The sequence below is a fragment of the Spirosoma daeguense genome, assembly GCF_054776875.1.
On sequence record NZ_BAAHBF010000001.1, the window covers coordinates 230,687 to 346,029 of the forward strand.

Below are 115,343 nucleotides of genomic sequence, written 5' to 3' on the forward strand. Positions count from 1 at the left end.
ATTTCACATCTTCTTTCCGATTTTCCCAGTTGTTAGGGCCATCGTTTTTATTCTTGTACCGAAGATTGTAACTGGCTACCGTAATTGGCTCTGTTTTTTGAGCAAATGTTGCCTGAGTTTTTAGCAATGTAACCAGCAAAAAAAGAATCGTAAAGCGCATAGAAAATCTTATTAAGTCATTGGATAACAGAGAACAAACAAAAGTAAAATCATTTTAAGGTTTAACTCTACTTCTGAGCATTCATCGTTCCTTGTATAAATCAAAAACGAACCAGAATCTACCAACTGAGTGCTGAGCAATTTTAGGCGTAGCGAAAATATGAACGTAAAATAGCCCCCCTCCCCGCAACTATTTAGTTGGCCGTTCTATCGTTTTTCCAGTCTAAAGCAAGGCATAAAATGCTGTGATACATTACAAATGTATAGCTACCGACATTACCCATACGTTAACTTTATACAGTTGGAAACAGTCTTATTTACGCTATAAACACCAATACCCACTACGCTACGTAGTGGGTATTGGTGTTTATAAAGAATATAGTTTACTATTTATGGGCGTTTCGTTGCGCATGGCTCACTTCCCGAACCATTGTCATCAGACGTTTCCAGCACCGTCCAATTGTTTTTTTATCGTGTTGCTGCGGGGTTTTCGGAGCTGTAGTCGCTTCCGTTTTGGCCGCTGTGTTACGTGTTGTTACAGAACTATCGACCGATTTACGGCCATCGACGTGCGTATTCACAGATGTTACGTCACCCGCCTGTACAGACGTAGTAACAGAAACCATTAACGTAGCGGTAACTAACGACGCCAAAGCCAGATAGCCAGTCGTTTTTTGCATCAGACGAGTTCTCATGAAGTAGTTGGTTTAGAATCTCTATGGCGTCATATTTAACATGAACTAATCTACCGGACAGTCCTTCCAAATATAAGCCAAAATAGTACAATTACCCCATATAGTTGTCTATAATAAATAAAAATCGAACTATTATTTCTTGTACAACTATAGTGCCAAAAAATTATTGTGTATCATCTGGACAGAAAAATATAGTTTAATTTCATTCTGGCTTAGTTTAATCATTCCTCAAAATAACAGGCTACGTATTGCCCACCGGAAACTGTTATCTTTGTTGTATCGTTTACCAAGATTATGTTCGAGAACCTTCAGGATAAATTAAATAAGGCCATAAAAACCCTCAAAGGGCAGGGCCGTATTACCGAAATCAACGTAGCAGCCACAATCAAAGAAGTTCGGCGTGCGTTGACCGACGCCGACGTAAACTATAAAGTGGCGAAGGAAATTACCGACCGCATTCGCGATAAAGCCCTTGATCGAAAAGTGCTTATTTCGGTAGAGCCAGGTCAACTATTCGTAAAAATCGTGCAGGAAGAACTGACCGAACTAATGGGTGGTGAAGCCCAAGGCATCAACATCAAAGGCGATCCGGCTATTATTCTGATTGCAGGTTTGCAGGGGTCAGGGAAAACAACATTCTCCGGAAAACTGTCGGCTTATCTGAAAAAGCAGGGGCGTAACGTACTACTTGTGGCTGCTGACATTTACCGTCCTGCTGCTATCGACCAGTTGAAAGTGCTGGGCGAACAAGTTGGCGTTGATGTATATGCCGAACCAGAGAACAAGGATGCCGTAGCCATTGCTAAAAATGCCATTGAGCAGGCTCGTAAAACTGGCAAAAAAATCGTGATTGTCGATACGGCTGGCCGTCTGGCTGTCGATGAAGCAATGATGAAGGAAATTGAGGCTGTAAAAAAAGCAATTTCTCCAACCGAAACGTTGTTCGTTGTTGACTCCATGACGGGACAGGATGCGGTGAATACGGCCAAAACATTTAACGAACGACTCGATTTCAACGGTGTTGTGTTGACCAAACTCGACGGTGATGCACGCGGTGGAGCGGCTCTTTCCATTAAGACGGTCGTTAACAAACCTATTAAATTTATCAGTACGGGCGAGAAAATGGAAGCCCTCGACGTTTTCTACCCCGACCGGATGGCTAGCCGGATCCTGGGCATGGGCGACGTTATTTCGCTGGTAGAACGCGCTCAACAAGCGTTTGATGAAGAGGAAGCGAAACGTATCAATGCCAAGATGCGTAAAAATCAGTTCGACTTCGACGATTTCCTGTCGCAGTTGCAACAGATTAAAAAGATGGGCAACGTAAAAGACCTGCTTGGTATGATTCCGGGCATGGGCAAAATGATCAAGGATTTAGACATCGACAACGATTCGTTTAAACCCATTGAAGCCATTATAAGCTCCATGACGCCTAAAGAACGTCAACGCCCTGATATTATCGATGGCAGTCGTAAAAAGCGTATAGCCGCCGGAAGTGGTACAAATATTCAGCAGGTCAATAACTTGCTAAAGCAATTTGATGAGATGCGTAAGATGATGAAGAAAATGAATACAATGCAATCGTCGGGCAAGCTCAACAAAATGATGCGATAGCGTATTGTTTTTTTATATAATTCAGGTTTCGGATATTAGGTTTTGTTCGGTTTAATCAGGAACATTAACTTGAACCCCGGAACCTGAATTTGTTTATAATTCCAGATAGTACCGTCGGCGTGCTGGTTCTAATCGTTCAATCGCGTAACGTAAAGCGGTGCGTGGCATTTCCCGAACGTGATCGTGCAGAAATTCTTCTAATGCATCGACGTTACGTTTCCCCACCTCCCGTAGCATCCAGCCAATAGCTTTATGAATTAAATCGTGCTTGTGATTCATCAGCAATTCGGCAACAGAAAACGTATCACTAAACTGCCCGAGCCGGATAAGGGCAAACGTTGATATGAGGGCGATACGTTTGCTCCAGAGGTTTTCTTCCTGAGCAAGGTCATACAGAATCGAACGGTCGCCCTGCACAACGTAGCGGCCGATAATATGCGGACACGTAACGTCTACTAAATCCCAATTGTTGATGTACTGACGGTTAGCAACGTAGCGCTCCATAATTATAGCTCGTTGAACAGGAGTTGCTTTTTTAGTCTGACTAACCCAGATTAGTAAACCAGCCATCCGGCATTCGTGGCTCGGATCACGAACAAGTTTCTCGGTTTCATCAGGCGAAAGCGTCCGAAACTCCTTTACAATAGCATGAATTTGTGGCATCGACAATCCCAGAAATACATCGCCTTCGCCATACTCTCCAGAGCCAGTTTTAAAGAAACGGGCGAGGATTACAGCTCGATCAGGCTGGGCCAAAGCCGTTATTGCATTTTTTACGGTGGTATATGTATGTTCCATGGAGATAAAAAAAACAGAGGCTCATACGAGCCTCTGTCAGTATCAGATACGAGCAGATTAATCGTTCAGTTTTGAGCGGCTAAATTCCTGCTCAGGTAACATTGGAAGTGAGTACAATACCGTTCTGTTACGTTCGAAGGTTGGCCGATCCAGATCAGCGGCCAGATATTGATTTTTCAAAAAGGCGTCTATCGTCTTTTTAATTAAATCGGCATCGCTTGGGCGTTCCTCTTCATCCAACACCAACGTATCTTCTTCGATATCGTCGGGAAAGATAGGCTTATGAATAGGCTCCAGTACGCCATTTGATCCATTATAGCCAGTAGGTGTTTTGACTTCTTCCTTTTTAAAACTAACTGCTGGTGTCTTATCTACTTCATTGCCATCGGCCCCAACAAGCACTAAATCGCCAGAAGGTACTTCTGACGGTTCTGTATTTCCATTAGGTTGATGATTGACCAAGCCAGTTACATCTACGGAGGGAACTTCCTGTTCAACAGGCTCCACAGGTGCTACTTCTTTTTCGCCCCCACCCTTATCATCCTTTTCAGGTAACTTGGTTTTGGATTCAAAACCGGCAGCAATAATGGTGACCCGTAGTTTATCGCCCAGACTTTCTTCGGTGATGGCGCCAAACTTAAACATTTTAGCCTCACTCTGAATTTTCTTAGCAACGTGCTCCGAAATGGCCATTTGCTCTTTCAGGAGCATTGCATGCTCTTTACTGGACGAAATAGTCAGCAGGATACGCTTTGCGCCCTGAATGTCGTGATCATTCAGCAACGGAGAATTCAGGGCAGCTTCAATAGCCCGAATAGCCCGATCTTCGCCCGCAGCCTCTGCCGAACCCATTACCGACTGTCCGGCTCCTTCGAGCACTTTTTTCACGTCGGCAAAGTCAGCATTGATATCGCCCTGGGTTGTAATAATCTCGGCAATACTTTTTACCGCATTCGCCAGTACATCATCAGCGTGGGCATAGGCTTCGGTCCAGGTTAGCTCGCTATACAACTCAGCCAGTTTATCGTTTAGAACTACCAGAACGGTATCGCAACTATCTTTTAGTTTTTCAATACCTTCTCGTGCCTGTTCTTTTTTATCCGTACCTTCATACCAGTAGGGAGCCGTTACAACGGCTACAGTAAGTAAGCCTTTTTTACGAGCCACTTCGGCAACTACAGGTGCAGCTCCTGTTCCGGTGCCACCACCCATACCTGCCGTAATAAATACCATTTTGGTAGGTGGTGCCAACAGGTTTTCGATCTCTTCAATACTTTGCTGAGCCGCTAGTTCCCCTGCTTTCCAATCGGTACCAGCCCCTAAGCCATCGCCCAATTGCAATTTCGTTTCAACCGGATTACTCATAAGTGCCTGGCGATCAGTATTGCATACAGCAAAACTAACATCCTGCATCTTCATTTTATCCATGTGCTTAACGGCATTTCCGCCCATGCCGCCTACGCCCACAACCTTGATAATAATTGGGTTGTTGTCTGGAATTTCGAATCTATAGCCCTGACTATTCATAGTGTGGGTTTATGATGTCTGTTCGTTTTGAATAACTTGCCGTTACCATTTTACAAGATACGGCTTACCTACTACGTCTAATAAGGGTCAGTTTCATTACCCCGAATTGGACGGGTAAGTTTCCGCCACCAGCCAAATAGGCCGCCATCTTCGGGTTCTGGGTCCGATGGTACGGTAGGTTTTCCACCTGTGCTGCCGGTTTTATCTCTGCCACCGTTTATTGGCCCTGCCCCATGTACAGACGACTCGTCGTTACGTGGTCGATTCGGATCTGTAATGAATGAAATCCGGTTATCAATCGTCTTGTAACCCGCCCATACCAAGCCAACAGCCGTAGCGTAAGCAGGATCACCCACCAGATCGGCACGACCATTAGGTTCCAGATGCTCCGGGTAGCCTACACGAACTTCCTCTAAGCCAGTTACCCGGCTAAAAATCTGCTCCATGCCCGATATCATTGCCGAGCCCCCTGTTAAAACCAGTCCACCTAGTAGTTTACCTTCATAACCTGAGCGCATAATTTCAGCTTGCACGAGTGCCGCAATTTCACGTAGCCGATCTTCGATGATCAGTGCTACGTTTTTCAGCAGTACGTCCTTAGGCTTACGATTACTTAAACCCGGGACACCTACTACTTCGTTCAGATTATAATCAGCAGGGTTGGCGCTACCAAATTTCTTTTTCAACAACTCGGCCTGATTCGGTAGAATTTTGCATCCTGCCTGAATATCGGCAGTCAGGCTATTACCCGCCCATGGGAATACTGCTACGTGACGTAATACGTTTCGGTAGTAGATCGCCATTTCGGTTGTGCCACCGCCAATGTCTACCAATGCTACACCTGCGTATTTTTCTTCATCGGTTAATACTGCTAAACCAGATGCCAATGCCGACAACATCATCGTGTCCTGCGTCAGATTATTTCGGGTAATACAGCGACGAATGTTTCTAGCCGCGCTAGCCTGAGCAGTAATCAACTGAAAATCAGCACCTAGCTTAATACCATTTCGACCAACGGGTTGATTGACGTTAATTTCTGTATCGACCACGAAATCCATTGGCAACACGTGGATAATCTCCTTGTCTGCTGGCATCGATGTCCGATACATATCATTGAGCAGATGGTCAATATCTTCCGTCTGCACCTCATCGCCCGAAGATGATCGTGTAATGCTACCACTCGATTTTACCGACGTAACGTGTGAACCACTAAAGCTAACGTTCACCCGATTTATGTTCAGATTCGACTGATTAGCAGCTTCTTCTACCGCTCTACGAATGGCATTCACCGTATTCTGAACATTCACAACCGAACCTTTCGCTACGCCGTCAGTCAACATGGTTTCACCAACTCCCAATACTTCGAGAGTTTCCATGTCTTTCTTGTTACGGATCAGCCGACCAGCCACAGCACATACTTTCGTGCTACCGATGTCCAGTCCTACTACAATTTCATCGTCTACGTCCGTGGTTGTCATTGGCAAACTATTTGGTTTCGGTATTGAACGTTGACCCGACGGTAGCGATCCCATCCCTTAGCCGGTAAAACGTTTGTATAAACTAATTTCAGTTTTTTAAACTTCGCATCTAATTCAGTAGGAGTTCCCAGTTCAATCTGATGGCTGCCTACCTGTGGCCACATAGTTACTTCTCCCTGTTCATTGACAGAAAGTTCAGAAATTTGTGCCCTCCAGAACGGATCTTCATGAATCCGTTGTAATAAATTCAGTAATGGTTTATTACGTTCATTCGCCAACGATCGGTTCTGCGCAAAATAAGCTCCAGTTAGTAGAGGAACACGTGCGGAATAATTCATCGAAATCGGAAAAAATCGTCCTTCTTCGCTCACATATTGCCCCGACACCGCTCGTAAACCATCTCCAGAGGCCATCAATCGAGCCAACGGACGAGGCTGCTCAATTACGACCAGCATATCCCCGTTCAGGTCACGCGATATTTGGCAACTTTTTACCAATCCATGCTGAGTCAGACGTTTTTCCAATTGCCGAAGATCGACGTTGGCATAGTCTTTGCCCAGAATAGGATCAGCCCCCCCATTTGTCAGATACCCCATTACATCCTGGCGTGTCAGAAATCGATGTCCATCAACCTCATCTAGTCGAATAATTACCTCCCGAACGGCCTTCTGACCGTGCCGAACTTCAGTGAAAGCAATCAGCCCAACAAGGCTCAATAACCCGCCGGTGACCAACAACACCTTTTTGGATGATTTAAAGGTAGAAAACATCTATAAATAAGCTGAGTTGTTGTGGATATATTTTTATCTATTGGTATTCAAGTGCGTTTTTTAGGGCTGGCAATAACTGATCAATGTCGCCAGCCCCAATGGTTACTAACAATTCTGGCTTCATTTGTCGCACAACGTCAGGCAATTCATCTTTGGTGCATTTTTTCTTTGTTTTCGATTGTACGCGCTGAAAAATCAAATCCGACGTAACCCCTTCCATCGGTAATTCGCGAGCCGGATAAATATCCAGCAGAATTACATGATCAGCGAGTGAAAGGCTTTCAGCAAAACCTTCAGCAAAGTCGCGGGTACGGCTAAATAGATGCGGTTGAAAGGCTGCAGTTAGCTCTCTATCAGGGTATAGTGCTTTTACAGACGCTAAAAATGCTTTCACTTCAGCAGGGTGATGGGCGTAATCGTCTATAAGTACGACAGAATCTGTTTTTAGGATGTACTCAAATCGTCTACGTACGCCTTTATAACTACCTAATGCTGCACGAATGGCTTCTGGAGATACACCAACCTCCAAGGCAACCGCTCCGGCAGCTACTGCATTTTCAACGTTATGGAAACCCGGGATTATCAATCGGATATCCGTAATAACGCCCTCCGGATGCACCAGATCAAATACAAAAGTGGATTGCTCAATCCGAATATTCTGGCTGTAATAATTGCCAGATTCCAACGAATACTCCTGAACAGTGGCCTGCGTTTTATCGGCTAAGGTTAACCCTGTTTTCATAAAAAGCACGCCATCGTTCTCAATTTGGCTAACGTATTGACTAAACGATTGCAATACAGCATTGTGAGCGCCATAGATATCAAGATGATCAGCATCGGTCGACGTAACGATTGCATATTTAGGAAAAAGTGTCAGAAACGACCGATCAAATTCATCGGCCTCTACTACACAAATCACTGATCGTAGATCGTCAGCAGGCTCATTTAGCAGAAAGTTGGTGCCGTAGTTGTTTGTAATTCCACCAAGAAAAGCAGCACAATTCACACCTGCATCACGCAGAATATGTGCCACCATCGACGACGTAGTGGTTTTACCGTGCGTTCCGGCGACGCCAATCGTAGTCATTTGACCGGCCAGTAAACCAAGCACTTGCGAACGTTTCTGCAGTGTGAAGCCTTTCTCGATAAAGTACACATATTCAGCATGGCTTTGGGGCACGGCTGGCGTGTAAATTACCAGCGTTTCAGTAGGATTTTCGCGAAATACAATTGGAATTTGCTCAACATCTTCCGTGAAATGGATGGCCACGCCCTCATTTTCAAGTGCTTCTGTGAGTGTAGTGGTCGTTCGGTCGTAACCAGCCACTACGTATTCATTGATTCGGAACCAGCGAGCCAGCGCACTCATGCCAATTCCGCCAATACCAAGAAAATAAATGTATTTAAACTGTGTCAGAGTCATATATTAAAGAGAAATAAAGCAGCAAGGGTCACCTTTTCTTTACTTAATTTTCCTCATTTTGTTAATTTTATTACCTCTTCTGCAATTTCACGAGCCGCATTTGGCTTTGCCAGTTTCTTTATCTGGCTACGTAGCTCTTTTTGCTTCTCTGGGTTTGCTAGTAAATTCAGGGCTGTTTCAATTAATTCTTCGCGCGCATTTCGATCAGCAACGAGCAAAGCAGCATCGTGCTTTACTAAGCTCATCGCATTTTTCGTTTGGTGATCCTCCGTAGCCGCAGGGAAAGGCACCAATATCGATGGCCTTCCAACCAGACAAAGCTCCGAAACGGATAAAGCACCTGCCCTTGATATAACAATATCGGCAACAGCATATGCTTTGTCCATATCGTAAATAAAATCATAGGCTTTCACCAAGGGTGAATTTGTTTTGGCAACAGCTTCTTTCGCGCGACTGATAAAACCAGTGCCCGTTTGCCAAAGCACCTGAACACCTGCATTAATTAATTGATTTAAACCGGCTTCGATACTTTCATTGATAGTACGTGCTCCCTGACTTCCTCCAATAATTAGTACCGTTAAGCGATTCGTTTCGAGATTAAAAAGTGCCCGGCCAGCGTCTATCTGTTGATCGGCAAACTGAATATCACTACGTACTGGGTTTCCTGTTACCTTAATTTTATCAGCAGCGAAAAAAGCGTCCATATTTGGATAGGCTACACAGATACGTTTTGCCCAGCGTGCCAATGCTTTATTGGTTATTCCAGCATAAGAATTCTGCTCCTGAATCAGTGTAGGTATTCCTTTAAGCGAAGCCATCAGCAACAACGGCCCGCTGGCGTATCCGCCTACACCTACTGCTACGTCGGGTTGAAAATTCCGAACAATATGCCGGGCACTTAGCAAGCTACGCCCTAGCTTAAACGGAAAGCCCAGATTAGCGAATGTCAGTTCGCGTTTAATACCAACCACCGGCAAACCAACAATGTTGTAGCCAGCACGAGGAACTTTTTCCATTTCCATCTTCCCCTCGGCTCCAACAAATAGTATCTCTGTTGTTGGATCAATAGCTTTTAGCTCATTAGCAATTGCTATAGCTGGGTAAATGTGTCCGCCTGTTCCTCCTCCGCTGATTATAACTTTCATGACGTACCTTTTTCACTCTTAAGAATCACATCACCTTTAGCCAGCAGAATCTAGATTCTGCTTTCGTCGGCTTCTTCACGGCTTACGCTCAAAACAATCCCAATTGCCAACCCTGTGAATATGAGCGACGTACCACCCATACTTAACAAAGGCAATGGCTGCCCTGTAACAGGAGCCATGCCAATGGCAACACAAATGCTAGCAAATGCCTGAAAAACAAGACTAAATGTAAGCCCTGCAGACAAGAGTCCCCCAAACGGTCGTGAGGATTTCTGGAGTGTTTTCATACCCCGCCACAGAAACCACAGGTACGCCATTACAACTGGAATACCCCCAAAGAGCAGTCCGTATTCTTCTACAATGATGGCATAAATAAAGTCAGAAAAGGGGTTAGGCAACGTATTACGCTGGTGGCTGTTGCCAGGCCCTTGTCCGGTAAGGCCGCCATTTGCCAAGGCGATGTAAGACTGCTCAACCTGAAACGGAATCGTATCTGCCTTACTAAACGTAGTAACCCTATTGATGGCCGTTTGCAATCGTTGGCCGGCCGCAAGTGCAATTCCTCCACACACAATACAGGCACCAATCATATAAGCAAGAAAACGCACAGGTACCCGCCCGATATACATAAGCAGAAAGCAGGTTGCTCCTAGCAATAGCGCTGTCGATGTATTGGATAGAATGATAAGCGAACAAATTATAGCAATCCAGACAATCAAATTGAATAATACACTTGGATCGCTCATGAAACGCTGCCGCTTGGCAAGCATAGCCGCCAGATTCGAAATAAGCGCCAGCTTAGCTAAGTCGGAGGGCTGAAATGTCTGATTAATAATCGGAATCGTTACCCAGCGCGATGCGTCATTTCGGGCTTCTCCGCCAACAAAAGCCCAAATCAATAATGGAATCGAAAGCCATAGGCCATATTTCGACAGACGGGCGAAATGCACATAGTTAATTTTATGCGCAAAATAGGTACAGGCAAGCCCTACTAAAAGTAGAGCACCATGTTTCAGAAGAAATACTTCTGTATTACCATCTAATTCACGAAACGCTTTAGTGCCAGTCGAGCTATAAACGACAAGCACACTCATGATAGACAGATAAAGTACGAACCACCATATCTGTCGATCGCCTTTAAGGTGCGTACGAATCCATTCGCGTAGGGCCATGTTTCCGATTAATGAGCTAGGTTAGTAGTAAGTGGTAAATGTTTACATTAATTTTTTAACGACTGCTTTAAATTGATTGCCTCGATCTTCATAATTTTTAAACAAATCGAAACTGGCGCAAGCTGGCGATAACAGTACGACCTCACCCGGCGATGCCCAGTCCAGACCTTTCGCTACAGCATCGTCGATACGTTGTGTTTCATAAATTAAAGAGACTTTATCACCAAAATGCTCTATTAATTTACGATTATCAATCCCAAGACAAATGAGTGCTTTTACATTCTGGCTAACCAGTTCATCTAGCTGGCTATAGTCATTGCCCTTATCCTGTCCTCCAGCAATCCATACGGTAGGCGTTTCCATACTCGACAGGGCATAGAAAACAGAGTCGACGTTTGTGGCTTTGGAATCGTTGATAAACTGCACGCCATTGATAATTCCGGCTGGCTCTAATCGATGGGCAGCATTCTCAAACGTTTTAAGGCCAGCAGCAATAGCTTCGTTGGTTATACGTAGTGTTTGGGCCACCAGTATTGCCGAAAGCATATTAATTGCATTGTGCGGCCCTCGCAAGGGAGTATCATTTTGCGGCAGCTCAAATAGTTGGTTGTTTGTTTGGGCAATTAGCTTCCCATTTTCAAGATGCCCCCCCGGAATCACTGCACTCAACAGCGACACAGGCAATTTATTCACGACCAAATTTCGTTTTTCGAGTTCCAGACGGATTGGCTCGCTTTCTTCAAAATAGATAAATGAATCTTCAGCACGAGCGTTCTGTAGAATTCGAAATTTCGAATCGATGTAATTTTGAAATGTATAGTTGTAGCGATCAAGATGGTCGGGAGTAATATTGAGTAAGACCATGACATCGAGATGAACATCATACATATCGTCGAGTTGGAAACTACTCAGCTCAAGTACGTAATAATCAAACGTATCAGCAATTACCTGTTCGGCAAAGCTGTTACCAATATTACCCGCCAGCCCTACATTCAAACCTGCCGACTTAAGCAGGTGATAGATTAAAAGTGTAGTTGTCGTTTTCCCATTGCTGCCTGTTATACCAATCAATTTGGCTTTTGTATAACGAGCAGCAAACTCTATTTCTGAAATAACGGATGTCTTCTGAGTACGTAACTGTTGAATCAGCGGAGCTTTTTCTGGAATGCCCGGGCTTTTCACTACCTCATCGGCAGCAAGAATACGTTCTTCTGTATGTCCACCTTCTTCGAATGGAATATTGGCCTGCTGAAGTGCTGTCCGATAGCTTTCTTTCAACGATCCTTTGTCGGAAAGAAAGACAGTAAACCCTTTGGCTTTCGCTAGTAGCGCAGCCCCTACTCCACTTTCGCCACCACCAAGAATAACTAATTGTTGCACTGAGATGCTTGCTAGATACTACTAACAAAGTAACGTATAAAAAAAAAAGCCCCAACAATGATTAGGGCTTTTTTAAAAAAAATCTCCGAAAAATTCTATTATTTAGAAGGTATCGAGTTAGATAATCTCGCCCTGTTAGCCAATTTCACAATCAAGAAAACTACCCAAGCAATAATTAGGAATTGAATACAGGTATTTAAAAAATTACCGTAGCGTATTGCAACTTCTGGTGTAGTACCAGCAGCTTCACTCAATACAATTTTTAACTGACTAAAGTCTACACCACCAAGTACTAACCCTAATATCGGGTTGATAATATCTTCAACTAACGACGTAGTGATTTTGCCGAAGGCAGCACCAATAATTACACCAACCGCCAGATCAAGTACATTTCCCTGTGCAATAAATGTCCGAAATTCGCTTAGCATACATGGGTTTGTTTAAGGTTAAAAATATAAGAAATATCCCTGTTAAGGTAGTGATAAAATTTACATTAAAAACGGCCAGGTAATGGATCACTCACTTTTGGGACGTCTTTTTTCACCCGAAATGAACTTATATTATACACCAGTCCGATTGCTAATGTCTGCTGAAGTTGAAGTTCCGCACTAAAATCTTTGTTATAGAGTGCAATAAGCCCAAAGGTCGTGCTTAAGTATTTACTCACTTTGGCGGTCATAATTAAATCAAGCCGGTGGTTAATATTGTTCAGTTGAGCATACTGAGTAAAAAGTTGATACCGTGCGTTTAATGAAATATTTTCCGTCAAATTACGATTCAAAACAGTCTGTAGCTGGAATGCCAACCATTCTATTCGTGAGGATTTACCAGGTTCTACTCCGTAAGCCTTCTGTGTTGGATCAGGTACAAACGTACCATTTGCAAGCTCGCGTACCCTTACACCCTGATCTGATAAGAACGTAAATCGTGGAGCAAGTGGGCTCATTCTTAACGAAAACCAATCATTAGGGCGATAAGCTATGCCAGCGGCAAACGTAAACTGTGCCGGAGCAAAAAAGTTAGACACCCGCAAACGAGCTTGATCCGCAGGGAGTTTGTCGTATCGGTAACCTGGAGCAAAAAACGTATTAAACGTACCGGATAAGAACAAATCCCATTTAGGAGCAATTTTACTACCGAGTACAGAAATTACAATAATCTGATCAGCTGCTTTTCGTGTATTTCCTAATTGAGTTACGTAACCCAATTGTAAATCTGCCGTATTATCCCACGATATCTTTCCTTTTTCGTAGAGTGCTCTGGCTGCCACAATTGCCCCTAAAGCAACAGAGTTTACTCCACCTCCAGACCAATTACTAAATGATGCCTGATTAAAATTGACACCTCCGCTAAAAGACTTCTGCCAATAAGACGTATCAGGTTTTATAGCTACTGTATCTTTAAAATTAGTAGTAACACGTATTGAGTCTGGCGAAACGGTTTTGCTTGAATCCTGGGCCCAAGTATGCCCCGTACATAGGCAACTTATTAGGACGTACAACAACTTCTTTCTCATCGATTGTATAATTTTTAGTTAGACGGCATTATTGACCACCGGTAACGGCAAATATCTTTATACCTCTCGATATAGAAGTACCTCAATCGCCAGTTCACCGCTACAAGCTATCAGGAACTGGCAATTCACTATTTTAAGTAGCGTAGAATCACGGAACTACCTTTTTCTAAATAGCTGATTTATCAAATAATTGAACTTTTTTTGTTTGCAGATTCTGCAATGGTATAATTGTCGTTGAGGCATCTGTCTTTATCGTCATTGATAAATTATCAATACGTATAATTTCTCCTTTAACGTCATCGATCTGGACAATCTGGCCTTCCTTGTATTTATTTTTTGTATAAAAAGAAGACAAGATATTAGCCATTAAATCTCGCGAAGCAATTCCATACCCAATGGCAAAAGCAAATATTACTCCGCCAATAACTAAATTGAAGCTAGATTCGAGCAATTCGGTATTAATACCAGCCTGCCCAAGCGCACTGATAATAGTTATTACCAGAAAAAATATAAATACGATTGTACTTAGAAGCCGAGCCGACGAAATATTAAATGACTGACACACGCTTAAGACAGCAGCCCGTATCCCATCAGAAAGTAATACTCCTACCTGAAGCATAATTGCAGCTGCAATTAATTTAGGAATAAAGTTAATTAATGATGCTACAGTCTCTGTGATAGCAGCTACACCCAACTTTTCAGTAGCGGCTTTTATAAAAACTAATAGTATAAAATAGTAAAGGACTTTAGTTATAATCTCACTCAGTTTAATTTCGGTTTTAAGCTGTTTAATGATTTTTATATCATTCAACCGATTACCGATTTTATCGAAACCTACCCGGTCTAAGACACGTAGCAATATATACGATACTATACGAGCAATACCAAAACCAATACCTAGAATGACAAATGCAAATAATAATCGAGGTACAAAATCAACAAATTGGTCTATTAGATTTTGGAAAGTATTACGTAATACTTCTGTTAATTCGGGAAGCTGTTTCATACAAAAGTTTTTTTATTATCAGGTGGGTTTGGGGATGCATTCCCCAAAACAGAAGCAACACCGAACAAATCTCCTACATATAAGTCGATTACAGTTATCACATTACGGATGAGATCAATTTCAGATACCAGTTGTTTTTTTAGCTCTGGCGGACATGAGGCATCGGACTCAAGCAGTTTGAAAGGATTATGTTCATCCATAATCTAATAGTTTAGTGATTTCATCGAAAAAAATCGCGGGCCGATAGAACTGCTTTAACTGCTAGTAGAAGCCAAAATACAGCACCTTCCAAATAATATTTACGTAGCTTATCGCGTGACCGCTTTAAGCGCATCTTTACGGCACTTTCGGTCAATCCACTGATTGTTGCAATTTCACGGATGCTTATATCATCCTGATACTTCATCAACAGTATTGACTGTTCATCAGGAGCAAGACGTTGTATAGCACGCTCAAGTTGTTGAGTTTCCATTTCGGCCAGTTCTGCCAACTCATCCTCATTACCAACATCAAGCCGTTCCCATCCCTCATCTACATAAACTTCCTTACGTAGATATGGTGATCGTAATTGATCAGTACAATGGTTGTATGTAATTGAATACAACCAGGTCGAAAATTTAGCCTGTTCTCGGAAACTACTTAATTTAACTACTAATTTCAAAAAGATGTCATGTGTCAGATCTTCGGCACGTACCGGATCTTTCATAAACGACAGGCATTTCCGGTATACTTTATCACAATAGCGTTCATATATACGTTCAAAGTACCTGTTTTCCTGAGTGTTAACATAAAGTCTGACTAACTCCTCATCCGAAATTTGTTCCATATTGTTCACAATGGTCATTAAGACCTAAACACTGTTGAAAAGTAACATTTTCTTTTAGTTTATTCAATCCTAAGCTATATTAAATGAAGCAGTAACTATATGAATTCCCAACTATAGTCACTATAATTAGTCATTCTATTTGTTATAGTATGTATATCGACCAGCTATTTCGAACCATATTTCCAGAATAACCAAATTGTTATTTTAGCACTGATGTCTAAATAGGTAATTTATGAATATGTCATTACGGATTACATACTTAGGAATTAAGAGCGCAAATTTTGCCAGATTAATCTAATTCACATCATTAAGGCGTGCAAATTGAGGTTTTGATGTGGTTTTGATGTGGTTTTGATGTATCAAAATTACATTTCTAACCAATTTATCAGCACATATACTATGCCAGACATAAATTTTTTATACTCAGATAATTTAATATATAGGAGATAAAAAAAAAGGCCGACTTTAAAGCCGGCCTTCCTTCATAAAAATGAACTATTAACCAATAGCTACGCGCTTAAACGCAGAGACAGTTAAACCTTTACTTGTCTTTTCCAGCAATTGGGCAATCGTAAGAGAGCTATCTTTTACAAACTCCTGATTCAGAAGGGTGTTTTCTTTATAAAACTTATTCAATTTACCCAGAGCAATTTTTTCAAGCATTGCCTCAGGCTTTCCTTCCTGGCGAGCCTGTTCTTTTCCGATTTCGATTTCGCGTTCAACGATCGTTGAATCTACACCATCTTTATCAAGTGCAACAGGTTTCATAGCCGCAATTTGCATTGCTACGTCTCTACCTACTTCTGTTACGTCTGTTCCATTTGTATTAGCAAGCCCTACTAACACGCCTAATTTACCATTAGAGTGGATATACGATACAACTTTATCAGCCGATACAGTTTCGAAAGACGCTACGTCTATTTTCTCACCAATCTTACCCATCAAATCAGTAATATGCTCCTGCAAAGCGCGACCATCTGCTTGGGGAGTTGCTAGTAACGTAGCTTTATCGGTAGCATCAGTAGCTACTGCCGTACTGATTACAGCCATTGCCAGATTTTGAAAATCAGCTACTTTCGATACAGGCTCTGTTTCACAAGCTAGAGCAATAACTTTACCTGATTTTCCGTCAGGACTAACGTGAGCTAAGACAATACCTTCGGCAGTTGCATTGTCAGCCCGTTTATCAGCTATTTTCTGACCTTGCTTCCGCAGGATCTCTTTCGCTTTTTCGAAATCACCATCAGCTTCGGTAAGGGCTTTTTTACAATCCATCATACCGGCTCCGGTCTCTTGCCGAAGTTTGTTTACGTCAGCAGCAGTAATTGCCATAATAAAATGTAGTTAGTAAGTTGAAATACCAAAATTTCTTTGGCTATCAATAAGTTGTGTGTTGAAATGGAATAGCCCATAGCGGCTGGCTACGGGCTATTTTCAGTTTGTAGTACTATCGTTCGTAGTTTACAATTCTTAATAATACGTACAAACTATATAATAATACTTATGCTTCGTTACCGTCCTCAGCAACTACCGCAGGAGCTTCTGCTTCAGGTTGGGTTTCGCCTTCTGCACGAGCCTGAGCCAGGTCTTCGCTACGTTTAGCTTCCTCCTCTTCCTGAATACGTTGATCGTCCTTATCTTGTTTGCGCTCCATAAGTCCTTCCTCAATAGCCTTACCAATAGCCAGAGTGATGAGTGAAATAGACTTGTATGCGTCATCATTTGCTGGAATGGCGAAATCAACTGAATCTGGATTCGAGTTTGTATCGCACATCGCAAATACGGGAATACCTAACCGGTGCGCTTCGGCAACGGCAATATGTTCACGCTTTACGTCAACAATGAATAAAGCCGCAGGCAAGCGAGTCAGATCAGAAATACCGCCTAATACACGCTCCAGTTTTTCTTTGTCGCGAGTCCGAATTAAACGCTCACGCTTCGCAATGCTTTTAACGGTCTCCTCGTCTTTCAGCATTTTGTCCAGCGTTTGCATTTTCTTCAGCGACTTACGAATAGTCGCAAAGTTTGTTAGCATACCACCTTGCCAACGTTCGGTTACGTATGGCATTTTCAGGCGACGCGCTTCTTCCGATACAATTTCCTGCGCCTGTTTTTTGGTGGCAACAAACATCACTTTACGGCCCGAACGTACAATACCTTTAATAGCATTGCAAGCTTCGTCCAGAGCAGCCAGCGTTTTGTTAAGGTCAATAATATGGATGCCGTTCTTCTCCATGAAGATATACGGAGCCATCCGGGGGTCCCACTTACGCGTTAAGTGCCCAAAGTGCACGCCTGCGTCGAGGAGTTCTTTATATTCGATTTGTGCCATTTCTAGTTAATGAACAAAGAAAATGAAAAAATAAAAATGTACGCAGCACCATGCATCGGCATCATCTAAGCACAGTCTGGACAGTTTTGCATAGGGACAATCCCTATTGCTATTAACGTTTCGAGAACTGGAAACGACGACGGGCTTTTTTCCGACCTGGTTTCTTCCGCTCTACCATCCGAGAATCCCGTGTTAGGAATCCTTCTTTCTTCAAAGCTGGACGGAATTCAGCATTCAATTCGACTAGTGCCCGGGCAATAGCCATACGGGTAGCTTCAGCCTGACCGGCTACACCACCACCACGAACGTTAACTTTTACGTCGTAGCCACCAACACCGTTGATTGTTGCAAACGGCTGGTTAAGAATGATCTGAAGAACTTCGGTTGGAAAATACTGTTTGTAGTCTTTTCCGTTTACCGAAATGGCTCCGCTTCCCGCCGACATATAGATGCGGGAAATAGCTGTTTTACGGCGGCCAATGGTATTAATACGTTCCATTATGACTTAGATTTTACGGCTTTAGGTTGTTGAGCCTCGTGTGGGTGCTGATCACCAGCATAAACATACAGGTTGGTATACAACCGCCGACCAAGCCGATTTTTAGGCAGCATGCCTTTTACCGCATGTTCAATGATACGCTCGGGGTGTTTTTCGAGCATAATCTGTGGCGTTGCGAAACGTTGTCCACCAGGATAACCGGTGTGGCGAACGTAAACTTTGTCGGTCATCTTAGCACCTGTCAGGCGTACCTTTTCGGCATTGATGACAATCACGTTATCTCCGCAATCAACATGCGGAGTGAAGTTGGTTTTGTGTTTTCCGCGAATCATAGATGCAATCTGGCTGGCCAGCCGACCGAGCACTGCACCTTGCGCGTCAATCACAACCCACTCCTTCTGCGCCGTTTCTTTGTTGGCAGAAATAGTTTTGTAACTGAGAGTGTTCACTTTTATGGAGACTAATTGGTTGATTTCTAATAACTTGCTTATAAAAAAGCACCCCCGCTTCAAAACGGGAGTGCAAATATAGGAGTTACTACGCTGAAAAACAAGGCCATGGCCTACAATTCCTTCTAGCGTAACTTAAGCGTTGCCAAAGCCATTACAGCCAGAATAATACCTACAATCCAGAAACGAGTTACCAGCTTGGCTTCATGGTAGCCTTTTTTCTGAAAATGATGGTGCAATGGCGACATTAAGAAAATACGTCGGCCTTCACCATACTTTTGTTTAGTATACTTAAAATAGCCTACCTGAAGGATAACGGACATATTTTCGGCCAGAAAAATTCCACAAACCAGAGGAATCATTAATTCCTTACGTATCGCTAAAAACAGGACAGCAATAACTCCTCCCAGCATTAAACTGCCTGTATCGCCCATGAACACCTGAGCAGGATATGAGTTGTACCACAAGAATCCGACGCAGGCCCCAACAAACGCAGCACAGAACACAACTAGTTCGCCCGAATTTGGAATATACATGATGGTTAAATATTGAGAAGCAATTTTATTGCTTGATAACCAAGCTAGTATAGCCAGTGTAAGCCCAATTACAACCGATGAACCAGCCGCCAAGCCGTCGATTCCGTCGGTAATATTGGCTCCATTTGAAATGAACGTGACAACAAAAATACAGACCAGTACGTACACAATCCAGCTATAACTATCGGGGAGTAACCCAAACAGTAACGTACTATAATCGAAGTCAATATTTTTAATAAAAGGAACAGTTGTCAGCGTCGACTTAATATCTACGTATACATCAGGTATGTCTGACGTACTGAGCCGACGGGGAGCGTATTTACGAATTTTAACGTAGTCGTTAAAATAAAGCGTCAAACCCACAATCAGTCCTAATCCTACCTGACCAACTACTTTAAACTTCCCCTGAAGGCCTTCCTTGTTCTTTTTGAAAACTTTTATGTAATCATCCAGAAACCCGATTAAGCCTGTCCACACCGTCGAAACAAGGGCCAGCACTACGTATACATTCGAAAGCTTGGCAAACAGCAGTGCGGGTATGAGCAACGACGCCAGAATAATAAATCCTCCCATTGTAGGCGTGCCACGTTTTTGCATCTGCCCCTCCAGTCCTAAATCACGTATCGATTCTCCGATCTGGAGATTTCGTAACGTATCAATAATACGTCGACCAAATGCAGCTGCTATAAATAGCGACGTAACAACAGCGCCAAGGGCACGGAATGAAATGTATTGAAAAACCCCGGCTCCGGGAATGTTGTATCGTTCGTCGAGAAACTGAAAGAGGTAATAGAGCATTTTTAATGAGCGAAAGAGTGAAAGAGTGAAAGAGCGAAGGGCTGACGCGGAAACCTACCGGATGGTTTCGCTCTTTCGCTCTTTCACTCTTTCGCTCTTTGTTACAGGTCAAAGTTACTGATTTCCGTGTTCTATAAAAGTGCTTCGTAGAACAGCCCGGTCATCAAAATCATACTTAACACCCTTGATTTCCTGATACGTTTCGTGTCCTTTTCCCGCCACCAGAATAATATCGTGCGGCTTAGCTATGGCAACAGCCTGCCGAATAGCTTCGTGTCGATCCTCAACCGTTTTAGTTTTTTTGAAATCAACCGGAGGAACACCAGCCTGCATTTGTTCCAAAATAGCCATCGGATCTTCATTACGTGGGTTATCGGAAGTTAAAATAACCCGATCACTGTACCGACAGGCGATTTCGGCCATGATTGGTCGTTTAGCAGCATCACGATTTCCGCCACATCCTACAACCGTGATAACCTGAGGTATATGCCCCTGTTCGTTTGTCTGCCGTAAGTCGTTTATGGTTTCGAGTACGTTCTGCAAGGCATCAGGCGTATGCGCGTAATCGACAATACCCACAATTTTCTCCTCTGAAATAACCTGTTCGAAACGTCCCGGCGGTGGAGTGATGCCAGACAATAAGGTTAGTACATCAGCAGCGTCTTCGCCGAGTAATACGGCTGTTCCATAAACACTTAGCAGGTTATACGCATTGAAACGACCGATTAATTTAAACCAGACTTCCTGCTCATCGACAAGCATATGAAGGCCAAACAGACTATCGGCCACTACCTTTCCTTTGAAGGTAGCCAGCGTTTTAAGCGAATATGTTTCTTTGCGAGCCGCTGTATTCTGAAGCATCACCAGCCCCCTTTTATCATCTACGTTTGTTAGCGCAAACGCTTTAGCCGGAAGTTGATCAAAAAAACCTTTTTTAGCCTTGATATAATTATCAAACGTACCATGAAAATCAAGGTGATCGTGCGTGATGTTCGTAAAAATCCCTCCTACAAACGTCAGCCCGGCGATACGTTCCTGTACTACGGCATGTGAACTCACTTCCATGAATACGTGTGTACACCCATGCGCCAGCATTTTGGTCAGCAATTGATTAATGGTGATCACATCGGGAGTCGTATGCGTAGCCGGAATCACTTCATCATCAATTTGGTTCTGTACAGTTGACAACAAGCCACAACGATAACCTAGCTGACGAAACAGCCGAAATAACAACGTAGCAACCGAGGTTTTACCATTTGTGCCTGTTACGCCAACCAATTTCAGTTTTTGCGAAGGTTGTCCGTAAAAACTAGCCGCTACCAATCCCATTGCCCGCGACGAATCCTCCACCCGAACAAAGGCTACAGCCGGATTTATATCGGCCGGAAATTCTTCACACAAAATAGCCGATGCCCCGTTTCGAATAGCAGTGTCGATAAAGGCGTGGCCATCAGTAACAGTGCCGCGCACAGCTATGAACAAGCTGCCTGGACCAACCCGACGCGAATCCATTGTCAACTCGGTTACGTCCGTATCCATACTTCCAGACGTAGCGAGTAGCGGAATTTTATAGAAAAGGTTTTTAAGCTCCATAGCCATAAAGACGAACAGTATGTCCGTTTGTTGGCTGCAAAAAAACGGTGTACGGGCGGAATTGCCTAATTTAAGCTATTATTGATTTGCCAATAAATGCTGAGGCCTTACGTAGCGACCTAGATTCAGCAGGAAATAAGTCGCTACGTAAGGCCTCAGCAAACCAATCAAAATTGCTAACCGAGTTTCAAGCTAATCGCTCTCCCAGCCACTTTTGCAATACCCACTCCCGGCGATACTGATTGCTCTTTTACTTTACCACGCCCTTCCACCGACACCCGAAAGCCCCGATTTTCGAGCAGATAAACAGCATCCCGCAGCGTAAGTCCGCGTACATCAGGCACTTCACTCGACCGGGTTGGACGAGATTTCCAACGCCCTCCCTGCGACGACTCAACCCAACCTTCTGTCGATGGCTCATTTCTAAGATTCATCGTTGCACTAATAGTATGTAAGTCATCAGCATAACCTGCCAACAAACCGGTAGTTGACACTGGACGAGATGACCCAGCCCGCATGGGAGCGTGCATTTTTATATCAGAAGCAACAATACGGTCAGCCACGGATTTGAATACAGGAGCAGCTACCGAGCCAGCATATAACAAATCGATATTATCTCCCTGCGGTGTATCAACCACGGTTATCATGCTGTATTTTGGCCGGTCTGCGGGAAAATAGCCGATAAACGACGTATAGTATTTACCCACCTGATAACGACCATTAACAATTTTCTGAGCTGTACCCGTTTTTCCGGCTATGGCGTAATGTGGGTTGTTAATGTGTTTGGCCGTTCCTTCGGTAACCACTCCCCGTAACAGCGATTGCACTAATCGGGCAGTTTGTCTTGAACAGATGGTTTCAGAAAGTGTATACGGTTTATTGTCCTGAATAAGCTCATCGCCCCGTTTAATCTGCTTTACTAACATCGGGCGTACCCAACGACCTCCATTAGCCACCGCATTGTAAAACGCCAGCATCTGCAAAGGGGTTATCTGCATTTCGTACCCATATGACATTGACGTAAGCGATACCTTACTCCAGCCTTTCATATCCGGATTACGTACTACCGGAATCGCTTCTCCCTTCATGTGTATGCCGGTAGGCTGAGTCAGGTGAAACTTGCTGAGATACTGACAGTATAATCGGGGCCGACTATAAAAATAACTCTGCATGAGCAGGTGTGTGCCAACATTCGAGGATTTTTCGAAAACCTGACGGGCTGTAATCGTACCGGCTCCTCCACGTTTGGCATCCGTAATCCGAAGATTATGGTACATCCGCGACCCATTACCCGTAGCGACCGGTTGATTAAGCGAAATGGCTTTTTCTTCCAGCAAAGCCATCATGGTCGCCAGTTTGAACGTCGAGCCAGGGTCAGTACGTCCGGCCAGCGCGTGGTTAAAATTTTCGACGTAGTGATCGTCCTGTTTGGTCAGATTGGCAATGGCCCTGATTTCGCCCGTAGCAACTTCCATCACAATTACACAACCTTTGGCAGCATTGTATTTTTCAAGGGCCGAACGTAGCGACGATTCGGCGATGTCCTGAAAATTAACGTCAATGGTCGTGTACAGATCCATACCAGGTTCTGGCGTCATATCTGGCCCATCGTTAACCGGCTTACGAACTCCACCCGACAGCGCTTCAACTAATCCAACAGCATTTTTACCAGCCAGTTCTGGCTGAAAACTAGCCTCTATTCCAATAAGTCCCCGGCCAGTTTTTGCGTCCAGATTGCCGATAGTACGTTCGGCCATCTGCCCAAACGGATGATAGCGTTCGTAGTAAGGACGTAGCACTCCACCACGAGCCGCTACTTTTGCTGAAGTCCGGAAAAATGGCCATTTCAACATCTTCTGACGTTCCTGAAACGTAACACGTCGACGATTCAGTAGTACGTATCGTCGTTTGTTTGCCCGGGCATGCCGAACCATATCGGTATAATCTTCTGCCGTGCGATCCCGAAAAATCTGCGACATCAACAAACCCAGCGAGTCGATTTTCTTATCGAAATATTCTTTTTTGGCCATCATTGGATCTATACCCACTACGTAGGTTGGTAGCGACGTAGCCAGCAGATTATTATTAACCGCATAAATTTTACCCCTCATGGCCCGAATCGTATCGCGTTGAATAACAGTGGTGGCAACACGTTCGCGCCAGAAATTACCTTTTAGGTCCCGATGCAGATATTGCACATAAACCAGCCTGAACAATACGCCAACCGCCAGCACAATCACGAAAAAGAACACGTGATTGGCCCGCTCAATGATATCTGCTTTTATATTAGTACTCATCTGACTTTACCGTAATTTTATGGGGAGGTGTCTGGCTATCGGAAAGGCCTAGTTCGGCCACACGCTTACTAATTTCTGACTGTTTTCCACTTTTGTCAAAATCGGCCTGAAGCACGGTTGCCTGTGCCCGTAGCTCATCGGTCTGGCTCTTTGCTCGCTGAATACGGCGAACCAGACGTTCGGCATTGTGATTCAGAAAGATATAAAGAATCAGCAGACCTGTAACCCACAAAATCCGATCTATATAGCGAATCGGCCAGGCGTTGTCTTCGCCAAAAATCCGATCAAACCCGATATAGTTATCGAGCCATGAAGCGAGTTGTATCCGACGCCGTTGCTTCTTTCTAGGAGCTTCTCGGGGCGGCCGCCGGAAGGTATTTTTAGCCATATGGGTTAGTAAAATTTGAAACCCCAAAATAACAAAAGCATTGCGATTTGTTGTGAAGAAAATTTGGCAGAAAAGCAGATTTCATCGGATTGCCACTTACAACTATCTCAGGCTTTGAACGTTATTTTTGTAGGTGTGTAAACTTGGGTTCGCAGCAGGTTCGTTAAAACAGAATTGAGTGGTATAAGCCATAAGTCTAAAGCCAACCTGTTGAAAGTTCAATTCATAATAGGATAGCTGATTAAGAAGGTATCATCAAAAACGTATCACTATTGGGTAAATCCAATTTTGGACCTAATCACTCGCCTTCTTCCGCAATCATTTATGAGTAGTAAGGGCTGTAGCGAATTTAATTTTTTCATAAAAATTCTGGCAATTATCCCTTTTGGCAACGTTACCGGCAACGTTTGCATAAAAAAATCAGATATTTTCTTCTTTATGTCTATAATTCTTTACAAGCTTGTATGTGTATTTCAAGTTGGCTTTGTACAGGATTCTCTGCCAAGTCGGAGAATAATCCATAATAGATAAAAGCTATGTTAGCTAAGTCCTCTTCACAATCTCGGCGGTCGGAACATGATTTTGTTGACGTATATACACGTTCAGCAACTCCTCATTATAAACTTCAGTTTAATCCAAAGGATAAGACCCCAAAGTATAAGCAGATTGTTCAATCGGTTATTACTGATATTGAGCGGGGTGTATTGAAAAATAATGAACAGTTGCCGTCAATCAGCGAACTGAGTGTTGAGTATTATCTAGCCCGCGACACGGTTGAAAAAGCGTACCGTGAGCTTCGCGAGCAAGGATACATTATTTCTGTGCAGGGGAAAGGTTATTACGTACAGGTCAACGTAGTGCCTAAACTAAAAATATTACTCATTTTCAATAAGTTAAGTTCTTACAAAAAGATTATCTATTATTCTTTTCTAAAAGCACTGGGCGACCACGCCACTGTCGATCTTCAGATTCATCATTACAGTGCATACCATTTTAAGGAAATTATTGAGAAAAACCTGGGAAAATACAATTACTACGTAGTGATGCCTCACTTTACACAGGACATGGATAAGGCCGATTATCTGGAAGTCTTGAAAAGTATTCCATCCGACGAACTGGTGCTGCTCGACAAAGACGTACCCGAATTAAGTGGCTCCTCGTTAAGCGTACATCAAAATTTTGATAAAGACATTTGTGGAGCGCTTGAAAACGCTCAGGATTTGTTAAGTAAGTACAATCGGATGGTGCTTATTTTGCCCAGCGATGGTAATTATTGTGTGGAAACCATGCACGGATTCCGGTCATTTTGTGTGAATTACAATAAGGGTTTTTCTATTAAAGAAAACGCACAAAATGAACAGCTACAGCCCGGAACGGCCTACGTAGTAGTAGAGGAAACAGACCTGTCGGAACTGGTGAAAAAAGCTCGCCAATCCAATTACGAGCTTGGTCAGGCAATCGGAATCATCTCTTTCAACGAAACAACGCTTAAAGAGCTGTTGAATATAACCGTTATCACGACCGATTTTGAGGCAATGGGTTACACAGCCGCTTCGCTCCTGCTCGACCACAAACGTATTAAAGTAAAAAATCCGTTCTACATGATACGTCGTGGATCGCTTTAGTTGATACGCATAGCCCAAAGTATGCGCACCTTCCGTATCCCGGTCAGGCATAGTGCCATAGCTAACTGTCTGAACTGATTTATAATCGTATTCTCTATAGACTAATACGTAACTAGTTGACATTCATTTTTTTATAATTTACTTGGAAATCAATATTCCTATATTCACCTTTGCCTATAAGTCAACAAGATTAGTTAGTAATCAATTTATAGTACAACCATGAATGCTTCACAACAACCTACATTCAGCCAGACCGATACCATTGCATTTTCTATCTCCAGAAACATGGTCAAGAGCTCAATGAAACCGATACGTTGTTGTTAATTTTTACTCTCCGCTCATCTCATCAAACTTCGTTGGCTCCTTTGCAGGTTATTAGGATTTGTAGTTAACTATAAATCCTAACTGAATAAAGCGAATCTGTTTAGTGCCCTTCAACTTCATCATCAGAAAAACATTGTTGCTTTTCAATTATGCAACCATCAACAAGCAAAGGAAATGCTTCTCTATCAGAACCATTCCCTTTAGTAACGTATCAGATTTCGGGTTTCGACCGGGTAAGTTTCGTTAACGATGTTACCAGTATCTTGCCGCATGATGGATCACTTATTATTCGTGCACTCAGTTTTGAAGCCGATGGAGTACGGGTTAAAGGCTCTTTGACGGTACAAATACGGGACACGCCTAACGTAACAGATCGGTTTTTAGGGCGATTACAATCGGTGCAGGGATTAGTAAGCATAAAGGAAGTACATTACGACGCTAGCGTGTAACTTCCTTTATTAAAAACAGGTAGCTTATTTAACCAATACACCCGTGAAACAACAACAACTCATCACCCTCTGTTTTCTGTACATACTAGCTATAGTTTGCCAGGGCCAATCGCAGACGGTAGGGCCAGAAAAAGGCGCACTGGTGATTGTGGGTGGAGGTACTATGCCAGCCGAAATCTGGAGTCGATTCATCGAACTGGCAGGTGGTGTAGCTAACGCTTCTATCGTTATCATTCCAACGGCAGGTGAAGATTCTTTGACCATTCGTGCCCCACGAGAAATAGAAAAACTACAAAGCTTGGGCGTTAAGAACGTAACAACCTTGCATACCCGCGATCCTAAAGTAGCTAATCAGGAATCATTTGTTGCTCCCTTAAAAAATGCCACGGGTATCTGGTTTATGGGTGGGCGTCACTGGCGACTGACCGACTCGTATCTGAACACACTAGCGCACAAAGAGTTTAATGCACTCCTAAACCGGGGCGGTGTAATTGGCGGCACTTCGGCGGGTGCAACTATTCAGGGTTCCTTTATGGTCCGGGGCGACACCAAAGGAAACTCCATTATGGTCGGTGATCATACGCAAGGGCTGGATTTTATTCATAACGTAACGATTGATCAGCATTTTCTCCGCCGGAACCGCCAATTCGATCTGATCGATGTTATAAAAGCTCGTCCTCAATTGCTGGGTATCGCCATTGATGAAGGTACCGCCATTGTTGTACAGCAGAGTACGTTTGAGGTAATTGGCAATTCCTATGTTGGCATTTACGAAGCCAGCCAAATTGCCAATAGCGGTAAATATCCATCTGGTCAGAACAGTAGTGGCGGGCCGTTTTATTTCCTTGAGAAAGGCCAGAAATTTGATTTACAAAGCCGAAAAGTTATCAATCAGCAACCACCGCGACCCAACGAGCCAGCTAAATAAAGATAAGCTTTATACCCTAAAACGGTTGGCTACACCAATGGCGGCAGGAAATTATCAGATTAACTAGTAGTTGAGTAGCGTCATGCCATGAGTAACGCAAAAAATAAGCAAGATTATGACGCTGTGGTAGTTGGGTCTGGGCCCAATGGACTTAGTGCGGCAATTACATTACAACTGGCGGGTCTTTCAGTACTGTTGCTGGAAGCTAAAGATTCGATTGGTGGTGGGCTACGTTCGGCACAACTAACCCTTCCTGATTTTGTGCATGATGTGTGCTCGGCAATTCACCCGATGGCGGTAGGTTCACCTTTCTTCCAGAAATTACCGCTTGCCGAACACGGACTTGATTTTATAGATCCTCCAGTTCTAGCCGCTCACCCCTTCGATGACGGAACTGCCGCTGCCCTTTTGAAATCGCTCAGCGACACCGCTAATGCACTCGGAACAGATGCGCAAACGTACCGTGATTTACTTGAGCCACTGACACGTAGCTGGCCGGGAATGGCTCCTGACGTATTGGGGCCGCTACGTATCCCGAAGCACCCGATCGATATGGCGTTGTTTGGCTTGAATGCGCTGCTTCCATCTACACAATTACTAAAACGATTTACAACTAAAGAAGCGCGTGGTCTTTTGGGTGGCATGGCCGCGCATTCGATCCAGCCGCTTACCAATCTTACTACGTCGGCTATTGCAATGGTGCTCACGGCAGCCGGGCATTTATACGGCTGGCCCATTCCAAAAGGTGGTTCACAATCCATTGCGAATGCGCTGGCGTCTTATTTCCGTTCCCTGGGCGGTAAAATTGAAACCGATACGTATGTTCGGTCAATGAAAGATATTCCAGCTTCGCGGGTTGTTTTGTTCGATATTACGCCCAAACAATTGCTACGTATTGCTGGCGATCAACTTTCATCTGTCTACCGAAAACAGCTTAGCAGATACCGTTATGGCATGGGCGTTTTTAAAGTTGACTGGGCACTGAGTGAGCCGATTCCCTTTACAGCGCCTGAATGTCGACAGGCAGGAACCGTTCATATCGGTGGTACGTTCGAGGAAATTGTTGCAGCCGAAAAAGCCACTTCAGATGGCCAGCACCCCGAGAAACCATTCGCTTTACTAGCCCAGCAAAGTTTGTTCGACCCAAGTCGGGCTCCAAAAGGTAAACACACAGCCTGGGCTTACTGCCACGTTCCCAACGGCTCTACCCTCGGCCGAACCAAGGTTATTGAGCAGCAAATTGAGCGTTTTGCGCCCGGTTTTCGGGATTGTATTCTGGCTCGACATACGATGGATTCAGCCCAAATGGAAACCTATAATCCCAATTATATTGGCGGAGATATAAACGGCGGTATTCTTGATATTAGTCAGCTATATACTCGTCCAACCATCAGTTTGTCGCCCTATAAAACGTCGGCATCCAATATTTTCATCTGTTCTTCGTCAACGCCCCCCGGTGGTGGCGTACATGGCATGTGCGGTTATCATGCCGCCCGTGTAGCGCTACGTGATGCATTTGGATTAACGGTACCTATATAAATCTGGTGTTCAATACTTTATCATAAATTCACTCAGATTCGCATCAGCCTGTAGATCAAGTTTTTTACGAAGTCGGTACCGTTTTAGCTCAACGCTACGATGAGTGATATTTAATAACTGAGCAATTTCTTTGGTAGACAGGTTCATCCGCAGATAAGCGGCCAGCTTTAAATCACCCTGCCCCAAATCAGGATATTCGTCAAAGAGTCGTTTTAAAAACTGCTCGTGTACTTTATTGAAGTTGGTTTCGAAGATTTTCCAGTCGCGCTCGCTCGAAATATTGGTATCGATCAACGTAGTGATTCGCTGAAAATCTTCACCCGGAAACCGGCTACTCTCTTTTGCTTTCGTTCGATTCAACTCTTCCTTCAACTGCATCAACAGTTCATTCTTATGAATGAGTCCCATCGTTGAATTAGCCAGTTCTTCCGACTTCTGAATCAGGCTTTGCTCCAATTGTTCTTTCTGTAACAATATGATTTTTTGCTGGCTTTTTTCTTCCTGCCGACGCAACTTCGTTTCCATCCGTTTTCGAACCCGATTCTGCTGTATAGTCACCCTGCGCAAATGCAGGACGTATATTAGGCCACAGAACGTAACAAATAAAATAAAGTACAACAATTTGCTCCATACGTTCCAGTACCACGGCGGACGAATTTCAAATGAAAGCGTCGTTTCAGTAGCGTTCAGATTCGATTTTAGATGAAATACGTATTGCCCAGGCGGTAGATTGCTAAATTCTTTCTGGTGGCTAGTTGCATACGGCGACCAGCCACGAGTGCTATTTTCGAGCCAATAGCTGTATTTGACCGGTTGCGTATAATAAGGCGTTGAGAACGTAACAAGTATGGTAGACTCATTAGCATACGAAGCATTTAGGGTCGATTGATTACCCCAGAATATATAGTTTTCTCCCTCCTCATCTGTAGTCTCGATCATTCGAATTAACGCTGGCGGCACTGAATTTACCCGTCGGCTCATTTCTTTTCGGGGTAAGATGGCAAACCCATCCTCTCGGCAAAAAGCGATATATTCTGAATCTATTGGGGCGATTTTCTCAAAATCCTCCACCCACCGATTTGTCTGTACGGGTATATCTGTTGATACCTGACCACGAGCCGGTGTCCATCCAACAGTGCCATCCTGACGTAGTAAAAACAAACTTGAATCAGGGGCTGGAAATATTTTACGAATCGTATTCTCAGCCCACGGGTAAACTGTTGACGCTGGCACAAAACGGTCATGTTGTGGTTCATACACCAGCAATCCCTGAGTCGATGTTACAACAACCCGATTTTGCACCCGGCAGAGATTTAGCACAGGGCTGTTAAACACATCATCTGTGTATTCTTTACTGAACGTAACCCGTTGTAAATCATCAGACAGCCGTATACGTTGCAAGCCCAGGTTCGACGCTTTATTCACCCATATATTTCCTTCCCCATCTTCATCCAGTTGCCGAACCGGAGCCGAAAAGCCCGTAATTGTATGTTGAAAAATCCAGTTACCTGCTTTGTTTTTCTCATAAATAGCCAGACTGGTATAGGTTCCCTGAATAAGTTTGTTCGGATAGCGTTTCAGACGCCCCAACACCCAACCACCTGTTACTGTCGATATCAGGTGAGCCTGCCCATCTTCGATTTGAAAGGTTCCTTTATTATGGCCACACAATAACTGGTTATCCACAACAGCTAAATCCCAAACCTGTCCCTGTGTGCCCGGTATAAGTTTAAACGCATCTGTTGGCTGCTGCAATGACTTGTAATAGACACCCTGGTTTGTTCCCAAATACAGATTATTTTCAAATCGTGCTACATCATAAGGTGTTCCGAGTACCCCTTCTGTATCTGTAAAATACCGGACTGGCGAACTCAGGTTAATCATATCAATTCCCTTATCCAATCCAACCCATAAATTCCCATCAACGTCATCGCACATAGATAGAACAGTGCTATTTTGTAAGCCATTTTTCTGATTGAAGTGATACCGAACCTGTCCGGCAGCATTGGTAATAAATACACCATTAAGCAACGTACCAAATGCATACAATCCCGATTTTAGTCGTACTCCCCGGTTCAGTCGGTCGTGATGGAGCAACGTATTAAGTTGTTGATTGAAGGGTTTAAACGTAGCACCATCGTATACGTAGAGGGCCCGCTCAGTGCCGATCAGGATTTGTTTATCTGCCAGAGGCAGTATCGTATTTATTGTTTCTCGCCCCAGAAAATCGCTGTCTTTCAATAAAGTATACGTATCGCCACGCAACTCGTAAAGCCCTTTTCCTAATACTTCTAGTAGAAGTCGATTATGGACCAAATGAATAAACAAAGTCGTAGATGGCGGAGGTAAAAACTGCATACGTCCTAGCGCATAGCGATAAACGTAAGCAAACGATTGAAAGATCACCCCTTCAGGAGTAATCAAAATATTCCAGACTTCTTCCTGCAAAAACTGCTTTTCACGGATCAGCGGAACCAGCGAATGGTACTTCAGTGTCCCATTCGCTTCCGGAAACCAGTAACCAAATTCACCCAGCGCGCCCGTATAAATTCGCCCTTCCTGATCTATAGCAACCGAACGAATGCGCTGCTTTCGGGGCAACTCATATACCTTCCAGTTGCTACCATCAAATTCAAGTAAGCCCTTAGAATTGGCGAAGTAAATAAAGCGGGTTCGAGGATGCTGCGCACTTCCCCAGTTCTGATTATAGGCACCATACATCTGGCGCGTGTATTGACTAATCTCTGGCAAACAGAAACTATACGGCGACTGCCCCCAGCAAGTTTGTTTGCTTATTGTCAGTACCAGAATCAGGCAAATAAACCACCAGCCGAATGCTAACAAAAAGCTCCTCTCTTTTCTTCTCATAATCTGCCTACGAAAATGGCATGATGTAGTAAAATCATCAAAAATAGATCATAAATGCCCACATGATGTGGTAATGATGTACCCCCATTTTCGCTACTAATTTACTTGTAGCCTACTTTTGTGCAAAAAATAATTAGAAAAATATTGCTAATTCTAGTTATGTCGATACATACCAGAATCAGCAAATAGAGAGTACAAATTTTAACTAATTAATCTATGAACTATTTTTCTCTACGCAGGAAAATGAAAGGGAAGGTCGGCATACTGACCGGTCTACTCCTCCTTTCACTTGCTTATGCGGCCGGGGCAGCCCCGATTCGTATAACGGGTAAAGTCACTGATGGCCCTTCTGGTGTAGGGCTACCCGGCGTAACAGTACAAGTGAAAGGAACCTCAACGGGCACAGTAACGGATGGAACGGGAACGTATTCGGTTCAGGCCGAAGAAAACGGCACTTTGGTTTTTTCAAGTATTGGTTATCAGACGAAAGAGGAAGCAGTAGGCAACCGCACGGTTATTAACGTAGCAATGGCCGAAGACGAAAGATCACTCAATGAAGTAGTTGTAGTGGGCTACGGTACACAGCGTAAAATCGACGTAACGGGCGCAATCGCTCAGGTGAAAGGCGATGAACTGGTTCGCCAGCCTGTATTGTCGGCAACTCAGGCCTTACAAAGTAAAGTTGCTGGTGTGCAGATTATTAACTCGGGAGCTCCAGGGCAAGCACCTGTCGTGCGTATTCGGGGAACAGGTACGTTACTTGGGGGCGCTGACCCGCTCTACGTAGTGGATGGTATTATCACTGAAGACATTCGGAATATCAATACGTCAGATATTACATCGGTCGATATTCTGAAAGATGCTTCAGCAACGGCAATTTATGGTGTACGTGCGGCCAATGGTGTTGTTTTGATTACAACAAAACGTGGTAAATCGGGTGCCCCTCAGGTTACCTACGATGGCTACGTTGGTATCAGAACACTGACAAACCGAGTAAAAATGGCCGATTCGCAACTATTTGCGCAGTATAACAACGAAGCAGTTCGTTACGATAACCCAACCGCTCCGCTCCCATTTGATCCGGCGGCAACTACCACTAATACCGACTGGCTCAAGGCAATCACACGCACTGGTTTTCAGCATAACCATTCGCTATCTGTTAGTGGTGGAACGGATAAGACAACGTATCTATTCAGCGCCGGTTACTTTAGCGAAAAAGGTATACTACGTAGCAACGACTACGACCGGCTTGTGCTACGTCTGAACAACGATTATACGTTATCGCCTGTACTGAAGTTAGGCCATAACCTGAGTTTATCGAACAGCAATTCTACGCTGGCCGATGCTGGTAGCGTATTGTTGGAAGCAACCGACAACATCAGCACTACATCGCCTGTGCGCGGAAGTGGTTCGGTTTATTCAGCCTTTACAACTGCGTATCGGCAAGCTCCGCTGGTACCGGTTCGGAATGCAGATGGCTCATATGGTTTCACGTCTCAGAACAACGTTGCTAATCCATTAGCTACTATCAACTACACGAACTTTCAGGCGAAAGGGCTACGGCTACAAGGGTCTTTCTTTGCCAATCTGACCATTGCTAAGCACATCAACGTCAATTCGAACTTCGGTATTGAGTCGAATAATCTGCGCTCCTATAACTACGAACCCGTTTATCGCGTATCGTCGAATCAGCAGAACCAGATTAGCAAACTAACCGTTGGCCGGTCGAACAATGCTCGTTGGCTCTGGACCAACACCGCAGAATATAGCAATACGTTTGCCGAAAAACACAGTGTTAAACTCCTCGCAGGTTACGTAGCCGAACGTTTTCAGGGCGATGTACTACGTACTGATCGTCAGGACGTACCACCCCAATCGAACTACTTCTTCCTGAATACAGGTAGTGCGGCAACAGCAACGAACGAACAAAGCGGTACACTCGAAACTCGTCAATCATACATTGGTCGGATCAATTATAACTACAGCGATCGCTATATTCTGACGGCTACGGCCCGTTACGATGGTTCAAGTAAGTTTCCGGTCAATAATCGCTGGGGCTTTTTCCCGTCCATTGGTGCAGGCTGGATACTAAGCGAAGAATCATTTATGCGGGGCTCCACTCCCTTCGATCTGTTGAAACTGCGCGCAAGCTGGGGACGTACTGGTAACGACCGGATTCCGGCCAGTGCGTTCTTCTATACCATTGACGGCGGCCTTGATTATGCGTTCGGCCCGAATCAGACAACGCAGCTTGGCCGGACAATTACAGAGCTAATTGACCCGAATCTGCATTGGGAAGTAACAACCGGAACTGACATCGGTCTGGAATTTGCACTGGCTAAAAACCGACTGACTGGCGAAGTGGCGTATTACAACAAACGCACACGTGATGCCCTGTTCCGGAAACCAATTGACGCTATTTTTGGCGATAAAGACGGTTCTTATCTAACCAATGCGGCAACCGTAATGAACCAGGGTTTTGAATTCGGTTTAAACTGGCGCAACACGGTCAACTCAAGTTTCCAGTACAACATTGGCGCGAACGTAACGGCTAACCAGAACCGACTGGAAGATGTACAAGGTGGCTTACCGATTAATGACGGTGGTATTGGCAACGGTCAGTTCACGACTCGTACCGAAGTGGGCCAACCTGTTGGTAGTTTCTGGGTATGGCAAACCAATGGTATTTTCCAGAATCAGGCCGAGATTGATGGGGCTAAAGCTAAAATCGAAGGTACCAAACCTGGTGATTTCCGCTACGTAGATCAGAATAACGATGGCATCATCGACGATAGAGACCGGATTTATGTTGGTTCCTACCAGCCTAAACTCTATTTCGGTGTAAACGGTGGCTTTACGTATCGCGGTTTCGACTTCTCGACCGACTGGTACGCCAATTTTGGGAATCAGGTATATAACGGTAAGAAAGCACAGCGATTCGGTAACGAAAATATCGAAGCCATTCGCGCAGATCGTTGGACTTCGACCAATCCAAGCAATACCGAACCTCGTGCCAGCAACGCCGTTCCTATTTCATCGACCTACTACGTTGAATCGGGCTCCTTCTTCCGGGTCAATAACATAACACTGGGCTACAAACTTCCATCGGCTATTGTGTCGAAGATGAAAATCAGCCGCGCCCGGTTCTATGTAACGGCACAAAACCCGTTCATCATTAAATCGTTCTCGGGCTTCACCCCCGAACTGCCCGGCGGTCCGCTTAACTCAGGTATCGAACTGAGCGGTTATCCTGTCACATCTGCGTATTTGGTAGGCGTAAATCTTGGGTTTTAATCAGACGACATACTACGATGAAAACATCACATAAAGCCATTACTCTTGCCCTGATGGGCGGGCTTACCTTGGCAACGTCCTGCTCAAAAACGTTTCTGGACGTACCACCTCAGGGGCAACAAACCCCAACCGACTTTTTCTCGAGTAACCCGAACGCAGCCACTACGTTAGTTAATGCGGTGTATGCTAAAATGCTCGACTGGAATTTTATTTCGTTTTCCTGGAATGGTGTTACCAGTATGACATCTGACGATGCCGACAAAGGCTCGTCGCCCGGCGATACAGGCACGGATAAAGATCAGATGGATAACCTCACCTTTACGCCATCGAGCCTATCGTTCAATGAAGTATGGGTAGGCCAGTACGAAGGTATTGCCCGGGCCAATCAGGCACTGGACAACCTGCCGAAACTGACCATCAACGATACCTTAAAAACCCGGCTTGTAGCCGAAGCCAGTTTCTTACGGGCTTATTTTTACTTCAATCTGGTTCGTTCGTTTGGCGGTGTTCCTCTGATTACGAAAGTAGCTGACCCTACCAATCAAGCGGATATTCAGAATGGCCGCGTTCGGGCAACGAGTGCCCAGATTTATACGCAAATCGAGAGCGATCTACAAGTAGCTGTAGCTGGCCTACCAGAGAAATCGCAATACAGCAGTGCTGAACTTGGGCGTGCTACGAAAGGATCAGCAAAAACGCTGTTGGCAAAAGTATCGATGTATCAGAAGAAATGGGACGTAGTACAACGCCTAACCGACGAAATCATCGCATCGGGTCAGTATTCGCTACATCCTAAGTATGAGGAGCTCTGGCGCGAATCGACCGAAAACGGCGTTGAGTCCATTTTTGAGATTCAGGGTAAAGGCGTTGCGCCAGCCCGTGGCGCTCAAGGTTACTTTGTTAGTCAGGGAGCCCGTGGCGATGGTGGATGGGGCTGGGGTTTCAATACGCCTTCTGAAGATTTAGAGAAGGCATATGCAACCGGCGATACCCGTAAAGACGGTACTATTATCCGCCGTGGCATGACCCTTTGGGATGGCAGAGTTATCAGTGATAAAGTTGAAAATCCGCGCTACAATTACAAGGCTTATGTCAGCTTCACCAAAGAAACCAACAATGGTGGCGACTGGGAAACGAACAAGAATGTCCGCATTTTCCGCTATGCCGAAGTACTTCTGATGAATGCCGAAGCCGCTAACGAACTCGGAAGTTCAGCAAAAGCTTTGGCATCGTTAAATATGGTTCGGGCGCGGGCACGTGGTGGAGTTACTGGCGTATTGCCGAACGTAACAACCACTGTGCAAGCCGATTTACGTAACGCGATCTGGAGTGAACGGCGCGTAGAATTGGCAATGGAGCATGACCGTTGGTTTGATTTAATACGTCAGGGACGAGCTGCTACGGTCATGAAAGCGCATGGCAAAAACTTCGTAGCGGGCAAGCACGAATTATTTCCAATTCCACAAAATCAGATTCAACTGAGTGGTGGAGTACTAACACAAAACCCTGGTTATTAATTAGTTAATGAGCACCGGAAATTTCTCCTGAAAGAGTATTTCCGGTGCTCTTATTTTCATAGCTCTAGTTTCTGTTTATCTAACTCAACGTTATGAAACAAATTCTGGTTTTCCTTAGCCTATGCAGTTCACTCTCGACAGTACGTTGCCAGCCGAGCGCACAAACGGTTGCTCCGGCACCTGTACAAGCAAGTTTGACAGCATCCGACAACAGCTTTCTGGATAGTCTTCAACATGATACGTTCCGTTTTTTCTGGAATACAACCAATCCTGAAAATGGCTTGGTTGTCGATAGATATCCTAGCCCATCATTTGCCAGTATTGCGGGCGTTGGTTTCGGGCTAACCTCTTACTTAATTGGCGTAGAACGTAATTACATCACCCGCGATCAGGCTGCCGAACGTACCGTAAAAACACTACGTTTCTTCGCGCAGGCGCCACAGTCTGATAAAGCGACCAACGTAACAGGCCACAAAGGTTTTTTCTACCATTTTCTGGATATGAAAACCGGCGAGCGGTTTAAACAGGTTGAGCTTTCGACCATCGACACGGCTTTATTACTCGGCGGTATTCTGAGCGCGCAAACGTATTTCGACAAGAATACATCAATCGAAACCGAAATACGGCAACTGGCCGATCAGATTTACGAACGTGTTGACTGGACATGGATTCAACCCCGGAAACCCTACGTATCGATGGGTTGGCATCCCGAAAAAGGATTTATTGAAGCCGACTGGAAAGGTTATAATGAAGCAATGTTGCTCTACGTATTAGCACTCGGTTCGCCAACGCATCCGGTCGGATCAGAGGTTTGGACAGCCTGGACAAAAACATATCCCTGGGCTACCTTTTACGATCAGGCGCACCTGAATTTCGACCCATTGTTCGGACATCAATATTCGCATTGCTGGATCGATTTTCGGAACATTCGCGACGAATACATGCGCGGACGGGGAATTGATTACTTTGAAAATTCGCGTCGGGCAACTTACGCCAATCGTGCCTATTGTATGACTAATCCGGCTAAGTGGCAGGATTACAGCGCAACTATCTGGGGATTAACGGCTTGTGATGGCCCGAAAGATACCACAATTGCTGGCCGGAATTTCTTTTCCTACCGGGCACGCGGGGCCGCTTCGACCCAGATTGTTGATGATGGAACGATTGCTCCTACTGCCGCTGGCGGCTCAATGGCCTTTGCGCCTGAAATTTGCATACCGGCGTTACGTGCCATGAAAACCAAATACGGCTCAAAACTGTATGACGAGTACGGTTTCCGCGACGCCTTTAATCCGACGTATCGTTATTCTTCTCCATCTGCAAATGGCCCAACGACCAACGGTTGGTTCGATAAAGATTATCTGGGAATCGATCAGGGGCCAATCCTGATTATGGCCGAAAACCTGCGGTCGGGCTTTGTCTGGAACCTGATGAAGAAAAATCCGCACATTAAACGCGGATTGATCAAAGCAGGTTTTACCGGCAACTGGCTGAATTAAAAACCAGATTCATTATCACGGCGGACAGCATGTCCGCCGTGTTTGTTTAGCGTGTTTTATTCTTCAGAATGATAAAGGGCAGATGCGTATTCCAGAATGGCTTCAGGTCTTTCTGAACAATAAACGTCTTCGAGAAATTACCCAGCACTACGTCCTGATCGCCGTCCTGATCGAAGTCGTTCACATCCATACATATCCAGCGTCCAAGCGTACTGACGGGTAGCGCGTGTGGCAGAAAATCCATCGGCTCTTTCTGCTCAAAATAGATACAACCTTCTGACGGATTCTCTTTAAAGTCAGCAAAAAAGGCAATCACCATCATATCTAAGTCGCCATCTTTATCGAAATCGGTAGCGGTCGCTTTTATACAACCGTTGATCGGATAGAAATACGCTTGTTTGTAGCGAAAATCGCCCTGATTCAGATAAATATAGACACCGTGATACGGCTTCAATACCGACGAATAATCGCTGTTATCGCCACAGGTATAGACAATATCCAGCCGACCATCTTTGTTGAAATCAATCAATTGAAAGCTGGTCGAGCCATAAACTGCCGGAAAACGTAATACGTTACGTTCAGTGAAACCACCTTTTTTATCGTTCAGAAACAGCCAGATACCTTCATCAGCATGGGTGAATAACACCATCAGATCGGGCCAGCCATCGTTGTTGAAATCGCCAACGGTTGTCTGAATCGGCCCGGCCACTTCACGTATTGTTTGTTTGATAAATTGTCCATTTGGTTGTTGTTTTAACCAATACAATCCGCCCTGCAAATGGCCGAATCCACAAACAACCCAATCTGTTAACCCATCTTTATTAAGATCAACGGGAACCGACTGCACTGCACGAGGTAAATCGATACCAATTGTCGTAGAGTCAGGCGTTTGGTTTGCAGAAAGCGCCAATGAAATCACTTCCCCTTTGGGCGTATCGATGGCCCGCATGGTTCCCATGGTGGTAAATACGCCCCGCCGATTTCCCTGCTTATCCTGTACAAATTGTGCATTTACCGCAGCCGCTGGCAATTGCCGGAATTTTGTCGGTTGCAGTTGCTGATTCCAGCGGGTCAGATCACTACGTAACGCATCACTCGAATATAACTGATGATCAACCGTATCGACGGCTACCAACGTAGTAATCGACGTTTGGGACGTATCGATTTTCGGTTTTTGTAAATCAAAAATGGCCCAGTCTTCGTCTGGATCAACCGGTACTTTAGCGGGCTTCAGTTTGATTGGGGCTAACGCCTGATAATACAGCAGTAACTTCCGCCAGTTTTCTTCCGAAATGGCAGACCCTGCTTTAGCAAAATACTGCCCACCCGGATAAGCTTCAAGCCCAAGATTGGGTGCCATTGCGGGCAAAACGTGTTCAATCCATGTTTCTTTATCCAGCAAATCGGGTGTTGGAAACTGGTGGCAGCTACTACAATGTTTCTGAGCCAGCTTTTGTCCTTCGGCCAGAATTGGGTCGTGCAGTTTCTCCGAATTATCGATACGGCAACTTTCACCAATTATAAAAAGTATGGCGAAGCTAAGCACATACAGATAAAGACGTTGACGACGAATACGCATAAACAAAACCGTAATTGATATTACCCGAAAAACCCTCCAAACGTATCAAAATCAATTGCTTTTTGAATTTTGTACGACTTTAAAAACGCTTTTAACACGGCGTAATTCGATAATTCCTTAATATCTTTTTTGGTGGCCTTAATATCCTGTTTCAACTGCCGGATATCATTATTGAAACTAAATTCCAGACTCAGGGGCGAACTGACAAACATAAGCGATTTATTCAATGCGGCCGAAAGCTGACTTTGTAATCCATACAGTTCAGCCCCGAGTTCGTCGGCCTGCTGCTTCAGAATTTTATTGTAATAGCGCAATTGATCTTCAGCCAGTGTTTCGAGATGTTGCTGATCGATTCGATTGAATTCGAATTGAAGCCGAAACAACCCAAGCAAATCACTTTTCTCGTAAGCTTCTGTCACGCGTTTCATAATTTCGGTCTTACGAATCTTCTCACTTTCGTCAGGTTCCCGATCTGGGTGAAACGCTTTTACCAAATCCATATAAAGCGTTCGAACGGCTTTCGTAATATTTCGTTCTTCGAGCTGTTTTTTTGCTTCGCGGGCCTGCTGCTTGGCCGATTTCGGCTTTTTGGCTTTACGTTCTTCGGCGTCCTGCTGATGTTGCTGAAATTCAGCCTGTTTAGCCTGCAGTTGTTCCTCCAGATAGGCCATAAATTTATCCTTTGTGCTGACGTCAACATTTTCATCGAACGTAACGCCATACATCGAACTGACCATTTCTTTCATCACCTCCGAAACCTGTTGTTCAGCTTCGTCTTCCGAAGCATCATAACCATCGGTATCATATTTATCATAGATTGGCTTTAACTCATCCAGGCCATGTTCGCTGATAAGATCATAGCTCAGATTCAGAATTAAATCGACCAGTTTTTTCCGTTCCGTCTTTGTTACGTCGGGATGACCATACGCCCGATCAAACAACCGAACCAGATCGGCACGAAGCTTATTGTAATCACGTAGCATTGGTTCGTATTCCGCGTAGATACGCTGCTGAATCTGGTCAGCCGTTGCCCGAAATTGAGCCACTTCGTCTTCAAGCTCCTGAATCTTTTTCGTAAGTCGATTAAATTCTTTCTGCGCTTTCGAAAGCGGAACCTTATCTTTTCCCGGCGTCGGAATACGAACGATTTGTGACATTTGAATGGGGTGTATGGGAAATGCCATTATCATCACGCTTTTACCACCCCCAACCAGCGTTCTGGTTGGGGGTGGTAAACTACTGCCGCGTACCAACCAGATTTAGCATAAAGGCAAACTCCAGCGCAATTTCCTTTAACGCCTGAAAACGCCCCGATGCCCCACCATGACCGGCTTCCATATTAGTATGTAAAAGCAGTTGGTTGTTGTCGGTTTTCAGCGTCCGTAGCTTGGCTACCCATTTGGCGGGTTCCCAATATTGCACCTGCGAATCATGTAAACCTGTGGTTACGAGTAGGTTTGGATAGGCTTGCTTTGTTACGTTATCATACGGCGAATACGATAACATGTAATCGTAATATTGCTTGTTCTTCGGATTTCCCCACTCTTCAAATTCACCCGTTGTCAGCGGAATACTTTCGTCAAGCATCGTCGTTACTACGTCAACAAACGGGACGGCCGCCACTACGCCCCGATATAGTTGAGGAGCCTGATTAACAATTGCACCCATCAGCAAACCACCCGCGCTACCGCCCATAGCAAAGAGCTTATCCGAGCTGGTGTATTTGTTTTTGATCAGGTATTCCGATACGTCCACAAAGTCGTTGAACGTATTTTTCTTCTTCAGCATCTTGCCGTCGTCGTACCACCGACGCCCCATTTCCTGACCACCCCGAATGTGTGCAATGGCGTAGATAAACCCGCGATCAAGCAGGCTCAGGCGCGTAGAGCTAAAACCGGGGTCCATCGAATAACCGTATGAGCCATAAGCATATTGCAGCAACGGAGCCGAACCGTCCTTTTTCGTTCCTTTCCGATAAACCAGTGATACGGGCACTTTCACCCCGTCGCGGGACGTAGCATAGACGCGCTCCGATACGTAGTTATTCTTATCGAAACCGCCCAATATTTCCTGTTGCTTTTTCAGCGTCTTCTCCTTCGTGTCCATATTGTAATCGAAGGTAGAGCTGGGCGTAGTTAGCGATGAATAGGAATAACGTAGCACATTCGTATTGAAATCAGGATTGTAGCCAATGCCTGCTACGTAAGCTGGTTCGCCAAAATCGAGGTACTCATCCGCCTTTGTTTTCTGATTGATCACCCGAATATTCGTCAGGCCAGCTTTCCGTTCGCCCAATACGAGGTGGTTCACAAATACGTCCATATTGGCCAGATAGACATCGGGACGATGTGCGATCACTTCTTTCCAGGCCGTACGATCAGCCGTTTTGCCTTCAGACACCTCCATCAGCCGGAAGTTTTCGGCTTTCCAGTTTGTACGAACGTAGAACTTATTCTGATAGTGAACAATGTCATATTCATGCCCTTTTTCGCGAGGCAAGAACACCTTGAATTCGCCCGTTGGATGACTCGCTTCCAGCAGTCGGTATTCGGTTGATACGCCGTTGTGATCAGAGCCAATCGTTACGTATTTCTTTGATTTCGAGCGACCCAGTCCCATATAAAACTGGTTATCCTTCTCTTCGTAAACCAGTACGTCGGTCTTGGGATCAGCGCCTAATACGTGCCGATACACCTGATAACCCAACAGCGTTTGCGGGTCTTTTTTGATGTAAAACAGGGTTTTGTTATCGGTAGCCCAGGCAAAACTTCCTGCTTCAGTGTCGGGAATAATTTCGGGATATACTTTACCCGTTTTCAGGTTTTTGATACGTAGCGTATACAACCGGCGACTAACGGTATCTTCCGCAAAAATGGCCAGCTCTTCATTATCCGACACTTCGTAGCCGCCGAGCTGGTAATAATTATGCCCTTTGGCTAGTGCGTTGCCATCGAACATAACCTCCTCCGCACCCTGCAACGACCCCTTTTTGCGGCAATAAATCGGATATTCTCCGCCCGTAACGTAGCGGGTGTAGTAAAAATAGTTGCCTTCTTTATAAGGAACAGATTCATCCTGCTGCTTGATCCGTCCTTTCATTTCCTCAAAAAGCTTGTTTTCCAGATCCTTAACCGGCGCCATGATATGGTCGACGTATTTGTTTTCGGCGTTGAGGTAGCTGATTACCTCTGGGTTTTCGCGCTCGTTGAGGTAATAGTAATTGTCGATACGTTTATGGCCATTTGTGATCAGTTCTTTGGGTTTAACAGCCGCTTTGGGCGGGGTTGGAGCCGCACCCGAAGGTGTCGTTTGTGCCTGCGTCATAGTATAATGCGTGAGTATAAACAAAAATGATAGGTAGAGTCGATGCATGGTAGTTGGTTGCTGAGGTGGTAACGTTTTTTTGTAAAAATAAAGTTTTGTTGCACCCTAACTACGTAATGATGGTAAAGTAACGAAACCAGTTCCGTTCTTTGCAGGCTTAACGTAGCGTATTGCGACACAAACATGCTTGAACTCGTTGTTGCTCATTACACCGAAAATCTGAACTGGCTGGGCAATTTACCTGCGGGTCTGACCATAACCGTATACGACAAAAGCCCTGATCATTCGGCTGGCGATACCGCTATTTCCCTGCCGAATATTGGGCGTGAAGCGCATACGTATCTGCATCATATCGTTAGCCGGTACGATTCTCTGGCCCAATGGACAATTTTCTGTCAGGGCAAACCTTTCGATCATGCGTACGATTTCAAGAAACTGCTACGTGCTTTTGTCGCAAATCCAGACGACATCAGTCCAACAGGCTTCCGCTGGCTCGGTCATCTGATCGATACCGACGATAATCAGGGACACCAGCTTTTTAAACCGTGGAGCAAAAATGAAGACGGACGCGGCCTTGATCTACAAGGATTTCATCGTGCGTTGCTCGGTACAGATGGCCCTGAATACTATACCTTTGTTTTAGGAGCCCAGTTTGCGGTGCATCGCAACGTTTTACGGCAACGTACCGTATCGTTCTATGAAAACGCGCTGGCCGTTTCCAGTTCTTTTCCCGATGCCGCTCACTGTTTTGAACGTAGTTGGGATCATGTTTTTGGAATTATCGGCATTGATCGGGACTGGCTCAATGGGCGGCAAACGATTCAACTGAAACCTATGAAGCACCAACACGCGCCGGATGGTCTATCTTCATCCATTTAGTCTATTTTTTCCGGACGCAGTTGAACACTTTTTTACATTCGTGCGTCTAATCTTTCAGTGCTGAAAATCCACTGAACTTTTATATATTTAGCAAAGAATTCTACCATCCAACTCATGGCCCGAACACTCTACGTGCCCCATTACCGGCTCGTTCTGTTCTGCATCGGCACAGCCGGTTTCTTAACTGCTTTCCACCCAAAAAAACTGTCGTTTCAGAAAGCCTTTACCCGAATCAATAAGGAGGTAACGGAGCATAGTCGTGCCTATGAAACGTTAGCCGATGCTTCTCAGAAAGTCGGTCATCGGCTCACCGGCAGCCCCAACGGTACAAAAGCAGAAGCGTATGTTTATCAACTTTTATCGTCGTATGGTTTTCGGGATATTCGGTATGAACCGTTTGAAGTAGAAGCCTGGATGCGCGATACCGTTACGTTGGCGGTGGTACCAAACCGCAGTGATAATTTCCGCGATGTACCGGTAGTAGCGCTGGCCCACTCCCCCATCGATGCCCACATACAGGGCGAAATCATAGACGTTGGGAATGGCTTGGAAGGTGATTTTGCGGCTGTGAAAGATAAGCTGAAAGGTAAAGTTGCCTTGGTGAACATCGGTCTGGCCGCACCGACGAAAGGCGCCCGAAACCTGCATCGTTCAGAAAAAACAGCACTGGCGATTCAACATGGCGCATCGGGGGTTATCATGGTCAATCTGGTTCCGGGCAACGTATTGCTAACAGGTACTGCGTCCGTAACCGGAAAACTGATTCCGATTCCATCGGTGTGTATTTCGCTTGAAAGTGGACAGGCAATTCGGGCCTGGATGCAGGAGGAACCCGGAAAACTGCACGCGCTGATCAACATGACCAACAAAAGCCGGAAAATTCGGGCCCGCAACGTAGTAGCTACGTTGAAAGGCTCGAAATATGCCGACGAAAAAATTATTGTTGGCGGTCACCTCGATTCGTGGGATTTGGCAACCGGCGCTATCGACAATGGTATTGGCTCATTTGCGGTCATCGACATTGCCCGCACGCTCAAATCGTTGAACCTGAAGCCAAAACGCACCATTGAGTTTGTGCTTTTTATGGGCGAAGAACAGGGATTGCTGGGCTCGAAGGCGATGGTCGAAAACCTGAAAAAGAACCGACAACTGGACAATGTTCGCTGTATGGTCAATCTTGATATGACCAACGACCCGAATGGTCTTAATGCCTTTGGTCGTACCGATATGGTTCCTTTTCTGAACACCGTCGGTGAAACCATGAAAGAGATTGAGCCAGCTTTTGCCAACCAAATGCAGAATCAGGCAGGCCTTCACTCTGACCATCAACCGTTTATGCTTGAAGGTGTACCTGTTGTAGGCATGAACGGGCATCTTCCCCGCGAAGTACTCGATTGCTACCACGCCAATTGCGACCGTATGAATCTTGTCAACGCCGACCAGTTGAAAAATACGGTACGTTATTCCAGTATGCTGCTCTACGCCCTCGCTGACGTCGACGACATTCCAACCCGTCGCCAGACCGATACGCAAACCCGCGACTATCTGGTAACGCAGGGACTACGAACTCCTTTACAAATTGCCAACGAGTGGCGCTGGAAAGAATAAATTCACTACGTACCAAAACGAACGTAACAAGAAAGGCGCGGCAAATGTCCGGGCCTTTCTTGTTACGTAGCAGCAAAAATCGTAAACACTACGTCGCTCGGATGAATAGTAAAAAACTATAGGCCAATTCTTTATGTGTAAATCATTCTAATTGGCTTCTGAAGCCGTACAGTATATGTCTCTCGAAAAAAATTCAACTGTCTCGCGGAGAAAATTTCTTGACTTAACCGTTAAAGGAACAGCCATTCTCTCTGGTTTTCCGACAATTGTACCGGCTTCAGTTTTTGGCAAAAACGCCCCTAGCAATCGAATTAACGTAGCAGCTATCGGAACGGGACGTATTTCTCGTGGGCACGATATGCCGGGTGTCTGGCAATATGACAACGCCCTTATCATGGCTGTCTGCGATCTAGACAGTAAACGCGCCGACGATGCTAAAAAGCTGGTTAACGGCTATTACGCCAAGAAAACCGGCAAAGATGGATACGATGGCGTTCGGGTTTACACCGATTACCGGGAACTGCTTCTCAATAAAGATATCGACGCGGTTATTGTCAGCACACCCGACCACTGGCACGCGCCAATTGTGGTGGATGCCGTTCGGGCAAAGAAAGATGTGTATATGCAGAAACCAGCATCGCTCACCATTGCCGAAGGGCGGATGATGGCCGATGCGGTGAAGCAAACGGGGCAGATTGTGCAGGTAGGCAGTCAGCAACGGTCATCGGAGCAGTTCCGCTACGCGGCTGAGTTGGTACGTAACGGACGTATCGGCGAGCTAAAAACCGTTTACGTAGGTCTTCCCGGCGACCCGTCAGGAGATGAGGAAGCCAAGATGCCGGTTCCCAAAAACCTCAATTACGACATGTGGCTCGGCACTACGCCCGATGTATACTACACCGAAAAACGGGTGCATCCACAAGCCGATTACGACCGTCCGGGCTGGCTCCGTTGCGAACAGTTTGGCGCGGGTATGATTACAGGTTGGGGCGCTCACCATATCGACTGCGCACACTGGGCCATGAATACCGAACATACTGGGCCTATCGAAATCTGGGGCAAAGCCGACTTCCCGAAAAGTGGTTTGTGGGATGTGCATGGCATTTTCCGGACGGAAGCACTTTATGAAAACGGCGTTCGTATGGTTGTGAGCAATGAAATTCCGAACGGAATCCGGTTCGAAGGCACCAAAGGCTGGATTTTCGTATCGCGCGGTGATGCGAACGTAACGGCTTCTGATCCAATCGCCAAGCAGAATGCGGCTAAAAAACTGGACGCCAGCGACCCAAAAATTATGACATCAGTCATTGGCCCGAACGAAGTCCATCTGACGGTCAGCAAAGAGCACCACGGCAACTGGTTGGAGAGCATTGCCAGCCGGAAAGATCCAATTGCTCCGGTCGAAGTTGGCCACCGTTCGTGCACAGCCTGTTTGCTGCACCATGCCGCCATGAAATTGAATCGTAAACTCTACTGGGACCCGAAAAAAGAGCAATTCAAAAACGATCCCGAAGCCAACAAACTGCTGTCGCGTCCACAACGAGCCGAATACGCCATTAAAGCGATAGCTTCGGCAAAATAATAAAGAGCGAATGAGTGAAAGGCTGACGTAAGATATTCTGTCGGATAGCCTTTCGCTCATTCACTCTTTCACTCATTCACTCTTTAAAAAAATGAAGTTACTCCCCATTGCTGGTTGCCTGTTCATGGCTACGTTGATTTCGGCTTGCCAATCCTCCGATAAAAAAGAAGCGACCAACGGAGACATCCGCCTGATTACGCTTGACCCCGGCCATTTTCATGCCGCCCTCGTACAAAAAAATATGCTCGAAGGCGTTGATTCGGTTGTGCATGTATACGCACCCGATGGACCTGACCTCCAGCTACATCTCGATAAAATTCAGGGTTTTAACACTCGCGCCGAAGACCCAACCCATTGGAAAGAAGAAGTCTATAAAGGTGCTGACTTTTTCGATAAGATGATGGCCGATAAAGCTGGGAACGTAGTGGTTATGGCCGGAAATAACCGGCTAAAAACCGACTACATCCAGAAAACCATCGGTGCCGGATTCAACGTACTGGCGGATAAGCCAATGGTTATCAACGCGTCGGAATTCGATAAATTGAAAGAGTCGTTTGCCTCTGCCGAGAAAAATAAAGTGTTGCTCTACGACATTATGACCGAGCGCTACGAAATTACCACCATGCTCCAACGGGCATTTTCGCAGCAAGCGGGCGTTTTTGGTACGTTAGAAAAAGGTACGCCCGAAAATCCAGCCGTAACCAAAGAAAGCGTTCACCATTTCTACAAGAACGTATCGGGAAGCATCCTGACGCGTCCGGCCTGGTTTATGGACGTAGCACAGCAGGGCGAAGGCATTGTCGACGTAACAACGCACCTCGTCGACCTTGTGCAATGGGAATGTTTTCCAGAACAAACCATTGATTATCAAAAAGATATCAAACTCAATTCAGCTCGTCGCTCAACTACCGATATGAGCCTGAGTCAGTTCAAAGCCATCACCAAGCAGGATGTTTTCCCCGATTACCTGAAAAAGGACGTAGTGAAAGACAGCATTCTGAAGGTGTACAGCAATGGTGAAATCAATTACCAGCTTCGGGGCGTCAACGCGAAAGTATCGGTTATTTGGGCGTATAAAGCACCCGAAGGCGCAGGCGATACGCATTATTCGATTATGAGAGGTACAAAGGCCAATCTAGTGATACGTCAGGGGGCCGAGCAGAAGTATAAGCCAACCTTATACATCGAATCGGTTGCAGGCAATAAAACGCTGGAAGCCGACGTAAAAGCAGCGCTGCCTAAAATTCAACAGGAGTTTCCAGGCGTAGAGGTTAAGAAACTGGCTAAAGGCTGGGAAGTTACAGTCCCAGAAAAATACAAGGAAGGTCACGAAGCACACTTTGGTCGGGTCGCTCAGAAATACCTCGACTACCTGAAAGCCGGTAGCTTACCAGCTTGGGAAGTGCCCAACATGATTGCTAAATATTACACCACCACGCAGGCGTTGGAGCTGGCGAAGAAAAAATAAAGAGTGAAAGAGCGAAAGAATGAAAGAGTGTATCAACTAACGCGCTTTCATTCTTTCGCTCTTTCACTCATTCACTCTTTATAATCCTATGAACCCAAGACGAAACTTTATTAAGGAAACCATCAGCACAGCGGCTGGGTTGGTTGTTTTGCCTTCGCTGTCAAGCGAATTGATTGGTGCTCCGGCTATTTTACCAAGCCAGTCGCTCGATATGGCCCGGTCTCCAAAAGGAGCCGCACGGATTCGGTTTTCCGTTATTGGCATGAATCACGGGCACATTTATGGGCAGGTCAGTGCTGTTATTCGGGGTGGCGGTGAACTCGTTTCGTTTTATGCAAAAGAAGCTGATTTAGCCGCTGACTTTGCAAAACGTCATCCACAGGCGAAACAAGCCAAAAGCGAAGCCGAAATTCTGGAAGATAAATCAGTTCAACTAGTGCTGAGTTCGGCTATTGCCAACGAACGTGCACCGCTCGGGATTCGCGTGATGAAGTCGGGGAAAGATTTCATGTCCGATAAACCCGGCATTACCACCCTCGACCAATTGGCAGAAGTTCGTAAGGTTCAAAAAGAAACCAAGCGAATTTACTCCATAATGTATAGCGAACGCCTTGAAAATAAGGCAACTGTCAAGGCAGGGGAATTAGTTAAAGCGGGGGCAATTGGTAATGTAATCCAGACCATTGGCTTAGGCCCGCACCGTATTAATCCCAAAACGAGAGCGCCCTGGTTTTGGGAGAAGAAACAATTTGGCGGCATCATCTGCGATATTGGCTCGCACCAGTTCGATCAGTTTTTATTTTTCACCGGCTCAACCAAAGCCGATATTGTTGCGGCTCAGGTTGGTAATGTGCATTATCCACAATACCCTAATTTTGAGGATTTTGGCGACGTAATGCTACGTGGCGATGGCGGTGTTGGCTACATCCGTGTCGACTGGTTTACGCCTGACGGACTGAAATCGTGGGGCGATGGACGTCTGACGATTCTGGGGACGGAAGGCTTTATTGAAATCCGTAAAAACATTGATCCAGCCGGACGCGAAGGTGGCAGTCACTTATTCATCACCGACCAGAAAGAAACCCGCTACGTTGATTCGAGCAAAGTGGAACTTCCTTACGGCGAACAACTGGTAAACGACGTATTGAACCGTACCGAAACGGCCATGTCGCAGGAACACTGTTTGCTGGCGGCAGAGCTTTCGATTAAGGCGCAGAAACAGGCGCAGGAGATTCATCTGAAAAAGTAGTGAACTTACGTTAGTGAATAGCATGGTTGATCCAGGCAGTTTTCACCCATGAAATGGATTACCCGCACCCGTCCAAAAATCGACCGGATTGCCTGCCCTTGGTTAATCCGGCGATTTATTGACGCACAGGCAGAGTTCATTTTTGTTCCTGATAGTGAAGTACTTGAACAAGCACAAATACATCAGGCTACTCCGTTCGACGTGCCCGGCGCAGAGCTTTCTCACTACGACCGACAATGCACGTTCGACTATTTTCTAAAAAAGTATAAGCTCACCGACTCCGCTTTACACGCGATGGCTCCCATTATTCGCGGGGCCGATACGGATGACCATTCTATTGCTCAACAGGCAGCGGGTTTATGGGCAATATCGGCGGGTCTGGCGTATAATTATAAAAATGATTACGAGCTTCTGGAGCAGGGCATGATTTTATATGACGCGCTTTACAGTTGGGCCAGGAATCTTCAACATGAAAGTCATACCCAAAACCCAACCGAATACGCGCTGTTAGAGATTTTCAACAGCTATATTAAAAGTAAGAAAGGTAAAAATAAAAAAGTACCCGTCTGGATTACAGAACTGGAAGAGTTGCTCCAGGATCATATCGATACAAATCTGACTATCAGCCTGAAAGGAATTGCGGAGACTGTCCAGTTAAATCCAACCTACCTTTCCCGCGAATTTTCAACCTATTTTGATAATCTGTCGTTTGGCGAATACATTCGTAAGCTTCGCATCGAGAAATCCATTCAACTGCTTGAGTCGACAGCCTACTCTTTATCGGAAATTGCTTACCTGACTGGCTTCTCTGATCAAAGTCATTTCACTCGAATTTTCAAGAAACATACGGGCGCAAATCCGTCTATTTACAAGAAAAAACGAGTAAAAAGTAAAGCCGATACAAACGGATAATTCCATTCTATTTTACAAAAAATGACCGTTGTAGCATTGCAGATTGATAGCTGATACATCATCCACAGCTACCTATCTGTCATGATTGAAATCCAATTATTACCTCATTTTAAAAGTTATCTATTTTTAGCCATTTGCTTATCGTATAGCTGTTTACCTGCATCGACATTGGCTCAGGAAACGACTCCAGTTTATCCGCGTATAGCTGGTTACGTTGGTATTTTACATCCACTTATTACAATTGATAAAAACGCTACGCAGGTAAATTTTAGAGATTACTACGTAGTAGGTTTGCCAACAGGCATAAACATCTGGAAAAATTCTAAAATTGGTTTTTCAGCCGAATTTGTTCCAATTATTCGGGCCGAAAACGGAACAAGTCGAATGGCCAATTTCCTCTTTCATCCCGGCTTGCTGGTAAATGTAGGGCATGGTTTTACCTTCGTAGGAAGGGCTGCTTTTGAGACGGCCGGACGCTACGGATTTACCCCCGTATTGAATAAAGTGGTTAAGCGGAATAAGGGTAGTACGTATTTTGTGGCCGTGCCTATTCCTGTCCGTTTCGGCAATAACCATCCTGCTTCCGTAACGATTGGTTTTCAGTTCGGGATCGGATTCTAAGGCTAGTAGTCAGTCTTGCAAATAGTTTCTCAACCAAGTTGACTGTATATAAACAACCATATTTTGACAATATGACTATTTGCTAAAACGGCATTATTAAACAGATAAAGTGCTTAGTAGTTAGTCAAGACGCCACTGAAATCAGCAACTGGTTTACCATCTTTGTGAGCATAAAAGGATATCCTACATGCCTGCTACTATTCTGCTCATCGACGATGAGTCGCGGTTGCGTCAGTTGCTGGCGCGGATTCTGGAACTCGAAGGCTACACCGTACTGGAAGCCGAAAACGCCCGCGCTGGTCTTCGCGTTCTCGAACGTGACGAAGTACAACTGGTTATCAGCGACGTAAAACTCCCTGACAAAAACGGCATTGAACTTTCAGCGCAGATCAAACAACTCTATCCGGCTACCGAAATCATTGTTTTAACCGCCTACGGCACTATCTCCGACGGCGTAACGGCCATTAAAAACGGTGCTTTCGATTACATTACCAAAGGCGATGATAACGACCGGATTATTCCGCTGGTGAGCCGGGCCGTTGAAAAGGCAAATCTGCAATTTCGCATCAAACAACTTGAGCAACAGGTCAATCGTCGGTACGGTTTCGAGAACATTATCGGGCAGTCCAAAACGATCCAGCAGTCTGTAGAGTTAGCGCGTAAGGTGGCAGTTACCGATACAACCGTATTACTGACTGGCGAAACTGGCACGGGTAAAGAAGTCTTTGCGCAGGCTATTCATCAGACCAGCCCCCGACGAGCTGCTACGTTCGTTGCCATTAACTGCGGAGCCTTAGGCAAAGATATTCTGGAAAGTGAGTTGTTCGGGCACCGTGCCGGAGCGTTTACCGGAGCCAGCCGTGACCAGAAAGGGCTGTTTGCTGAGGCTAACAAAGGCACTATTTTTCTGGATGAAATCGGCGAAATGCCGCTGGATTTACAGGCAAAACTGCTACGTGTACTCGAAACGCACGAGTTTCTGCGCGTGGGCGACACCAAACCGACCAAAACTGACGTGCGGGTGATTGCGGCTACCAATCGGAGTCTTGAACAGGAAGCCAACGCCGGGCATTTTCGACTCGATTTATACTATCGTTTGTCGGTCTTTCAGATTGAATTACCCCCACTACGTAATCGCCGTGAAGATATTCCGAATCTGGCCGATCAGTTTGCTCGTCAGTATGCGGCCAAATTGGGCCGACGTGACGTAGTACTTCATGCTACGTTCGTTCAGAAGCTCCAGCAACATCTCTGGAAAGGAAATATTCGGGAGTTAAAAAACGTCATTGAACGGGCTGTTATTCTGGCCGATTCGCCACAAAATGGTCCGCTTGAGCTTACTACCGATTTGCTTCCCTACGAAATGCAGGTTACTATCCCGACAGATGGGAGTCACAACGAAACTGCGCTGGATTTAGCAACCGTCGAACGGCAACATATTCAGCGTGTTTTACAGCACACAAACGGTAACAAAACGGAAGCTGCGCGGTTATTAGGCATTGGGTTAACCAGCCTCTATCGAAAATTGAGTGAAATGGATACCTTGCAGTGATAACAGCTTCTGTTCGCATCAAACCCTATGTCTTCGTCATCGCTTAATAAGGTATCCGCTCAGGGATTACTGGTTGCCATCGGTATTGTTTTTGGTGATATTGGCACATCGCCCCTTTATGCATTATCGGCCGTCATGCGCGGTCGGGAGTTGTCCGAAACGTTGGTGCTCGGTACACTTTCCTGTATCATCTGGACACTCACGCTTCAGACGACCATCAAATACGTGATCATTACCCTCCGGGCCGATAACAAAGGCGAAGGCGGCATTTTTTCGCTCTACACCCTTGTCCGGCGATTTACGGGAAAATGGCTTATGTTTCCGGCGGTTATCGGCGGTTCGTTTTTGCTGGCCGATGGTCTGATTACACCGCCCATTTCGGTTTCCTCGGCCGTTGAAGGGTTACTGATTTTTTATCCGCACCTCGATACCGTTCCTATCGTTATCGCCATTATAATCGTCCTGTTCGTCAGTCAACAGTTTGGTACACAGCAATTGGGCAAATTATTCGGCCCCGTTATGCTGGTTTGGTTCACCTTTATTGGCGTGATCGGTTTATGGGCATTATGGAGCCAGCCGGGTGTTTTGAAAGCGATCAATCCCTATTACGCGTTTCATTTTCTCACTACGTATCCAGAAGGTTTCTGGCTGCTGGGCGGTGTTTTTCTCTGCACAACCGGAGCCGAAGCGCTTTATTCCGACATGGGCCACTGCGGACGCGGGAATATTCGGGTTAGCTGGGTTTACGTTAAAACAACGTTGCTCCTCTCCTACGCGGGTCAGTCGGCCTGGCTCATGCACCACTTAGGTCAACGGCTCGGCGAAACCAGTCCATTTTATTCAATTGTTCCCGCTCCGCTTGTCGTATTCAGTATCGGACTTGCTACGTTATCGACCATCATTGCGTCGCAGGCGCTGATTAGCGGTTCGTTTACACTGGTGAGCGAAGCCATGCGACTCAATTTATGGCCTCGTCAGCGAGTAGCCTATCCGTCAAACGAGCGCGGTCAGCTCTACGTACCGTTTGTCAACTGGGCGTTAATGGTCGGTTGCTGCCTGATTGTGCTGCACTTCAAGGAATCGAAAAACATGGAAGCCGCTTTCGGGCTTGCCGTTACGTTAACCATGCTCATGTCAACGATTCTAATGAGCATGTACATGCGCGTGAAACGGTTCAATCCGATTATACAGATTGGTCTGACAGCTATCTTCTTGGCGGTTGAAGTAACGTTTCTTACCGCGAATCTGGTGAAATTTGAAGAGGGAGGCTGGATTTCTGTTACGTTGGGACTGCTGATTATGTCAATGATGGTGTTCTGGTATCAGGGCGAATCTATCAAACAAAGCCTGATCCGCTACGACTCATTACCCGATAACCTGCCCATCCTGAAAGCATTGAGCAACGATTTCAATATTCCCAAGTACGCAACACATCTGGTCTATCTGACAACCTCCGACACCAGCAAACGTATTGAATCAGAAACGTTGTATTCGATTCTGAACCGGGCCCCCAAACGAGCTGATATTTACTGGTTTATTCACGTTTGCGTCGAAGATGAGCCATACGTAATGCGTTACAAAGTCGAAACACTAGCGCAGGAAGATGTATATGTTGTTACGTTCTATCTCGGATTCCGCATTGAACCACGTATCAATCTGCTGTTTAGAATGGTTGTTGAAGACTTAGTTGAGAATAAAGAGGTGACCATTGATAGTCGTTACAAATCACTCAACACGCATCGGGTTCCCGGCGATTTCCGGTTTGTACTTTTCCGACGGTTTTTATCGTACGAAAACGACTTAACCATACGTCAGCAGGTAATTATGTATGGGTATATGTTCCTCAAAAAAATTGCTCTCAATCCACAGGCAGCTTATGGTTTGGATACCAGCAACGTTCTGATTGAAGATGTTCCTCTGGTAATTACTCGCCCAAAATCATTACCCCTTAAACGAATTCATCTAAAGAAAGAGTAAAATCAGCAAGAAGACAACGGCTCAGCCGGGTACGCCATATCTACACATAAATTACTCTTTGTTACGGATTTAGATAGTATGTACACGATTTGATGATGAACAGGTCACCATCAAATCGTACCGATTCGGTGCGTATTATTCTCAGTTGGCCCAGATAATCATTTCGTTATAAGTGTGCCTGGCTAAGTTTGCTCCATCAACTGGCCTTTCTAAACAACGCCAGGCATCTACATTTTGTATCGTTGATTAACATGTCTAAAATCACAATTGCTGTTATTCAGGCTTTTGTAGACGCAGGTCGGGGTGGTAATCCAGCCGGTGTTGTACTGAATGCTGATACTTACGATCACACCACTCGTCAACGGATTGCAACCCAAGTAGGTCTTTCAGAAACGGCCTTCGTTTCTGATTCATTGATTGCAGACTATAAGCTGGAGTTTTTTACACCTGTTCGGCAGATAGCCCAATGTGGTCACGCAACTATTGCTACGTTCTCCTATCTGGCGCAACAGGGATTGTTGAACACAGCGACTAGTTCGATGGAAACAGTGGATGGGACACGAGGTATTCGGCTAGTGGGTGATCAGGCATTTATGGAGCAACGAGCTCCTACGTTTACACACCCCGACCAGATCAACGAAGCGCTCACTACCCAGCGGATTCTAGAATCGCTTCATGTATCGGCAACCGACCTTCTGGATGGCCGTGCTCCACTAGTTATCAACACGGGAAATTCATTTATGATTGTGCCCCTCCGATCAGCCAAAGCCGTTCAGGGTATTGTTCCTGATTTAGTCGAAATAGAGCAAATCAGTGAACAACTGGATTTAGTTGGATACTATGTTTTTTCTCCAGAAGTGGAGCAAGCCGGACGTGATGCCGGGGCTCGGATGTTCGCTCCTCGCTATGGCATCTCCGAAGAAGCAGCCACTGGCATGGCCGCTGGCCCACTGGCTTGCTATCTGTTTACCTACTTACAGAGTCACAAAACGACATTTCTTATTGAGCAAGGGCATCTGATGAACCATCCATCGCCCAGTGTATTAACGGCACAGCTTTATCTGGATCAAAACGAGATCAGGAGTTTATGGGTAGGAGGCCGGGCATCCGTATCTCAATCCATAGAAATTACCATATAAAGTACTTCCAAATACCGATCAGAAGCTTATAACCTTACCAAACTGAAAAACCGACCCTACCATTTTGGTAGGGTCGGTTTTTTTATGAGATAAAATTTACAAAATCAAAATCATGTAAAATCCTAAAAATCAACTTATTAACACCTTTCCACCCCATTTTAAAGACAGATGGAATAGATTTTGGCATAAGCATTCCGACAACTTTTTAATCAATTAACATTATGAGTCTTGCCCTGCTTCTGCTTGTGTTGGCCCTCCTCTTCTTCACCATCTTCTACAAACTCATCGACTGGTTCGAAAAAATTTAACGTGCGAAATCCGACCGCCGAAGCGGAATGAGAGAGCACAGGCTTTGTCTTAGGTATTCGCTCATGCACCCTTTCGCTCTTTCACTCTTTTGCTCTTTAAATTTTTCACTCTTTACAACATGCTTTTACTCGTTTTTCTCTTCGCACTACTGGTCTTCGGCTATATGCTATATGTGCTGATTCGACCCGAAAAATTTTAATCAATCATTTGTATGACTACTGAATGGATAGGCGTGATTGCTACGTATGCACTGACCGTGTTGCTGGCAATTCCGCTGGGCAAATACCTGGCCCGCGTTTTCAAGGGCGAACCCAACACGCTTGACTTTATGAAACCGCTTGAGCGATTCATCTATCGCGCTGGCGGTGTTTCGGAATCAGCCGATCTGACCTGGAAACAGAATCTGATGGCGCTACTGACCATCAACGTAGTATGGTTTTTACTAGCCTTTGGCCTGCTATTATTTCAAGGGATTCTTCCTCTAAATCCGGATGGTAATCCATCACAAACGCCCGATCTGGCTTTCAATTCGGCCATTTCGTTTCTGGTCAACTGCGATTTACAGCATTATTCTGGCGAATCGGGTGCTACGTATCTGACCCAATTGGCGGTTATGATGTTCCTGATGTTTGTGTCGGCGGCTACAGGGATGGCGGCTGCGGTGCTGTTGTTCCGGTCTTTTTTGCCAGAACGTACCGAAACGGTGGGCAATTTCTACGTATTGTTCACGCGTGCTATTACCCGTGTTTTTCTGCCCGGCTCGCTCATTATCGCTCTGATTCTGGCTTTTAACGGTACCCCTGCTTCATTCGATGGTAAAGACTCTGTCGTTACGGTGCAGGGCGACACGGTGAACGTATCACGCGGACCAGCGGCTGCTATGATCGCCATCAAACATCTGGGAACCAATGGAGGGGGCTGGTTCGGAGCAAACTCGTCGCATCCGCTCGAGAACCCAAACTATCTGACCAACATGGTGGAAATGATAGCCCAGACGCTGCTGCCGATTGCCATGATTTTTGCCCTTGGCTTTTTCATAAATCGAAAACGGTTTGCCTGGATGGTCTACGGCGTGATGACAGTAGGTATGCTGATGTTGCTCATTCCAACCCTAATTTCGGAGTTTCACGGAAATCCGGCCATTGCCCAATTAGGCATTACACAGCCGACGGGAGCGATGGAAGGGAAAGAAGTTCGATTCGGGCCAGTTGCATCTGCTTACTGGAGTATCGTTACAACCATTATTTCGACGGGTTCTGTCAACTCGATGCACGATTCATCAATGGCCCTTTCCGGAGCAATGGAATTGTTAGGCATGATGGTCAATGCATTCTACGGCGGTGTGGGCGCTGGTTTACTCAACTTTTACTATTTCCTGATCATCGCGGTATTCATTTCCGGCCTGATGGTAGGTCGAACACCCGAACTATTCGGTCGTAAGGTTGAAGCGCGAGAAATCAAGATTGCGTCGCTGGTTGCCTTGCTGAGTGCGTTGCTCGTAAAAGGCGGTACGGCCTTGGCAGCCTGGGTTTTCGTCCAGTACGGCGATGCAGATTGGGCGGTGAAACCATCGGCCTGGCTCAACAATCCGGCGTTTCATGGCTTCTCCGAGATTCTTTACGAAATGACATCCGCCAATGCCAATAACGGCTCTGGTTTTGAAGGACTTGGCGACAACAACATTTTCTGGAACGTAGCAACAGGCTTCGTACTGTTATTAGGACGCTACGTCCCGATTATTGGCCCGGTTGCCATCGCGGGCTTATTGGCTCAGAAGAAATACGTCCCCGAATCGTCTGGTACGTTACCCGTCGACACCGCTACGTTCGGGCTGATGATTTTTGCGGTGATCGTTATTCTAACGGCCTTATCGTTTTTCCCGGCGCTGGCACTCGGCCCACTCGCCGAATACTTAAGCCTGAAATAATCTGAACCGCTTCGGCGGCCCGTCGGAGCGGTTCAGAAATCAATTCTTATTCAAGTCAACAACCAAAATGGCAAAGCAATCTTCTCCTGCACTCTTCCAGCGTGAACTCGTTGGGGCAGCAATTCGGGAATCGTTTATAAAATTGAATCCTGCCGCACTGATCAAAAATCCGGTCATGTTTACCGTTGAAGTCGGTACGTTCATCATGATTCTGGTTACGCTCTACGTAGCGTTTTCGGGCGATACAACGCAGGGATCACTGGTTTATAACATCACCATTACGTTCATTCTTCTTATCACGGTTCTGTTTGCCAACTTCGCCGAAGCCATTGCCGAAGCACGAGGTAAAGCACAGGCCGAATCACTACGTAAAACCCGGCAGGAAACCCCCGCAAAAGTTATTCGCCCGGTAGGTGAGTATAAGCTTGATGAGATTCAGAATATTTCGTCGGCACAACTCAAAAAAGGCGACGTATTTCTCTGTGAACCGGGCGACATCATTCCTGCCGATGGTGAGATCATCGAAGGATTGGCAACAATTGACGAATCGGCCATTACGGGCGAATCGGCACCGGTTATTCGGGAAGCGGGCGGTGATAAATCGTCGGTGACGGGTGGTACGAAAGTGCTGTCAGACCGTATCAAGGTGATGGTAACGACACAGCCGGGTGAGTCTTTTCTTGACAAAATGATTGCGCTGGTTGAAGGGGCATCGCGACAGAAAACACCTAACGAAATTGCGCTGACGATTCTACTGGCTGGGTTTACGCTGATTTTCATCATCGTGTGCGTCGCCCTGAAGCCCTTCGCCGACTACGCCAATACGTCCATTACCATTGCCGCTCTGATTTCGCTGTTCGTTTGTCTGATTCCAACCACCATTGGCGGGTTGTTATCGGCCATCGGGATTGCAGGTATGGATCGCGCGCTACGTGCCAACGTAATAGCCAAATCAGGTCGGGCCGTTGAAACGGCGGGTGATGTCGATACGTTGCTTCTCGACAAAACCGGAACCATTACTATCGGCAACCGGAAAGCCACGAATTTTTATCCGGCTCCGGGTATAAAACAAGCCGATATGGTACGTATATCAGCGCTGAGTTCTTTGGCCGACGATACGCCGGAAGGTAAGTCAATTGTGGAACTGGCGGGTAGCGAGGTCACCCGAAATCTGAATACGACGAATGCTACGTTAATCAAGTTTACGGCCGAAACGCGCTCATCGGGGATCGACCTATCCACTGGAGAAAGGATTCGTAAGGGAGCTACTGATTCAATCCGAAACATCGTTGAACGGGCTGGAAATCACTTTCCAAAAGAAGTTGACACGAAAGCGCAGGAAATTGCCGCCAATGGTGGTACTCCACTAGTAGTCACGCTCAACGAAGAGGTGAAAGGTGTTGTCGAATTGCAGGACATTATAAAACCGGGCATTGCCGAACGGTTCGACCGGCTCCGTAAAATGGGCGTTAAAACCGTTATGGTCACTGGCGATAATCCCCTGACGGCGAAGTTCATTGCCGGAAAAGCGGGCGTCGATGATTTCATTGCCGAAGCCAAGCCGGAAGATAAAATGCAGTACATCCGCAAAGAGCAAACGGGCGGCAAACTGGTAGCGATGATGGGCGACGGAACCAACGACGCCCCGGCACTGGCACAGGCTGACGTGGGCGTAGCAATGAACTCAGGAACACAAGCCGCTAAAGAAGCCGGTAACATGGTCGATCTCGATAACGACCCCACAAAGCTGATTGAAGTGGTGGAAATTGGTAAACAGTTGCTTATTACACGCGGAACACTCACTACGTTCAGCATCGCCAACGACGTAGCCAAATATTTCGCCATCGTACCGGCGCTATTTGTAGTGAGCATTCCAGCTCTGCAAAGTCTGAACCTGATGAAGTTACACTCGCCCGAGTCAGCAATTTTGTCAGCGGTGATTTTCAACGCCGTTATCATTCCGCTTCTGATTCCGCTGGCGCTACGTGGCGTCGAATACAAGCCAATTGGAGCCAGTGCACTGCTACGTCGGAATCTGTTTGTTTACGGCTTCGGCGGACTGGTAGCACCTTTCATTGGTATCAAACTGATTGACCTCTTTGTCGGATTATTTGTCTAAAAACAGGCCCCTACAGGCTCCGGCTGTAGAGTCGCGCCCGCGACTAACCCAGTAGCTATAATCAACAGCCGGAGCCTGTAGGGGTTTTTAACAACTTCAAACCATGAAAACACACATTATTCCTGCCATCCGACTGACGCTTGTGATGCTGGTTTTATTAGTCATAATTTATCCGCTGGTTGTTGCTGGTATTGCCAGTCTGGCTCCCGGCGAAGGAAAAGGAGAAACCGTAACGGCTAACGGCAGAGTCGTTGGTTATGCGCTGGTCGGTCAGAAATTTACAGACGACCGTTATTTCAATGGCCGTCCATCGGCTGTCGATTATAATGCAGCCGGTTCTGGCGGTTCCAATAAAGGGCCAAGCAATCCCGATTATCTAAAAACGGTGCAGGAACGTATCGATACGTTTCTTGTGCACAACCCAGCCGTTCAAAAATCAGCGATTCCGGCGGAACTGGTTACGGCCTCCGGTTCTGGTCTCGACCCTGATTTGTCGCCCGAAGCCGCTAAAGCTCAGGTAGCACGTATCGCCAAAATACGCAACGTATCAGCCGAACGATTGAATCAGTTAGTCGATGAAAAAACCAAAAGTCCGCTGTTGGGTTTATTCGGTCCATCAACCGTAAACGTATTGCAACTGAATATCGCTCTGGATGCGCTCAAGTAAGGTGGGCACTCGATTTCGAATACATACCTGTACAACAAAACAAACATGAAACGTTTCTTTTTTCTGTTGCTGACTACATTCAGTTCAGCACCAATTTTACCCGCGCTGGCGCAGTCTTCCCCCGATTCAACAGGGGCAGCCACTACGTCGGCACCAAACACAGGATTAACAGTCAGTGGTTATATAGATGCGTATTACTCGCACGATTTCACTGCTCCCAAAACGGCGCAGGAACGTCCCGGTTTTATTTATAATCACAAACGAAACCGCGAAATCAATGTGAATCTGGCGTTCATCAAAGCTGCTTATTCGAGCGAGCGCATACGTAGCAATCTGGCGATTCAGGTTGGTACGTATGCTCAATACAACTACGCAGCCGAACAGGAATTGCTGAAGCATATTTTTGAAGCGAACGCGGGAGTAAAGCTTAGTAAAAACCGTGATTTATGGCTCGATGCGGGTATTTTCTCGTCGCACATTGGCTTTGAAAGTGCTATTTCGAAAGATTGCTGGACGCTGACACGTAGCATTCTGGCCGAAAATTCGCCGTATTATCTGGCCGGGGCCAAACTCACCTATAACACACCAAATGGAAAATGGACGTTGTTGGGCTCGGTGCTTAACGGATGGCAACGTATCGCAAAACTACCGGGTTACAGCGGCCCAGCCATCAGTACGCAGATTCAATATAAACCAAGTGAAAAACTGACGCTGAACTGGAGCACGTTCGTCGGCTCTGACCGGCCAGATTCGCTGAAACAAGGCCGTTTTTTCAACAACCTGTATGCGATCATCAATCCTACCGGTAAAGTCGGACTTATTCTAGGCTTCGACATTGGTGCCGATCGAAAACCAGTTGTTGACACACGTACCAATCGACGTATCGGTACGGGTTCTTACGTGTGGTATTCGCCCGTAGTAATTGCCCGACTACGTACCAGCGAACGTAGCAACCTGGCGGGACGTATTGAGTATTACGAAGACAAAAACGGAGTCATTATTAGTACCGGTACAACCAATGGTTTTCAAACGTTTGGCTATTCGCTGAATTACGATTACGCCATCTTACCGAATGCGCTTGTCCGGGTCGAAGGCAAGGTTTATTCCAGCAAGGACGCCATTTTTGAAACCGATAATGGATTGAGCAAAACCAATACGTCTTTGACGACGAGTCTGGCGGTTAGTTTTTAATTAGTTGGCCCCAACAGGCTCCGGCTGTTGGATTTATCAATAGCTATGTAAACTAATCGCTGAGTCTGTCCCAGACAGCATCTTGCTGTCTGAGTTGCGATAGCAACTAACAAGGCCGTCCGGAAACTCAGACAGCAAGATGCTGTCTGGGACAAAGTTCTCAATAGTACAACCGACAGCCAGAGCCTGTCGGAGCCTAAAATCAACCAATTCTTTCCATGATGCCAAACGACCAATCGGCGGAGAACTTCCTTAGGCTCATTCAGGAGTCGCGCCGGGGTAAATTCAAGATTTACATCGGCATGAGCGCAGGCGTCGGCAAATCGTACCGGATGCTTCAGGAAGCCCATGCGTTGCTACGTAGTGGTATCGACGTAAAGATTGGTTTTATCGAAACGCATAATCGAGTGGAGACGCAGGCGCTCATTGACGGACTGCCCGTTATTCCCCGCCGGAAACTGTTTTATAAAGGTCGTGAGTTGGACGAGATGGATGTGCAAACCATCTTAAACGTTCATCCTGAACTGGTTATCGTTGATGAACTGGCGCATACCAACATTCCGGGTTCCAAAAATGAAAAACGCTGGCAGGACGTACTGGAAATTATCGACGCGGGTATCAACGTAATCAGTGCCGTTAATATTCAGCACATTGAAAGTCTGTACGACGAAGTACATAGCATTACAACTATCGACGTAACGGAGCGCGTTCCCGACCGGGTTTTGCACGTAGCAGATGAGGTTGTAAATATCGACCTCACCGCCGATGAGCTGATTAACCGACTGAAAGAAGGCAAAATTTACGACAAAGCGAAGGTGCAGACTGCGCTGGCAAATTTCTTCCAGCCCGAAAAAATCCTGCAACTCAGAGAATTAGCCCTCCGCGAAGTGGCAACGGCCGTTGAGCGCAAAATCGAAACTACCGTTCCGACCAATGTACAGTCCAAACCCGAGCGATTTCTGGCCAGTATCAGCTCGAATCCAGAAATAGCCCGTCGGGTTATCCGCAAAACATCGCGACTGGCGGCTTATTACAACTCCCGCTGGTACGTTCTGTACGTACAAACTCCCGCCGAACACCCCGACCGGATTCGACTTGATATTCAACGGCATCTGATCAATAACCTTAAATTGGCTACCGAGTTGGGCGCGGAAGTGATTCAGGTGAAAAGTTCGAGTATTTTTAACAGCATTGTTGAGGAATCCGAGAAACGTAACGTGACAACCATCTGCATCGGAAAGCCGCATTTCACCCTGCTGGAAGTTATTCTCAGAACAAACGCGTTCAACCAGTTACTAACCAAGCTATCGGATTCTGACACCGATCTGATCATTTTATCCTAAAGGAGTTTACCTGTTTCCTCCTTCGCTATGACTCTGAAAGCCAAAATAACGCTCTCCCTTACGTTCCTGTTCAGCATTATTATATTGCTGAGCGGGTTGGGTATGTATTATCTGAATCGCGTTTCAGACGATGCGCAGGCCATTCTGAAAGACAATTACATTTCAGTTGAATTTGTCAGCGGTATGCAAAAAGCATTGACCGATCTAAACGATCGCGACGCCCTGACCGACTTTGACGAAAACCTTAAAAAGCAGGAACGTAACATCACTGAAGTGGGCGAACAGAAACTAACAACGCTGCTACGTCGGGATTTCAACCGGCTACGTAATAACAGAAAAGACTCGCTGACTATCAACCAAATACAGCAGAATCTATTTGCGCTGGACGAACTAAATCGGGAGGCTATTATCCGGAAAAGTGAAACCGCCAAACAAACCGCCGACGATGCCATACTATGGCTCACGGTGGTCGGTACGTTGTGCGTGTTGGTCGTTTTTTCGTTTGTGGTGAATATTCCGAGCTACATTGCCAATCCGGTACGTGAACTGACGCTGGGTATCAAACAGATTGCCAGTCGAAATTTTGAACAACGTTTGCACATTCGCTCGAGCGACGAATTCGGTGAACTGGCTCGTTCGTTTAACTCGATGGCGCAGAAACTGTACGAGTTCGAACACTCGAATCTGGCTCGGGTATTGTTCGCCAAGAAACGAATCGATACGTTGATCCAGATCATGAACGATGGCATTATCGGCCTCGATGAAAAACGACGAATTCTGTTCGTTAATCCCGTAGCCAGCCGCCTTCTGAACGTTTCGGAAGCGCATCTTCTGGGTAAATACGCTCCTGACGTAGCGTCGACAAACGATTTGATGCGGACGCTTATTCAGGACATCATGCTTCATGACACTGATGAATCACAGGAGGTTTTTCGGCCAGCTAAAGACACATCTACTACGTTGCTAAAAATCTTCGATCCCGGATTATCGGGGCAAGGGAAAGAGAGTTATTACACCAAGCAAATCCAATCGGTTGAGGTTACGCCTACGGGTGAGCAACAGGCTGTTCAGGCTGGCTACGTCATTGTTTTACAGAATATTACCGCTTACAAAGAGCTTGATCTCGCCAAAACCAACTTCATCGCTACGGTATCGCACGAACTGAAAACGCCCATTTCGGCCATCAAAATGAGCCTTACGTTACTGACGAACGAGCGGGTTGGTTTACTGAACGAAGAGCAGCAGCAAATGGTAAAAAGCATCCGGGAAAACACCGACCGGCTGCTATCGATTACGGGCGAACTTACCAACATGGCGCAGGTCGAATCGGGGCAGATTCAATTACAGGTACACGCCGTTCCTCCCGCCGATTTAATTCAGACAGCAACCAGCGCGCTACGTACACAGGCTGAGCAAAAAAACATTCGTTTCAACGTAGCACTACCAGCCGATTTACCCGCCGTAAAAGCCGACCCCGACAAAGCATCGTGGGTACTGATCAATTTTCTGGCGAATGCGCTACGTCACAGCCCCGACGACAGTTCGATTGATATTTCGGTTCAGCGAATGGCGAACCAGATTGAGTTTACCGTGCGTGATTTCGGTCCCGGCTTACGTCCAGAGCATCGCGAGCGGGTTTTTGAACGCTATTTTCGCGCTCCGGGCTTAAACGGCCAGATGAGCGGAACCGGCTTAGGATTAGCTATTTCTAAAGAATTTATTCAATCTATGGGTGGCGATGTTGGCCTACACAACGACGTAACGCCCGGCGCATCCTTCTATTTCCGATTGAACGTAGCGTAGAAGTGATGTCAGATGCTACGTTAATCTGAGTACTGCTGAAGTTGTCTTCGACAGCATCCTGCTGTCGGGTCGCGCCAGCGACCAAGAGCCAGTAGCAGTACGTTTTTAGTTAGCTTCTATCGAAGCCCGACAGCATGATGCTGCCGAAGACATTATATCCATCCCTCAAAGCGTAGATTCCCAGCATTCTGGCCTTATAATGTAATTAACGCTATACCGAAATGCTTCGCTTACTTAATACGCTCGTTGCCAGTTGTGTTGTTTGCCTGCTTACTCTGACCACAAGCCAAAGCCAGAATGTGAACTGGAAAAATGTGAAGGTGCTGGTTTACACCAAAAACGGGAAAGGCTACGTTCACGACAACATTGCAAATGCCAAATTGTGCATTCAGAAACTAGGGCAGCAGTACGGATTTGGCGTTGATACGTCGGCGCAACCGAGCATTTTCACGGAGAGCAACCTGAAACAATATACGCTGCTCGTTTTTGCCAGCACCAACAACGACGTTTTTGATACTGATGAGCAACGGCTGGCATTTCGGCGCTATATCGAAGCAGGTGGCGGTTTTGTGGGACTTCACTCGGTAATGGGCACCGAGCGCAACTGGACCTGGTTCAAACGTATGCTGGGCGGTACATTTGCGTGGCATCCGAAATTTCAGAAATTCCGGATTGAAGTGCTCGACACCAAAAATCCGTCGATGCAGTCGATTCCGAAAAGCTGGGAACGTGAAGACGAGTTCTATTTTACCAAAAATATGTCGCCGGGGCCAACGGTTATCATGGCCAACGATGTGACCTCACTGAAACAGGATGACCCCGAAAAAATAAAAACGTTCGGCGGTTATTATACGGAGTTGTATCCGTCGGCCTGGTACTATAATTTCGATGGCGGCTATACGTGGTGTACTACGCTCGGCCATGCCAAAACCGACTACCTGAACGACGAACTGTTTATCAAACACATTTTTCAGGGTATTCGCTACGTAGCGGGTCAGGTCAAGAAAATCGATTTCAGTAAAGCCTACGCTGATTCGCGCGATACGCCGATTCGATGAAACGGGCGTGCTGACTGGTATCGTTCCCGGCAACGATTGCGTAAAAAAAGGCCAATCGATTCTTGAACCAGTCTTAATTTTTGGGTCATTTTAGGATAAAATCATTGATATACACCCGAAAATCCGGTCGATTTTACCGGCCAATTGGGTTGTCTTTCTCCTAAAAACCCCATGAAAATACTCGCTGGTTTCGTCCTATTTTCCATAGCAACCTCTTTTCATTCAGGCCCTAACTCTGGTTCTGTTAGCGAAGACGGCAATCCTCCTACGCTCCCTAAGGTTCAAACGCCAACGTTTCGAAAGGATACCTTGAACATCCAGAAATTTGGTGCCGTGGCCGATGGGTTAACGCTTAATACGTCGGCGATTAACAAGGCCATCGAGCAGTGTAATCGCGCTGGCGGTGGTGTTGTGTTGATCCCACGCGGTTTGTGGCTCACCGGGCCTGTTACGTTGAAAAGCAACGTCAATCTGCATCTGGCCGAAGGCGCATTACTTCAATTTTCCGACCAACGTAGCATTTATCCACTGGTCAATACGAACTGGGAGGGCGAAGACGCCGTTCGAAACCAGGCGCCAATTTCGGGCACCGACCTCGACAATATTGCCATTACGGGAAAAGGTATTCTGGATGGCGCGGGCGATGTATGGCGCATGGTGAAACGTAGCAAAATGACCGACGATCAGTGGAAGAAGCTAGTCGCGTCGGGCGGTGTCGTAAACGATAAAAAAGACCAGTGGTATCCGTCGGAACAGTCGTTTAAAGGAGCGAACATGGCGGTTAAGAAAGCGGGCCAACCGATGTCGTATTATGAAGACATCAAGGATTTTCTACGCCCGAACATGCTCAGTCTGGTACGTTGCAAAAAAGTATTACTGGAAGGTATTACGTTCCAGAATTCCCCCGCCTGGTGTTTGCATCCGCTTCTTTGTGAACACATTACGCTACGTAAGGTAACGGCTAAAAATCCGTGGTACGCCCAGAATGGCGATGGTCTTGATCTGGAATCGTGCCGCAACGGGCTGGTCGAAGATTGTACGTTCGATGTGGGCGATGATGGTATCTGTATCAAATCGGGTCGTGATGAACAGGGCCGCAAACGAGGCATTCCGACGGAGAACATCATCGTGCGCAATTGCCGGGTTTACCACGCGCATGGCGGTTTTGTGATCGGTAGTGAAATGTCAGGCGGAGTACGTAATCTCTACGTATCGAACTGTCAGTTTATGGGCACCGACGTTGGCTTACGGTTCAAAACGGCTCGCGGACGCGGTGGTGTGGTCGAAAATATTTTCGTAGATGGTATCGACATGACAAACATTGCAGGTGAAGCCATTCTGTTCGACATGTACTACGCGGCCAAAGACCCGGTTCCGCAACACGGCGAAAGCAACGAGTTACCTGTTATTCCAGCCCAGCCGTTAACTGAAGGCACTCCGCAGTTTAAGTCGTTTCAGATTCGGAACGTAACGTGTAAAGGTGCTGAAACAGGCATACTGATACGTGGTCTGCCCGAAATGGCGGTGAAAGATATTCTGATCGAAAATGCGGTTCTGCAAAGTCATAAAGGATTGGTTTGTATTGAAGCTGAGAATATCCGCCTGAAAAACGTAGCATTGCTCACACCGGCCAAAACGGTGATGCAGATTCAAAACAGCCGCGCCATCACCCTCGATAACGTCCGCTACGTCAACAATCCCGATTTACTGCTGCATATCTCGGGCGACCGTACTAAAGACATTCGCCTGTTAAACACCGATACGTCAAAAGCAAAGAAAGTTGTCACTACCGACGCCAACGTATCAGCCAACGTACTGACGATGAAGTAAACTTTCTTAAACGTATCAGTTTCTTACACAAAAGTTTTTCTTATCTTTCCTTCGCCTGACACTAACTACGACTAACCGTATTAGTGTCAGGCGAAAGTTTTTTTTTAGGAGATGCAATCCATCACCCCTCAATTAATATCTCTTGATCATCAGAACCTTATTACCTGAAAATTGTACAAATAATATAGACAGGATATAAGATGGAACACATTCAGGTTTTAGCGAGAGGGTTAACATTTATGCTTTTATCCGGTGTTATTGCGTTTGTTATCATCCGTTTATGCGGCCCCCTATCTACGGCTACAGAGGGCTGGATTGGATTAGGCTGTCTGGCAGGTGGCTGGCTAGGCTTTCGTTGGTGGTATAAGACGTACCACCCATAACCCATGCCATACCAAACTGATAAAGAGCACACGTAACAAAGGCTTTGCACCTAGCCTAAACCGGTGTATAGATGGGTATTGGGTAAACCTAAAAAGACGGCAACAGTCTGCCGTTAAATTCGTCATTCGTAAGAAAAAACAGTTCCACAAACTCAGCTAAAATGTAGGATTTTGATTCTTGGGACGACAATATAACCGGACTGCCGAAGCGGATTAACCACAGTAAGCATTCGCGCAAACAGACATATTCGGCGACTGTCGCTTGAAACGGTGTTTAGTGCGATTATCGACGAATCAGCAGCAATGGTGTAGTGTCCTTCCAAGCCCAAAATTCCAAAAAATTTTCTTTCTGAAAAATTGCGAAACCGAATGATTGCATTTAGATTTGCAACCATTCGGTTTCTAAAAATAAAAGATAAACAAGATGAGACAAAATACTTTCAGGCAATAGCCTATTCAACAAGCTGGGCAATCATCTTCTAATGCTATTGCTAAGAACGTCAACACACCCCGACAAGCTGTTTCCAGCAAACCAATTCCGGGAAATTTGGGAAACTCGCTTTAATCAACTAGACGACGTATTATCAACACTTAAAAAACAGTAAAAATGAACGATTTCACCATTGACAAAACAACCAAAACTGTAACCTTTTCCAGAGAATTTAATGCTAACCTTTCGTTAGTATGGGACACTTATACAAAGCCTGAACTTCTTGATCAATGGTGGGCGCCCAGACCCTGGGCCTCAAAAACAAAAGTTATGAATTTTGAAGTGGGGGGCCGACGATTTTATGCAATGGTAAGCCCAGAAGGAGAAGAACGTTGGGCGATTCAACAATACACGTCCATTAGTCCGAAAACCAATTTCAAATTGTTGAATGCGTTTGCCGACAAAGATGAAAACCCAGAATTGCCCGGTTCTGAGTGGGATTTAACGTTCAGCGAGCAAAATGGTAAGACAACCGTACGAATTGGTATTTATAATGAATCGCTTGTCCGCTTAGAGAAGATGCTTGAAATGAGTTTCAAGGAAGGAACGGCTATGACAATGAACAACTTAGAAGAGTTATTGGCTGTTTTATCGCAACAAAAGTAAAGCGTAGTCTACTGGTTGAGTTTGTCAGATATCCGATAGAACACTATCAGACTAGTAACCTAAACGTACATTCTCTCAAAACATTTTTTTAACGGCCAACCATATTCTGGCGCAAATAATCGCACCTATGAATCTTAAGTGACTAATTCGCGGTCGGCCGTTTTTTTAGATTCACCCGGTCTGCTACTATGTAACAGCAAAGCAACGTAGTAAAAAACGACGTAGCGGATAACTTTAATCAATCAATACGCTTTGAGTCAGCAATTTCGCTACGTCCTCTGCAACAAAAGAACCGTCCTGACAAGTAGTTTCGTCAACTAAGTGGCTAAATGACGATCATAGCCAGCCTGTATTAAGGCTTCATAGGCAGTCCATACCTCAGCGGGAATCAGTTGAGGTATTTGAAAACCCTTTTCCGGGTAAAGTTGTATGCGTTGCAAATCGCCCACCATAATACTGATTACATCATCTGGAGTCAAAGCGGGGTTCGTATACTGACTTAGATACGTATCAAATGAATCCTGGGGCGACGTAATAATCACGTCTTTTTCGGGCCACACTTTTTTGAACGTAGCAAAACTACGGCGTTCCATGTAGGGCTTTTGTACCACAATAAATCGCTCCATCTCCATCTGGCTTTGTTCGAGCAACTGTTTGATAAACAACACGTTTTCGCCTGTATTTCTGGATTGATTTTCAATCAGGATGTGCTCGGCAGGAACGCCCATATTCTGGGCAATTCGGGCAAATATCTCTGCTTCAGGCTCTGACCACATGTGCCGAGTAATAACTCCTAAACCGCCAGAGAAGATTAATAGAGGTGCCCAGCCTTCTAAAAATAACTCGGCTCCTCGCTCGGCCACCCGAAGGTCGTGGCTACAAAGCACTAAAATGGCGTCTGCTTTGGCCAGTGGGTGATTCAGGTGGTGATAATCCCAAAGTGTAAGGGCTAGCTTGCGTATAGATTCAGTCATTTGTTAAATTTAACGTGAATAATGGATTTACTCCTCTGATTATCAGAAAATAATAGTACTGTTTGGCAATTTTATTGACGACTCACTTTCACCCCACGGCAGCGGCCGACCGTCCTAAATCTCTCCCTACGGGGGAGGGATTTAGGACGGTCGGCCGCTGCCGTGGGGTTCATGTCTAATCCATGATTCACGTTAAATTTAAGAATAAGGCTGATCCATAATTCAAAAAAATCTCATCAAAAAAATTGACTCGCTAAAGTCAAAAAAATAGGAACAACAAGGAAATTAACCACTACAATGTTTTCAGATGATATGCTGAATACTCGATCAAATCCTATGCTGACCGCAGCAGAAACCACGCTGTTACGCGACCTGCTTTCGGCTAACGAATCTACCATTTACAGAGCATCGTATGAGTTGCTAAAACTGGATACGTTTAATCTATTGCCTTGTCTGGACGGCATAGCCGCAAACTTACCCGCCGGAAGCAGACCAGCTTTATTGGATTATCGCACGGGTGTAAAGCTGCGGTTTGAGGTTTACAAGTACCATGCACAGGGAAAATGTCACTGCGATTTTTACGAACAACACGGCTTCTTCTTTCACCCCGACTCCGAATACGAGAAACCATTTCTGACCCTTATAGGCGACGGTAACGTAGATATTCCGAATTTTCTGGACGAAAAAATATACAAGTGCAACCGATGCGGCAACTGCTGGGTCACCAACGAAAATACAGGCTGGCACGCGCCATTTCACGAATGGAGGAGAATCGACTGTAACTCTGTTTAGCACTGCAATCCCTCTAATAGCTTTCATAGGCTGTTACGTCTGTCAGCTATCTTCTTAACATATCGATCATTGCATCAGCTTTCCGCAATCCAGTCTATACTTGTAAAACTCCAACGAGTACTACGTTATAGGAACACTCCTTTCCACTAATTGAGAAGCGTCTTTCGGTGGAACTGATAGCTAAACGATACTTTATAATTTTATGTAAACTTCGTCATACAGTAGGTTTCATAAGAATTCTTTTAAGCTTATTTTTACACTTCTTCAACCGCACCCTTTTTATGATTAAATTCTTTACAATCAGCCTGTTATTTCTATTTTCAATCAGCTATTCTGGCTGGTCGCAAAACGCCCAAACCGCTGGTAAATTGGTCGGCGTATTAACCGAAAAGCAAGCCTGTCTGAGTCCCGCAGAACACGACCAAATTCAGGAGATGCTAAAAACGAAGTTGGCTTTGTTGAAAAAAGTCAACCAGCGAGCCCGCCAAACGGCTCATCCAAAGTTCATCTTTCCCTTAAAATGGGCAAAACCAACGGCTCCATTTGGTTTCTGGACTATTGTCAATTATGTAGATCTTAATCCTTCGATTGGCCCCAATGAGGTTAATCAATTCTCGTCGTCCAATCTGGATTATAATTGTGGCAATCGCACCTATGATCAGAAAAGTGGTTATCAGCACCAAGGAACTGATATCTCATTATGGCCATTCGACTGGACCGTAATGCAAATCGAAGGAGTCAAAGTAGTAGCTGCGGCTGCAGGAACTATAATCAGCAAAAGTGATGGCAACGACGATCAAAGTTGCGGTTCCTTTGCAACTGCCTCTTCCGACTGGAATGCCGTTTATATTCGACACGACGATGGTTCAGTAGCCTGGTATGGCCATTTAAAGAAAAATACGCTGACTCCTAAAACTACCGGACAACGTGTAGAGGCCGGGGAAACCATTGGCTTTGTAGGAAGCTCTGGCCGATCATCTGGCCCACATTTACACTTTGAAGTCTACAGTGCAGACAATAAACTCATTGACCCATTTGAGGGCCCTTGCAATAAAACTAGTACAGATTCCTGGTGGCAGGACCAACCTGTTTATAAAGAAAAAAGCCTAAGTAGACTAAGCATTCACACCACCCAGCCTGTTATGGGCGTTTGTCCGGCTTCGGCTAACGTAACCAATGAAATCGTAGCGGCTAAACCCGGACAGCGATTTTATTTCTATGCTTTTGGTCGTGAGCTTGAAACCAGCGATGCTATTCAATTTCAGCTTTTCCAACCCAATGGTCAACTTTTCACTACGTATCAGGACAAAGGGACGTCGTCTTATGCAACGTTCTATTGGTACATGTACACGACCATCCCCGAAGCCGCTCCAATCGGTCAGTGGAAACTTCGGGTGACGTTCGGTGGTAAAAGCTATGAAAAACCATTCTGGGTAACGCCGAATTTGGATGATGTTCTTAAAATTACATCTTCTGGTAGCCTATGTCAGGATGGGGCGGTAAAACTTGCGACGAACATCGAAAGTGATGAAGTTATCTGGAAATACAATGGTACCGTATTTGATCGAGTCAGTGGCGGTCAAATCAGCGTTCGAAATGCAGGCAGATATACGGCGGAAATCAACGGCGTAACTTCCAACACAGTCAACGTAACAGAAGCTGCTCTTCCTACAATTTCTATTTCGGGCTCCACCACAATAAATGTTGGGCTCGAAACCGGGCTAAAACTCGCTTTTACCGGCACTGCGCCCTATCGCTATAAACTTTCGAACGGAATCAGTGGTACGTGTTTTGCCGATACCACTCTATTGGTTTCTCCTGATAAAACAACTATATACGAGGTTTTGGAAGTGGCCGACAAATGTGGAGTCGGTTCAGTAAACAGCAGCGCCAAAGCTACCATCACCGTTACTACACCGACGATTCAAACCCTCCCTCTGTCAAACTCCACCGTTTGTTCAGGAAATCGGCTGGTTGTTGATTTTCGAACAACGGGCGTCTTCAACTCAGGAAATCTATTCAAAGTGCATCTGGCGAAAACAGAAACCGACTCAAGTAAGATAACTTTCACCGATTTAACGACCATTCAAACAGCTAGTAATCAACTAACAAGCATAATTACCGAGGCAGTTACGTCTGGAAGTTACTGGATACGGGTAATGGCCACTAACCCCAAAATACCCATCAACGGAACAGTCAGTCCTACTCGTTTAACAATTCTCGCTCCACCTACCGCAACATTATCTGGTAGCAAAAGCATTTATGAAGGCGAATCTGCTACGTTAACAGTGCGGTTTACAGGCGATAGTCCCTGGACTTTTTCTTACCGAGACAGTAGCGCTGTAGCCGTTACGTCAAAGACCGTTTCAACAAGCGCCAACCCGTATGAACTGGTAGTAAAACCACTTAAAACCACAGCTTACTTTTTAACCAGCGTTAGTAATGGTTGTGGCGTTAACAACCGGATCAGTGACGTAACTACGGTGTCAGTATCGCCCTTATTAGCAACGCAGGAAGAACTAGCCGAAACCATTGAGGTTTATCCAGTACCAGCTACTAATCTGCTGAATATTCAATTAAACTACCTTCCCGCAGGCGAAACAGCTTTGTTAACGCTTTCAACATTGGGAGGTCAGATTGTAAGCAAACATGAAGCCAAGCAAAAACATACGGTGCTAAAGCTCGACCATTACCCAGCAGGTCTTTACACCCTTTATGTTCAGATTGGAGATCGTGCTACGTCTAAAAAAATCATAAAACAATAACCGCTCGTTTGATAGACGTTTAAAATTTGGCAAACGCTAATCTACCCCTACGCTACGTCTATTCTTTAGCGTAACTTGCTGTGCTGATATCAGCCTATTATAAATCCTTTACCTCTCCTATGAAAATCAATACATTACTTGGTGCTATCGTGGCTGTTGCTACGTTGTCGGGTTGCCAGCCAAAAGAGAAAGAATCAGGTACGTTTCTTGTCGGTACGTGGGAGTTGGTGTCGGCCACCACTACAGAGAAAGATTCGACGTTCTCTACGTTCGACTCGAGCCACAGAATGATCAAGATTATCAACCCTACGCATTTTGCTTTCTTAAATCATAAACTGAATCCGCCCAAAGACTCATCGAACGAATTCACGGGTGGCGGAGGTAAATACACGCTGGTCGATAGCGTTTACACCGAACATCTCGATTATTTTACCGACAAAGCCTGGGAAGGCAATAAATTCCAATTTGTCGTGAAAATGAGCGGTGATACGTTGGTTCAGAAAGGCGTTGAACGCATCGAAAAATTAGGCATTGACCACATCATTATCGAAAAATACAAACGGGTTAGTGAATGAAAATGTATAATGAACAATGAATAATGGAAACCATAAAGCGATTCCAGCTACTCACCATTATTCATTGTCCACTATACATTAAACTGGTTGTGAGGATTCACGGATGACCATTGATGTAGGAATGCGAATGGTGCCGGGGTGAACTCCCTTTTGTTTGCCTTCGATCAGATCAATAAGTTTCTCAGCGGCAACCTGACCAATTTCCAGCGCAGGCTGTTCGACGGTGCTCATGGGCGGAGCCAGTAAATCGGCAACGGGTGTGTTCGTAAAACCAATCAGCGATACCTGTTGCGGGATGGCGATGTTCCGTTTTTTCAGGGCGGCCAGACAGCTCAGCGCCAGCCGGTCGCTGGCGGCAAAAAAGGCATCGGGCGACTGGCTCAGTAAGTCATCGATAATCGGTTCAACTTCATTCTGTCCAAAACCCGCGTAACGTATCAGATTTTCGTCATACGGTATGCCATATTTCTCCAGCGCGGCCCGATAACCTGCCAATCGCTCCTGCGTGATAGAAATGTAGGGCGGAATGGTAATGTGGGCGATACGTTTACGGCCCGTTTGAATCAGGTGTTCGGTAGCAACAAAAGCCCCCTCAAAATTATCGGCCGTAACGCACGGTATATCAAGCTCTTTGGCAACCCGATCGAAGAGGACTATAGGCATTTTTTTCTCCTGAAGACCACGTATTTGCGATACGTCGGACGTGCTGCTCGACAGTGAAATCAGTAAGCCATCCGCTTTTCGGGCAACAGCCTGCTGCACGGTTAAAATCTCGCGCTCGAACGATTCGTGGCTTTGAAAAATGATAACGTGATAGCCCCGATTATATGCGATGGCTTCGATACCATTAATTACCTGCGAAAAAAAGTTATTGGCAATCTGCGGTACGATTACCCCAATAACCCGGCTCCGGTTCTCCTTCAGACTCAGCGCAATTGGATTAGGACGGTAATTGAGCCGCTCTGCATATTCAATGACTAACCGCTTGGTTTCCGGATTGATTTCATAACTATCCCGCAACGCTCGCGAAACGGTCGACGTTGAGAGGTTTAGAGCGCGGGCAATATCTTTTATCGTGATCGTGTCCAAGGCGGTATATTAATAAAATACAAAAATACGCAATGTATTTCGTAGATGGTCAATGTAGCGGCAAATAGGCTGTAAATCGACTTTTAAAGAACTCTTTGCCAATAAACTGGAAAACTGGCAACGTTCCCGACAACGTTTGCGTGAATAAATATCTTTAAAAGTTTCAAAATAACAAACCACCTGCTTAATCTTACCTTAACAATTTCCAGAGGAGTCTGCCGCTGAACAACAGGCTTTTCTACAAAAAAGACAATTTTTCACGTAGCGTTATCAACTAAGAACAACGGCTTCCATGCATTCATTATCCGCCCAATCGCTTCCGGCTATCTCGTCACAAGTACCGGTTAGTCTGCCTGCTCCCGAACTCCTGAACCTGCCCGAACGCGTTCTTCAATTCGGAACCGGTGTTCTGCTACGTGGTCTTCCCGATTATTTTATCGACAAAGCCAATCGGCAAGGCATCTTCAACGGTCGGATTGTCGTCGTAAAATCGACCGATGGGGGCGATATGACAGCCTTTGAGCGTCAGGATAATTTATACACGCTCTGCGTTCGGGGTGTTGAAAACCTGCAACTCGTTGAGCAAAACATTGTGTGTTCGGCCATCAGCCGGGTTTTATCGGCCAAACAGAACTGGGACGAAGTGTTACGTGTCGCCACGAGTCCTGATTTACAAATCGTTATTTCAAATACGACGGAAGTTGGTATTCAACTCGTGCAGGACGACATTCAACAGTATCCGCCCGAATCGTTTCCGGGTAAATTGCTGGCGGTTTTGTACGCTCGTTACAAAGCATTTAACGGCGATCCGTCGAAAGGTCTGGTCATTGTCCCGACCGAACTGATTCCCAATAACGGCACCAAACTTGAAGCCATTCTGCTCGAACTCGCGCATCGTAACGCGTTAGAAGGTGCTTTTATCGACTGGCTCGAAACGGCCAATACGTGCTGCAACTCATTGGTCGACCGGATTGTACCGGGTCGTCCTGAACCAGCTATTCAGCACGCATTAACCGAGCAGCTTGGTTACGAAGATGATCTGCTGACCATCTCGGAAGCGTACCGGCTTTGGGCTATCGAAGGTGACGAACACGTACAGAACATACTGTCGTTCCACCGGGCCGATGAGAATATTTTTATCCGTCCCAACATCGATTTATTCCGCGAACTGAAGCTTCGTCTGCTCAATGGCACCCACACGCTGAGTTGCGGTCTGGCGTTTCTGAGCGGTTTCGATACGGTGCGCGAAGCAATGGACGATGAGGTTATGTCGGCTTTCATCAGCGGCATCATGCTGGGCGAACTGATTCCGGGCATTCCATATACAGTTGATGAAAAAGCCGCTCAACGGTTTGGTTTTCAGGTACTCGACCGATTCCGCAATCCATTTATCGAGCACCGTTGGCTGGCCATTACGATGCAGTATTCGGCCAAAATGCAGATGCGGAACATCCCGACATTGCTTCATTATTACAAGCAACTCGGCGTAACTCCTCGTTACATCACCTTCGGTTTTGCCGCCTATCTGCGATTCATGCAAGCCACTTCGCAGGAAAACGACGTTTGGTACGGCGAACGTAACGGTGAAAAATACCCGATTTATGACGCACAAGCTGGTTATTTCGCTGATTTGTGGGCACGTTTATCGCCACAGGAACTGACCGCCACGGCACTGAAAAACACAGTACTCTGGGGCGATGATCTGAGTCAGTTGCCGGGCTTTGCCGATTCGGTTAGTGCGTATCTTACACAAATGGTCGAGCATGGCGTCCTTGCTACGTTATCCTCCCAATTCGATCATTTCGAAACCGTAGCAAAATGAAAAATAACGTTCTGAAAATACATCCGGATGATTCTGTACTCGTAGCCCTTTCCGACCTGGAAGCAGGGGAGCGGTTACGCTGGGAAGGCACAGAAGTTATTACAACAGAAGCGATTCCGGCGAAACATAAAGTGGCGCTTCAGGCGTTTGCCCCCGGCGATCCGATTACGATGTATGGCGTACTGGTTGGGAAAGCCAAAAACGCCATTTCGCTTGGTGGCCGGCTCACTACGTTCAACGTGCAACACGCGACCAACAGCTACGATCTTCACGACGCTACGTATCAGTGGACACCTCCATCGGTGGAACGTTGGCAGGAGCAGACGTTTATGGGGTATCATCGCTCCGACGGTCGTGTTGGAACGGCCAACTATTGGGTAGTAGTTCCGCTCGTTTTCTGCGAAAATCGTAATATTCAGGTGCTCGAAAATGCGCTGGTTAATGACCTCGGCTATGGTCGGCGGAATACGTATCAGCAACAGGCGCAGGAACTGGTTTCGCTCGTGCAGGCTGGTCGGTCGGTTGAGGAAATCTTACAGGCTGATTTGCAAACTGCCGAACAATCGCTTGGCAGTCAGCTTAAATTGTTCCCGAATGTCGACGGAGTTAAGTTTCTGATGCACGACGGCGGCTGTGGCGGTACTCGTCAGGATGCACAGGCACTTTGCGGGTTATTGGCTGGATACATCACTCATCCGAACGTAGCAGGTGCTACGGTCCTGAGTCTGGGTTGCCAGAACGCACAAGTGGCTATGTTGCAGGAAGAAATTCAGAAACGTAGCCCGAACTTCGACAAACCGCTTTTCGTACTCGAACAACAGACGATCGGTACGGAAGAATCGCTGATCAGTCAGGCGCTACGTCAGACTTTTGCGGGACTGATGGAAGCCAATGCCTGTGTTCGGCAACCGGCTCCAATCAGCAAACTGGTTGTCGGGCTGGAGTGCGGTGGCTCTGACGGTTTTTCGGGAATTTCGGCCAATCCGGCCGTTGGTCACGCATCTGATTTGCTAGTTGCGTTGGGCGGTACGGTTATTCTGGCTGAATTCCCCGAACTTTGCGGAGTAGAACAGGAGCTTTGCGACCGTTGTGTCGACGAAGAAACGGCTGGCCGATTCCGGGAGTTGATGAATACTTACGCGCTACGTGCCAAAGAAGCAGGTTCGGGTTTCGATATGAATCCATCGCCAGGTAATATTCGCGATGGTCTGATTACCGACGCTATGAAATCGGCGGGAGCATCTAAAAAAGGTGGTTCATCGCCCGTAGTGGCGGTGCTCGATTATCCGGAACTCGTTACCAAACCCGGCCTGAATTTGCTTTGTACGCCCGGCAACGATGTTGAATCGACCACAGCCGAAGTCGGTTCGGGAGCCACGGTTGTCTTATTTACGACCGGTTTAGGTACGCCAACTGGAAATCCTATTGCGCCTGTGGTTAAAATTTCATCCAATACGGCTTTGGCTAATCGGATGCCCGATATTATCGACGTAAACACCGGTACCGTTATCGACGGCGACGAAACCATTTCACAGGCAGGCGAGCGATTACTCGATCAGATTATTCGCACCGCCAGCGGAAATGCTGACGTAGCCGCCGTTCGTCACGGACAAGATGATTTTATACCCTGGAAACGGGGAGTTTCTCTTTAAAAAGAGTGAAAGGGTGAAAGAGTGCTTAGCAGATTAGCTATCTTTCACGCTATTCCAAAAGCGAACCTGTTTCGCTCTTTCACTCATTCATTCCGCTTCGGCGGTCCGATTTCGCTCTTTACCTCATGAAAAAGCCCTTTCTGAACGACGATTTTTTGCTGCAAACCGAAACGGCCCAGCAACTCTATCACGAATTTGCGAAGCCGATGCCCATCATCGACTACCACTGCCATCTGCCGCCCGATCAGATTGCCGAAAACAGGCAGTTTGAGAACTTGACGCAAATCTGGCTCTACGGCGACCACTACAAATGGCGAGCTATGCGCACAAACGGTGTGAACGAGCGTTTTTGCACGGGCGATGCCGATGATTTCAGCAAGTTTCAGAAGTGGGCCGAAACGGTTCCTTACACGCTACGTAACCCGTTGTATCACTGGACGCATCTGGAGTTACAGCGTTATTTTGGTGTTACCGAACCGTTGAATGGCAAAAACGCCCGTCAGGTGTATGACATCTGCACCGAGCAATTACAATCGCCCGATTATTCAGTTCGGAATCTGCTACGCCGGATGAACGTTGAAACGGTTTGCACAACCGATGACCCGATTGATTCGCTGGAAAACCATAAAAAACTAGCTGACGAAGGCTTCGAGATCGGTGTTTTGCCAACGTTCCGCCCCGATAAAGCAATGGCGGTTGAAGACGTAGTTGCCTTCAATCACTACGTAAATAAACTAGAAGCGGCTAGTAACGTATCAATCAGTACGTTCGACGATTTCCTGAAAGCAATCCGTCAGCGGCACGATTTCTTCGCGGCTATGGGCTGTAAACTTTCCGACCACGGTCTGGAACAGATTTACGCCGAAGACTATACCGAAGCGCAAATTAAAGCTATTTTCGATCAGCTACGTGGTGGGCAGAATCTGAGCTATTCAGAAATTCTTCAGTTCAAATCGGCAATGCTGATTTATCTGGCCGAAATGGACTGGGAAAAAGGCTGGACGCAGCAATTCCACCTCGGCGCGCTACGTAACAACAATAGCCGTATGCTACGTCTGCTCGGTCCCGATACGGGTTGGGACAGCATTGGCGATTTCCCACAGGCACGCGCTATGTCCAGTTTCCTTAACAAACTGGACACCAACGATAAGCTGGCGAAAACGATCATCTACAACCTAAACCCTGCCGATAACGACCTGATTGCCACCATGATTGGCAACTTCAACGACGGTTCTGTAGCGGGTAAAGTACAGTTTGGTTCGGGCTGGTGGTTCCTCGATCAGAAAGACGGGATGGAACGCCAGATCAACGCCCTGTCGAATATGGGTCTGTTGAGTCGTTTTGTCGGTATGCTGACCGATTCACGGAGCTTCCTGTCGTATCCACGGCACGAATATTTCCGCCGAATTCTGTGCAATATGCTGGGCAACGACATCGAAAATGGTGAACTGCCCGACGATATCGAGTGGACAGGCCAGGTTGTGCAGAATATCTGTTACGGCAACGCTAAGTCATATTTTGGATTCACGAGCAAGCCACAACCACTGGCTGTTTAATTTTAATAGACACAGAGCTACACAAAGACCCGTGCCTCTTTTTTAATCTTCGTGTAGCTCTGTGACAACGTATTTCTCTACATCATGCAAGTCTGTTGTTTTGGCGAGTTGTTATTGCGGTTTTCTCCGATTGCTCAGGGTGAGTGGATTCGGCAAGCGTCGATGTCCGTATTTGTGGGTGGAGCCGAACTGAACGTAGCAACGGCGTTGGCCAATTGGGGTGTTCCGGTTAAATACAGCACGGTTCTCCCCGAAAATTCGCTGGCCGACGATATTATAGGATACGTAGCAGACAAAGGCATCGACCCATCCGGCATTGTTCGATTCGGGCAGCGCGTCGGTAGTTATTTTCTTCCACAAGGCACCGATCTTAAAAATGCAGGTGTCATTTACGACCGGGCGCATTCGGCCTTTTCTGAACTGGCTCCCGGCAAAGCGGATTGGGATGCGGTGTTGCAAAACACGAGCTGGCTGCATGTGAGTGCTATTAGTCCGGCTCTGAATGCCGACGTAGCAGCGGCCTGTCTGGAGTTGGTAAAGGTGGCTTCGGCGAAAGGCATTACCGTATCGATTGATCTGAACTACCGGGCACGACTCTGGCAATATGGTGTTTCTCCGGTCGATGTGATGCCGGGCATTGTGGAGCATTGCGACGTAGTGATGGGGAATATCTGGGCGGCCAATACGCTGCTGGGTTTTCCGGTCGATGGCGATGTTCTCGAAAATCAGACCGCTTATGTTGCTCACGCACTCAAAACGTCGAAAGCAATTCAGGAGTGTTTTCCCAAATGCAAAGTCGTAGCCAATACGTTCCGGTTCGACAAGGAGCCAGTAGGTTTGCGGTACTACACTACGTTGTATACGAACGGCCAGCACTACGTATCGCCAGAGCTACTAACCGATTCGGTTGTTGACCGCGTAGGTAGTGGCGACTGTTTTATGGCCGGGCTGATTTACGGCCTTTACAACCAGCACGATCCACAGGAAGTACTCAATTTTGCCGCTGAAGCTGCTTTTGGTAAGTTGCAGGAATTGGGCGATGCTACTAACCAAACCGTTGATGTTATCAGGAATCGTCAACGGATGATCACTTCTTTAATATAAACCTATTATGCCTGCATTATCATCCGATAAAATCCTTGAACTGGTCATCAATCATCCGATTGTACCGGTATTTTACCATGCCGACGCCGATCATGCCAAGAGCATTTTACAAGCCTGTTACGATGGCGGACTACGTGTGTTTGAATTCACCAACCGGGGCGATAAGGCATTAGCGGTTTTTACTGAGTTAGCGCAATACGTTCAGGAAAACTGCGCCGATATGGCACTCGGTATTGGCACGATTCTGACACCCGAAGATGCCGTAAAATTCATTGACGCCGGGGCGGCTTTTGTTGTACAACCTGTTACGACAGCTTCTGTCGGTGAAGCTTGCCGGGAACGTAACGTACCCTGGATGCCAGCGGGTTCTACGCTCAACGAAATTTACAACGCTACGTTACTGGGTGCCAATCTGGTGAAAGTTTTTCCGGGCAACGTAGTGGGACCGGGTTTTATCAAAGCGATTAAAGGGCCGATGCCATCGCTCAAACTGATGGTAACGGGCGGTGTTGAACCCAACGCCGAAAGCCTGAATGCCTGGTTTAAAGCGGGTGTAACCGCCGTGGGCATTGGCTCGCAACTATTCTCGGGAGATAGCGCTGACACAGCCGCCTTACGCGACCGTATCGCTACGTTGATGCAGATTGTTACACCGTTTATTCCACAGGCAGCATGAGTAAATCCGTTGGCAATTATCGCTGGACAATCGTAGCGCTGTTATTCTTTGCAACAACGATCAATTACCTCGACCGGCAGGTGGTTGGCTTGCTGAAGCCAACGCTTGAGAAAGAATTCAACTGGTCGGAAATTGATTATAGCCGTATTGTGCAGTGTTTCTCGGCTGCCTATGCTATTGGCCTGCTGCTGTTCGGTCGGTTTATCGACTACATTGGCACAAAAACGGGGTATTCGCTGGCCATCATTTTCTGGAGTCTGGCCGCTATGGCGCACGCACTGGCAGCCAGCACCGTTGGCTTCATTGTGGCTCGTGTTGGGCTGGGTCTGGGTGAGGCTGGGAATTTTCCGGCGGCTATTAAGACAGTAGCCGAGTGGTTTCCGAAGAAAGAACGGGCGCTGGCAACGGGTATTTTTAACTCAGGTGCAAATATCGGTGCCGTAATTGCGCCCATCGTTGTACCCTGGATTCTGGGTATTTATGGTTGGGAAATGGCCTTTATTGCTACGGGTGCCGTTGGGTTTATCTGGCTCATATTCTGGCATTTCGGCTATCAGATTCCTTCGAAACAGAAAAAGTTATCGAAAGCCGAATACGACTACATCCACAGCGATAACGAAACCACACCCGACGCCGTTGCCGATCACGGTAAGCCTGTATCGTGGGGCGTTTTGCTGGGTAAACGCCAGACGTGGTCGTTTGTGTTCGGCAAAATGCTGACCGATCCCATCTGGTGGTTTTTTCTGTTCTGGCTACAGGATTATTTCGCTACTACGTTTAACCTCGACACCAAAAAGCCGAACCTGTATCTGGCCGTTCTTTACACGCTGGTAAGTATTGGTAGTATTGGTGGCGGTTATCTTTCTTCCTGGCTGATAAGCCGGGGCTGGAGCGTCTGGAAAGCCCGTAAAACAGCTATGTTCATTTTTGCTTTGTTGGTTCTACCAGTTATTGCCGTCCGTTTTGGTCCCAGTATCTGGGGTGCCGTTGCACTGATTGGCTTAGCTGGTGCGGCTCACCAGGCATGGAGTGCCAACATTTTCACAACTGCGTCTGACATGTTTCCCAAACGGGCGGTTAGTTCAATTGTTGGTATTGGTAGTATGGCCGGGTCGATTGGGGGCATCATTTTTCCAGAGATTGTCGGTAGGATTCTGGATAGCTATAAGAAAGCGGGCGATGTGCAAAGTGGGTACGGCATCATTTTCCTGATGTGTGGCTCTGCCTACCTGCTGGCCTGGCTGATTATGCACTTGCTTACGCCGAAAATGCAACCTGTACTACTGGAAGAGTCTGGCTCAGAATCAGTTGCTTAATATTTTTTACCCTACTGACAAAATAGAACTACTTTGTCAGTAGGGTAAAAAGAAACATGAATACATAAAACCTATCAATAATCATTCCTCCTGACCTAAAACCTACATAATCTGTAAACTATCTATTCAAATATATAATCCTGCTAACTATTATGAATGTCCAGCAAATGGAACTCTCGGCTTCGCACCCGTTGGCCTTACCCGTTGGGGTCACTCTCGATCGGTACATCATGCACCGTCAAACGGCTTTCCCGTACGCAACAGGCGAATTGTCGCAGTTACTACGTGACATTGCACTGGCCGGAAAAATCATTCACCGGGAAGTAAACCGCGCTGGCCTGATTGACCTCACGGGCGGCATGGGCGTCCAGAACGTGCAGGGCGAGAGTCAACAAAAGCTGGACATGATTGCCAATATCCGGTTTAGCCGGGCGCTGAAAAACGGGGGCGAAGCCTGCGCCATTATTTCGGAGGAGGAAGAAGACATTATTTATACGGGAAATAACAACGGGAAATACGTAGTAGCCATCGACCCGCTGGATGGTTCTTCGAATATCGACGTCAACGTATCGATTGGGACCATTTTTTCCATTTACCGACGTATCACACCCATCGGTACCGAACCTACGCTGGATGATTTTCTTCAGGGCGGTCGTCGACAGGTAGCGGCTGGCTATATTCTATACGGTTCATCGACCATTATGGTTTATACAACCGGGCACAGCGTCAACGGCTTTACGTACGATGCATCGCTGGGCGAATATATCCTCTCCCACCCCGATATTCACAGCCCGACCAACGGACAGATTTATTCCTGCAACGATGGCAACGTAGAAGGTTATGAAGAGGGGGTTCAGGAATACCTGAATGGCTGCCGAAAGAAACAGCTTACGGCTCGTTACATCGGCTCATTAGTAGCTGATTTTCACCGGAATTTGCTCAAAGGTGGTATCTACTTATACCCGCCCACCCGCAATTCTCCGGATGGAAAGCTCCGGCTATTATATGAAGCATTTCCACTGGCATTTCTGGCCGAAAAATCGGGTTGTCTCGCTACGTCGGGCCATCAGGCAATTCTGGATATCAAGCCTCGGAATCTCCACCAGCGAACCCCACTTTACATTGGCGCACCTGCAATGGTAGAAAGCCTGATAGGTATGTTGAAATAGTGATTACCCAATACATTAATTACTCAGAAGTCCGTTTTCGATTGTGCAAACGGGCTTCTGAGTTTTATTGCCTTTACCGGGTCCATTGGTAACGAGTTTCTCGATAGTTTTCAGGCTTCTATACGATCTTTGCCGAGAATACGCGCCCGATGCTGCATGCCCCATTCACGTAGCGCATTAATAATGCTATTTAGCGAGCCGCTATATGCTGTCAGCTCATATTCGACCGTAACGGGCGTCGTGTTATAGACATTACGTATCAAAAACTCATTCATTTCCAGCTCCTTTAACTCTTTACTCAGAACTTTGGCCGTGATGCCGGTTACTACCCGTTGCAGTTCGCGAAAACGTTTCGGGCCAGTACTTAAGCCAATGATTATTGGGAGTTTCCATTTACCATTCAAAACATAGAGAGCGTCCTGCACTGCCTGTAAACTTTGCGTGCATTCATGAACGGTATGTGACCTTGCAATATGCAGGGCATTTGTGGCTTCTTCGAATGTACTCATAGATTAAAGGTAGTACGTAGCAGGGAATTAATAGTGTGGTATCTCAAAGGTAACCGCTATCCTTTTGTATACTGCTACCAAATGGATACTGTGTTTCCGTAGGTTTGTCTCAACAAATCGTAGCCACAACGGCTGCCTAAAATCGCTCTATCGATGAATACTCAAACCAAACGTATCCTTACCATCTTAGTCACAGCGTTGGCTGCTGGCATGGTCATTCTCAGTGGTATCTTCAAATTAACGCAATCAGCGGAGACTACGGAAATGCTCAGGAAGATAGGGGTTGGGCCTTATTTGCTCCTGCTAGCGGGTATGGAAATTGGCTTTACCTTACTTTATCTCTATCCCAAAACAATGAAGCTCGGCTTTATTCTGCTGTCGTGCTACTTTGCTGGTGCTATTGCAACGGAACTTTCACACGGAACGCCGTTCAACGCAGTTATGCCCCTTACGCTTATCTGGATCAGTGCTTTTCTACGTGACAAAACAATCTTTCTGCCAACCACAACGCAGGCTTGATTAGCAAAAGAAATTACCACCCCCAACTCCCTCCTAAAACAGGAGGGGCCGGGCCGATGCTTCGGTTGGAGGTGGTAATTTCAGCCAGTTATCCACAAATTCACTACTTTTTCCACAACTTATTCGATAGCACCCATAGCGCCCGCTCTGGCCAATGCCCTCTTTGCCGCTACAGGCAAGCGAATCCGTCAATTACCTATTCGACTTGACGAACTGACAAAACGCAACTGATCAACTTTAGCCTATATTCGCCGGAAATCCAATCGGCATGTTCGAGCTATTACGCAAGCATATTGAGAAGCGAATCGCTATCACAGACGAGGAATTTGCCGTAGCCGAGTCTCTTTTCCGACCGCAAAAGCTTCGAAAAAAGCAATTCCTGCTCAATCAGGGCGCCGTCTGTCTATATGAAAGTTTTGTGGTAAGCGGCTGTCTGAAATCATTTTATACCGACAAGCAGGGAACCGAACACGTACTACGTTTCTCCGTTGAAGATGGCTGGGCGGGCGATATCGACAGTTTTGCTCATGCCACACCAGCTTCGTTTAGCATTCAGGCTATTGAAACCACTACGTTACTAACGATCAACAAACCGGCACTGGCTCAACTTTATCAACAGGCTCCCCATCTGGAAACGTTTTTCAGGATATTAAACGAAAAAGCGCTCGTTGCTACGTCGCAACGGGTTATTGATACGTTGAGTACGTCGGCGCAGGAACGTTATGAACATTTTTTATCCACATATCCACATTTGGTTCAGCGCGTGTCGCTAAAAGATATTGCGTCGTACTTGGGCGTAACACCCATTTTTCTGAGTCGATTACGTCAAAAACGTTGATCCTGATACGTAGTATTTTCGAGCGATTTATAAACCTGGTTTAAGAAAATCGTCGAGACAACGCCGGAGGTTTGTAGCAACAAATTTCAATACGGCTATGAATCAGACTAAAATCTCCGCTCTCGATACGTTCTCGCTTGCCCACTATCCTCTGCAAAATCGATTTGTAGTCGCTCCCATGACCCGCCTGAGTGCTACGTCGGAAGGCGTGCCGACCGACGAAATAGGAACGTATTACGAAGCATTCGCTGAAGGTGGTTTTGGGGCCATCATCACCGAAGGCGTATATACCGATAACGTAGCGTCTATCTGCAATCTGAACCAACCCGGCCTTGTCACAAACGAGCAGATTCAGGGATGGAAATTGATAACCCAGCGTGTAAAACGACATAATTCTGTTTTCATCTGCCAGCTTATGCACGCCGGAGCGTTATCGGAAGTTATACAGAAACCGTTGGGGCCATCGGCCATTCAACCACTTGGCAAACCACTGACGCCCTCTAACGGAATCAGTGATTTTTCGATGCCCGTAGCCATGACCCAAGCCGACATAGATGCCACGATAGCTGGTTACGTTCAAGCGGCACGTAACGCCGTTGAAGCGGGTTTTGATGGTGTCGAACTACACGCTGCTAACGGCTACTTACCCGACCAGTTTCTGACGCATTACACCAATCAACGTACTGACAAATACGGCGGCAACGTAGTGAATCGGTTCCGGTTTATAGCCGACGCATTGACTGCTATTCGTCGGGCGGTTCCGGCTGGTTTTCTGGTTGGTTTGCGGTTATCGGAAGGCAAAGTGAATCATCTGGCGTATCGCTGGGAAGAAGGCGCCGAAATGGCCGAAGCTGTTTTTGGTGAAGTCCGAAAATCAGCACCCGATTACCTGCATATAGCGGCCGAGGGCGGAAAATGGCAACGCGAATGCATGTATGACGATGGCCGTTCATCGACTAGTATTGCCCGGCAGTTGCTCAATTGCCCGGTGATTGCTAATGGAGGTTTACACGACCCATCGCTGGCCGATTTTATCCTCAACGAAGGCCACGGCGACCTGCTGGCTATTGGCCGTTACGCTATTGCCAACCCTGATTTTCCGAAGAAAATTTCCCGCAACGAGCCAGTAACACCGTTTCACTCAAACATGATTAAACCCGATGTTACGTTAGCAAATACACAATCGTATTTGCTAACCCTATGTGCAAATGTATAAGATACTGAAACGATTAACGTCAACATCTTCAGAGTGTTTTGATGTATTGGATAACCGATTCAATATCTGACTCTGTAAGAATACCCGCAAATGAAGGCATTTCAGAACTGTATCCTTTCACCACCTTTTTGCCAGGTTCCAGAATAGACTGCTTCAAATAAGTTTCATCGACTATAATAGACGTACCGTCTGTAAACTCTCGTTTTGCACCAACTATCTTTCCAAGCGGAGGGCCATACATGCCTTCGGTTTTCAGGGCTGGAGAATGGCAGCCGATGCATCCTTTTTGCTGAAAAAGTTCAGCTCCTCTCGCTACAGACACTGGCTCAACAGGCGCTTTAGCCGGGAGTTTAGCGTTAGTTTTTATAACGAGATCTTCATCCTTCAGTAAAAAATTGTTTAAATCCAGCTTGACTAAGTCATTGACTGTTATCCAAATTCCATCCTCTATTCGCTTACCATCCGAGGCCTTTAGACTAAATTGTATTTCCATTTGTTCGGCCTTCCGCATATCACCCATGATCAGGAAAACTTGCTTTCCATCGCCTGACAAATGGGCTGACTGAATAAGTAGCTCTTCTTCGCCGGGCGTACCGTCCAGTTTATAATGGCCTGATCCGTATGCTTCAGTACGTCGGTAATTCCATCGTTTCACCTGAAAATTTTCGGGGCTAATGCTGGCTTTGTCTATTTTAGAATCGAATGAAAGTACAATCCCTTTGTCGCCCACCTGAAACCCATTCGTCATGTAACTAGGTTTACCCGTGTAACGTAGCCGAAGTAAGGCACTGATTCCTTTTGAGTTACTGGCGTAATTATTAAAACCGGCTATATAAAGCTGTCCATCCTTGGCATTCATTTCGCCTTTGATCACTGGTGAGCGATACGTTGCCGGAAGAAGCGTTACGCCACCTTGAACAGTTGGAGAAACTGGGTTCATTAGTACCCTGAAAATGCCAGGTCGCCCGAAGGAAAAATGTACCATCTGGTGGGTTAGCGGCCCCATTTTATCGGAATTGACCCATGTCTGACTGGCCCCCGAACGTTCGACGCCGTGCGGTATCCAGGCGATGGGCCGAGCAATTTCAGGCTCACGTTCACGATGCAACGTAACGGGGACACCGAAATAATCGTCTTTTTTTACGTGATAGATTGGTGTGGCCGGTACGTAGTTGCCTTGCTGATCGGAAGCGGAAATCAGTCCATTATCCCGGTTTATCCCAATATAAGGCATCCGTAAGCCCGTTGCCCAAACTGTCAGGTTTTTTCCATCGGGTGAAACTTTCAGGATCGAGCCACTGTGCTGAGTACTCGCCCGCCATTTATTTGTACCATAACCGGGTAGATAAGGTAACACCCCTTTAAAACCCGTGAGATGCCCGCCTTTGGCTATATAGAAATTACCTTGCCGGTCGGCAACCATATCGGCGGCCCATTCTCTGGTGCCGGTTGACTGCTGCATGAGGTTGCAGAAATTTTCATAAAAATCAGCCTCGCCATCACCGTTAAGGTCGTGTAATCGGACTATACCTTCTTTGGCATACACATAAACCTGATCTTTGTAAACATCTATGCTCATGGATTCGTAAAACCCAGATGCAAATCGTCGCCATTTTAACTTGCCCAGATTTTGGTCGATGCCATCCACGATCCAGATGTCTCCTTCATAAGTAGAAACGGCGGCCCTCCCGTCTGAGAAAAAACTAATGTCAGCAACACGGACGTTTCTTTTCCAAGGATTCGGTAACGGTAAGGTCAATACGTCGGTTACGAAAGCCGATGTATCGGGAGCCAAAACACCTTGGGTTACTACAGATTCCTGCCAGTGAGTGGGGCCTCCTTTTTGATAATCGGGCAATTGCTGTTTTTTAACTTTTCGGGCTAATTGGGCAAACTTATTTTGATCGACGGCGGCACCTTTCCAGCTTATAACCGTAAACTCCCGGATTTTATCCGATGCGGGTATTTCAACGACCATGTATCGATTGTCGAGCACTTTTACGGTTCCGGTTTCGCCTTTAAGAGCTACAGCCGTAACCGAATCGTGCGTCGTTCCCTGATAGATATAGCCTATTCCAGCTTTGCTTTCACTACGGGTGCTGTTCCGAACCTCCGCTACATTCAGGTAAAGCTTTTGGGTCGATTTTCCCACCCGAAAGGTTCGGGTAAACGCAATTTGGCCCTTTTGTAGTTCGCTGCCGGGCATTTCGAGAATGTCCGTTTCCCCGATGGTATAGGATAAAATTGCGGTTTTTTCATGCACGTAAACGCCTTTCCATTGGCCGATTTGAGCGGGGATTGGCCCCCAATATAGCCCCGTTGAGTTTTGCGATTGTGGCCTTACTTCCTGAAAAGCTGGAGTGTCACTCGACCATCCCGGATACATGCCCAAGGCTGTCTGAGGGCTGCCCGATACGTATGGAATCTCATTGTTATTCTTCTTGAAGAAATCTTTATACGATGCCTGCGCGGGCAAAACCATCGGCAGAAAGTTTCCTGTCCAGGATACCGACCAACGTAGCAAATCCATGTCAAAACAGGCGTAGGCGTTGTTGCCTAGCTGGAAAGCCAGTCCACGAGCCGTTACGTTGCCTTTCGGGAAGTTGTTTCCTAAATCCTGCGCATCCAGCGGCACGGTAATGTAGGGGAAGTCGGGTTCAGCGAATGAAGCCAGTTCCAGTTTCTCGAAATTGTTTTCCCGAATCGGGTCTTGATTGGTTTCTCTGATCGGTAGCTGGCCAGAACGACAGGCATACAATATATAGAGGATACCCAGCAACAGCGTGATGCCGAGTGTGATCCGTTTTTTTTCGTAAATCATCGTGTTTGCTACGTTAGCTTACGTATGATTGGATAATTTCATTTTTTGGATTGGGGAATATTTTCGACCCAATACTGCTTGACGTTCGACCGACTGCCGATACCGTAGCCATCACTAGCCTGAATCAATAGCCGTTTTGGAACAGTAGAATTGTACTTACCAATCACTTCCAGCGCCGAATAGGAATCAATGGCCTTCTGGATTTTATTCAGATAGATACCTCTGTCCCAATCAATTCCGTTTTTAGAGGTATACAAAACGAGATTCATTGGCTCTTCGCCCTCATTACCGCTACGTCCCGACATAAAATAGTAGTCGCCGATTTTATCGCTTAACTGGGCCGACCGTATTCGTTTCTCCAGATAAGTTGTTTTGATCTCAGACCACGTAGTGCCTCCGTCCTCGCTGATAATGTAAGGCAGGTTATGTTCATCTTCCTGATTGTATCCGTAAATAATCAGCTTACCGCCTTCGATGACATTGATGGCTGCGTAGTAGAAGTTCTCCTTCCAGGATCGCTTTTTGAATATGTTATCAGAGAGTTTCTGAAACGTTTTTCCGTTGTCGCGGGATGCGTACAGTGAGTATTCACCCATGCCCAGCTTGCCAATATAGACCGAGTAAACAACGCCGTTATGCACCACCGTACCGCCGTCGCTGTGGGTTAGTGAAACCTCCTCAATCGTCGCATTTTCGTCCAGTATTTTGGGTTCGTCCCAGCTTTGGCCGTTATCGTGGCTAACCATGTACAACGGTTTACGTTGCCACTGCATGGTGGTTCGGGGAGTTCGCTGGCTGATCATGGCCAGAATATCGCCATTGGGCAAGGTGACGACTGAAGAGACATAAGCACAGAAAAACGACAGGAAATCCCGGCTTTCAATCAGGTTTTTGTTTTGATCCCATATCTTTTTGGAATACTCCAGAATGACCGGTTTTTCCCAGGTTTTTCCACCATCACGAGATCGTTTGTATTCAGTCCAGCCAGCTGTGCCGTGACCATCCCAGATCTTCCCATTCGTATTCATGTAGAAGGCTAGAATATCGCCGTTTTTACACTCCGTGAGGGCTAATCCGACATGGCCAGATCGACCGGTTGCTTCATGATCTACGAACATAATCCCATCATTGGGCACACCTGCGGGTTTGAAGCTGAACGTATTGAGCGATACGCGCCGAATACAACGCACCGACAGACCCGCTCCTTTATACAAAACGCTATACAGTCCCGTCGAGTCAACTTCCGCTTCCCGATAACTCAGGGTTCGGTACCATGCCCGATTTCGTTCATGGGTTGATCCACTAGGTTCGGACGTAGCAGTCCAGAAGAAGGTATATTTTCCCAGATCGCCAAAGGCCCCATCTACGTAGCGTGCTCCGGCTGGCAGTGCCGAAAATCCTATCTGGTCGGTTCCACTCCCCGTCCCATCCCAACCGGTTTTGGCTTTCAGCTTTTTTGCTGAATTATTGCCCATGGCTTTCACCAATTCACGCCATTCTACGTTGGACGGGATACGCCATCCGTCTGGGCAAATGCCTCGTGGATCATTCACGGCAAACCAGTTGTAAAGTTTACCGTATTTCTTACCATTGGCGGGGTCATTGTTGTAATAACACCAGGCCGGTTTTCGGTCGAGCCACGCCCGTTTCCATTGGGCCTCCGTTCTCGCTTCAGGAATGGGATCGCCATTTCGAAAAACCGCTACGTCCAGATTAGTTGGAGCCCATTCCTGTATGCCAACCTGAATAGGCTTGCTAACCTGAGCAAAAGATAGCTGAGAAAGAGCCACACAACTAAGAAAAAAGAACGTACAGGTGAATACAATATAACTCCGTATCGCACAATGGCGATAGGTTATAACTTCGGTTATTTTCATGATTTAGAGTTTTATGCTCACGTAGTACCAAGCGATTCTCGTTGCTCGGTACTACGTGAGTGGCTCATCAAAATGCCAGCACGCTACGTTAATAGCCCGGATTTTGTTTGATGTTGGGATTAATGATGATTTCTGACGACGGAATAGGCCATAAATACTGCCGGGAAGCATCAAAACGTCTAGGAACCAGTTGCTTGATGAGTCCTTTATCGAAAAGGGCTTTCATATCAGGAAGACCGTCTTGGTCGATTTTGGGTGTTTCGCCAAAAAACCATAAGCCTTTTTTCACGACGCGCTCCCGCAATTCCGCAATATCCAGCGTACCATAAATCGGGCGATTCAGGGCTTTTTCGGCCAGCTTCCAGCGGATCAGATCGGGGTAGCGAAATCCTTCAAAGGCAAACTCCATCCGCCGTTCGATACGTAGCAATTTTCGCAAAGCAACCTGACTGGTTTCGGAAATGACTGGATATTTGGCTGTTTCGGTCAGTGTAGCGCCATAAGCTCGTGCCCGGACTTGGTTCATGGCATCTAAAACGGATTTATCAATCTCGTTTAGTTCGATTTTTGCTTCGGCATACATCAATAGCACGTCTGCAAATCGAGCGATGATATTATCATGATCTCCACCTACTGAAAGCCACTCCTTTTTTGCTTTTTTCTTCCATACCAGCGCATTATAGGAGCTAAATTGCTGAACCGCGCGGTTATCCAGATTCGATACTCGGAGGCCCGTTCCATAGTTCAGAACAGTCAGCGTGTCGGGGTGCGGCTCGAACTGAAAGTCAAGCCAGCGGGTGCCGAAGGGTACTATCGTTTCAGAAAGACGAGGGTCGCGATTTTTAAACGGTTTGCGGGGATCAAATAATGGTGATTTATCAATCGTCAGTCCGTCCGTGCAGAGATACGCCAACAGCAAATCCAGCGAAGGATTATGCGATGAATTGCCGCCTGCCGTTCGTGAAACGATGTCACGGAGATGTCCGCCACCCGGAAGCTGGGTGCTGAGCGTGACCGAACGAGGGAAATTGAAAATTGACTCGCTGGAATTGGGCGCGGTGTATATATCTGAATAGTTTTTCAGCAACGCATATACCCCAAGGTCCATACAGGCTTTTGCCGCATCACGGGCCACAGCATAGTCATGCATATACAGAGCTATTCGGGCTTTCATAACCAGCGCTGCTCCTTTGGTAGCATATTTATTCTCGGTATTTCCGTACGAAGTCGGCAGATTTTTAACGCCAAATTCATAATCCTCGTAGATCGTCTTCAAAATCTCTTTGCTGGATGTCCGGCCCATTTTGAACGCTTCGTCAATGGTCAGAATCTCGTTGTAATACGGCACATCGCCGAACAAAAAGATCAGCTCCGCATACTTTGTAGCGCGGGCAAATCGGGCGTTCGCAGCGTACCGGTTCAACTTCTCGGCCGTCATACTGCCAGCCGATTTCTGGATATTCAGCAAAAGTCGGTTTGCGGCTGCAATGCAACTATAGGCCCTTTCCCAGGTTTCAATGACGACACTCGATTGACCCGTGATCGTTCCTCCCGATAGTTCGGTAACTTCCAGCCGTCTTGTCCAGTCATCAGAATGGCGGTCGGTATAGGCGTTTTGAAAAAACTCATAGTTGTAAAATCGTCCACCCGCAAACAGGTACGAGACAGCCATATCGACTTCCGTTTCGTTGCTATACCAGGTTTCACTCGATCCCTCCGACAGTGGGTTCAAATCCAGTGGCGTACAGCACGTAACGGTTAGGAGTAAGAGTAGATAAATACTATTTTTCATGCCGTAAGACGGTTAAAAGTTGACGGAAAGTCCAAAGACGTAGGAGGACGTAATGAAATTCGTTGACCCTTCAGGATCGCGATCTTTGGGGAATTTTGATAGGGAGAACAGATCAGAGCCAGTCGCATAGATACGTGCCCGCTTAACGCCAATTCGTTCGGTAGCCGACTGAGGTAGCGTATAGCCAATTGCTACGTTCTTCAACCGCATATAAGCGCCGTTGAACAGCCAGAAATCGGAAAGGCTAGCGTAGTTGTTGGCCTGATAAAAGCCCGAAACTCGTGGATACTGCGCAGCCCGGTTTTGTTCGGCCGAATTATAGACACTCCAGTATTTGCCGTTCGTCAATTCGGGGATTCGCGTAACGGGTTGAACCCATTCCAGCGGCATCTGCACCGATTGCTTGCCAACGCCCTGAATAAATAGCGAAAAATCGAAGTTTTTATAACCCAGTTTCAGGTTAGCTCCGTACAGGTAACGCGCCAGCGATCCGCCTAACAGCACCCGATCATATTCTGGACTAATTTTTCCGTCGGGCACGCCATTGGGACCACTGATATCCACCAGCTTGATATCGCCCGCCTTGACGTTGGCGTTAATTTTTGGATACGTATTGAGTTCTTCCTGCGTTTGAAACAAACCGTCGGATTTATAGCCGTACCATTCGTTGAATTCGCTGCCTTCCCGCTTAATCTGATCGCCTAAAAACTGCGTTCCTTTCAGATCACCCATAATTGAGCGGCTATCAGTTATGTTAAACGAAGCACTGTAACGTAGCTGACCAATACGATCATTCCAGCCCGCTTCAAACTCCCAGCCGCGTGTATACATCTGGCCCGCATTCTGGTTTGGATTTGCCAGGCCAATGTATTTCGGAATTTCGAGTTCGAGCAGCATATCCCGGGTCGTTTTTTGGTAATAATCCATCACCAGATTCAGCCGGTTTCGAAAAAAACTCACGTCTAAACCTACATCATACGACTCGGTCGTTTCCCAACTGATATCCGAAATGGCGTAGCGGTTTACGGCTGCGGCCTGTAACGATGTAGGCGTAACACCACGATACACCGAAGAAGTAGTAAAACCAATTGTGGATTGGTAGGGGTAGTTATCACCAATACGTTCGTTGCCCAATACGCCCCAAGAACCTCTGAGTTTTAGCATCGTGAGCCAAGAGGCCTTTGCCATGAACGGTTCATCGGAGATTGTCCAGCCAGCCGACACTGACGGGAAGAAAGCGCCCCGATGGGCGGCTGCAAATCGGGAAGACGCATCGTAACGACCGTTGACCTGTAGGTTGTAGCGATTTTTGTAGTGATAGCTAACCCGGCCAAACCACGACCGATAGGCTAATTCGCTGGCACTGCCCGTATTGTACTGAAAATTGGCATTACCTAGATTCAGATAGGGGAATGAACTCAGCAAATAATTGTTACGTGTAGCCGAAAGGCTTTCATTACTGGAATAGAAGTTTTCGTAGCCGACAAGTGCGTCGACACCATGCTGACCTATCTCCTTATTATAGTTGGCCAGAAACTGCGTAATGTGCGAAAAAGCTTCCCCTCTTCCTTCTACCAGATTGGTCGTAGCGTACCCCTGAACGTAGCCAGCCACAAAATTCGGGTTGTCGAACGTAGTGTACGGAATCGCCTTTGAGAAATCCTTGTCGCTGGTTACGGTATAGGTAGGAGAAAACATACCGGTTAATTTCAGGCCATCAAATGGTTTGAAATCCAGACCAATACGTCCGGAAAACGTATTTTCGTTATTCTTGATAAATCCTCCCTGCGTGATTTGAGCATACGGATTAGCACCCGATAAGCCTTCGGCGATACGTCCATCAGACCACAGGGCCGGATAAATCACGCCCGGCGGAATGGTGTTGGGCGTAATGATGGTACGGGGCCGATCATTCATAGCGCGAATGCCATTTATATCGACGATACCGGAAAGCTGCTTGCTGATCTGGAAATCATTGTTCACCCGAAACGTAATCCGGTTATAACTTCGACCGGGATAAATGCCCTCTACTTTGGCATAATCGAAAGCCGCCTTCGTGCGGATGTAATCGCCACCAGCCGTAAAATTTAAACTATGATTTTGCCGGGGAGCACTTTTCCTAACCAACATACCAAACCAGTCGGTATTGGGGTATTTGTCGGGATTCTCTCGATTCAATTGGGGGTAGTTGGTAACGAGATCTTTGGGGAACAGCGAATATTCAAAGGCGGGCTGGTTTCCGTTATCGTTCCAGGTACGCTCGTTATAAGTGCGCATATACGTTTGCGCATCAACTTCCCGAGGAATACGGGTGGGCGTTTCAATGCCGTATTCATAATTATACGTAAAGCTGGGTTGCCCTTTTGCCGCCCGTTTGGTCGTTACCAGAATTACACCAGCTGCCGCCCGTGATCCATAAATAGAAGCCGAAGCGGCATCTTTAAGTACCGAAATGCTCTCTACATCATTTGCATTGACCCGATCCAGACTGCCGGGAACGCCGTCGATAATAACGAGCGGATCGCTGGTGCCGATGGTAGTAATGCCCCGAATCCGAATCGTAGCCGATGCATTTGGTTCACTGCCAGTTCGCGTTACGCGTAAACCTGGGACTGTACCCTGCAAGGCTTGAGATAACTGAACCGCGTTACGTTCCGCCACAATGTCGCCTTTTACCTGACCTACGGCCCCCGTCAGATCGCTTTTCTTCTGAGTACCATATCCGACAACGACCACCTCTTCCAAGGATTTGTCGTTGGCAATCAGCTTCACGGTCAATACCGTTTGTGCGCCAACCGCAATCTCCTGCGTGTTATAACCAACGTAGCTAAAGACCAATACCGCCGACTTATCGGGTACCGCCAGCCGAAAAGCGCCTTCTTTATCGGTTGTAGTTCCCCGTTGGGTGTTTTTCATTAGGATGCTGACACCCGGCAACGCTTCGTTTTTTTCATCGACAACAGTACCGGTAATCACTACGTCGTCGGCGCTGGTCGAAGCCAGATGGGGCGCTTCTTCAGGCAAACGACTTCCTGTCGGTTGTTTATGCAGAACAATATAGCTACCCGCCACCCGATACGTAATGTTGAGCGGTTTTAGTAGTCGGTCGAGCACCTGCTCCAGCCGGTCGTTCTCTGCCCGAACGGACACCCTGTTCGACGTAGCAATCAGTTGTGGTACGTATGAAAATTTGATCTTGGCGGCTTTCTCCAGTCGAGATAGCGCCGTTTCGAGATCTTTATTTTCCAACTGAATGGAAATAGTACGGTTTAGCAATTCCTGGGCGGTTACATCTCGGGCGAGTGTTAATCCCGTAATGACGGTCATTAGGAATAACTGTACGCAAGTAATTTTCATGACCTGATACAGAAAAGGGGAGTAATCCCACGGTTTATTCATACTTTTAATACTGTTTTTGTTAAATGATTCAGAAAAAGAAGGCAAAAACAAGCCCTGCCCCGGTTTCTCAGGGGGATCGAATTCCAGGAAAATTGGGGAGGGCAAACGAGTCGCCGGGTTATCTGGGCAGGCATGGTCGCAACATGACGGCTCCGATCCGGCGATTTTTGTTTGAGGTATGTACTACGTTTGCTTCATATAGTAGAGGGTTAAGTGAGTTAAGGTTTAGTTTAAGGTGGGTTCGCAACCGTTTCCGGCAATGACGATACGTGTTCCCCAGACTTCATAAGTGGCCCCGATTGTCTGACAGATAATATCCAGCTTCGTAAATAGCGGTTCATCGCTGAGGGGTACCGTCAGGTTGCAGTTTTTCAATACGTTATCATCAAACTGGATGGTCACTCCATACGATTTTTCTAGCTTCTGAAATACCTCCGTAATCGGTGCATTCCTGAAAACAAAGTACTGGTTGTTGTCCGGTTTTCGTATAAGTGTTGGGTTTTTGACCAGACTTGCGGTGAGTTGCTCGCTGGTTTTGTCAAAGACAACTTGTTGATTAGGAGTCAGCAGAATTTGCTTGGCGATACGTTGTTGACTTTTCTGAGCAGCTTTCAAGGATGTTAACGGGAAAACGGCCACTTTTCCGGTGTGCACAACCACAGTTACCCGATCCACATTGTTCAGAGCTTTTACCGTAAAACTCGTTCCGACTACCTGAGTCACTAGCCCATTTGCATAGACCATAAAGGGCTTTTGCGGATTTTTTGTGACCGTAAACGTAGCTTCGCCCGTCAGAAATACATTCCGAGATAGCTCGCTATTCATACGGGCCGAATACGTTACCTGAGCGGCTGGCGCTAGCTTAATCTGGCTACCATCGGGTAAGTCAATCTGTTTAAATCCTGTTTCTGTGTTGATGATTTTCTGAAGATCGGCAGGCGTTTGGGCTGCGAATGGTAGCTCGGCCTGTTCGCGAGTGCTTTGCGTTGTTAGCCAGATACTCCAGCCAAGGCCAAGCAGCACAACTATAGCTGCTGCAACTCGCCAAGCCGAGGCCCAGCGGCTTCCTTCCCATTGGAAAGTGCTACGTTGCTGAGCATCTTTACTAGCCAAAATGCGCTGGATTCCCTGTTCGACTTCGGCCTCGGAAAAAGTCTCCTGCTGTTGCCAGGATAGAATAAACTCCCTTGCTCTCTCCAAGTCGACTTGTTTCTCCGGGAAATCATCAACAATACGTTGCCAGACCGTTACGTCGACGGGCGAACCGGCTCGTACCCACTGTTGGAACTCATCGTCTGCCAGAAATTCCTCGAACCCATAATGCTTATACGATTTCATGGCAGAATTACATTGTCTTATGCTTCTGCTATAATGATCCGTTTTCGGTCAGAACGTAATGAAAAAAAATAGACTTTTTTTGAATCAGTTTATAAACACCTGACTTTTAATAAGTTTCGAGAAGGTAAGATTAGCGCAAGAAGCTGTATAATGCGATAAGAAGAAAGCCCCAGTGTTCGCGAATGGACTTTAGCGATTGGGATAACAGGTTGCGGACGGCCTGTGGTGAAATCGCCATTACGTCGGCAATTTGCTCGTGGGTAAGTGCTTCGAAATACTTAAGGTGAAGAATTTCTCGTTGCCTTCTGGATAATTGGCTTAAAGCAAGTTGCAACCGAGACTGATTCGCTAGTATGGTTTCCTGTTCGATCAGGCTGTTTTCAATAAAACTGTCACTGATTGGTTCCTGATTTTGCCATTCGTCGGGCAAGGATTCCTGATTGGAATTTTTTTGTAGGTATTTGACGATCTGATGCTTAAGCGATTTAAACAGATATGGTTTCAGGTGATTAACGTCAGGATTTAGAAACGTGCGTCGTTCCCAAAGATTCAGAAATAGATCATGAACCAAGTCCTGTAGAATGTCCCGATCTTTTATGAAATGGAGCCCATAATCGAGCAAGGATTTATAATAGGCACGTAGCAACTCTTCAAAGGCGTTGTTATCTCCTTTTCGAAAAGCAGCCCATAAAACTTTATCCTCGTCAGTCACGAAATACAGTAGCAAATTCCACGTATCACAAATGTATCGACAACTTAGATAAAGAGAAATAAATGCTAAAATATTTCAAAAACACTCAGACTACTTAAGCAGGAGTGAAACGCTACGTTAAATCTTTTAAATGGACATAGCTGACTATTTCGCTACGTTCCCTCCTGCTTTCGCTTAGTCAACAACACATTCACTTTACTTTCTTTTTACCAGAAAGAGCTGCTTTTAGTCCGGTAAGTGGATTTAGGCCGTGTTTTCCGGGTGTCAGCCAGGCACCTTCTCCATTTTCGTTCCAGGCGTAGAGCAGGCCAATACGTTCCTGCGTCAATGACGAATCATGCGCGTTCATCCAGTTGAGCAAACCGCTTACCGATTGTTGAACCGACTGAGCCGAAAATCCGGTGAAATAGGGTCTCTCCTGGTATTTATTTTTCTCATTCGACCAGGGGCGCGGGTCCCAGCCCATTGTCGATACGGGGATATAAGGTTTCTTCGCTACATTACCCAGCTTACTCCACAATTGCTGTTCGGCCGAATGCAACGTATCGATAGGAATTGCCTGATTAGGTCCTTTAAAACCTACACTGTGATAATTATAACCAGTGATAATGTCTGCGCCAGAACTTTCGGCTTTTGCTATGCCATCGGGCGAACCGGCACAAATGGCGATTGATGCGCCGGGTAATCCTGCTTCAACGGCTCGCTTCCGTAGCTTCTCAAAAGCTGCACTGACCGCTTCCGGTGAGCCAAAATTTTTGATCAGAGAGGTAAACTCAAAGAAAATGAGTAGGGGTTTATTAGCTACCCGCATGTACTGAGGATGCTTAAATTCGGCCAGCCAGATATCGGTAAGTTTTTCCCAGTTTTCGGGTCCTACATCAAAACCGCCATGGTTGGCAACCAACAGGCAGTATTCCAGCTTTTTAACATTCTTCGACTGTTTGTATAATCCTAATGCTCTGTTTTCGGGTAGTTCGTCGATCGTGCGGCCATTACGATGGTACCAGCAAAAACTGAAAAACGAAAGGCCGGAACTGGCTGCCAATGCAATTTGCTCGTCAACGATCTCCTGCTTACTCGTTACCCATCCCCACACCGGCTCCCGGTCGGTATAGTTGGTTTTTAGGTCGTCGGTGATGTGGAACGTAGTGCCGCTCCAGCCGTCAAAATAATACGCGCCAATTTTGTTTTTGCCTTTTTGGGCCAGCAGTTGATTTCCGGTAAAAAAGAGAGCTGCTGCGAGCCAAATGGTCAGAACAGATCGTGAACGTAGTGAGTGCATAGAGGTACGGGAGAGATGTGTTAACAATGATTTTACTTATCGTTTTAGTGCACGTTCCTCGCCTTGTTTAATCAGGTCGACGCCTTCCAGCACAAACCGGGACGTATCGTCTTTGGTCTTCTTATAAAACGGCGAATACATGCTGGCCGAAACGGTCTTTTTGTCCATGTCGAAGGAGAGTAACCGGATGTATCCTCCGCCCAGATCTTCGTTCTGGTAGTTCTGGAGAATCTGGTAGATTTTGTTGCCGTTTTCACCGGTATCTACTTTCAGTGCCGAACTCATTACGTGTCCGCTCAGCACAAACCGGATATTGGCGTATTTCTTAACCAGCCGGTCATACACAACCTGCGGGCTAAAATCGCCATATCCGGCGTTACGTGTGTCGATCTCTCCTTTCGTGGTTAAGTGGTAGTGCGTGAGAATGATTACGTTGTAATTGAAATACTCCTTGATAATATCGCCCGCCCAGTTGATCGGCCCCATTCGCGGGCAAAATTCCAGACTGATCACGAGCCAGTTGGTTTGGCCCACTTTAAAGGTGTAATACGCATTGTCGCTCTTATCCGATTCGTAACGACCGCGCTGGTGCGTAAACCGACGGACGGGAAAGTATGAATTGAACTTATGCGTTTTTCGCAAGTTCTGATTTACATTGCCCGGAGCCGCACTGCCACTGTTGAATCCAACCGCTTCCGTATCATGATTTCCCAACGTAATGGCATACGGAATATGGTGCGCGTCGAATACGTCGAAACCTTTGCTGGCAACTTCGAAATGGTCGTAATTATCGAAATTAACGACATCGCCCACGTGTAAAACCATTGGAATATTGAGCGAATCCTTATGGTCTACCACCCATTTGATCCGGCTGTCAAACATGGCGTGGTTACTACCAACTTCGCTCTGCGTATCAGGAAAAACGGGAATGGTAAACTTTTGCGCGTATGCGCTGGCAAGGGTAAATAGACCGACCAAAACGGCCAAAAAGAATCTGAATATCATGTTAAAATCTATTTGTAAGTAAGTACTGTGGTCACTTTAGTTCTGCGTAAAACCCCACCCTAAATCCCTCCCCCGTAGGGAGGGACTTCAAAAAGCTAGTTGGTAAAGTCCCTCCCTACGGGCTAATCTTGTAGGGGTTTTGAGAATCCTAGTTAAACCAGTCGACAAATCAGCTTTTTTTACCCCTAAATCCCCTGAAGGGGACTTTGCTCGTGCTTGAAAAAAGTCCCCTTCAGGGGATTTAGGGGTAAAAAAGCCACCTAATTAAGATGGTCACACCACCACGTGAAACCCCTACAAGATTAGCCCTACGGGGGAGGGATTTAGGGTGGAGTTTTGAATCAGTAGAAGTACAGCGTCCTTATTTTTTCTGCTCGGCGGAAACCTCGCGGACAACCTTCAGATAGTTTCCAGTTGGGTCAGCTTTGGTCGGAACCAGATAGCCGCCTTCTCCTAGTTCGTTCCAGGCGTAAACCAATATCATTCGTTCTTTAGGCGTCTGTTCCGGGTGTGTATCCATCCAGGAAACAGCATCGTTCAGGAACGTTTTGAACTGTTCGGGCGTACGACCGGTATAATACCAGCCCTGTTTGGCACCCCCTTTTCCGTTACCGCTGGCGTCTTCCCAGGGACGTTTATCCCAACCCACAATCACCGTCGGGATATAAGGTTGTTGCGCCGATCCTTGCCACTTGTTACGTTGTGCGTCGGCCAATTCGCTGTAGGGATGTTCCTGTGAACCCGCCGAATAACCCGGAATAACGTTGTAGTGGGTTGTTACGTTAAAGTTCTTCCCCGCCGTATTCCCGCACCCGGCAATCGTCAGTCCAGACAGTGCGCTTTTCTGGGCTACCTCCTGCATTCCAACAAGGTCAGCGTTTTCGATTCCTTTAGCATTGAAAACAACCACCAGTGGTTTAGAATCAACTTTAACGTATTGCGGGTCATTGAAATACTGCATCCAGTGCTCGGTTGCTTTTTGCCAATTTTCAGTACCGACAATTTCAGCCCCCTGATGATTCGCAACAAGAAGTGCAAACTTGATCCGGTTTTTATTTTTCGCCTTCAGATACCGCTGCATACTTTCATGCTGAGGCAGACTTGCGATCTTTTCCGGATTGAATGGCCCATTTGCATCGCGCCAGTACCAACAGAAGAGAAAAAACTCGATGCCGTTATCAGCCGCCAGATCAATCTGACGTTCCATAATTTCCTGCGAATCATTGCGCCAGCCCCATACGGGTTCCCGGTCGGCAAATTCATTCAGCATTCGTTTGGTAACCTGCCGAGGTGCATTTTTCGCCCAGGGTTCGTTCGGGTCGTTGGCTTTGGGATTTTTACCGCCCCACCCATCGTAATAATAAGCGCCAACGCTGATCGGTTTCTTTGCCGTTTGGCCATACAATTGAGCTACAATCCCGCTTAGGCAAGCCAATAAGACTCCCAAAAACAATCGTAGCGATTGATTTTTCATAACGTTAAATAAAAAATCATTTTTGGTAAATCTTTTATTTCGTGATTACTGGCTGAAAAACTTCCAAGCCGACGCCCCGATCACGGATGACGAGCGTATCGGTTGCCGAGTAGGTATTCGCACCTTGCTGGAATTGATACGTGAGGTGAATGGCATCCCGTTTTTTATTACCCCACTCGTCGGCATCGTCGAGAAACTTCCCGCTGCCCGTCACCTGAAACGCAGAACCGGGAGTGCTACGTACAACACAGTCATTGCCAGTAAAGGTCAGCAGCATACTCAACGTGCCTTTAATGGCCGTAGAGTTAAGATTCCCAGCCATAGTAACCTGATTTTTGCTTCTTGTCGTCAGGTTCCAGACTTCGTTTTTCTCGACGAATTGCGTCCGATACGTAGTCGACTCGATTGCCTGACCCGCAGCATTTTTTACCGTGCTTTTACCCCGACGGAAATAACTGCCATGAAACGGATTGATAAACTTGATAGCGAACATGGTAAAATCCTTAGGCACTACGTCCCAGTTGCTGACAATCCGTGGGTCAGGCTGCGGCAGCGACGATTTACCTTTAAGCAGCGAATCCAGCCCAACAACTTCCTTGATACGTACTGGTAATACGTATGCCAGCTTGATGGCCAACGTATCATCGAAAAATTCATCTTTTAGCTGTACCGCAATATTTCCGTTGAACTGACCCGCCGGAATAACCAACTGATCGGTCGAACTCAACGTGTAATATTTTTCTGGCAGCGGATAGATGGGCTGATTGGTCGAGGCAAATTTTGCCTGATTACAGAGACTATTATCGACCTGAATTTTGAAGACCCGATCCTTCGTATTCGCATACACCCCACCCATCGCTGCCGAGATCAGGAATTTGTGACTGTTGTCGTTGGAATTATCGTAGATATAATCTCCCAGAATCAGCGTCCGGACGGGATACTGATAGGGAAAGTAACCCGACGTATAGTTGTAATCGGGGAATACAATTTCCTGATTTTTACAGGCATATAACCCAGCCAATAAAACAAGTAGAAGCAAAATCTTTTTCATGTCGGAGTGCTTATAATGGTTTTCCGAATTTCAGATGACAGTGAATTACCAGCCCTGATTTTGCTGGAGTGCCTGATATTTAACAATCTCCGTTTGGGGTACGGGGCCGTAGTGCATGAAGTTATTTTTATACACCCGAGGCTCGACGTCAACGACCGTAAACGTTCCCCTGTTGATATTGACGCCTTTTGCTGGTTCGGTTAAATCGGCTTTCCATCGACGCAAATCCCAGAACCGGAATCCCTCGAAACAAAGCTCTAACCGACGTTCATTGCGAATGAGTTGCCGCATGTCTTCTTTCGTTGATACGCTCATCAGATACGGATCGGCTTTAGGAATTCCCGCCCGGCTACGTATCGCACCAATTACGTCCTTTGCCGAGTATCCCCAGGTGCCCGAACCGGTTGGTCCCCAGGCTTCATTGGCGGCTTCGGCGTAGAGCAGGAACAGTTCTGTATAGCGCATATGCACTTCGTAATGCTTTTGGGTTGTGGTCGAAACGGGGTTCATATTGACTTCCTCAACCAGCAGTTTTTTCATATAATAACCAGTACGTGTGGACGTTTCCAGCGAATCTTTGGCATCAATACCGCCACCCACGCCTGTGAGAATCGTTTTCCCGGAAACCGTATTGCCATTGTAGGCGATGTACTGGCGCAGGCGCGGGTCACGACTGTCGTAAGGTTTTGCTTTATCGTATCTGCTTTCCGAGCGGTCAATTGGATATCCGTTTGCTGCCGGAAACGCATCGACAAGATTCTGCGTAGGATTTACATTCCCTCTGCCAAAAAGCGACGGAGGATAGTTCGCCATTTCGCGCGTGTTCGTCGTAACGACCGACCGTCTCCATAAAATCTCCTTCTGCTCGATTGGACTGGCGGCCGATACGTTCAGTTTGTCGACAAGGGTTTTCAGGTAAAATTTATTTCCTTCTGGATCAAGCCCGGTCAGGCCACCGATGTCTTTCAATACGTTCCCGGCATGATTCGCAGCCAACTCCCATTTAGTAGGATCGGAATTGAAGGCTGGACTGGCGGCAAGTAAAGCTACTTTTGCCCGTAACGCTCTGAGTATCCGGCCAGAAATCCGCTGGTTAAGCTCAGACCCGAATACAATGTTATAGTTACTTGTCGATACCTTTTCATAGCCGGGCGGCAACTGGGCCGCACTGCTTACATTCAGGTAATCGTTCATGGTCAGATATTTCAGCGACTCGTTGATGTCGGCATAAATCCGATCAACGGATTCGGCAAACGTAGCCCTTGGAATATTGAAGTCGGCGTTCGCGTCCAGAAATTTGTTAATGATCGGAATTCCCAGCATCTGCCCTCCAGGGCCCGGCCCCGCAACACCCACTAACAAATGATATTGCAACAAGGCACGTAGCGCGTAGGCTTCTCCTTTAAATCGCTGGGTATACAACCAGTTCAGTTCAGGAACGGAGCCTTTCCAGTTGACCGTGTCAATAAGCGTAATGAACTGGTTCGTTGTTTGAATACCCGAAATACAATTGGCCCATTGATCTACAGGGTTGTAGATCGCCGACCATTGGCCAGTGGCCATTCGCAGGTAATCATTCAGCTTATTGTTGCTCACGGCGTCGTCGGTTGCTACGTCGTTAAAGCTGAGGTTGTTGGTAGGGATTTTGGTGTACGCGTTCATCAGTACGCCTTCGGCAAAACCCGGATCTTTATAAAGCCGGTCAGCCGTTGCGTGATTATCGTTCACCGGTTCCAGCAGATCGCAGGACCAGAACGTAACGGTACCCAGCGCGAACAGGATGTATAGAAAAAACTTCTTCATATCTTTTTCACGAATTAAAACGAGATATTCAGACCTAGTGAATAGGAGCGATACTGCGGTTCTGTGCCAATGTTCAGCTCTTTGTACTGCCGGAACTTCGAAATCATGACCAGATTGGACGCATCAGCGAAAACCGAAAAACCTCTCATATTCAACTTATTTGACACTTTAACCGGAACCGCATACGTAAGCTGTACCCGATCTACAGTGAAGAAATTATCGCGGTATAGCCAGAAATCAGAACTGCGGTAATTGTTGGTGTTGGCAATGGAACTTAGCCGGGGGAACGTAGCAGTAGCCTGAGTGGCTTCCGTCCAGCGGTTCAGCACGAATGTCGAATACTTATCATCGCCATCAACCCAAAAGTAGTTGTTCGAGATTTCGCCATCAGCACCCATTCGTCCGTTGCCACGTGCAAATAAGGTCAGGTTTTTATACGATAAGCGTAGGTTGAGACCATACGAAAACGGAGCCTGCCAACGCCCAATACGTACCTCATCATTGGCGTCGATAATACCATCGCCGTTTTGATCCTTGTACTTTATATCACCCGGTTTTACGGTTCCGAAAGCCTGGGTTTCATGGCTTTCAATATCGCTTCGGCTATTGAAGAAGCCATCCGAAGCTAAACCAAACCGGGCGTCGACGGGTTGTCCGGTACGATTTCGGTTGCTGGTTGCGTACAGCTCATCCCGTTTTTTAACCTTCGAATCGGCGTAGAGCATGTTGGCTCCCACAACCAGTCTGAAGTCGCCCAAGTTTTCGCGGTAAGAAAGCCCTAACTCGGCTCCACGATAGGCATTATCTTCAAAGTTTCGGTAGGGAATGAAGGTTGAGAAATAGTTTGGATAGATCGTTTGCGGACGGGTAATCTGGTCGTAATACAAGCTGGTGAACACATTGACATCCAGCGACAACCGATTACCAAACATCAGGCTCTGAAAGCCGATATTCAGTTCATTCCGTTTTTCAAAGGCCAGATTCGGATTACCACTATTCTGAGCAATTACGCCCGCTCGCGACCGGGTACCTTCGTACCACGAGTAACTGCCGGAACCGGTATACCGTTCGTCGTAGTTATAAAATCCACTGATGCCGTTGTCTGAATTCAGCAAACCAGCCGATGCACGAATTTTCAGGTAGTTGATAAACGGCACCGACGACATAAATCCTTCTGAACTCATAACCCATGCCAGCCCCAGCGATGGAGAGAAAGCAGTACGGTTGTTGGCTGGAAGCTTAACGGAGTTCACAAAGGCACTACTGAAATCAATCAGATATTTATTTTTGAAACCGTAAGCCAATCGCAGACCGAGGTTAGCATTTTTATTTCCCTGTATATCACCCTGAACTTTGTCGCTGGTCAGATAGGCCAGCATCGAGCCGGTGATCTGGTGTACATCGTCTATGTTCTTATTATAATCCAGCAAGCCGTAAAACCCAATCCGACGCCGATACGACGCATTGCCGACATTCTGGGTTCCGCTACGTACATCTTCACCATACTTCCGCAAGCTAACGATCCGGTCTTCGGTAGCCGACCATGTTGGCTCATAAGCTGCATACGTATTGCTGATAAACTGATCGTAAAGGGTCAGAAAATCGAAACTCAGGTTGGTATGAAAAGCCAGCCCCGGAATGGAACGGCCCAGATCGAAATCAATCCGGTTATTGAACGAAAACACCCGTTGCAACTGCCGATTTTGCCCGCCCGCGTAGCCCGACGCAATGGGGTTTGTCAGATACGTAGCGGTTCCACCAATCAGGTATTGCCCATCGACCTCCGTTTTACGTCCTTTCAGAAGCGTATTTTCCGGGTCGATCAGCGACATCGGAATCAAGGGAGCATACAAATTCGGACGTAACGTAGCGGCATTGGAAAAAAAGCTTCCCTGCGGCATGTTGTTGTCGTTCAGCACAAAAACGGCATCCAACGCGCTTTTAATCCAGGGATTAACTTTCAGATCAATATTCCCCCGCACGTTGAATACGTTGGAATTCATGGACTTTCCTTCCCCGAAATTATAGAGACTTCCGGTTTGGGTCCAGCCGATGTTGGTGTAATACGTTGCTACGTTGTTGCCCCCCGAGAAATCGACCATCGCCCGCGAAAATGGCCTCATTTTCTTCAGATACTCGCTCGAATAGTAATCTACGCTAGGGTATCGGTAGGGGTTACCGGTTCTGAAATTCTGGATTTGCGCAGGCGAATACTGAACGCCCAGGCCATCGTTCAGCCGCGCTTCGTTGTACAATTCCATATAATCGGCCGACGGAAGATATTGCGGTAAAGCACTGGGCCGGGAGATGCCGTAAAAAGCCGTTGCATTGATCTGCTTTTTATAGGCTTGTCCGCGTTTGGTTGTGACTAGCACCACGCCGTTGACCGCATCATTGCCATACAAAATGGCGGAGTTGATATCTTTCAGCACCGAAATCTGCGCCACTTCCGACAAATTCAGCGTGCTGACGTCACGCGGTAGACCATCGACCACGAACATCGGGCTACCAATACCACGAATATTCGAACTGCCGAGCATACCGGGAAGCAGACCGTTGAGTGCCGACGAAATGCTCTGTGTGTTATCGAACTGCCTCAGCTCGTCGGGATTTAGAATGCTTACGGCGTTGACCAGATTTCCTTTTTTGATTTTGCTAAACGCTACGTTCACTATGTCCCGCTCGCCAAACTGGAAAGGCGATTTCGTTAACGTCAGGCTTTCCTGATTACTATAGTCACCGGGTTTAAATACGACGGATTCGAATCCGGGTGCTTCAATAAGCAGATCGCCCAGCGTCGGGATAGTAATAGCGAACTGGCCGCTTGCATCGGTCTTGCTAACAGAAACGCCTTCGTTACCATAGACAGTTGCGTTATTGATTGGCGTACCATTTTCATCCACCACAATCGACTTGATCAACATTGGCGGAGCCGCTTTTTTCTGAGCCAAAGCCACAACATGGCAACACAGCAACAGGCAGCTCAGGTATACGTATATTCTTTTCATGGAATTCACTGGTTAAAGGATGACACTACGTATTGATGGTTACCACCCCGGATTTTGTGGAAAGCCTTCATACAGTCTTGTGTCTTTCAATTGGAACGGAAGCCAGTTATGTCTTTTTTCAAAAACGCGGGTAACCACTACCCGTTCTCTCAAATTGGTAGGTTTGCCGTTGGCAGCCCGGTCGAAATCAATCGCCGTTTTCTGAAGATATTCGGGATTTCCGGCAATATTCCACCGGCGCAGGTCAAAAAAGCGATGCCCTTCAAACGCGAATTCAACCGCCCGTTCCCGGATAATTTCTTTCATGAACGCGTCTTTCGAGCCCGTGTATTTGTTGGCCAGATTGGGCAACGTAGCGCGGTTGCGGATGGTGTTAACCGCATCGACAGCCGTTAAGGCAGCCCCCGGCGATTGAGACAGCGGAGATCCATAACCATGCAGTACGGCTTCGGCATACATCAGGTACACATCGGCAAGGCGCATCTGCGGATGGTAGGATTGGAAACTTCCCCAGCGGTTATCCCAGGGATTACAGCCTTTTGGGGTCCATTTTTTGTAAAAGTAGCCCGTTACGCTCCCTGCTACGTTGCTGCTGGCTGGCGTACCGTTGCGGTGCATGCCGTTGTTGGCTAACTGGGCAAATTCGTTCTGCTTGGCTGCTGCTGCGGTAGCATTATCCACCATTCGGACGCCGTCATAAATAATGTCGACATAAAATCTTGGGTCGCGGCCAGTCCAGGGATCATTTGGGTTATAGCCCGATTCGGGGTCATCAATAGGCAGGCCATTGGCCATTCCGTAGTTTTTAATGAAGTTGTGTGTGGGCACTTCAACCCGGTTATTGCCCGCTCCATACTGCACTGGATTTGCTGTTCGATTGGTGGTAAACCGGACATAACTTGGTATGTAAACGGTCTGGTTCATGATCACCTCCGTACCACCCGGCCGATCGCGGTTACTCGGCGACCAAACCCAGAAATTATCGGTCCACGTACCCCAGGTTTGTAGTCGGTATGCCCCGGTTTCCCGGCATATTTTGATCACTTCGCCCAGCACATCGGCGGCCTGTTTGCTTAATTCCGCATCGTAAACGTTTTGCCCAGTCGAGGATTCGTTCATCATCGGGCTGGCGGCATAGAGCAGGTTTTTCCCCAGCATCGACAGGGCATGGATTTTCGTAATCCGCTGCGCGTTGTTGCCTAACGTAGCAGCCCCCATGGCCGTTCCGTCCCACTTCAACGGCAACAAATCGGCGGCTTCTTTAAAATCTTTGGCGGCTTTCAACGCCGTTTCTTTGTAGGTAAGCCGGGGTAACGTAAGCGCTTCCGACGAGCTTTGTACGGCATCGACGTAGGGCAATCCGCCGTAATAGCGCATCAATTCAAAGTGAAAAAAGGCCCGAAAAAACAGACATTGGCCTTTGATGGCGTTTTTCTCTTCGGGCGTGGCCTCTAGCAAATCCAGCTTACTCAGGCCAAGATTTGCTTTGCGGATAGCGTACCAGGCAAACGGCCAGACCCGCATGCCGGTAAGATTGGAATAGTAGTTAAAGTTGGGTGTAGCGCCATACAGGAAGCTTGTCTGGTTCCAATAGTTGCCATCGTCCCAAGGCAACGGCACAGTAGATAATACTTCATCAGAAGCACTGAAGTTATAGAAAAAATTACCACCCAGCACTTTATGAATGTCAACTACGCTATTATAGATTTCCTCGACAAACCCCTGAAAGCTGATAAAACTGCCATACACATCTTTATCGGATATGGATGCTTCAGGAGCCCGGTCAAGGTAACTTTCGCAACTGCTGGCAAAAAACGCAACGAACACAACGCTGCTCACCAGCCACTTTCTGAGTCCGTGCAGTCTATTTCTAATCATGACCTATGTATTAAAAAGTTAAGTCGATACCGAAGTTTATGCGTCGTGGCGTAGGATAAGCACCTGCGTTGGCGGCACCACCCGAAGCGGCCGATTCCCGGTCGTCGGGAAGTTTCGACCAGAAAAGCAGATTGTTGCCATTGACAAAGAAACGTAGCGAAGAAACGCCCAGCCGATTGGTGACGGTCTTGGGCAATGTGTAGGCTACTTCGGCTGTACGTAACCGCACAAACGATCCGTCATAAATGAAGTAGTTACCGATGAATTGTCCCTGCGACTTCCACCGGGGGAGAAACGACGTAGCATTCTGATTATCTTTTGACCAGTGATCGCGTACGTGGGAAAACAGTACGTTCTGATACAGGTAAAAGTTGTCGAGCGGGATGTTCCGTGATACGTTGTTGACCGCAAAAAATTGCAGCATGATCGAGAAGCCTTTGTAACTAGCCCCAAACGACGCATTGTAATTGTTCTGCGGTACGTCGGAGTGGCCAAAGGGCACCGTATCATCGTTGCCGGTAATTACGCCATCGGCATTGTAATCCAGCGTATTGTAATAACCGGGTAACTTAGACAGATCGTTGGTTTGTTGCGGAACGCTGGCGTATACTTCATCCCAGTTGTTATAAAAACCGGTATTTATCAGGCTTCTGGTTTGGCCGATCTGATAGCCAGCCTGCTTTTGGTACGCTGCCTGTAAAGCCGGATCGTCCCGATTTAATACGGTATTCTGTGTGTGTGTATAAGCGAAATTACCCCAAAGGTTTATGCCGGAAGGAAAGCGTTTATTAAGCTTTAGCTCCAGTTCATAGCCTTTCGATTTCACCTGCCCAAGGTTTGCCGAAGGCGGTGTTGCGCCAAAATAAGGAGCGATAGCCCGAGAGGCTCCCGTAATGATAATATCGGTTCTGTTCTCCGTGAAATAGTCAAAATTCAGTTGAATCAGGTCATTAAAAAGCCCTATTTCTGCGCCATAGTTGTGTTTTCGGGCTTTTTCCCAGTGAATATCGGGGTTGCCGACAATCGATTCTTTATACCAGAGATAAGGGCTTTTTTCGTTCGGATTCGCATTCAGCAGGCTGGAGTTCCCATACGCATACTGTGATTGGAACGCCCACCTCGACCCACCGGCATCGTCCCCAACGGTTCCGGCACTGTAGCGAAATTTCAAATGGTTGATGGCGGGTACTTTAAAGAATTTTTCGTTGGTAACATTCCAGCCAAAGGCGTAGGACGGGAAAAAATCAAAGCGATAGCCGGGGCCGAATTTTTCAGACCCGTTGTAAGCGCCATTAAACTCAAATAAATACCGGGAATCGTAATCGTAAGTTGTCCGAAATACCCAGTCTTCGCGGTAACTGGGAAACATACTGCCCTGCGCAAACTGCTCGCGTTTGAATAAGCCCATCGCTCCTACGTTGTGCTTATCGAACGAGCGGGTGTAATTCGACTGCAATTGATACATCAGTCGGCGACGGATGGGTAGATAGCCCACAAACGTCGAGGAAACTTCTTCCGGGTTAATTGTCCACGGATTCGCCACCCAGTCGAACGCATTGGCTGCGGTAACGGGTGTGGTTTCGGTGTACTGGCTGGGGTCTTGCCCTTCGCCGGTGTACCGATCTGGATAAACAATTTTTCCGAGCAGATTACCTTCAGGTCGCACGTGGTTCTGATCGGTAATACCACCAACGGTTTGCAAACTATTGTCATAGAATAACAAACCCGTTACACTGAGCCCTTTTGTAAGAAAGTCCAGTTTCTGCTCAAGAGTAAAATCCGTATTCAAGGCCACTTCACGACGCTCCCAGACACCCGTGTTATAAATCAAGGCAACCGGGTTTTGAAGCTGCTCCGGAGGTAGCGCATAGTTCTGGCCCCAGCTTCCGTCTGGATATTGGGGCAAAATAGCATCCGGCGGAAACCGATACGCTGCTGCCCAGGCAAGTGGGTTGGTTCCCGACGTACCGCTGGCATAAGAATAGTTGGTATTTTTCTGGCTGAAAAACCCGGCCAGATTGACTTTCAAGTTTGTGGTTCCGGTGACGCGAAAATCCAGATTGCTCCGAAAGTTAAATCGATTGAAACTGTAGCTGGGATCGTAATTTTTATTGTTCTCGTACTTTTTGAACATGTCGCTCTCGTTCAGATACGCCAGCGACCCAAAATATTTAACAAATTTGGTTCCTCCCGTTACGTTCAGATTTGCCTTCTGCGACCACGATACATTCTTGAACATGGCTTCTTTCCAGTCGACATTCGGATAGAGGATTGAGTTAATATCGCTTTGGGGACGCCGGTAACGTAACGCCACTTCATACGGTACGTAGTCGCCCCACGAAACCGGATTGATAGTGCCTTCGCGCTCAATCATTTCGTTACGTAGCATGATAGCTTCATACGAGTCCAGCTTATCGGGCAAGCGGGAAACCGACAAGGCCGTTGCATTGTACGAAACAGCAAGTTGTGGTTTGGATTCAGAGCCCCGTTTGGTCGTGATCAGGATAACACCGTTGGCACCTTTCACCCCAAAAACGGCTGTTGCTGAGGCATCTTTTAGTACCGACACCGTAGCCACTTCGTTTACGTCGATGTTTTCCATGTTACGTTCAACACCATCGACCATAATGAGCGGCTGCCCGCCGTTCCAGGTGTTACGTCCACGAATAAAAATCGCGGTGGCGCTTTCTCCGTTGGCGGTTCCGCCCGGTTCACCACTAGCGGTAATAGTGGTCAGGCCCGGCAGGTTTCCGGTCAACGCCTGCTTGAGATCCGTTACGTTACCAACTCGTTTTAGCTCTTCATTTGTCGTCTGTACAATCGAGCCGACTACGCTTTCCTTTTTTTGCGTACCAAAACCCACAACGACCACTTCATCAAGCGTCTTATCGTCGCCTTTCAACACTACGTCGATTTTAGTTCGGTTTCCGACCGTGATTTCCTGCGATAAAAAACCCACGTAGGAAAAAGCAAGGACCGTTTCCCGGTTCGGAACACTAATAGAAAACCTCCCCTCCGTGTCGGTTGTCGTACCTCGCGGAGTGCCTTTAATCAGCACTGTTACACCGGGGAGTTTTTCCCCTTTATCGTCCACAATCGATCCCGTGACAGGAATTTCGGCTTTAGCGTTGTGGTTTGGCTCTACTACGTCCGTTGCGGACGAGCTTGGCTCCGGTTCTTGGGGCGTCAGCACAATCTGCTTACCAATAATCCTGTATTTTACGCTGATTGGCGTAAGCAGTTGGTTCAGGATATCCGATAATTTATCGTT

85 protein-coding genes (2 of these 85 running past the window's edge) are annotated in these 115,343 nt (G+C 46.5%); 41 read left to right on the forward strand and 44 right to left on the reverse strand.

Annotated elements, in window-relative coordinates:
• On the reverse strand, positions 1-160 hold the 5' end (the start) of the coding sequence (locus tag ACYVD4_RS00765) for an endonuclease/exonuclease/phosphatase family protein (protein WP_460941704.1). It extends 683 nt beyond the left edge of the window; 160 of the gene's 843 nt are visible here — the first part of the coding sequence; the start codon lies at positions 158-160; its stop codon lies beyond the left edge, outside the window.
• Between the two features lie 385 nt (positions 161-545).
• Entirely contained in the window at positions 546-854 is a 309-nt protein-coding gene (locus ACYVD4_RS00770) for a hypothetical protein (RefSeq protein WP_460941705.1), read from the reverse strand.
• 294 nt (positions 855-1,148) lie between these two features.
• On the opposite strand from ACYVD4_RS00770, the gene ffh reads away from it, so the two are divergent.
• Positions 1,149-2,468, forward strand: a complete 1,320-nt coding sequence (gene ffh / locus ACYVD4_RS00775; RefSeq protein WP_460941706.1) for a signal recognition particle protein — start codon at positions 1,149-1,151, stop codon at positions 2,466-2,468.
• Positions 2,469-2,561: 93 nt separating this feature from the next.
• On the opposite strand, the gene ACYVD4_RS00780 is transcribed toward ffh, so the two are convergent.
• The 21 genes from ACYVD4_RS00780 to ACYVD4_RS00880 form a co-directional block, all read right to left on the reverse strand.
• Complete coding sequence (locus ACYVD4_RS00780) at positions 2,562-3,266, reverse strand: DNA alkylation repair protein (RefSeq protein ID WP_460941707.1); 705 nt, start codon at positions 3,264-3,266, stop codon at positions 2,562-2,564.
• A gap of 57 nt (positions 3,267-3,323) precedes the next feature.
• On the reverse strand, positions 3,324-4,793 hold the full coding sequence (gene ftsZ, locus ACYVD4_RS00785) for a cell division protein FtsZ (protein ID WP_460941708.1): 1,470 nt from the start codon (positions 4,791-4,793) through the stop codon (positions 3,324-3,326).
• Positions 4,794-4,870: 77 nt separating this feature from the next.
• Positions 4,871-6,271 carry a cell division protein FtsA gene (ftsA, locus tag ACYVD4_RS00790; RefSeq protein ID WP_460941709.1) on the reverse strand — a complete coding sequence of 467 codons (1,401 nt, stop codon included), beginning with the start codon at positions 6,269-6,271 and terminating at the stop codon, positions 4,871-4,873.
• The gene (locus ACYVD4_RS00795; protein ID WP_460941710.1) at positions 6,268-7,041 is read right to left on the reverse strand and encodes a cell division protein FtsQ/DivIB; all 774 of its coding nucleotides are present in this window, start codon (positions 7,039-7,041) and stop codon (positions 6,268-6,270) included. Before ACYVD4_RS00795 ends, ftsA begins: the two co-directional genes overlap by 4 nt.
• A gap of 37 nt (positions 7,042-7,078) precedes the next feature.
• Entirely contained in the window at positions 7,079-8,464 is a 1,386-nt protein-coding gene (murC, locus tag ACYVD4_RS00800) for a UDP-N-acetylmuramate--L-alanine ligase (RefSeq protein ID WP_460941711.1), read from the reverse strand.
• A gap of 53 nt (positions 8,465-8,517) precedes the next feature.
• Positions 8,518-9,609: an undecaprenyldiphospho-muramoylpentapeptide beta-N-acetylglucosaminyltransferase gene (murG, locus tag ACYVD4_RS00805; RefSeq protein WP_460941712.1), complete on the reverse strand. Its 1,092-nt coding sequence runs from the start codon at positions 9,607-9,609 to the stop codon at positions 8,518-8,520.
• 50 nt (positions 9,610-9,659) lie between these two features.
• On the reverse strand, positions 9,660-10,781 hold the full coding sequence (locus ACYVD4_RS00810; RefSeq protein ID WP_460941713.1) for an FtsW/RodA/SpoVE family cell cycle protein: 1,122 nt from the start codon (positions 10,779-10,781) through the stop codon (positions 9,660-9,662).
• A 42-nt stretch (positions 10,782-10,823) separates the two neighbouring features.
• Complete coding sequence (gene murD / locus ACYVD4_RS00815) at positions 10,824-12,167, reverse strand: UDP-N-acetylmuramoyl-L-alanine--D-glutamate ligase (RefSeq protein WP_460942958.1); 1,344 nt, start codon at positions 12,165-12,167, stop codon at positions 10,824-10,826.
• A gap of 92 nt (positions 12,168-12,259) precedes the next feature.
• Entirely contained in the window at positions 12,260-12,589 is a 330-nt protein-coding gene (gene mscL, locus ACYVD4_RS00820) for a large-conductance mechanosensitive channel protein MscL (RefSeq protein WP_460941714.1), read from the reverse strand.
• A gap of 65 nt (positions 12,590-12,654) precedes the next feature.
• The gene (locus ACYVD4_RS00825; protein ID WP_460941715.1) at positions 12,655-13,677 is read right to left on the reverse strand and encodes a DUF3078 domain-containing protein; all 1,023 of its coding nucleotides are present in this window, start codon (positions 13,675-13,677) and stop codon (positions 12,655-12,657) included.
• 166 nt (positions 13,678-13,843) lie between these two features.
• Positions 13,844-14,683 carry a mechanosensitive ion channel family protein gene (locus ACYVD4_RS00830; protein ID WP_460941716.1) on the reverse strand — a complete coding sequence of 280 codons (840 nt, stop codon included), beginning with the start codon at positions 14,681-14,683 and terminating at the stop codon, positions 13,844-13,846.
• Positions 14,680-14,883 carry a hypothetical protein gene (locus tag ACYVD4_RS00835; RefSeq protein WP_460941717.1) on the reverse strand — a complete coding sequence of 68 codons (204 nt, stop codon included), beginning with the start codon at positions 14,881-14,883 and terminating at the stop codon, positions 14,680-14,682. The genes ACYVD4_RS00830 and ACYVD4_RS00835 overlap by 4 nt, the downstream gene beginning before the upstream one ends.
• 20 nt (positions 14,884-14,903) lie before the next feature.
• A complete protein-coding gene (locus ACYVD4_RS00840; RefSeq protein WP_460941718.1) occupies positions 14,904-15,509 on the reverse strand; it encodes an RNA polymerase sigma factor in 606 nt (201 codons plus the stop codon).
• A 498-nt stretch (positions 15,510-16,007) separates the two neighbouring features.
• Positions 16,008-16,841, reverse strand: coding sequence for a translation elongation factor Ts (gene tsf / locus ACYVD4_RS00845; protein WP_460941719.1), 834 nt, complete (start codon positions 16,839-16,841; stop codon positions 16,008-16,010).
• Positions 16,842-17,010: 169 nt separating this feature from the next.
• Complete coding sequence (gene rpsB / locus ACYVD4_RS00850) at positions 17,011-17,841, reverse strand: 30S ribosomal protein S2 (protein ID WP_460941720.1); 831 nt, start codon at positions 17,839-17,841, stop codon at positions 17,011-17,013.
• Between the two features lie 112 nt (positions 17,842-17,953).
• The gene (gene rpsI / locus ACYVD4_RS00855) at positions 17,954-18,340 is read right to left on the reverse strand and encodes a 30S ribosomal protein S9 (RefSeq protein WP_460941721.1); all 387 of its coding nucleotides are present in this window, start codon (positions 18,338-18,340) and stop codon (positions 17,954-17,956) included.
• Positions 18,340-18,789, reverse strand: a complete 450-nt coding sequence (gene rplM / locus ACYVD4_RS00860; protein ID WP_460941722.1) for a 50S ribosomal protein L13 — start codon at positions 18,787-18,789, stop codon at positions 18,340-18,342. The genes rpsI and rplM overlap by 1 nt, the downstream gene beginning before the upstream one ends.
• 125 nt (positions 18,790-18,914) lie before the next feature.
• The gene (gene mraY, locus ACYVD4_RS00865) at positions 18,915-20,123 is read right to left on the reverse strand and encodes a phospho-N-acetylmuramoyl-pentapeptide-transferase (RefSeq protein ID WP_460941723.1); all 1,209 of its coding nucleotides are present in this window, start codon (positions 20,121-20,123) and stop codon (positions 18,915-18,917) included.
• A gap of 114 nt (positions 20,124-20,237) precedes the next feature.
• Positions 20,238-21,716, reverse strand: coding sequence for a UDP-N-acetylmuramoyl-L-alanyl-D-glutamate--2,6-diaminopimelate ligase (locus ACYVD4_RS00870; RefSeq protein ID WP_460942960.1), 1,479 nt, complete (start codon positions 21,714-21,716; stop codon positions 20,238-20,240).
• A gap of 176 nt (positions 21,717-21,892) precedes the next feature.
• A complete protein-coding gene (locus ACYVD4_RS00875) occupies positions 21,893-24,013 on the reverse strand; it encodes a penicillin-binding protein (protein WP_460941724.1) in 2,121 nt (706 codons plus the stop codon).
• Complete coding sequence (locus ACYVD4_RS00880) at positions 24,003-24,401, reverse strand: FtsL-like putative cell division protein (RefSeq protein WP_460941725.1); 399 nt, start codon at positions 24,399-24,401, stop codon at positions 24,003-24,005. Before ACYVD4_RS00880 ends, ACYVD4_RS00875 begins: the two co-directional genes overlap by 11 nt.
• A 536-nt stretch (positions 24,402-24,937) precedes the next feature.
• Here ACYVD4_RS00880 and ACYVD4_RS00885 point away from each other — a divergent pair.
• The 4 genes from ACYVD4_RS00885 (at position 24,938) to ACYVD4_RS00900 (ending at position 29,266) form a co-directional block, all read left to right on the forward strand.
• Entirely contained in the window at positions 24,938-26,026 is a 1,089-nt protein-coding gene (locus ACYVD4_RS00885) for a GntR family transcriptional regulator (protein WP_460941726.1), read from the forward strand.
• Positions 26,027-26,499: 473 nt separating this feature from the next.
• Positions 26,500-26,799: a hypothetical protein gene (locus tag ACYVD4_RS00890; RefSeq protein WP_460941727.1), complete on the forward strand. Its 300-nt coding sequence runs from the start codon at positions 26,500-26,502 to the stop codon at positions 26,797-26,799.
• Between the two features lie 61 nt (positions 26,800-26,860).
• Positions 26,861-27,727, forward strand: a complete 867-nt coding sequence (locus ACYVD4_RS00895; RefSeq protein ID WP_460942962.1) for a cyanophycinase — start codon at positions 26,861-26,863, stop codon at positions 27,725-27,727.
• Positions 27,728-27,814: 87 nt separating this feature from the next.
• Positions 27,815-29,266: a phytoene desaturase family protein gene (locus tag ACYVD4_RS00900; RefSeq protein WP_460941728.1), complete on the forward strand. Its 1,452-nt coding sequence runs from the start codon at positions 27,815-27,817 to the stop codon at positions 29,264-29,266.
• 9 nt (positions 29,267-29,275) lie between these two features.
• On the opposite strand, the gene ACYVD4_RS00905 is transcribed toward ACYVD4_RS00900, so the two are convergent.
• On the reverse strand, positions 29,276-32,134 hold the full coding sequence (locus ACYVD4_RS00905) for a two-component regulator propeller domain-containing protein (protein ID WP_460941729.1): 2,859 nt from the start codon (positions 32,132-32,134) through the stop codon (positions 29,276-29,278).
• Between the two features lie 216 nt (positions 32,135-32,350).
• Here ACYVD4_RS00905 and ACYVD4_RS00910 point away from each other — a divergent pair, with 216 nt between their 5' ends.
• From ACYVD4_RS00910 to ACYVD4_RS00920, 3 genes are all read left to right on the forward strand, one after another.
• The gene (locus ACYVD4_RS00910; protein ID WP_460941730.1) at positions 32,351-35,428 is read left to right on the forward strand and encodes a SusC/RagA family TonB-linked outer membrane protein; all 3,078 of its coding nucleotides are present in this window, start codon (positions 32,351-32,353) and stop codon (positions 35,426-35,428) included.
• Between the two features lie 17 nt (positions 35,429-35,445).
• A complete protein-coding gene (locus ACYVD4_RS00915) occupies positions 35,446-36,945 on the forward strand; it encodes a RagB/SusD family nutrient uptake outer membrane protein (protein WP_460941731.1) in 1,500 nt (499 codons plus the stop codon).
• A 92-nt stretch (positions 36,946-37,037) separates the two neighbouring features.
• Positions 37,038-38,444 (forward strand): glucoamylase family protein, encoded by a 1,407-nt coding sequence (locus tag ACYVD4_RS00920; protein WP_460941732.1) that lies wholly within the window; start codon positions 37,038-37,040, stop codon positions 38,442-38,444.
• A 46-nt stretch (positions 38,445-38,490) separates the two neighbouring features.
• On the opposite strand, the gene ACYVD4_RS00925 is transcribed toward ACYVD4_RS00920, so the two are convergent.
• The 3 genes from ACYVD4_RS00925 to ACYVD4_RS00935 all read right to left on the reverse strand — a co-directional run bounded on the left by ACYVD4_RS00925 (position 38,491) and on the right by ACYVD4_RS00935 (position 43,395).
• Positions 38,491-40,023, reverse strand: a complete 1,533-nt coding sequence (locus tag ACYVD4_RS00925) for an FG-GAP repeat domain-containing protein (protein ID WP_460941733.1) — start codon at positions 40,021-40,023, stop codon at positions 38,491-38,493.
• Positions 40,024-40,043: 20 nt separating this feature from the next.
• Positions 40,044-41,180 carry a hypothetical protein gene (locus ACYVD4_RS00930; RefSeq protein WP_460941734.1) on the reverse strand — a complete coding sequence of 379 codons (1,137 nt, stop codon included), beginning with the start codon at positions 41,178-41,180 and terminating at the stop codon, positions 40,044-40,046.
• A gap of 79 nt (positions 41,181-41,259) precedes the next feature.
• Entirely contained in the window at positions 41,260-43,395 is a 2,136-nt protein-coding gene (locus tag ACYVD4_RS00935) for a S9 family peptidase (RefSeq protein WP_460941735.1), read from the reverse strand.
• Positions 43,396-43,530: 135 nt separating this feature from the next.
• On the opposite strand from ACYVD4_RS00935, the gene ACYVD4_RS00940 reads away from it, so the two are divergent.
• The 20 genes from ACYVD4_RS00940 (at position 43,531) to ACYVD4_RS01035 (ending at position 70,060) form a co-directional block, all read left to right on the forward strand.
• On the forward strand, positions 43,531-44,226 hold the full coding sequence (locus ACYVD4_RS00940; RefSeq protein WP_460941736.1) for a DUF3431 domain-containing protein: 696 nt from the start codon (positions 43,531-43,533) through the stop codon (positions 44,224-44,226).
• A gap of 114 nt (positions 44,227-44,340) precedes the next feature.
• A complete protein-coding gene (locus tag ACYVD4_RS00945) occupies positions 44,341-45,834 on the forward strand; it encodes a M20/M25/M40 family metallo-hydrolase (RefSeq protein ID WP_460941737.1) in 1,494 nt (497 codons plus the stop codon).
• 175 nt (positions 45,835-46,009) lie between these two features.
• Positions 46,010-47,416: a Gfo/Idh/MocA family protein gene (locus ACYVD4_RS00950; RefSeq protein ID WP_460941738.1), complete on the forward strand. Its 1,407-nt coding sequence runs from the start codon at positions 46,010-46,012 to the stop codon at positions 47,414-47,416.
• A 91-nt stretch (positions 47,417-47,507) separates the two neighbouring features.
• Positions 47,508-48,884, forward strand: a complete 1,377-nt coding sequence (locus tag ACYVD4_RS00955) for a putative oxidoreductase C-terminal domain-containing protein (RefSeq protein ID WP_460941739.1) — start codon at positions 47,508-47,510, stop codon at positions 48,882-48,884.
• 88 nt (positions 48,885-48,972) lie between these two features.
• Positions 48,973-50,133, forward strand: a complete 1,161-nt coding sequence (locus ACYVD4_RS00960) for a Gfo/Idh/MocA family protein (protein WP_460941740.1) — start codon at positions 48,973-48,975, stop codon at positions 50,131-50,133.
• A 48-nt stretch (positions 50,134-50,181) separates the two neighbouring features.
• Positions 50,182-51,045: a chromate resistance protein ChrB domain-containing protein gene (locus tag ACYVD4_RS00965; protein WP_460941741.1), complete on the forward strand. Its 864-nt coding sequence runs from the start codon at positions 50,182-50,184 to the stop codon at positions 51,043-51,045.
• A gap of 81 nt (positions 51,046-51,126) precedes the next feature.
• Complete coding sequence (locus tag ACYVD4_RS00970; RefSeq protein ID WP_460941742.1) at positions 51,127-51,666, forward strand: hypothetical protein; 540 nt, start codon at positions 51,127-51,129, stop codon at positions 51,664-51,666.
• A 187-nt stretch (positions 51,667-51,853) separates the two neighbouring features.
• Positions 51,854-53,218 carry a sigma-54-dependent transcriptional regulator gene (locus ACYVD4_RS00975; protein ID WP_460941743.1) on the forward strand — a complete coding sequence of 455 codons (1,365 nt, stop codon included), beginning with the start codon at positions 51,854-51,856 and terminating at the stop codon, positions 53,216-53,218.
• 27 nt (positions 53,219-53,245) lie between these two features.
• Positions 53,246-55,195, forward strand: coding sequence for a KUP/HAK/KT family potassium transporter (locus ACYVD4_RS00980; RefSeq protein WP_460941744.1), 1,950 nt, complete (start codon positions 53,246-53,248; stop codon positions 55,193-55,195).
• 251 nt (positions 55,196-55,446) lie between these two features.
• Positions 55,447-56,334, forward strand: coding sequence for a PhzF family phenazine biosynthesis protein (locus tag ACYVD4_RS00985; RefSeq protein WP_460941745.1), 888 nt, complete (start codon positions 55,447-55,449; stop codon positions 56,332-56,334).
• Between the two features lie 427 nt (positions 56,335-56,761).
• Entirely contained in the window at positions 56,762-56,842 is an 81-nt protein-coding gene (locus ACYVD4_RS00990) for a potassium-transporting ATPase subunit F (RefSeq protein WP_460942964.1), read from the forward strand.
• A 12-nt stretch (positions 56,843-56,854) separates the two neighbouring features.
• Positions 56,855-58,570 (forward strand): potassium-transporting ATPase subunit KdpA, encoded by a 1,716-nt coding sequence (gene kdpA, locus ACYVD4_RS00995; RefSeq protein WP_460941746.1) that lies wholly within the window; start codon positions 56,855-56,857, stop codon positions 58,568-58,570.
• A 67-nt stretch (positions 58,571-58,637) separates the two neighbouring features.
• The gene (gene kdpB, locus ACYVD4_RS01000; RefSeq protein ID WP_460941747.1) at positions 58,638-60,689 is read left to right on the forward strand and encodes a potassium-transporting ATPase subunit KdpB; all 2,052 of its coding nucleotides are present in this window, start codon (positions 58,638-58,640) and stop codon (positions 60,687-60,689) included.
• Between the two features lie 103 nt (positions 60,690-60,792).
• A complete protein-coding gene (locus ACYVD4_RS01005; protein WP_460941748.1) occupies positions 60,793-61,356 on the forward strand; it encodes a K(+)-transporting ATPase subunit C in 564 nt (187 codons plus the stop codon).
• Between the two features lie 45 nt (positions 61,357-61,401).
• Entirely contained in the window at positions 61,402-62,547 is a 1,146-nt protein-coding gene (locus tag ACYVD4_RS01010) for a porin (RefSeq protein ID WP_460941749.1), read from the forward strand.
• A gap of 218 nt (positions 62,548-62,765) precedes the next feature.
• Positions 62,766-63,890 carry a sensor protein KdpD gene (locus ACYVD4_RS01015; RefSeq protein WP_460941750.1) on the forward strand — a complete coding sequence of 375 codons (1,125 nt, stop codon included), beginning with the start codon at positions 62,766-62,768 and terminating at the stop codon, positions 63,888-63,890.
• A 27-nt stretch (positions 63,891-63,917) separates the two neighbouring features.
• A complete protein-coding gene (locus ACYVD4_RS01020; RefSeq protein WP_460941751.1) occupies positions 63,918-65,693 on the forward strand; it encodes a sensor histidine kinase in 1,776 nt (591 codons plus the stop codon).
• A 221-nt stretch (positions 65,694-65,914) separates the two neighbouring features.
• Positions 65,915-66,751 (forward strand): ThuA domain-containing protein, encoded by an 837-nt coding sequence (locus tag ACYVD4_RS01025; RefSeq protein ID WP_460941752.1) that lies wholly within the window; start codon positions 65,915-65,917, stop codon positions 66,749-66,751.
• Between the two features lie 171 nt (positions 66,752-66,922).
• Complete coding sequence (locus ACYVD4_RS01030) at positions 66,923-68,581, forward strand: glycoside hydrolase family 28 protein (protein ID WP_460941753.1); 1,659 nt, start codon at positions 66,923-66,925, stop codon at positions 68,579-68,581.
• Between the two features lie 990 nt (positions 68,582-69,571).
• Complete coding sequence (locus ACYVD4_RS01035) at positions 69,572-70,060, forward strand: SRPBCC family protein (RefSeq protein ID WP_460941754.1); 489 nt, start codon at positions 69,572-69,574, stop codon at positions 70,058-70,060.
• A gap of 317 nt (positions 70,061-70,377) precedes the next feature.
• On the opposite strand, the gene ACYVD4_RS01040 is transcribed toward ACYVD4_RS01035, so the two are convergent.
• Positions 70,378-71,034 (reverse strand): YdcF family protein, encoded by a 657-nt coding sequence (locus ACYVD4_RS01040; RefSeq protein ID WP_460941755.1) that lies wholly within the window; start codon positions 71,032-71,034, stop codon positions 70,378-70,380.
• 336 nt (positions 71,035-71,370) lie between these two features.
• On the opposite strand from ACYVD4_RS01040, the gene ACYVD4_RS01045 reads away from it, so the two are divergent.
• From ACYVD4_RS01045 to ACYVD4_RS01055, 3 genes are all read left to right on the forward strand, one after another.
• Positions 71,371-71,826 (forward strand): hypothetical protein, encoded by a 456-nt coding sequence (locus ACYVD4_RS01045; RefSeq protein WP_460941756.1) that lies wholly within the window; start codon positions 71,371-71,373, stop codon positions 71,824-71,826.
• Positions 71,827-72,107: 281 nt separating this feature from the next.
• The gene (locus tag ACYVD4_RS01050) at positions 72,108-74,591 is read left to right on the forward strand and encodes a peptidoglycan DD-metalloendopeptidase family protein (protein ID WP_460941757.1); all 2,484 of its coding nucleotides are present in this window, start codon (positions 72,108-72,110) and stop codon (positions 74,589-74,591) included.
• 119 nt (positions 74,592-74,710) lie between these two features.
• Positions 74,711-75,166, forward strand: coding sequence for a lipocalin-like domain-containing protein (locus ACYVD4_RS01055; RefSeq protein ID WP_460941758.1), 456 nt, complete (start codon positions 74,711-74,713; stop codon positions 75,164-75,166).
• A 78-nt stretch (positions 75,167-75,244) separates the two neighbouring features.
• On the opposite strand, the gene ACYVD4_RS01060 is transcribed toward ACYVD4_RS01055, so the two are convergent.
• Positions 75,245-76,255, reverse strand: coding sequence for a LacI family DNA-binding transcriptional regulator (locus tag ACYVD4_RS01060; RefSeq protein ID WP_460941759.1), 1,011 nt, complete (start codon positions 76,253-76,255; stop codon positions 75,245-75,247).
• A 292-nt stretch (positions 76,256-76,547) separates the two neighbouring features.
• On the opposite strand from ACYVD4_RS01060, the gene ACYVD4_RS01065 reads away from it, so the two are divergent.
• The 7 genes from ACYVD4_RS01065 to fbp all read left to right on the forward strand — a co-directional run bounded on the left by ACYVD4_RS01065 (position 76,548) and on the right by fbp (position 85,550).
• Positions 76,548-78,077 carry a tagaturonate reductase gene (locus tag ACYVD4_RS01065; RefSeq protein WP_460941760.1) on the forward strand — a complete coding sequence of 510 codons (1,530 nt, stop codon included), beginning with the start codon at positions 76,548-76,550 and terminating at the stop codon, positions 78,075-78,077.
• Entirely contained in the window at positions 78,074-79,729 is a 1,656-nt protein-coding gene (locus tag ACYVD4_RS01070) for a UxaA family hydrolase (protein ID WP_460941761.1), read from the forward strand. Before ACYVD4_RS01065 ends, ACYVD4_RS01070 begins: the two co-directional genes overlap by 4 nt.
• A gap of 125 nt (positions 79,730-79,854) precedes the next feature.
• Positions 79,855-81,285 (forward strand): glucuronate isomerase, encoded by a 1,431-nt coding sequence (gene uxaC, locus ACYVD4_RS01075; protein WP_460941762.1) that lies wholly within the window; start codon positions 79,855-79,857, stop codon positions 81,283-81,285.
• 81 nt (positions 81,286-81,366) lie between these two features.
• Positions 81,367-82,389: a sugar kinase gene (locus tag ACYVD4_RS01080; RefSeq protein ID WP_460942966.1), complete on the forward strand. Its 1,023-nt coding sequence runs from the start codon at positions 81,367-81,369 to the stop codon at positions 82,387-82,389.
• A gap of 7 nt (positions 82,390-82,396) precedes the next feature.
• Positions 82,397-83,065, forward strand: coding sequence for a beta/alpha barrel domain-containing protein (locus ACYVD4_RS01085; protein WP_460941763.1), 669 nt, complete (start codon positions 82,397-82,399; stop codon positions 83,063-83,065).
• On the forward strand, positions 83,062-84,381 hold the full coding sequence (locus ACYVD4_RS01090; protein WP_460941764.1) for an MFS transporter: 1,320 nt from the start codon (positions 83,062-83,064) through the stop codon (positions 84,379-84,381). Before ACYVD4_RS01085 ends, ACYVD4_RS01090 begins: the two co-directional genes overlap by 4 nt.
• 167 nt (positions 84,382-84,548) lie before the next feature.
• Positions 84,549-85,550: a class 1 fructose-bisphosphatase gene (fbp, locus tag ACYVD4_RS01095; RefSeq protein ID WP_460942968.1), complete on the forward strand. Its 1,002-nt coding sequence runs from the start codon at positions 84,549-84,551 to the stop codon at positions 85,548-85,550.
• A 110-nt stretch (positions 85,551-85,660) separates the two neighbouring features.
• On the opposite strand, the gene ACYVD4_RS01100 is transcribed toward fbp, so the two are convergent.
• Positions 85,661-86,059, reverse strand: a complete 399-nt coding sequence (locus ACYVD4_RS01100) for a winged helix-turn-helix transcriptional regulator (protein WP_460941765.1) — start codon at positions 86,057-86,059, stop codon at positions 85,661-85,663.
• 153 nt (positions 86,060-86,212) lie between these two features.
• Here ACYVD4_RS01100 and ACYVD4_RS01105 point away from each other — a divergent pair, with 153 nt between their 5' ends.
• From ACYVD4_RS01105 to ACYVD4_RS01115, 3 genes are all read left to right on the forward strand, one after another.
• Positions 86,213-86,578, forward strand: a complete 366-nt coding sequence (locus ACYVD4_RS01105; RefSeq protein ID WP_460941766.1) for a DoxX family protein — start codon at positions 86,213-86,215, stop codon at positions 86,576-86,578.
• Between the two features lie 268 nt (positions 86,579-86,846).
• Entirely contained in the window at positions 86,847-87,416 is a 570-nt protein-coding gene (locus ACYVD4_RS01110) for a Crp/Fnr family transcriptional regulator (protein WP_460941767.1), read from the forward strand.
• A 97-nt stretch (positions 87,417-87,513) separates the two neighbouring features.
• Positions 87,514-88,632, forward strand: coding sequence for an oxidoreductase (locus ACYVD4_RS01115; RefSeq protein WP_460941768.1), 1,119 nt, complete (start codon positions 87,514-87,516; stop codon positions 88,630-88,632).
• Between the two features lie 28 nt (positions 88,633-88,660).
• Here ACYVD4_RS01115 and ACYVD4_RS01120 read toward each other — a convergent pair whose 3' ends face one another.
• From ACYVD4_RS01120 to ACYVD4_RS01185, 14 genes are all read right to left on the reverse strand, one after another.
• A complete protein-coding gene (locus tag ACYVD4_RS01120) occupies positions 88,661-91,453 on the reverse strand; it encodes a DUF6797 domain-containing protein (protein WP_460941769.1) in 2,793 nt (930 codons plus the stop codon).
• A gap of 38 nt (positions 91,454-91,491) precedes the next feature.
• A complete protein-coding gene (locus tag ACYVD4_RS01125; RefSeq protein WP_460941770.1) occupies positions 91,492-93,330 on the reverse strand; it encodes an FISUMP domain-containing protein in 1,839 nt (612 codons plus the stop codon).
• A gap of 88 nt (positions 93,331-93,418) precedes the next feature.
• Positions 93,419-95,122: a RagB/SusD family nutrient uptake outer membrane protein gene (locus ACYVD4_RS01130; RefSeq protein WP_460941771.1), complete on the reverse strand. Its 1,704-nt coding sequence runs from the start codon at positions 95,120-95,122 to the stop codon at positions 93,419-93,421.
• Positions 95,123-95,134: 12 nt separating this feature from the next.
• Positions 95,135-98,521 carry a TonB-dependent receptor gene (locus ACYVD4_RS01135; protein WP_460941772.1) on the reverse strand — a complete coding sequence of 1,129 codons (3,387 nt, stop codon included), beginning with the start codon at positions 98,519-98,521 and terminating at the stop codon, positions 95,135-95,137.
• A gap of 225 nt (positions 98,522-98,746) precedes the next feature.
• The gene (locus tag ACYVD4_RS01140; RefSeq protein WP_460941773.1) at positions 98,747-99,859 is read right to left on the reverse strand and encodes a FecR family protein; all 1,113 of its coding nucleotides are present in this window, start codon (positions 99,857-99,859) and stop codon (positions 98,747-98,749) included.
• Between the two features lie 130 nt (positions 99,860-99,989).
• Positions 99,990-100,571: an RNA polymerase sigma factor gene (locus ACYVD4_RS01145; RefSeq protein WP_460941774.1), complete on the reverse strand. Its 582-nt coding sequence runs from the start codon at positions 100,569-100,571 to the stop codon at positions 99,990-99,992.
• A gap of 190 nt (positions 100,572-100,761) precedes the next feature.
• Complete coding sequence (locus tag ACYVD4_RS01150; protein ID WP_460941775.1) at positions 100,762-101,853, reverse strand: glycoside hydrolase family 99-like domain-containing protein; 1,092 nt, start codon at positions 101,851-101,853, stop codon at positions 100,762-100,764.
• 36 nt (positions 101,854-101,889) lie between these two features.
• Positions 101,890-102,858 carry a metallophosphoesterase gene (locus tag ACYVD4_RS01155; protein WP_460941776.1) on the reverse strand — a complete coding sequence of 323 codons (969 nt, stop codon included), beginning with the start codon at positions 102,856-102,858 and terminating at the stop codon, positions 101,890-101,892.
• Between the two features lie 361 nt (positions 102,859-103,219).
• Positions 103,220-104,332, reverse strand: coding sequence for a glycoside hydrolase family 99-like domain-containing protein (locus tag ACYVD4_RS01160; RefSeq protein ID WP_460941777.1), 1,113 nt, complete (start codon positions 104,330-104,332; stop codon positions 103,220-103,222).
• Positions 104,333-104,366: 34 nt separating this feature from the next.
• Entirely contained in the window at positions 104,367-105,383 is a 1,017-nt protein-coding gene (locus ACYVD4_RS01165) for a DUF5627 domain-containing protein (RefSeq protein ID WP_460941778.1), read from the reverse strand.
• 45 nt (positions 105,384-105,428) lie between these two features.
• Positions 105,429-107,186 (reverse strand): RagB/SusD family nutrient uptake outer membrane protein, encoded by a 1,758-nt coding sequence (locus ACYVD4_RS01170; RefSeq protein ID WP_460941779.1) that lies wholly within the window; start codon positions 107,184-107,186, stop codon positions 105,429-105,431.
• A gap of 14 nt (positions 107,187-107,200) precedes the next feature.
• The gene (locus ACYVD4_RS01175) at positions 107,201-110,194 is read right to left on the reverse strand and encodes a SusC/RagA family TonB-linked outer membrane protein (protein ID WP_460941780.1); all 2,994 of its coding nucleotides are present in this window, start codon (positions 110,192-110,194) and stop codon (positions 107,201-107,203) included.
• A 39-nt stretch (positions 110,195-110,233) separates the two neighbouring features.
• Positions 110,234-112,072, reverse strand: a complete 1,839-nt coding sequence (locus ACYVD4_RS01180; protein WP_460941781.1) for a RagB/SusD family nutrient uptake outer membrane protein — start codon at positions 112,070-112,072, stop codon at positions 110,234-110,236.
• Positions 112,073-112,082: 10 nt separating this feature from the next.
• Positions 112,083-115,343: the 3' portion of a TonB-dependent receptor gene (locus tag ACYVD4_RS01185; protein WP_460941782.1), read on the reverse strand. The gene runs 225 nt beyond the window's last position; only the last 3,261 of its 3,486 coding nucleotides appear in the window; its start codon lies beyond the right edge, outside the window — the gene reads right to left on this strand; it ends in the stop codon at positions 112,083-112,085.

Coding starts and splice junctions, on each gene's coding strand:
- ACYVD4_RS00770 (WP_460941705.1), bottom strand. CDS start 854: ATGAGAACTCGTCTGATGCAAAAAACGACTGGCTATCTGGCTTTGGCG.
- ffh (WP_460941706.1), top strand. CDS start 1,149: ATGTTCGAGAACCTTCAGGATAAATTAAATAAGGCCATAAAAACCCTC.
- ACYVD4_RS00780 (WP_460941707.1), bottom strand. CDS start 3,266: ATGGAACATACATATACCACCGTAAAAAATGCAATAACGGCTTTGGCC.
- ftsZ (WP_460941708.1), bottom strand. CDS start 4,793: ATGAATAGTCAGGGCTATAGATTCGAAATTCCAGACAACAACCCAATT.
- ftsA (WP_460941709.1), bottom strand. CDS start 6,271: ATGACAACCACGGACGTAGACGATGAAATTGTAGTAGGACTGGACATC.
- ACYVD4_RS00795 (WP_460941710.1), bottom strand. CDS start 7,041: ATGTTTTCTACCTTTAAATCATCCAAAAAGGTGTTGTTGGTCACCGGC.
- murC (WP_460941711.1), bottom strand. CDS start 8,464: ATGACTCTGACACAGTTTAAATACATTTATTTTCTTGGTATTGGCGGA.
- murG (WP_460941712.1), bottom strand. CDS start 9,609: ATGAAAGTTATAATCAGCGGAGGAGGAACAGGCGGACACATTTACCCA.
- ACYVD4_RS00810 (WP_460941713.1), bottom strand. CDS start 10,781: ATGGCCCTACGCGAATGGATTCGTACGCACCTTAAAGGCGATCGACAG.
- mscL (WP_460941714.1), bottom strand. CDS start 12,589: ATGCTAAGCGAATTTCGGACATTTATTGCACAGGGAAATGTACTTGAT.
- ACYVD4_RS00825 (WP_460941715.1), bottom strand. CDS start 13,677: ATGAGAAAGAAGTTGTTGTACGTCCTAATAAGTTGCCTATGTACGGGG.
- ACYVD4_RS00830 (WP_460941716.1), bottom strand. CDS start 14,683: ATGAAACAGCTTCCCGAATTAACAGAAGTATTACGTAATACTTTCCAA.
- ACYVD4_RS00835 (WP_460941717.1), bottom strand. CDS start 14,883: ATGGATGAACATAATCCTTTCAAACTGCTTGAGTCCGATGCCTCATGT.
- ACYVD4_RS00840 (WP_460941718.1), bottom strand. CDS start 15,509: ATGGAACAAATTTCGGATGAGGAGTTAGTCAGACTTTATGTTAACACT.
- tsf (WP_460941719.1), bottom strand. CDS start 16,841: ATGGCAATTACTGCTGCTGACGTAAACAAACTTCGGCAAGAGACCGGA.
- rpsB (WP_460941720.1), bottom strand. CDS start 17,841: ATGGCACAAATCGAATATAAAGAACTCCTCGACGCAGGCGTGCACTTT.
- rpsI (WP_460941721.1), bottom strand. CDS start 18,340: ATGGAACGTATTAATACCATTGGCCGCCGTAAAACAGCTATTTCCCGC.
- mraY (WP_460941723.1), bottom strand. CDS start 20,123: ATGCTCTATTACCTCTTTCAGTTTCTCGACGAACGATACAACATTCCC.
- ACYVD4_RS00870 (WP_460942960.1), bottom strand. CDS start 21,716: ATGGAGCTTAAAAACCTTTTCTATAAAATTCCGCTACTCGCTACGTCT.
- ACYVD4_RS00875 (WP_460941724.1), bottom strand. CDS start 24,013: ATGAGTACTAATATAAAAGCAGATATCATTGAGCGGGCCAATCACGTG.
- ACYVD4_RS00880 (WP_460941725.1), bottom strand. CDS start 24,401: ATGGCTAAAAATACCTTCCGGCGGCCGCCCCGAGAAGCTCCTAGAAAG.
- ACYVD4_RS00885 (WP_460941726.1), top strand. CDS start 24,938: ATGTTAGCTAAGTCCTCTTCACAATCTCGGCGGTCGGAACATGATTTT.
- ACYVD4_RS00890 (WP_460941727.1), top strand. CDS start 26,500: ATGCAACCATCAACAAGCAAAGGAAATGCTTCTCTATCAGAACCATTC.
- ACYVD4_RS00900 (WP_460941728.1), top strand. CDS start 27,815: ATGAGTAACGCAAAAAATAAGCAAGATTATGACGCTGTGGTAGTTGGG.
- ACYVD4_RS00905 (WP_460941729.1), bottom strand. CDS start 32,134: ATGAGAAGAAAAGAGAGGAGCTTTTTGTTAGCATTCGGCTGGTGGTTT.
- ACYVD4_RS00910 (WP_460941730.1), top strand. CDS start 32,351: ATGAACTATTTTTCTCTACGCAGGAAAATGAAAGGGAAGGTCGGCATA.
- ACYVD4_RS00915 (WP_460941731.1), top strand. CDS start 35,446: ATGAAAACATCACATAAAGCCATTACTCTTGCCCTGATGGGCGGGCTT.
- ACYVD4_RS00920 (WP_460941732.1), top strand. CDS start 37,038: ATGAAACAAATTCTGGTTTTCCTTAGCCTATGCAGTTCACTCTCGACA.
- ACYVD4_RS00925 (WP_460941733.1), bottom strand. CDS start 40,023: ATGCGTATTCGTCGTCAACGTCTTTATCTGTATGTGCTTAGCTTCGCC.
- ACYVD4_RS00930 (WP_460941734.1), bottom strand. CDS start 41,180: ATGTCACAAATCGTTCGTATTCCGACGCCGGGAAAAGATAAGGTTCCG.
- ACYVD4_RS00935 (WP_460941735.1), bottom strand. CDS start 43,395: ATGCATCGACTCTACCTATCATTTTTGTTTATACTCACGCATTATACT.
- ACYVD4_RS00940 (WP_460941736.1), top strand. CDS start 43,531: ATGCTTGAACTCGTTGTTGCTCATTACACCGAAAATCTGAACTGGCTG.
- ACYVD4_RS00945 (WP_460941737.1), top strand. CDS start 44,341: ATGGCCCGAACACTCTACGTGCCCCATTACCGGCTCGTTCTGTTCTGC.
- ACYVD4_RS00950 (WP_460941738.1), top strand. CDS start 46,010: ATGTCTCTCGAAAAAAATTCAACTGTCTCGCGGAGAAAATTTCTTGAC.
- ACYVD4_RS00955 (WP_460941739.1), top strand. CDS start 47,508: ATGAAGTTACTCCCCATTGCTGGTTGCCTGTTCATGGCTACGTTGATT.
- ACYVD4_RS00960 (WP_460941740.1), top strand. CDS start 48,973: ATGAACCCAAGACGAAACTTTATTAAGGAAACCATCAGCACAGCGGCT.
- ACYVD4_RS00965 (WP_460941741.1), top strand. CDS start 50,182: ATGAAATGGATTACCCGCACCCGTCCAAAAATCGACCGGATTGCCTGC.
- ACYVD4_RS00970 (WP_460941742.1), top strand. CDS start 51,127: ATGATTGAAATCCAATTATTACCTCATTTTAAAAGTTATCTATTTTTA.
- ACYVD4_RS00975 (WP_460941743.1), top strand. CDS start 51,854: ATGCCTGCTACTATTCTGCTCATCGACGATGAGTCGCGGTTGCGTCAG.
- ACYVD4_RS00980 (WP_460941744.1), top strand. CDS start 53,246: ATGTCTTCGTCATCGCTTAATAAGGTATCCGCTCAGGGATTACTGGTT.
- ACYVD4_RS00985 (WP_460941745.1), top strand. CDS start 55,447: ATGTCTAAAATCACAATTGCTGTTATTCAGGCTTTTGTAGACGCAGGT.
- ACYVD4_RS00990 (WP_460942964.1), top strand. CDS start 56,762: ATGCTTTTACTCGTTTTTCTCTTCGCACTACTGGTCTTCGGCTATATG.
- kdpA (WP_460941746.1), top strand. CDS start 56,855: ATGACTACTGAATGGATAGGCGTGATTGCTACGTATGCACTGACCGTG.
- kdpB (WP_460941747.1), top strand. CDS start 58,638: ATGGCAAAGCAATCTTCTCCTGCACTCTTCCAGCGTGAACTCGTTGGG.
- ACYVD4_RS01005 (WP_460941748.1), top strand. CDS start 60,793: ATGAAAACACACATTATTCCTGCCATCCGACTGACGCTTGTGATGCTG.
- ACYVD4_RS01010 (WP_460941749.1), top strand. CDS start 61,402: ATGAAACGTTTCTTTTTTCTGTTGCTGACTACATTCAGTTCAGCACCA.
- ACYVD4_RS01015 (WP_460941750.1), top strand. CDS start 62,766: ATGATGCCAAACGACCAATCGGCGGAGAACTTCCTTAGGCTCATTCAG.
- ACYVD4_RS01020 (WP_460941751.1), top strand. CDS start 63,918: ATGACTCTGAAAGCCAAAATAACGCTCTCCCTTACGTTCCTGTTCAGC.
- ACYVD4_RS01025 (WP_460941752.1), top strand. CDS start 65,915: ATGCTTCGCTTACTTAATACGCTCGTTGCCAGTTGTGTTGTTTGCCTG.
- ACYVD4_RS01030 (WP_460941753.1), top strand. CDS start 66,923: ATGAAAATACTCGCTGGTTTCGTCCTATTTTCCATAGCAACCTCTTTT.
- ACYVD4_RS01035 (WP_460941754.1), top strand. CDS start 69,572: ATGAACGATTTCACCATTGACAAAACAACCAAAACTGTAACCTTTTCC.
- ACYVD4_RS01040 (WP_460941755.1), bottom strand. CDS start 71,034: ATGACTGAATCTATACGCAAGCTAGCCCTTACACTTTGGGATTATCAC.
- ACYVD4_RS01045 (WP_460941756.1), top strand. CDS start 71,371: ATGCTGACCGCAGCAGAAACCACGCTGTTACGCGACCTGCTTTCGGCT.
- ACYVD4_RS01050 (WP_460941757.1), top strand. CDS start 72,108: ATGATTAAATTCTTTACAATCAGCCTGTTATTTCTATTTTCAATCAGC.
- ACYVD4_RS01055 (WP_460941758.1), top strand. CDS start 74,711: ATGAAAATCAATACATTACTTGGTGCTATCGTGGCTGTTGCTACGTTG.
- ACYVD4_RS01065 (WP_460941760.1), top strand. CDS start 76,548: ATGCATTCATTATCCGCCCAATCGCTTCCGGCTATCTCGTCACAAGTA.
- ACYVD4_RS01070 (WP_460941761.1), top strand. CDS start 78,074: ATGAAAAATAACGTTCTGAAAATACATCCGGATGATTCTGTACTCGTA.
- uxaC (WP_460941762.1), top strand. CDS start 79,855: ATGAAAAAGCCCTTTCTGAACGACGATTTTTTGCTGCAAACCGAAACG.
- ACYVD4_RS01085 (WP_460941763.1), top strand. CDS start 82,397: ATGCCTGCATTATCATCCGATAAAATCCTTGAACTGGTCATCAATCAT.
- ACYVD4_RS01090 (WP_460941764.1), top strand. CDS start 83,062: ATGAGTAAATCCGTTGGCAATTATCGCTGGACAATCGTAGCGCTGTTA.
- fbp (WP_460942968.1), top strand. CDS start 84,549: ATGGAACTCTCGGCTTCGCACCCGTTGGCCTTACCCGTTGGGGTCACT.
- ACYVD4_RS01100 (WP_460941765.1), bottom strand. CDS start 86,059: ATGAGTACATTCGAAGAAGCCACAAATGCCCTGCATATTGCAAGGTCA.
- ACYVD4_RS01105 (WP_460941766.1), top strand. CDS start 86,213: ATGAATACTCAAACCAAACGTATCCTTACCATCTTAGTCACAGCGTTG.
- ACYVD4_RS01110 (WP_460941767.1), top strand. CDS start 86,847: ATGTTCGAGCTATTACGCAAGCATATTGAGAAGCGAATCGCTATCACA.
- ACYVD4_RS01115 (WP_460941768.1), top strand. CDS start 87,514: ATGAATCAGACTAAAATCTCCGCTCTCGATACGTTCTCGCTTGCCCAC.
- ACYVD4_RS01120 (WP_460941769.1), bottom strand. CDS start 91,453: ATGATTTACGAAAAAAAACGGATCACACTCGGCATCACGCTGTTGCTG.
- ACYVD4_RS01125 (WP_460941770.1), bottom strand. CDS start 93,330: ATGAAAATAACCGAAGTTATAACCTATCGCCATTGTGCGATACGGAGT.
- ACYVD4_RS01130 (WP_460941771.1), bottom strand. CDS start 95,122: ATGAAAAATAGTATTTATCTACTCTTACTCCTAACCGTTACGTGCTGT.
- ACYVD4_RS01135 (WP_460941772.1), bottom strand. CDS start 98,521: ATGAATAAACCGTGGGATTACTCCCCTTTTCTGTATCAGGTCATGAAA.
- ACYVD4_RS01140 (WP_460941773.1), bottom strand. CDS start 99,859: ATGAAATCGTATAAGCATTATGGGTTCGAGGAATTTCTGGCAGACGAT.
- ACYVD4_RS01150 (WP_460941775.1), bottom strand. CDS start 101,853: ATGCACTCACTACGTTCACGATCTGTTCTGACCATTTGGCTCGCAGCA.
- ACYVD4_RS01155 (WP_460941776.1), bottom strand. CDS start 102,858: ATGATATTCAGATTCTTTTTGGCCGTTTTGGTCGGTCTATTTACCCTT.
- ACYVD4_RS01160 (WP_460941777.1), bottom strand. CDS start 104,332: ATGAAAAATCAATCGCTACGATTGTTTTTGGGAGTCTTATTGGCTTGC.
- ACYVD4_RS01165 (WP_460941778.1), bottom strand. CDS start 105,383: ATGAAAAAGATTTTGCTTCTACTTGTTTTATTGGCTGGGTTATATGCC.
- ACYVD4_RS01170 (WP_460941779.1), bottom strand. CDS start 107,186: ATGAAGAAGTTTTTTCTATACATCCTGTTCGCGCTGGGTACCGTTACG.
- ACYVD4_RS01175 (WP_460941780.1), bottom strand. CDS start 110,194: ATGAAAAGAATATACGTATACCTGAGCTGCCTGTTGCTGTGTTGCCAT.
- ACYVD4_RS01180 (WP_460941781.1), bottom strand. CDS start 112,072: ATGATTAGAAATAGACTGCACGGACTCAGAAAGTGGCTGGTGAGCAGC.